This window comes from Pedobacter sp. 01N310 (genome assembly GCF_056399805.1).
In genome coordinates this window covers 980417-1095759 of sequence record NZ_JBFTSB010000001.1, presented here as the reverse complement: position 1 = coordinate 1095759, position 115343 = coordinate 980417, and the positions used below count along the sequence as shown (strand labels likewise).

Below are 115343 nucleotides of genomic sequence, written 5' to 3'. Positions count from 1 at the left end.
AGATAAAGTTTTTACTGATGTAGAAAGTTTAGATAATTACAGTCACGATGAAACGGAAGACTTGCGTTATCAGCCCGAAATTGTGGTGAAACCAACTTCTCCAGAAGAAGTCTCCGCTTTACTTAAGATCTGTAACGCTCATCATGTTCCGGTAACACCGCGTGGTGGTGGTACGGGTTTAAGCGGTGCCGCCCTGCCGATTTATGGTGGTGTTTCTTTATCAATGGAAAAGTTTAAAGCTATCTTAGATATTGATACCGAAAACTTACAGGCAACTGTTGAACCGGGTGTAATTACCGAAGAATTCATCAATGCTGTGGCCGAAAAAGGACTTCTTTACCCAGTTGATCCAAGTAGCAAAGGATCTTGCTTTATTGGTGGCAATGTAGCCCATGGTTCTGGTGGACCAAGAGTAGTGAAGTATGGAACGATACGTGAATACATTCTCAATCTCGAAGTGGTTTTGCCAAACGGCGATATCATTTGGACAGGTGCAAATACTTTGAAATATGCATCAGGTTATAATTTAACCCAGCTAATGATCGGTTCGGAAGGTACCTTGGCCGTGGTAACCAAAATCGTTACCAAATTATTGCCTAAACCTAGTCAATCGGTTTTAATGATGGGCTCTTTTAGCACGAATGAAGATGCCTGCGCAGCGGTTTCTGCAATTTTTAGGGCAGGGGTAACACCATCGGCTTTAGAGTTTATGGAGCGAAAAGGTGTGGAATGGGTAATTAAATTTGATGATATTAAGTTCGATTTAAAAGATGATGTTGCTGCGTTATTGATGATTGAGTTTGATGGAGATGATTTGGATGATATTTTTAAAAACTGCGAGAAAACCAATGTTGTTTTAGAAGCGCATCACTGTACAGAAGTTTTGTTCGCAGATACTGCTTCTCAAAAAGAAGAACTGTGGCGGATGAGAAGAACGATGGCCGAATCAGTAAAATCCAATTCCGTATACAAAGAAGAAGATACCGTTGTTCCGCGTGCGGCTTTACCTAAATTAATCAATGGTATCAAAGAAATTGGTGCTAAATACGGTTTCGAAAGTGTTTGTTATGGTCATGCCGGTGATGGAAATCTGCACGTAAACATCATTAAAGCTGGAATGAGCGATGAAGACTGGAAAAACAAACTCAAATTTGGTATTGCCGAAATATTCGAATTAACAGCTGCTTTAGGTGGCACATTATCTGGTGAACATGGAATTGGTTTGGTGCAAAAAGAGTTTATGCCGATCAAGTATTCTGAAATTAATCTTAATTTAATGCGGGGTATTAAAAAAGTTTTCGATCCGAAGGGAATATTAAACCCTGGCAAAATTATGCCTGATTAATTTTACTCGTCACCCTGAACTTGTTTCAGGGTCTTAATGGTAACAAGTATATAGATGCTGAAACAAGTTCAGCATGACGAGTATTTTATTGTTCTAACTGTTCAAAACCCAGCATTTTTTGCTTTTCCTCTTCTGGGATAGCAGTTGGTTTACTCGTGGCATAATCAACCGCAATGCAAACCGTTTTTCCTTTACTGCAGATGATCTCTTCTGTTCCTTTTATCTTAACGATCTGGTATTCCAGATCGAAACTTGTAGTGCCAATCCTCGATGTTTTTACATGAATAGCAATTTTATCGTTCATTACAATTGGTAAAATGTAATCTAGTTCAGCATGGGCAATTACGATTCCGGTTTTCTTCCAGTCCCATTTTATAATTTCTTCCCAATACTTTGTTCTGGCAATTTCTAAATAGGTAAAGTAAATGGAATTGTTTACATGCCCCATCATATCGAAATCAATAAAGCGCAAATGGATATTGGTTTTGTAGTTGAATTTGTCTGAAAAACCCTTTATTTCTGCCAATTTGTCTTTTGATTTGAATTTATTTTGCCAAAATGTCTTGAATATCATAAATTTTTGCTTTGGTATGTAAGTTGAATATGGTGTATTATCAATTTAAAAATTAAAAAAAATAAAGAATAAGCGATATGACACTAGTAAATTTTAACAACAGAACCCGTAACACAGCTCCTTACTTTAACAATGTTTTTGATTCATTGTTTAGTGATGCAGTAACTAAAAACAAAATGGTTGATAAATCGCCAAATGTGAATATTTACGAAAATGAAACTGCGTATGTAATTGAGTTGGCTGCTCCAGGTTTAAAGAAAGAAGATTTTCAGATCAATTTAAAAAAAGATACCCTTTCTGTTTGGGCAGAAGTTAAAAAAGACGAAACTCAGGTAGCTAAAGATTTTACACGTAAAGAATTTGATTATAGCTCATTTGCTAGATCATTTAATTTACCTGATAGTGCCGATGGTGATAATATTACTGCTGAATACAAAGACGGTATTTTATCGATCAATATTAATAAAAAAGACGATGCTAAATTACAACATAAAGAAATTGTAGTATCGTAATAAAGATATTCTCGAGAGAGGATTTTTCATAATAGTTTAGTTTTTTTTCAAAGGTTATGAATCTTGCATCAGCTGAGTTTAAGGTAAGTGTGATTGATACTGATTCAGGTTTCATAATAGTTTAAGTTTAGGTTTTATAAGGTTAATGCTGGATGGCATTAACCTTATTTTTTTTAAGTGTGGTCGTCATTTCGACCGGTGTTCCAAAGGAACTCCTTCGGAGGAGAAATCTGTCTGGTTGAATAAAGATATTAGATTTCTCAATTCCACTATGCTTCAGTCGAAATGACGCTGCCTTAAGGCCTTGCCGCCACATAAGTATTTAGATTGATTTTAAGTTACATTCTTAAAATCACCTTAATCTCATTTTTCGTACTTTTGCGGCATGGAGAGAGAAATTCTGGATACAAAGCGTAAAGCACTTAAAATAAACCTTGACCCGAGAATTTACGGCACCTTTGCCGAGATAGGAGCGGGACAGGAAGTTTCGAGAAACTTTTTTAATGCTGGCGCAGCATCTGGAACAGTTGCCAAAACGATGTCGGCTTACGACATGACTTTTAGCGACGCTATTTATGGAGCAGAAACCAATGGCCGTTATGTAAGTCAGAATCGCCTCTTGCAGATGCTCGATCACGAATTCGGTTTACTTAATGAGCGTTTATCTGGCGAAAAATACGAAAGCCGCACGTTTTTCGCCTTCGCTGATACCGTTACTACCCTGAATTACAAACGTACCAATGAGCCTCATGGCTGGGTTGGTATTCGTTTCCAGAGCGAGCCAGGTGGTTTACCAAACGAAATATTTTTCCACGTACGTTTGCTGGATACAGATGTAAACATGCAACAGCGTGTTTTAGGGATAATTGGTGTTAACCTACTTTATGCAGCATTTTACCATTATCAGGATCCAAAATTGATGGTAGAATCTTTAGCTGATAACTTAACTATCGGGTCTGTAGAAATCGACTTGATTTCGGTAAAAGGGCCGGCTTTTCCAGGTGTAGATAATATCCTGCTTAATCTGTATATGATTATGAAGGATTTCTCTGCAGCAGCAATTTTCGATGCAGATGCACATCCCCGTCAGGCCAAAGATCTTTTATACAAAAAGGATATTATGATTTTAAGGACCAAATATGGCCAGAAATCATTACCTAACTTTAACCTGTTTAATAAAGCTACCGATCAGTTTAAACGTACAAATAAGGTAGAAGAGGGGAACCTAGCGGTAATGATAGAGGTTTTGTTAACCAACGTTTTAACGGATGGACAAGAAACTCCTGATGATATCGACCTGGAAACAGTGGCTAAAAGAGCACAGGAAATGTGCGATACGGGTAACATCGTGATTGTATCTAACTTTACCCGCCACAACCGTCTGGCGAAATATTTGGCAAGGTGCAAACCTAAAAGTGTTGGCTTGGCAACAAACATCAACAACTTAAAATTTGTATTCAATTCTAAAAATTTTACCGGAGAAAATTATTCAGGTCAGTTATTAAGCTATGTGAACGATATGTTTAACACCAATGTGCGGTTATTTGCTTATCCTTTCCTAGACAAAAAGACCAATCAAGTAATTACCACGGAAAATATGCCGGTTACGCCAGAGGCAAAACCTTTATTCGATTTCCTTTTAATAAATGGGTATATTACTGATATCAAGGATTATAGTGAGGATGAGGTGAAGACGGTATAATTTATTTATCGCCGTAATGGCCGAGTGCTGAAATTATAGTAACGGTTACTATATTTTCTTCTATTTTATAAATTAACCTATCTTTTCGATTTATCTGCCTTGACCAGAAACCAGATAAATCGAATTTTAATCTTTCAGGTTTTCCAATCCCTACTTCTGGATGTTCTGACAGTTCGATGAAAATTTGATTTATTCTTTTAATTGAGGCTTTATCTCCAGATTTATAATGCGTTTCTAGATCTTTTTTTGCTAATTTTTCAACTTCTATAAAATACTTTCCCATATATTTTTAGGGTCTTTAATTCTGGTTACATTGCCCTTTTTGGCATTGGCCATTCTTTCCTTTATCTTAGAAACGAATTCGGGATTGTAAGGACTTTCCTCTTCTTTTTGAAAAGAAACATCTAAAGCTTTTAAAACAGCTTCAATTGCAGCCTCTTGTTTTTTATTTTTAGGATGTGCGATTATAGTCATAACAATTATTGTATAATCAAAATTACGAATTATTTTATCAACTTTTCAATTACCTGTTTATAGCTATCGCTTACAGGTAACTCCTTATCCGCTATAAATAAAGCGTTTTTTTTAATGGATGTTATTTTGTTGACATTTACGATAAATGATTTGTGAATCCTCTCGAAATAAGCGGGCAGTTGTTCTTCTACACTTTTCATACTCATGCGCACCACTGCGGCTTTTGGAATTGTTGAAGTATGGATTTGGATATAATCTTTGAGTCCTTCTATATAAGTAATCTCATTGTAATTGATCTTCATCAAGCTGTAGCCCACATTTACAAACATATAGCCCTGTTTGGGTAGGTTGTTATGTTCTGCTGACTGTTTGAGTTCGTAAAGATCTTTTGCTTTATTACATGCTTTCATAAAACGGTCGAGCGATACCGGTTTCATTAAATAATCTACCACATCGAGTGCAAAACCATCCAAAGCATATTGTTTATAGGCAGTTACAATAATTACCATTGGCTTTTTAACCAAACTCTGGATAAATTGTAAACCTGTAATACCAGGCATCTGGATATCGATAAAAATGAGGTCTATCGATTGTTCCTGCATAATTTTATTGGCAGCAAAAGCATCATCGCAACTGGCCACCAGTTCCAAAAATGGGATACGGCTGATGTTATCAGCCAGTAATTGCAGGGCTAAGGGCTCATCATCAATGGCTAAACATTTTATCATGCTGTTAATTTTAAAGTCAGGTAAACATTAAACCAGCCATCTTTTTTCTCAATTTCCAGTTGATGATTTTTACCGTATAGTAGGTTTAAGCGTCTGCTTACGTTCGAAAGACCAATGCCAGAGGCGGCATCTTTTACTTCATTCTCATCTTCGTTAAATTTATTTCGAACAGTAAACGTCAAAAGTTCGTCTTCTGTTTTTAAATCAACAAAAATCTGTGGTTTTTCAATCATTCCAACCCCATGTTTAAAGGCATTTTCGATAAATGGGATCAGTAACATGGGTTCTATTTCATCAAACTCACTTTCAATGTTAATGTTTGTTTCTATAACTACTTTTTTGCCGAAACGCTGTTTTTGCAGATCGATATAAGCCTGCAGGTATTCGGTTTCAGTTTTAATGGAGACCTTTTCTTCGTCGGTTTCATATAACATATATTGCATCAAACCGGATAATTTCATTACTGTTGGCTCCAATTCATTGCTTTTTAGTCTTACCAGTGCCACAATGTTGTTTAAAACATTAAAAATGAAGTGCGGACTGATCTGCGACCGTAAAAACGAAAGTTCGGTTTTCATGTTCTCCTGTTCGCGCTGCAAAGCTCTTTTTTCTTCACTGATCCGGTCTGAGATCATGGTAAAGGCGGTACTGGCGGCAATGGTTAATAAAAAAGTTGGTGTGTTAAACCAAAGGGTTCTGCCGAGGTTGAAATCAAAATTGGGTAGTAAAATTCTGAACAATATGGAGTGAATGGTAATCGCTAAAAGTAAACACCCGATAAATGATAAGCCGTACCACAAATATCTCTTTTTATAGAAAAATGATGGAATTAAAACTTTATTGTTTAAATAAAATATAGCAATCCAATAAAAGTAACTGATAAAATTTAAGCGCAGGAACTGATTTTCATCGTAACTGCTTATTGGGTGAGGAGGACGGCTTCGGTTAACATTAATAATATAGGGCAAAGTGATCAAAACCACCCATACCAGAATGTGCAGGGTAATTTTTATCCACTTTTTGGAGAAATTAATCGTCATTATTTTTTCTTTGGCGCTTTGCATCGCTAAGTTATTATTTATTATGTTTTTTTTAATGTGTTTCTTCATGCCGATCCGATAGCTATCTGATTTATTTCAAGGTAAATGCGAAATGTTTTAAGATCCCCGCCTGCGCGGGAATAACTATACTTTTGTTTGGATACTTAATACTACTCGTATCTTAATGCATCGATAGGATCTAAATTAGATGCTTTTTTGGCTGGATAATAGCCGAAGAAAACACCTGTAATGGCACATACAACAAAGGAAATAATAATTGAAGATTCAGCAATTAAAATTGGCCAGTTTAAGAAATAGGAGATGAGGTACGTTGAACTTACACCCAAAACTACTCCGATAATTCCGCCGGTAATGCTGATTAAAATGGCCTCTATTAAAAATTGCATCAAAACATCTTGTCCGCGGGCACCTATTGACATACGCAGACCGATTTCGCGGGTACGCTCGGTAACCGAAACATACATAATATTCATAATCCCAATTCCACCGATAAACAGTGAAATACCTGCAATAGCGGTTAAAAGAACTGTTAACATGCTACTGGTAGAACTGATGGTGCTGATTAATTCGGCCTGTGTACGTACCTGGAAATCGTCTGTTTCTGCTGCAGTTAACCTGTGGCTTTCTCTTATAGCTTCTGATATTTCGGCTGTGGCAGCGGCGCTCGAAGCCTCAGTTGTTGCAGAAGCATAAATACTCTGTAGATAATTGGTTGCGGTAATTCTTTTTTGTACAGTAGTATAAGGAGCGAGGATAATGTCGTCCTGATCCTGTCCGAAATTACTTTGTCCTTTAGGCACCAAAACACCGATTACCTGGAAAGGAATATTTTTAAAACGTATAATCTGGCCAATTGGATTACTGCCATCAGGAAATAGATTATCGATAACTGTTTTACCTAAAAGACAAACTTTAGCAAAGCTTTTTACATCATTTTCGGAGAAAAGAATACCATCCTGAAGTTTTAATTGGCGGATGTTCAAATAATCTGGACTCACCCCAGTAATGGTAGTCGGCCAGTTATAACCACCTTTAATGGCCTGTCCGTTAGTGGAAACCACAGGCGATAAACCATTTATATTTTTAGACTGCAGCTTTTTAATGGCGGTAATATCTTCTAGTTTTAAGGTCTGAATGCTGCTTCCCTGCAAACGCACGCCACCAGGTTCATTGCTTTGGGGCATAATGGTAATCATGTTCGAGCCCATTCCTGATAATGAAGACCTGATACTTTGTTTCGAGCCTTCACCAATGGCCATCATGGCAATTACCGCTGCCACCCCGATAATGATGCCGAGCATGGTTAAAAAAGCACGCAGCTTATTTCTTTTTAATGCCCTAAAGGCAATTTTTAATAAATTTATTATGCTCATGATCTTCTCAAATTAATAATCATCAGATTCTGGTAAATTGGCAAGTGCCTCTTTGGCCGAACGTTGATTTTGGTTAATGCTGTCCTTTTGGATTTTTCCATCCCTAAGCATAATGGTTCTGGTACTAAAAGCAGCAATATCAGGTTCATGTGTTACAAAAACGATGGTTTTTCCTTCTGCATTCAGTTCCTGCATCAAAGCCATAATCTCATAAGAAGTGCGGGTATCAAGGTTTCCTGTAGCCTCATCGGCCAAAATCATCACAGGGTGATTAACCAGTGCCCTGGCAATGGCTACACGCTGCTGCTGGCCACCAGAAAGCTGACTAGGGGTATGATCAAAACGTTCGGCAAGTTTTACCGATTCGAGCGATTTTATGGCCCTTTCTTTGCGTTCTTCAGCCGTGATGGTTTTATTGTAGAATAAGGGCAGCTCTACATTTTCCAGCGCCGATGTTCTGGGCAACAGGTTATAAGCCTGGAAAACAAAGCCGATCTTGGTATTCCGCAAACCCGCCAGTTCATCGCGATTTAAACCTTTAACATCTACACCATCAAGCAGATAAGTGCCTTCTGTGGGTTTATCTAAACAGCCCAATATATTTAAAAGCGTAGTTTTACCCGAGCCACTGCTGCCCATAATAGTTACAAACTCACCAGCTTTGATATCAAAAGTGATACCTTTCAAAGCCCTAACGGTTTGATCGCCCATTACAAACTCACGTTTTAAATCGTGTATATCTAATATCTTCTGTTCCATTATCTTCTTCTGTTACCGCTTGGGCGTTTTGGCATAAAAGGACTAGATTGGCCTTGTGCTACCGCCTGACTTTTACCCATGCGCTGTGAACCTGTAATGACAACGTCTGCTGCCGCTAACCCGGATAAAACTTCAACATGAGTATTGTCGTTTATACCGGTTTTAATCTTTTTTTGTACCAGTTCTTTTGAATTTTTTTGTACCCAAACATACGCCTCGTCTGCCCCGGCCGGTTTTCTGTTGGGATTAACCCAGGTCATTTGATATTTACCCGCTAAAGTTGAATCTGGAGCAAATTTTATAGCTTTTGTAGGGATAAGCATAGCATTGTTAACTTCTTTGGTGAAGATGGTGATATTTGCTGTCATACCGGGTTTTAACTTATTTGCATCATTTGAAGTATTAATGATGGTTTTATAGGTAACCACATTTGAAGAAATGGATGGACTTAACCTGATTTCTTGTATGGTACCTTTAAAAGTATCGTTTAAAAAGGCGTCAACGGTAAATGTCGCCCTTTCACCTTTTGAGATGTCGCCTACATCTGCCTCATCTACAGAGGCTTCTACCTGCATTTTCGTAAGGTCTTTTGCAATACTGAAGATGGTTGGTGTACTAAAACTCGCCGCCACAGTCGTTCCTTCACTTACACTTCTGGAGAGTACCGTTCCGTCAATTGGAGAATAAATACTGGCCAGTGATAGGTTCTTTTGAGCAGAAGCAAGTTGAGCCTTAATACTGTTAACCGATGCTTTTGAAGCATTGTAAGTATACAACGCGTTGTCGTAATCTGCTTTACTTACTGCGCCAACTTTATACAAATTACTTTGACGGCTGAAATTGCCCTGTTGGTAAACCAATGCACTCTGAGCACTGACTAAGTTGGCCTGATATTGATTTACAGTAGCCTCAAATAAAGTTTTATCAAGTTCGGCCAATAACTGTCCTTTTTTAACCTTCGAGTTAAAATCTGCATACAGCGTTTTGATGGTTCCTGATACCTGGGTGCCTACAGCTACTGTATCAACTGGTTGCACCTTTCCCGTGGCCGTAACATTTTCGGAGATATAACCCATTTTAGGTTTTTCGGTTTCGAGAACAACCACCTGTTCTTTTTTGCGCAAAGCGAAGTACCAAACCGCGAATAATGCAACTGCGATACCGATGATAATAAATATTGTTTTCTTTTTCATGATTCAAATATTAAGTAGACTAGGCGGTAGCCATCATCATGTATTTTAGTTAGTAATAGGAACTCCTGTGTAAAAATTATAGATCTTGGTATAAAGGCTTGCTGTATATTTAGCCTGAACAAAGGCCTGTAAAGCCTGCACATATAAATTTTTCTGTTGCAGGTTTTCTACAATATTGTTGGTGCCTTCTTTTAAGGCTGCATTCGAAATGCGTAAAGCCTCGCCAGTATAGTTAAACTGCTCTTGTGCTGCAGCATACTGGCTGTTTGCGTTCTGTACATTAATGTAAGCACGTTCTACATTTTGAGTTAATGTTGTTTTGGCATCTAAAAGCGATAAGCGGGCCTGCTCAATGCCAATATTAGCCTTGGCAACATTTGTTTTGGTTACTTTTCTATCAAAAATCGGAATTGAAAGCGTTAAACCTAAGTTTTGGTAAAAACTATTATTAAGCTGATAGCCGTAGCCGCCGATATTATTATTGTTATAACCTGTATTTAGCGATCCACCTAAACTCAGCGTTGGACGTAAGGTAGATTTTGCTTTGGCCAGTTCGGTGGTTTGAAGCTGTATATTTAATTCTCCACTTTTAATTTCCGGACGGGTACGCAATGCCTGATCTTGTGCCGAAGCTAAATTATCCAATGCGGGGGCTACTACAACCGTATCGGTTGTACTTACTTCAAAAGGAGTAGCTGTAGGCAATTGTAACAGTTGCTTTAAGGTTAAAATATTTTGCTGTAAAGTATTTTGTGCAGTAATCAGAGTATATTTATCATTGGCGTAAGTAGCCTGTAACTGCAACAAATCTTTTTTGGCAATGGTTCCAAACTTATATTGTTGTTCTGATTGTTTAACCTGAGCCTCGCTGGTGGTTAACAGATCTTTTAAATAGGTGATGTTTTCTCTGGCCAATAAAATATTCAGATAAGCCTGGGTGATGGAGATGGTAATGTCGTTTTTGGCTGCTTCTACCGATAGATTTGCGGTCTGTAAGGTAAGTTCTTTAGCCTTGATGTCATTTTTTAAATAACTTCCATTGTACAGCGTCATATCTGAACTTAAGCCAAAACCACTGGTATTCTGTAAACCCGATTTATAATTGGTAATGGCCTGGGAAACATTTCCGGATAAATCTGGGAGTACCGCTGCTTTTGAAGCGATTAAATTTTGCTCTGCCGTTTGAGAACTCAGCTTTAAGGTATTGATGCTGATGTTTTTTTCTTTGGCATACTCGATAGCAGTTTTTAGATCCCAAACTTGTGGAATATCCTGAGCTTTGATTGCATAAGGCGCTACAAGCAAAATGAGTACGACAATATATTTGATGTATTTGCACATGGCGAATAAATTTTGTGTCTATAGAACTATTGAACACAAAAATATATCCGGTTAAGGCCACGTTTTAACAATTGAGACCAAAGGGGAAAATGCTGAGACGAAAGCTCAAAACTTTGAGATCACTCAAAATTTATGTTTTAATATAAGGTTTAGTCTGTCTGTTTTTTTGGACCATTTAAGGCATCTTATGTTAGTTGGATTTCACATTAAAGACATCGTCATGCTGAATTTATTTTACAAGTAGAAATAGTGTTTTCAATTGTCTTGTAGCTACTACGTGGTCAGCATCTTCCTGCAATAAAGACCCTGAAATAAATTCAGGGTGACGATCGCATATAGAATAATGGTGGATGTTAAACCGTTCGTAATACCGAGCCGGTTTCGTTTACAATTAAGGTATGGTTTACACCACATTTTAAAGCAAAATTATTTCGTTGGTGCCCCACGGGGAAATCAAAAGCAATGGGATAACTGTATTCTTTTACTTTTTCTAAAACGCTATCATAAATGGTTTTGCCGAATTCTTCGCCAACATCATCGGGTTTAACTTTAAAACCACCAACGATTAATCCCTTTAGATTTTTCAGTTTGCCACTGCGTTTTAGGTTCCACAACATTCTATCAATACTATAAAGGTATTCACCCGTATCTTCGATAAAAAGGATTTTACCTTTTGTATCTAAATCCGAATCGCTACCTGCCAAAGTTTCGATAATACTCAGGTTTCCGCCCACTAAAATGCCATCAACTTTTCCTTGTTGGTTATTTACGTTAGGAGGAGCGGTGTAACCCATTTGCTCACCGATTAAAGCATTTTTTACAGATAAAATCGTTTCAATCTGTATAGGTTCAGCTTTACTCCAATCATCAGGAAAACTATTGCACATTTTAGAATGGATAGAGGCAATGCCATAATTTTTGGCCAAATGGCAATGCAAAACGGTAATATCACTAAAGCCGATAATCCATTTGGGCTTTCTTTTAAATGATGAGAAATCTAATTTATCGATTATCCGTACAAAACCATAACCACCGCGGGCACACATAATAGCTTTAATTGTTGGATCATCGAGCATTTGCTGAAAATCAGCTAATCTCTCCTCATCTGTTCCACCATAGGTAAAATCGCGTTTGCCAATAGTATTGCCAACTTTTATGGTAAATCCCCAGCTTTGCATCTGTAAAACTGATGGTTGGATCTGTTCTTGTGTAATATACCCTGCAGGACTTGTAATCCCGATGGTATCACCAGGTTTTAAATAAGGAGGGATCTTAAATGATGAATTTTCGTTTTCAACGGTATTGGCGAGTGTTTTAAAAGCAGGAAGTACAGTTGCAGTCGCAATAAAAGAAGAAAGGAAATGTTTTCTGTTCATCTAAAATATGGATGTGATGTTGATTGGGCTAATATAGGATTTAAAATATTCGCATAAAAGAAAAGGGATTTATATCCATAAATCCCTTTTTTAAACCAAACAAATTAATCTGTAAAAGATTAGTATAATGTGAATTATATAAATAACCCAGAATGAAATAAAAAGTTTTGAGATTTTTTAAAAAAAATAAATCATATTCGACTACGAATTAAATTTTAAATTACCGTATCTGCTAAATAGCCCTGATGGAAAGGGAAATACTTTTGGCTTCGTTATATTGTATTAATGGATGCTTTCCAAAAAGATTAGAGTGCACAGCAGGAGCAGCCCAGTACGATGAGCACTGAAACTGTGCTTCTAAATAATCAAAAAGGTAGGATATTTAATCGAGATCCATCGCTGTACTACCATTGATGTTATTTTGTAATCATTTAAATATAAACGGTTTATGCGATTTTGTATTTCCGCCCAACTAGGCCGTAGCACCATATCCCCGTTCTACTTAAATCCAGTCTAACAAATTTTTCGGGCTGCACTGCCCAAGCCAACCTACTAACTTCGAAAGAAAAATTTTCAGCCGGTGTTTTTTGTTTTTTCATATGCTTTTATGTTTTCAACGGCATTCAAGCTAGCTACGCTGGTCTTTTTGATGCCAAAAAGAAAGAGCCTTTCGGCGGCGGTGAGCTGAGGCAAGAATGAGCCTCTGGGCAAAAAAAGGATACGCGTCATTCATATTGATTTTTATACAATAAATTATCCTTCAGGATGACAGCATCTACGTAAAAGGTAAAGGCTATCCATCGCGGATAGCCTTTGCTAACAACAAAACAAATATAAGATAACCAAATCTTGCCTGATTGAGCAGAATCAGGGTAAAGTGCTATGAGATACACTTTGCGGCCTAGTAATGGATTCGAACCATTGTAGAGAGTTTATGAAACTCCAACCTTCCAATCGGTCAACTGGCCCTGTTTTTATAATTGCTTTAATGCCAAATAATCTCTTAGTTCTAAAATCTGTTCTTTATTTAAGCTATCTTCATCCTTTACAAGCGCTGGCTCATCTGTTGCAGTTTGTAACGGATAAATGAGTTTCGGATATTCATCTATAGCTGGGTATTGAAAATAAATCGACATGATTTTAGCGTTTTAATTGTTCAACATATTTTTTGTTAATGATTAATGTTGAGCAAATATAGAAATAAGTATATAATATCTATGGATTTAGTAGTTTTTATTTTAAGAAATATTACAACTGTTTCATTTTCAGTAAAATAATTTTTAGAAGAGCCGTTGTTTTATTGGAGATACTGCCCTGAACTAAATAAACTGAATAGAAGAAGGCCCGATTTTCTTCAGCTAATAGTGGGTAGTAGAACTAGCGTAGGCATGAACTTGCAACATTCATTTCCAAGCCATTAAATTCAATTTCAGAAAAGCTAATTATTTTAAGGATATTTGCAGTTCAAACATTAAAATAGTAATTGTGTCTTTAGATAAATTAAAACTTAGCAAACCACTTGTAGCGGCCATGACTGATGCAGGATTTTTAACTCCAAAAGAAATCCAAGCCAGAACAATGTCGCGCATTTTAGGTGGACAAGATGTTATAGCGGTGGGACCGGAGGGTTCGGGAAAAACAACAACTTATGTTTTAGCTACTTTAATGAAGTTGAAATACGCTTTTGAGGAAGTACCAAGGGCTTTAATTTTAGTGCCTGATGCAGAACATGTTGACCATGTTCTGGAACAATTTAAATTATTGAACCGCAACAATACCTTCAGGATTTTGGGAATTGATAGCCGTGGTGCTGTTGATACACAGATGAATGAAATAACTGATGGTTGCGATATTATTGTTGCCGTACCGGATCGGGCTCGTGCTTTATATTTAAAACTAGCACTAAATACTAATAAAATACAGTTGTTTATTGTAGATAATGCAGAGCTTATTGTTAAAAAAGGCCTGCAGTTACCCGTTGTAGAATTGGCCAACAGTGCTTATAAATCTCAACATGTGGTGTTTACCGAAGTAATTCATGAGAAATTAAATCTGATGATTTCTCCTTTCATGAAAGATTCTACCACAACCATCGAGGTAGATGAAATAGGCGAAAAGCAGGCAGAAGTTTATCAGCAGATGCTTTATCAGGTGCCTAATTTCAGAACAAAGCTTAACCTGTTAACCTTATTATTAAACGATACCGAGGTTTTTGATAAAGTTGTGGTTTTTGTAAATACGCGCTTAACCGCACAAACAGTTTATAAAAACTTTAATCAGCATAAAGAAGGCGAGATCAGTATCTATCGCTCACTGTTTTTTGATGATAAAGGTTATGACGATATTGAAGACTTTAAGGATAACCCAGATGCAAGAGTTTTAATTGTTGCTAATGAGAATTTAGGAGAACTTAATATTGAGGGAATTCCTTTTATCTTGCATTTTGAATTGCCAGAGCAGAAAGAAACGTTAATTCAGCGCATTGTTAAACATGGTGATGAAGATGTTGTCGCAATTACTTTTTCTACCGATATCGAATTGATTGAGGTGAAAAAAATTGAACAAGCCATTGGGCAGAAACTGGAGGTAATGGAATTACCAGAAGATTTGAAAGTAGTTGATGCAGCCGCTAAACCAAAGAAAAAGAAAACTGAAGAAGATGAAGATGCTGACCGAGGTGCAGCTTTTCACGAAAAGAAGGCCAGTAACTTAAAAAATTACAATTATAGTGCAGGCACAAAAGCCAAAATGACCTATAAGAATAAGAAAGGATTATCTTAATAAACATATGGTATGCCTTTTATATCAGATCTGCTAATAAAAGCCGTATAGGTGCAACTTAAAAGAAAATGTGCTCTCCAACCTGAGATTTATTTTCAGGTTGCACATACAAGTTACATCAGTCTGTAATCTGGAAATAGATTCGTGCGTCCCATATTTCCGGGGCAAAACAAATCCGACTTAAAACAACTTTAACTGCTCGTTCTTTGGTGGCTTTTCTTTCCCAAAAACTGTTCTGCCGCCATATTTCCAGCTTTCGGCACGTTCTTTTTGAATTACCTTTTCAAAATCCATATTAGGAACAAAATCTTTTTCCGCATTTCGCGCAATTTGATGCAATGATTTGATGGCTTGTTGTTTATCTGTGTTTCCAATCTTCGCTTTTTCAATTGCTTTCTGCAAAACACTTATGGTCTCATCATAAACATTTACCGGAACAGGGAAGGGATGTCCGTCTTTGCCGCCATGTGCAAAAGAATAACGGGCAGGGTCGCTAAATCGCGAAGGTGTACCATAAATCACCTCACTCACTAAAGCCATCGATTGTAAGGTTCTTGGCCCCATGCCTTCGAGTAATAATAATTCCTCAAAATCTCTCGGCTGCTTTTCCTGTGCAAGCCATAAAATACTTCCTAAACGTTTTAAATCTACATCTTTCGATTTTACCTCATGATGATCGGGCAATACCAATTTTTGTATTTCATTAAGCATTCTCACTGGCGATTCAGTTGTAATGCTCATCATACTCTGCCTCGTTTTATCAGCATCATTAGCCGTTAGATTTAAGATCTTCCCTTGATTAATGCCACAGATACCCGTATGCGGTTCTTCGACAAAAGATTTTAGGTTTTCAGAATGCCAATGGTATCTTCTTGCTGTCGAGCTACTATCGCTCATGCCTTGTTGCACCACTGCCCAATCGCCTTCGCTGCTTAAAATAAAACTATGAAGATACAATTGAAAACCGTCTTGAATGGCTGTATTGTCTACTTTTGCACTGAGTTTACTGGCCCGAACCAACGCTGTCCCATTTAAACCCGTTTTGTCGGCAATTTTTAAAAGTTCATTAGGCGTTTCTCTGCTGTGTTTTCCTTTGCCTCCGCAAATGTAAATTCCCAACTCTTTCGATAAGGGATTAATCGATTTCTTCAAAGYGCCCATTACCGATGTCGTAATTCCAGACGAATGCCAGTCCATACCCATTACAGCACCTAAACTCTGAAACCAAAAAGGATTGCTTAAACGGCGTATTACTTCTGCTTTACCATATTCTAATAGTATCGCTTCCGTTATAGCCAGGCCAAGTGTTGCCATACGCTGCGCCAGCCATGGTGGTACATGGCCATAATGTAGGGGTAAATCTGCGCTTCCTGATCTTTTCAATACTAACAAATTTAGTAAAATATTATTTAAAGTAAAGGCTTTATTTTATTGGCGATAGAAAGGGACTGACTTTAATAAAAGCGATTAACCGGTGTAAGCTAAACTTGATTGGAGTGAGCATGTCGATTTTTCACGGCATAAAACGGAAAGCAAGGCCGAACCTAACCTAATAATTACAACTATTGCTTTTCAGAAAAAACGATTGGTGATATTTTTTGTTATTTTGAGAAACAATAATACTAGCGAAGGCTCATTTTATACATGCGGAAATTCTTACAACGTTTACTTAGTGCTTGGATTATTCGCATGTCGAATAAATTTGGTTCAAGACCAAACCGTAAACGCATCCATGCAGCTTTAAATAAACTGTACAAAACCATCAACACAACACCTGGTAAACGTGGACTTATTTTTGATGTTGCCAATACTGATAAATTTATCGTTTTATCTGACCAGCATAAAGGTGCCCGTGATTATGCCGATGATTTTACTTTAGCTAAAAAGAATTATTTAAAGGCGCTCGAATACTATAACCAACAAGATTTCCATTATATTAATTTGGGTGATAGCGAGGAACTTTGGGAGAATTTGCTAGAATCTGTAATTAAACACAATCAGGCTACTTTCGAAGCAGAAAAAGCTTTTATTTCAAAAAACCATTTCACTAAAATATTTGGTAACCATGATTTATACTGGGATAATGATCCTTTAGCGGGATTTAACCTCAATAGAATTTACGGAACTAAAATCCATATTTACGAAGGTGCAATATTACGGATCACAGTGGGGGAAAGTAAGCTTGATATTTTCTTAACCCACGGCCATCAGGGCGATTTACAGAGTGACGGAAACTGGTTTAGCAAATGGTTTGTGAGTACAATATGGGCACCACTGCAATCATACCTCCAAATTAACCCGAATACACCAGCATACAGTAACCAACTTAAAACAGCACATAACGCATTAATGTACAGCTGGGTAGCTACAAAAAAGAACCTGGCTTTAATTACCGGACATACACATCAGCCGGTTTTTGCTTCGTTAACACATCTAGAACGGATTTATATAAAACTGAATAAAGCCAAAAAAGAAAAGAATGCTGATGATCTTGCTGTTTTAAATGCAGAGCTTTATAAACTGATAAAAGAAGGAGATAAAACGCCACGTTTTGGTAAATACAAACCGGGTTACTTTAATAGCGGATGTTGTTGTTTTAGTGATGGCGATATGACTGGTATCGAAATCGAAAATGGCTTTATAAGATTAATAAAATGGTCGTACCATAGAAATGCTATTCCTGAAAGAATTTTGCTTGAAGAAATGAAACTCAGTGATTTATTAGATTTAAATCTATTTAATGGGTAGCGTTACGTAAAAAGTTGTACCTAAATTTTTTCCTTCGCTTTCTACCCACAACTTTCCCTTATGTATATCCACTAATGCATTTACAGTGATTAGTCCCAAGCCATAGGTGTTTTCCTGGTTTGTGCTTACAGAACTCAGCCGGGCGAATTTCATAAAAACTTTACCCAAGTCTTCTTCAGTCAGGCCCACGCCATTATCTTTTATCGCAATAGTCACCGCGTTTTCTGCCGTTTGATGGGTGATGTAAATCTTTTCCCCCATTGGTGAAAACTTGATGGCATTATTAATCAACTCACTAAAAACCATTGCTAATTTATCTGGATCAGCAAAAATTTCAACAGGCTCCTTAATATCAATTAAAACGATTTGATTTTTACGCTGAAGAGATAAATTGAGTCCTAGTTTTACATGTTCTAATATTTCCTTTAAATCTACTTTATCCTTCTTTGGCTTAAAAGAGTTGGCTTCTTTCCGGGCGGCACTTAAAATACCATTCAGATTATCAATCATTCTTTTCGATTGCGCATTAATCTTATTAGCAATTAATGCTGCTTTGTCATCAATCCCAGGAATTCGTCCCAGCAATTCAGATTGAAGTGAAATGGTCGTMATCGGGTTTTTAAGATCATGAATAAGCACATGTAAACGATCATCGTAGGCTCTGAAAGCTTTTCTAGCTGTAATTCTAGACTCCAGTTTTTCCATTACCATACCCGCTAAATGCTTCAGCATTTTTAGCTGCTGCTCTTCGGCTGTTTTAAATTTAGTGTCGGCAACATAAATCAGGCCGATATGATAACCTTCAGGCGAGCTGATTGGAGTAGAGGCAAAAAAAGTAAATGCTTCACTTTTTATAGGTAAACCGATTGATGATCCCAATTGAGCTTTCATAAAAATCTCCCCATCCGTCTGAAAACCGATACCTGCATTCGGAACATCAAATATTTCAGCAGCCAATTGTGCTATCTGATCAAAGGCACTTTCTGCAGGTGTACTTAAAATCTCGTAATATCTTAATTTCTCTAAACGCAAGGTTTCATCTGACGGAATCATATTATCTGCTTTTTCGTATTGCATTTAAGGTTTAATTTAATATATGAGGGTGAATAACTAAAGGTAAAAATTATGTGCAAATACTGTAAATAATATAAACAATTAAGTCGTAAATTTCGTTAATATAAAGTTGGAAGAAATAGGGACGAAGGCGTTAAATTACTACATAACAGCATAAATAATGAGATTATACATAGAACGTAAACCTGTTAAGGTTAACCCAGATACTAAAAGAGTTATCGCCCGTTTTTTTTTTAACGGAGAGGAAAGAGCATTAGAGGTAATCAGGAAGGTTTTAGAGTTTTCAGACGAAAAAGTTTTTTCGCTGATATCGCCCATATTACAGGAATATTCGAAAAGACATCGAAATATCACTAAAATTTTAACCCGCCATTGCAAAAAATTAAAAAAGCAGTTTATTGCCTTAGGTACTGAAATAGAAGATTTGGATGAATATACCAAGCTGCTTATAGGCGCTTATTTTACCCACGAATACTCTATTGAATCTGCCGCCTTTTTCAATCCCAGTATTGTAGACGACCCCGACCAAACCGATCTGGTAGAAGGCGAAAAGCGGGTAATCATTAGCTTTCGGGCTGTAGGTGAGGGGCATATTTCATCGATTGTTTTTAGGCGGGCTTTAATTGATAAAGACAATAATATCCAGGTTTTACCTGTTGGAAATTATGTTGATGAGGCTGAGGTGGTAAAAAATGCCATTTACGTAAAAAAACTATTCTTAAAAAAAGCAGCCTACGCGCAGATTGATCCTTCTGTATTAGAAGAAATTGAATCAAAACTGGATGATAAATTTGAATATACCAGTTTGAGCAATATCATTAAAGATTCTAAAAGTTTACATAAAGAAAATCCAACACGTTTAATCGAATATGATAAAATACTTTGGCTATCAGATACTTATCATACCATAACTTTTTCAAAAGATACCGATATTTCTGATCGTGTAATTTTTCCTATTTCAGAATTTGAACGTAAGGGGATTGAAGATGCTCGTTTTGTTAAATTTATTAAAGACGATGGCAAAGTATTATATTATGCCACTTATACCGCGTTTGATGGTTCTTTAATTATTCCCAAATTAGTACAAACCGAAGATTTTTACGAATTCAAAGTGATTCCGCTTTATGGCGATGGTGCACAAAATAAGAATCTGGCATTATTCCCACGAAAAATTAGAGGGAAATACGTGATGATGAGCCGGATAGATGGCTGGAACAACTACCTGATGTTTTCTGATAAAGTAAATGTTTGGGAAAACCCGGTTCTTTTAAAACAACCACGGTACGATTGGGAGCTGGTACAGATCGGCAATTGCGGTTCTCCGATAGAAACAGAAAAAGGATGGATTGTAATTACACATGGGGTGGGACCAATGCGGAGATACTGTATTGGAGTAAGTTTATTGGATCTTGAAAACCCAAGTATAGAAATAGGCCATTTAAAGGAACCATTGATTATTCCCAATAATGATGAACGTGAAGGTTATGTGCCCAACGTGGTATATTCCTGCGGATCGATTATCAGTAATGGAGAATTAATTATCCCTTATGGTTTATCTGATTATAGTTCTTCGTTTGCAAGCGTAAATCTGGAGTTGTTGCTAGCCAAATTGCTGGAAAATAATTAAAACAGATCTTTCATTAGGCTATATCATAAGTTGTGGTTTCATTCGATCTGTCACGTTGTGCAAAGGACTCCTACGGAGAGCTTGTCGAAACGTTTTATGGGCATTTAAACAAGTCCTTCGACAGGCTCAGGATGACAGATCGTATAATTAGCCGTCCTGCTGAACTTGTTTCAGCATCTTACTGGTCATCAAGACCCTGAAATAAATTACCTTCGGTGAGCTCGCTTAAGGCTCGGTTTACTTCATAGCTCTTTCCGCGGCGCTACAGGTCATGGTGACGATCGTCTCGACTTATTCTTCAAAACAATATAAAAAAGGCCGGTTCATTTCTGAATCAGCCTTTTTATATTTCCAAGACAAATTAATCTTTAGCTACATTTATCTGCCTCCACCAGGGGAGACGAAAGTGTTTCATATTCGGCTTCTGCTGCCTTTAATATAGCTAAATGGGAGATGAAATAGGCCAATGTACTCTCAGCACCTTGATTCCTGTTTACACTGTTAAACTGTAGCCCATCAGCACATCCATGTGTTTCAAAATCGTATAAAGGAATATGAAGGCTGTTTCTTCCTAAAAACCATTCGTAGCTAACATGCATTAAATTTAAATATTTATCATCTTTGGTTACCTCGAATGTTTTAGCATAGAGTAAAACCATTGCCATTGTTTCTATAGCCTGTTGGTCATAGATAGGATTTTTGCCATGTTTTTTCATCCATCCTGCATTTCCAACCGGATTTAGATAGCCATTTTCGAAAGAAAAGCTATTTAAAAACTCAATACTCTCCATCGCAATTTTATAGGATGTTGTATTTCCGGTAACTTCATAATGATGAAGCAAAGCCAAAGGAAGGATTGCATTATCATAGGTAAGAATATCTTCAAACCAATGCCAATCGCCATCCTTATTGTCTTGATATGATGCCATTAATGAATTGGCCAGCATATTGATTTCTTTTGTGATTAACTCATCACCAGGATGGGCACAAAGATAATATGATAGACCAATAATGGTATTGGCTTTTCCACGGAGATATTTTAATTCTTTAAAATGCGGAATAGAATGCGAAAATAATTCTCTACCAAATTCACGGTAAGAATTGTTGGGTGCACTGCAAACTAAATAACCCAATGACCAGATGGTACGGCCAAAAGAGTCTTCTGAGCCTATTTTATCCAAATAATTGCGGTTAAAACTCAAGAAATTCCTAAAATTCCCATCATCGGTTTGCATATATTGAATAAAGCTCAGATAAACAGGCATGAATTTTAAAGCTTTAGGATTTTTATCCTGCTCGATAGCCATTAATGCCATAATTAATGCCCTCGCATTATCATCAATGCAATAGCCTTCTTTCAGATTTGGAATGCCAAAACGGGCGTGCTGAATAATTCCGGTATCATCTGTTAGTAGCGAAATATGATCTAAATTAAGCGCTGGCATACCCTCCACATCAATAATAGGAGGAGTAACTCTTTCGGGTCTTTTTCCATTGGCCAGAGCTTCATTTAACACATTAAGATAAACACTTCCAATGGCTGGCCAACGAAGATTTAAGCCATATTCATAAGCATTTCGCTTCAATTTTTGATATTTATCCTTATCACTTAATAGTTCATTGACGATGGTTGCCAGTTGCACATCATTTTTAAAATCAAATAATTTGCCTCTATTATCAGCTAAAAGTTCTTGTGCATGCCAATATGGAGTAGAAACTACTGCTGCACCTGCACCAATAGCATAAGATAATGTACCGCTGGTTATCTGCGCTTCATTTAAATAAGGGGTGATGTATAAATAACAGGCTGTTAAATACTGGTGCAATTCTTCTTCAGATACAAATTTATTAACGAAAGCAATATTATTTTCCACCCCTAAGTCTTTCGCCAATGCTTTCAAACTATCGCGATACTCTTCGCCATTATGTTTTACTACGCCAGGATGAGTATTGCCCAGAATCACATATAAAACATCTGGATGTTGAGCGACAATTTCTGGCAAAGCTTTAATTACGGTTTCTAAGCCTTTATTTCTGCTAATTAAGCCAAATGTAAACAGCACCTTTCGATCAGTAAAAAGCGCACTCTGAACAATTTCGTTATTGGGTATAGGTTCCAGATCTGGAACCMCATGTTCAATTAATTTGATTGAAGCCTTAGGGATCTGGTAAATACTGGTTAAAAACATGACTGCTTTTTTACTCATCACCACTACTTTAGATGATTTAACTGCAATCTCTTTAATAATGGTCTGTTGCATAAAATTTGGTTCTTTTAAAACCGTATGCAAAATGGTAATGAATGGCTTTTTTAATCTATTGATTAGTGACAATAAGAATACGCCGCTGTTGCCACCATATATACCGAATTCATGTTCAATAATACAACTATCTACATCACTGTTATTGATAAAATCTGCAGCATCGATATAATCTTTTTGATTTTGCTGACGGATGACGAATTTCACTTCGCTTGGGTAATCGTGTTCATTAACATCATCCGATTCATTTAATGCAACAACAAAGCTTTTTCGTGAATTATAAGCAGGATTTAAACTTAAGGCATTAACCAAATTTTGATTAAATGTAGCTAAACCGCATTCACGAGGAGGATAGGTTGAAATGTAGGCGATTTTCATATGTATTCAAATAGGGTTGATACTTAAATAACATTGTATTATCTAAATAGTTTGTGATTTCCTCAATTTACGCTTAATAAAGCCAAAACAATCTGATTTAGACACTTGTTAGTAAGTAAATATTTAACTATGAGATCAATATGGAAAGGTTCTATTGGATTTGGCTTGGTAAACATTCCAATTAAGTTGTTTTCTGCTGTCCAGAATAGTAACCTCGATTTAGATATGCTGGATGAGCGTGATCACGCAAAGATTAAATTTTTAAGGGTAAATGAAAACACCCATAAAGAAGTGCCTTATGAGAAGATTGTTAGAGGCTATTTTTTAAAAGACAGATACGTTGTGTTAGATAAGCACGATTTTGAAGAGGCAGCACCCGAAAAAACCAAAATTATTGAATTAGAGAATTTTGTTGATATAAAAGATATCAATCCTATTTATTATGAAACTTCTTATTACACCGAGCCTGAAAAGCAGGGCAAAAAAGCTTATGGGTTATTGCTAAAGGCCTTAGAAAAATCGGGTAAGGCTGGAGTGGCCAGATTTGTACTGCGGAATACAGAAAATCTTTGTGTTATCCATCCCATGGAGCATGTAATTGTGATTACTAAAATCAGGTTTGAGCAGGAAATAAGAAGTTTATCAGAAATTAACAAGGTTGATGATATTACCATAACCAAAAAAGAAATGGATGTGGGGTTGGCCTTGATCAAACAATACAGTTCCAAATTCGACTTAAGCGCCTTTAAAGATGATTACAGTAGCGAACTTTTGAAGATTATCAAAGCAAAGTCTAAAGGCAAACGCGCAACGGTTAAAAAGATGAAACCGCAAAAAGCTACAAGCGATGACCTGTATGATCAACTCATGCAGAGCTTGGGTTCGAAGAAAGGAGCTTAGTTAGTTTGGAGTTTGCAGTTGGGAGTTTTGAGTTAAAAACGCTCAGCGCAAAACGCTATGCAAGAACAGCCCTGGAGTAAATACCACTCCAGGGCTGTTCTTTATTTAAAAGCAGCCTTCAATTGATCTGCGGCATAGGCCTGAGCTGCTTTCGCTTCTGGTACTAGCAGCGCCATACCAAAAAAATCATGTGTTACACCCTCATAATTTTTACTGCCCACTTTTACCCCGGCGGCTTTCAATTTATCAGCGAGTATTACACCATCATCGTGCAAAGGATCTATTTCGGCTGTAATAATAGTTGTTGATGGAAGCCCTTTTAAATTGGCATTAACCAATGATATTTTAGGATCCTGCGCTTCAATCATTGTAGTCAGATATTTCTCTGTAAACCATCCCATCATTGCTTTGTTTAGCGGTTTTGCTTTTTCATGCAATTTATAAGATTCGGTGTTCATATCTGCTTGGGTTATAGGATAAACCAAAACCTGGTGCACAGGAAGCATAATGTGTTTGTCTCTGGCCATAATAGATACATTTGCTGCTAAATTTCCACCTGCACTTTCACCAACAACTGCAATCTTAGCCGGATCGGCTTTTAAATCTACTGCATTTTTAACAGCCCATTCATAAGCTGTAAAAGCATCGTTATGCGCAGTAGGGAACTTGTTTTCGGGTGCTAAGCGGTAAGCAACAGAAACCACAACTGCACCAACCTGCTCTGCCAATGCCTGTGCAGATGCATTATAAACATCTAAATTGGCAATAACGAAACCACCGCCATGGTAATAAACAATTAACGGATAGGGCCCGCCTTCACCTTTTGGCGTGTAGATACGCAAATGGATTTTACCTCCGCTAACATCAATATCTTTCCCCATGGTATCTACTTTCGCAGCTGGCATGGTTATATTATTTTGTTTTGCCAAATCCATTACCGCATCGGTTGGTGTATGATTTTTCCGCGCATCGGCAGCACTTAAAGTTTCTAAAGGTTTATCTCCATAACTATTTAATTTTTCTATTACAACCTGCATTTCTGGTTTTATTGTTTTTCCCCATTCAGGAGCAGGCCCGGCAGGTTTTAATGCTGCAGTTACTGAAGAGTCGGTTATGGTCGAATCTGTAATCGTAGTCGTTTTTGTTCCGCCTGTACAAGCAGCAATACAAACAGCTACAATACAAATAAATGAAGCAGGTTTTAACCAGTTAGTTTTCATAGGATTTTTTTATTTTATAAATATTGTTTGTATAACAGTATCAGTAAGATAGTGTTTTTGTTGTTACTCAACTTTTCAGAATTTATTTAAATAGCAAACATCTTGACGAATTAGTGTGTTCTTAAATAAATGAAATAATTATGCTAACAGAAATAACAGGACTACCAGATCATATTTTTGGCGTAAGGGCTACCGGAGAGGTGACAAGCGATGATGTAAAGAACGTTTTATTAGCCGGTTTGAAAAGAACAGCTGAGCGATTTAAGGAAATCAGGTATCTGCTCGTTTTGGAAACTGACGTGAAGAATTTTACAGCTGGTGCCTGGGTACAAGATGTTAAGGCGGGTTTGAAAAATTTTACCAAATGGAAAAAAATAGCCGTGGTAAGCGCCGAAAAAGGAGTAGAGTGGTTTTCTGATGTTTTCACAGTGGCTACGCCAGGTAAATCAAAAGGCTTTAAACCAGAAGAGATAGAAGAGGCAAAGGCCTGGCTGAATGCTGAAGATTAACGATTAAAAATGATGAAAAATTCTAAAACATCGGCAGAAAGTAGCAAGGCTACCGCACCGAAAAATGCAAAAGCTAAAGGTGCTGATGATAAAGTAACATCAGCCAAAGATGCCAAGAAAGTAAATGTAACTAAAGATGCTCCCGTTAAACATAAAAACCTTAATAATTAGAAGCAAAATCCTAGTTTATGAAGATTGGTGCCAATAACATCGAGCATTTTTATGATAAAGCCTACGACTGGATAATTGATAAAGGACCATCGGTAATTTTAGGTATAGTACTGCTTATTTTAGGCTTATGGCTAATTAAGCTACTGGGAAAATGGATGCAGGGTGGTATGCACCGTAAAGATATAAATCCTTCACTACGGCCATTTTTAACCAGTTTAATACTCATTACTTTAAGGGTTTTATTGGTACTTACAGTAATGCAGATTATTGGCATTCAGCTTACTTTTTTAACAGTACTCATTGGTGGTATTGGAGTTGCGGCAGGCCTGGCTTTATCGGGTACACTGCAAAATTTTGCCAGTGGTGTATTGATTTTACTGTTGAAACCTTTCGTTGTGGGCGATAGTATTATTGCACAAAGTCAGGAAGGGACTGTAATATCGATCCAGATATTTTATACTATTGTTAAAACATTCGATAACAGAACCGTAGTTATTCCAAATGGCAAATTATCAAATGAAGTGATTATCAATATCAGCAGAGAAGGCAGCAGGAGGTTGGATATTGAAATGAAGTTTAGCTATGGTATCGATTATGAACAGATCGTAAATGTTTTCAATAAAACTGTCGATGAATTTAAAGATTGTCTTAAGACACCCGAAAGAAGAATTGGTGTGTCTGCTTTAGAAGATAATGGATTTAAAGTAAGTTTAAATGTTTGGGTTAAAGCACACGGTTTTACAGATACTAAACTTTCTTTTCTCGAAGTGCTGATGAAAAACTTAAAACTGGGAGGAATAAAATTACCTGGTATGGCTGAGTAAAAAGCTACTTTCTCAGCAAAGCATAAATCTTGTCCATTAATTCGTCGATGTTAAAAGGCTTAGCCATAAAATCATCAGCTTCAATACCATCTAAAGTATAATTATTGGCATTATAACGGGCCGAAATCATTAAAACGGGAATGTGCTGTGTAGCTGCGGTATCTTTAAGTTCTTTTAAAAGTAGTCTTCCATCAGCGTCAGGGAGCATAATATCCATTATTATTACATCCGGATTAAATTTCTGAACATGGTTAATAAAATCAGCACCTTTGTTTAGTCCTTCAACGTTAAAAGCTTCGCTTTCTAAAATAAGGGTTATAACATCTAGGATTGCATGGTTATCTTCGATAACCAAAATATTCTTCTTTGCCAAAGTTGGGGTGATTTTTAAATTTCAAACAAATATATAATAAAAAATAAATCTCAAAACCGAATTTACTAAAATAGAGACATTCTAAAAAAGAGGCTTAATATTTGTTAATTCGTGAAATTAAATACGCTGCAATATCAAAATACATATGACTAAATTTTCTGTAGACCTAAGCAATTGCGATAAAGAACCCATTCATATTCCTGGTAAAATTCAATCGCATGGCTTTCTATTAGCGGTTGATAAGAACAGCCTATCCATTACCTACATTAGTGAAAATGTAGAAGTTTTTTTAGCGGAAGAAGCTAAAAGTCTATTAAACAAACAACTTTCGGTCTTAAACCAGTTTATCAAACAACAAGATCCGGCATTTAATATCGAAGAATTACTTAAACTAGGTATCATCCGTAAAAGCTTTGATGCAATTAGTCCCCATCCTGTTGAAATTAATGGCCTTTCTTTTTATCTGATTATTTCATCATCAGAAAGTGATTGGCTTTTGGAATTTGAGCCAGTAACCTTACAATTCGATATTCAAAGTTCTATAGGTCGTTCTGCCTCCTCTATGCTTCAGGGGAAAAGCATTTCAGCGCTGTTAAAAGGTGCTGCTCAAGAAGTAAAAAAACTGATCAATTACGATCGGATTATGATCTATAAATTTTTAGAGGATGGTCATGGCGAAGTTGTGGCAGAAGAAAAAGAAACAGGTTTAGAACCATTTTTTGGATTGCATTACCCTGCATCTGATATTCCTAAACAGGCTCGAGTGCTTTATAAACTCAATCTGACTAGGTTAATTGCCGATGTAAACAAAACTGATTCACCAATTCTAACTTTTAAAGAAAACGAAGCACTCGATTTAACCAATGGCGGCTTACGCGCCGTATCGCCCATACATATTCAATATCTGAAGAATATGGGGGTTCATTCGAGTTTTAGTATATCCTTAATCTCTCATGGCGAATTATGGGGGTTAATTGCCTGCCATAACTATAGTCCTAAGTTTATAGACTATAAAGCCAGAGAAGGCGCTAAGTTAATCGGGCAGATTCTTTCCTCAGCTTTAGAATACCGCCAGGAAGAAGAAGATGCAGCCGTTATTGAACAATTTAAAAGTACCGCCAATGTTCTTTTAGAACATTTAAACCGGGATAAATATTTAGTTGAAGCCATAACCACCCACAAAAGAACTATTTTAGACGCAACTAAAGCTTCGGGAGTGGTTGTCATTTTCGAAAATGAACTTAAAACTCTTGGAAATGTACCATCAGAAGAAGAAATAAGAGAACTTGTTGAATGGTTAAAAACAACCAATGATGAATCAATATACTATACCCATCGATTGTCTGAAATCCATTCTCCAGCTAAAAAATACAAATCAATAGCCGCTGGAATTCTTTCTTGTATGTTAAATAAAGAAATGGGCGAAATGATCATCTGGTTTAAACCCGAAATCATTACCACTGTGAATTGGGCTGGAAACCCTGAAAAACCTGTAGTTCCTTCAGAAAATGGCTTGTTGAACCTATCACCCCGTAAATCTTTCGAAATCTGGTCGCAGGTAGTTAATAATACATCTGAAAAATGGATGGCTGAGGAAATCGCCTCGGTTTTAAGGATCCGAGAAATTATTATTACCAACATCAACAAAAAGGCCAACGAAATTAGGCTGCTCAATGAAAAACTACAGGCCGCTTACGAAGAATTAGATACTTTTAGCTATACTGTTTCGCATGATTTAAGAACCCCATTAACCTCGATAAAAACTTATGCTGAGCTTATGCTCAAAAATAAGAGCATTGATGAAAATGGCCAAAAAATGTTGAGTAGGATTTTAATAGGTGCTGATAAAATGAATTTCTTAATTAAAGAGATCCTAAATTTAGCAAGAGTTGGCCGTTCTGAAATAAATTTTGAAGCAGTTGATATAGCATCGCTGTTAAAAGAAATAAAAGGCGAAGTGTGGTCGGCCTTTAAAGCTGACCGTACCGAATTAGTTTTGGGGGAACTCCCAAATATAAAAGGAGATAAGACCATGATAGCGCAGGTTTTCACAAACCTGATTGGTAACGCTGTAAAATACTCTGCAATGGTGGACAAACCCAAAGTAGAGGTTTCTGCGTATATAGATGGAGGGGAGACTATCTATGCTGTTAAAGATAATGGAATAGGAATCGACAACCGTTATTACGATAGGGTTTTTGAGCTTTTTAAGCGCATGGATAATGTTAAGGAAATAGAAGGAACAGGAGTGGGGCTCGCAATTGTAAAAAGGGTTGTAGAAAAGCATAACGGCAGGGTTTGGTTTGAGAGTAAGTTAAATGTTGGTTCTACATTTTTTGTAGCTTTTAAAAACGGATAAAATGAAAACACCAGATATATTTTATGTTGAGGATGATATAGACTATGCATTTTTTATGCAAAGTGCCGTACAAGAGGTTAAGGATACACTTAATTTAACTATAATTGAAGATGGGGCAGAGGCACTACAAAAACTTCAGCAGTTTGCTGAAAGTAAAACCAAACCTAAATTAATTTTGCTTGATTTGAATTTGCCCGGCTTATCGGGACTAGATCTGTTAAAATTTATACGTGATATTCCCTATCTCAAAACGATACCCGTAATCTTGTTTTCTACGTCTGATAATCCTGATGATGTAAAAGCATCAATTGAGTTTGGTGCCAACGCTTATCTTACCAAGCCTGATGGTTACGAGAACCTGCTTAAATGCGTACATTCTGTACACGATTTTTGGTTTAACCAACATTTGAGGTTAAATTAAAATTTTATAAAACCATATGGAGAGATTCGGGTATTAAATCCGGATCTTTTCTTTTTAATAATTAAAATCCAAATAATGATTGCCAATTTATTGAGAGCTGAAACAGCAGAAAACCATAAAACATTAGAATCCTTAATGTTTGTGAATGAGATTATGAACAATTCTTTAAGCATTGATCAGTATAAAAAGCTGTTAACCATTAATTATATTATTCACCAAAAATTAGAGAATACGCTCGCCAATATGTTGGATACAGCTATTGCCGAACAATTGGAAATGAAAAGCAGATTGAAACTCACTGCTTTAGAAGAAGATTTAAAATATTGGAATATAGATAGTTTAACATTGCCAGGTTTAGATTTTGAATTGTTTGTTCCAGAAAAAAATACTGCCGAAGTTTTAGGTGCGCTGTATGTACTAGAAGGGGCTACATTGGGCGGAAACGTAATTAAAAGGCATATTTTAGCCAATCCAAATTTTAAAGACCATGAAGGAGGCCTAAATTATTATGGTGTTTATGGCGATGAGCTGAGTACGAAATGGAAAATATTCGTCTCTGTAATAAACCAGACGGTTGCTGAGGCAGATTATAAACGCTGTATAAATAGCGCCAATTTAACCTTCAATAACCTGATCAACTTATCGAAACAACTGAATTAAGTTACCAGATTTTGATCTCAAAATCCGAAAAAATACCTCTATAATAGTGCCAGGGCATTTTTTTGATTGTGTAAATGTGCAAAACTTCTTTCAAATAAATATTTGCTTTCTGTTGTTAATTCAAGGTAAATATGTATTATTGAAAAAATAAATTTTTTAAACCTTAAAAACATCAATTAGCGATGGAAAAATTCTCAAAAGTTAAAGCTGCTGTTGCTGCTATTGAAGCAGATGTAGAAAAATTTTATAATGCTGGCAATGCAGCTGCTGGTACTCGTGTGCGTAAAGCAATGCAAGATCTTAAAGTTTTAGCACAAGAAATCCGTGCAGAAGTAACTGACAAGAAAAACTCTGGAAAATAATATTTCGCGAGTAAGAAACAAAAAGGGTTCTGGTATGCCAGGGCCCTTTTTGCGTTTATAATGTTTCGTATTACAATTTCTAACTCCACAACGCCAGGTCCGTGAATCGTCACCCTGAACTTGTTTCAGGGTCTTCTTGTACATGATAGATGCTGACCACGGAGTAGCTACAAGGCAATTGAAAATACTATTTCTGCTTGTAAAACAAATCCGATAGCTATCGGATCAGCATGATGCCTATTATTACTAATTGCTATAAAAAGATAAAGCTCCCCATCGCGGAGAGCCTATATCCAACTAACAAAACATATTTTTTTGGGTAAGCCTTAACTTACATTATCCCTTTTTTACCAATTTATATTCGATTACTGGTTTACCGCGTTCACCACCATCACCAGAAATGTAACTGTTGAATTTCAGTTTATAATAATTACCGGTAGCATCTTTAATAATATAGCAAAGATCTCCTTTAACCGCGCCGCCAGTACCAGCCTGGCTAGGCGAAGTTCTCCAGGTTGTTCCAATTACATCTTTTACTGATAGAAAAGTAAGACCAGCCAAATCTGCTTCAGTAAATGTTGCATAAGCATCTTTTTTAGCTACCATTGCCGCACTTACACTGCCTAAGTTATTGATTGAAACAAAATCCTGAACCCAATAAGGCGAACCTAAACCAGAGTTGAACGTACTGTAGCTCCATGAAATATCCCATGTGCTTTTTGCCGGTTCAGCCTGAACAATTTTATTGTTTTCTAACGAAACAAAAACCAGATTGTAATCAGCATTTTTAGGCACATCCAAAGTTTTTATTACAGTTTCGTTTAGTCGGGCATATTGAATTTTGTAGCCAGAACCATTACGGGTAACTTTTAATTTAAACCACTTGTCTTTATCCTTATTTCCTTCGTAGCTTAATAAATAAACTTTGTTCTCTGCTTCCGTAGCACTTACTTCAGTAAAAGCTGTTTTAGTGATATTTCCGTCCCAATAATCAACTAACGACACCGTAAGCGGATCCATGATATCGTGATTTAAATTAACTGTTGTTCCTGGATCTGCCAATGTAACAGCTGTAATATCGATTTTTGATGTTGCCGTTGCCGTAGTTTGATAAGAAGGATTAAGCACAACTCTGAATTTACTATCAGAAGTTAACCCGATATTGAAACTCTTTCTTTCTGCAGAAGTCTGTTTATCGGCGCTAAAATCTACATAAACTATATTTGTATAGTTTGATTCTGCTGTTTTACCACTAAGTGTTAAAGTACTTCCATCGGAAGGTGGAGCAACAAAAATAGGTTCTTCTGTATTCTTTTTACAGGCCGTAAGTGTTGCAGCTAAAAACGCGATAGCGATTAATGAGTTCAGTTTGTTCATGTTATTATAATTAATGTTGTTTATTGTTAAAATTTATTCCAGTTATAGATTAGCCCAAGCACATACGATCGGCCATAACTATATGGAACATCGCCACCTGTGCTGTGTGCTCCACCAGTTGCAGTTGAAGTGTTGCTCAATTGTGTAACATTAAAGAGGTTTTTAATACCTGCATTAATGGTTAAAGACTTAAATAGATTTTTGTTCAGCATTAAATCTGCGGTATGGAAATCGCCAATTTTTGTCAGTTTTACTGAGTTGGGATCGTTTTCGGCTGTAAGTTTATAGTTTGGCAAGCTCCCTGTATATTTATAAAAGAGGCTGATACTCCCATTTATTTTCGGAAGCGTATAAGTTATATTCGAGTTTACTTCCGTAGCCCATGCAAATTCAGGAGTCCCCAAGTCTGGATTACTCACGCTTAAATCATTGTATCGGCCGATATACGAGACGCCAAGTGTAGCCTGAATATCTTTATAAATCAATGTATTGTCTAACGTAGCACCTGTTGTTTTATACTTATCTACATTAAATAGCGAGGTTATGGAGTTATCTGTTGGTGACTGAGCAAAATTAATCCTGTTTTTAAACAAATTGTAGAAACCCGATAACGTAGAACGGAACTGCAGATCTTTTTCATGTATACCGGCCCAAGCCAAAGAGCCATTAAAACTGTTCGATTCTTCGGCTTTTAAATTGGGGTTACCCAAAATATTATGACTCGCATCTACAAAATCGTAATATAGTTCCCTCAGTGCTGGAGAACGAAAACCTTTAGCGTAAGCCAATCGAAGATCTAAATCTTTGGTTAAAGTAAATTTGGTATTTAATGATGGAATTACAGGAGGGGCATCGTAAATGGAGTTTTTAATAAACCTCAATCCTGGTCTTACACTTATTCCATTGTCAAGTTTAATCTCGGCAGAAATAAACGCGGCATAATCATTAATTACAGGCGCACCGTTAATCCTTTGCCCGCTAGCAGCATCTCTATTGTATTCGATACCAGGCTGAAATGAAACTGATTTATTTAAGGTGTAAATTGCAGTTGACCTAAAAATAGCTGAGTTGAATTTTGCTATATCTTGTTCACCCTTATCGTCACTTAATCGTTCTGTGTTGTTTGTAAAATTATGGATAACGGTGTGGGTTGATCGTTGTAGATCGGTATATCCGCCTATAGCTGTAATCTGTAATTTATTATTTACCCTCCATTCAGACTGCAATTGTTGCGCATAACGTTTGGTGGTATAGGTAGACAGCTTCCCTTCGAAACTCGATGGGTTTATTCCAAATCGCGAATCGATATCTTCGTTTAGCCCATCTAAGCGATACCATATACTAAAGTTTTGATTTCTATAGCCAATTTTCGTATTACCAAGCCATTGCTCCTTAGGTTTCCATTGATTTTTATAGCTATTAAATTCTTCTAAAAATGCTGTTTTCGGAGCCATATTCCAGCCACCAAAATCGTTATGCGATGCACCGAGCAAAACACTCCAGCCTTTTTGTTGCCAGCTAATACTTAAATTCTGATTATGCTGGCCTGCACCATTGAGTAGGTTATATTCTTTCCCAGCGCTTTCTTCCTGTACACGCGCATTAACGCTTAACAATTGCTTTCCGGGATTTTTGGTTATAATATTAATTACTCCGGCCAGCGCATCGGTGCCATACACAACAGACATCGGACCTTCTACAATTTCTATCCTCTCAATGGTGTTAATGTCGATTTGGTTTAAACTTTCGCGGGCATCAGATCGGTCTACCATTGGTACACCATCCAATAAAATTTTAATATTTCGGCCAGTCATCCCCATTAAAGAAACATCGGTTGTACCTAAAGTTAAATCGTTGCTAAAACGGAAACCGAGTTCGGTATTTAAAATCTGCTGCACATTGGTGGCAGCCCTTAGCTTAATCCGATCTGCACTTATTGTTTTTACATTGTATACCGAGTTCCTCAAGGTTTGCGGGCCATATTGCCCTGTAACCACCACATCCTTTAAATCATTTGCCTTTGTAGTATCAACTTTAATTTCTTGAGCCACAGTAACAAATCCACAAAGCGATAAGGCAATTGATAAATATATCTTCATTTATTTAGACTAATTATAAATAATTGCGCAAATTTGTAGATAATCAGAAAAAACAGATAACGCTAAACGGATAATTAATACCGCCAAACGGATTAAATAAATACGAAATCATCATGATTTTCAAATCACACATTGGGATGAATAAAATCATGAGCGCTTCAAGACCTTTAAAAAAACCGAGCTTTTGCGCGCTCATTAACTAAGCGAAGCGTTCTCTTGAACACCATTGAGAAAATAAATGCAAGTGAAAAATGCCATTGAAAACAATGAGCAATAAATTAATAATTTATACAGATGACAATTAAACTCTCAAGCTATCCTAAAGGAAATATCATTTATGAGAATGCCTATCCTAATAATTTTGAAAGCATAACCGACATAGATGAGGCTGTTGTAACATTAGATGAGAACGATGTAAAGTACCAAATAAAAGAAATGTGGTTTAGGGGAATCCACATTGGCATTATGGAGATCCATCCGAATCAGGAAGAGAATTTTTGCTTTGAATCTTCTCCGCAACATATTGGCTTTTTATTTTGTCTGAGCGGTGCAATCAACTATTATTATAATCATCAGCACGATAATTTATTATCATTGGCTAAAAACGAGCAGGATTTTAATGCAGGTGGCGTTAATTCGATCAAATTTAATATCACAGAGAAAACCAGATGCCTTTATATACAGTTCACAGAAGATTATTTTGAGCAGGTAACAGGAGGAGAACTTGGTCACGATATTAAAACCGGAATCCAAAAGTTGATCAGTCCGGAAATCGGGTTGATACTGCAGCAGATTATTTATCCTAAACACGAGGGTAGGGTAAAACGTCTATTCCTTGAAGCTAGGATCTTTGAATTGATTATTGCTTATTTTAATCAAAAACAAGAGAAACAAACATACGTTTTAAAAAAGGAGGATATAGAAAAGATTCTGTTGGCCAAACAATTGGTAGAGCATGATTTGCAAAGGCCTAATTCATTAATGGAACTTTCGCGTAAGGCTGGGATTAATGACTATAAACTTAAAAGAGGATTTAAAGAACTTACCGGCTATACAGTGTTTGGCTATTTATATAAAATCAGGATGGAAAAGGCGCACTATTTTCTATCCAAGGAAAAGAAAACGGTGAATGAAGTTGCCTTCCTTGTAGGTTATAAAAATGCACAACATTTTATCACTGCTTTTAAAAAACAGTTTAATGTTTTACCTGGAAGTTTAAACAAAAACTAGAAATTTAGCGCAAACGTTTGTTTATTCTTTTACCTCGTTTACAATCAAATCAGACTCTACAATGGTGTTGTAGTAGGCTTGGTTCTCAGAATTAGGGCTATGAATAAGATCTAACAAAATATTAGCTGCTTTTTGTCCTTGTAAATAGGGGTATTGTTCAACTGAAGCTACCGGCGAATTATCCAAATAGCTGATAATGGGCAGATTTGCATAACTCACTACGTCAAAATCATTAATTACATTCAGCTTTTTAAAATACTTAATCAGGAAAAGTGCTACATAATCGTTAAAGGCCACAATTGCTGTAGGTTTACGCTTATGATTTAAAAATTGATTGGCAGCATCGATAGTACCTTCCTCAGTTAAATCACAGTTTACCACTAAAGATGGATCAAATTTTAAGCGGTTAAAAGTAATCGCCTGCATATAGCCATCTTTACGTTCCTCACTTGCGTACAATGTACTTGGCCCATTAATCATCCCAATACTTCTATGTCCTTTTTTCAAAAGATAGTTCACCGCTTTAATTGTTGCACTTTCTAAGCTACACGCTACATAATGCACGTTTTTAAAAGGAGGTATCCGGTCAAAAAATACGACAGGTATATTGAATGAATTGAGCTTCTCGAAATGATCAAACTTTGAAGTGTCTTTACTGATGGATACCAATAAACCATCTACCCGTTGATTTTTCATTTTTTCAACGAGCTTTACTTCCTGATCGTAATTATCGTGCGACTGCGCAAAAATAACTGTATAGTTTTTCTTAATGGCTTCATCTTCAATTGCAGAAATAGCAATAGAGAAAAAGTGTTCGGATAGCTCAGGTAAAATTACGCCAATAGTATATGTTTTCCCTTTTTGAAAAAGAATTGCCGCATTATTAGGCTCATAGTTTAGAGATTTCGCCAACTGCTTAATTTTCTCCCTGGTTACTGCTCCAATGCTCGGATGATCGTGCAATCCCCTGGAAACACTGGATGGAGAAATGTTTAAGATTCTGGCTATCTCTTTGATGGTTGTTGGTTTCGACTGCATTCTGAGTGCTAAACTACATTAAATTTCTTCAATATGTAATAATACAAAATTAATCAAACGTTTGCGTTGTTTTTTTTTCTCATTTCTTTCCTCTGCTATATAAATATCAATACTTTCGGAAAAGCTAAAAGCTATACGTTCTAAAAAATAATAATAGAAAAATTATAAATAGAATGCAATTTTAGCCCTTTAAAAAAAGAAATTGATATACAATCATAAATTACACCCCAATGATTAACAATAGTACCCCTCAATTTGGAGGGGTATTTAAACAAAAAAGACGAGAAGTGTTCGTACCACTCCTCGCCAAATCGGATTATTTTCCTGCAAGCAGGCACAAAAGTTATCTAAGCTATATGTTTAACCCTTATTCAAAGGTATAAAATTTATGCTTGTTATAAATAAAGTAGTGCCTTATTCTAATTATTTTAAAGCTTTTACAGCAATACTTCAATAAGTTGAGGTATTGCTATTTAAACGCTTAAGAAGTAATCCATACGTCATATAACTCACTCAGGCTTCTTTTTTAAAATCATATTCCTACTTTGGTTTTATTAATTTTAAAAAATGATAGCTGTATACATTTTACTTTTTATCTTAATCGCGTTCTTCATTATAACGAACCTTCCTGTTTTTGGCCGTTTACCCAAGGGATTACGATTGGAAAAAATCCACCATTTGGCTAACTATCGTGATGGTGCATTGCAAAATCAGTCGATAACATTAATGCAGCCTGAAGGTGTTAGTTTTTTTAAAGTTTTAAATGCATTTCTTTTCGAAAAACATCCTAATAAGGCTCCAGATAAAGCACTTCATTTTATTTCACCTAACCTAAATGGAAGCCCTAAAAGCGGCGCTCCTGAAATTATATGGTTTGGACATTCATCATACCTCATCAAAGTAGAGGGCTTAAGAATTCTGGTTGATCCTGTTTTTAGCAAAACCCCATCTCCGTTTTCATTTATTGGGAGTAAGGCTTTTTTAGGTACAGATGTTGTGAAAGCGGAAGAATTTAAGAATATTGATATCCTGCTCATCACACATGATCATTACGATCACCTTGATTATAATAGCATTTTAAAAATTGCACCACAAGTTAAAACGATTGTGAGTTCGTTGGGAGTTGGAGAACATTTAGAAAAATGGGGAATTAAAACTGATAAGATCAATGAATTGTGCTGGAACGAATCGCTCACATTATTTAGTAGCCTGAAGTTAACAGCCGTTCCGGCAAGGCATTTTACGGGGAGAAAGTTTAAAAGAAATCAAACGCTTTGGTCGGCTTTTGTATTGAAAACTGAGAACTACCAGCTATTCTTGGGTGGCGACTCTGGTTACGATACACACTTTGCTAAAATAGGCGAGGAGTTCGGTCCTTTCGATTTAGCCTTGCTCGAGTGCGGACAGTACAATGCTTATTGGCCATACATCCATATGTTTCCTGAAGAAACAGTGCAGGCAGCAATCGATTTAAAAGCAAAAGTTTTGATGCCGGTACATTGGGGCAAATTCAGCTTAGCCATGCACCCATGGAATGAGCCTATAAAAAGAGTGGTTTTAGCTGCAGCAACAAAGCAGCTTCCTTTGGTTACTCCAAAATTGGGTGAAACAATAATTTTAAATGAATATTTACCGACTGAAAACTGGTGGCTTGAAGAATAAAAACTAAACAATAATTGTACTATGGTGTTTAATTCTAAAATCAAATACAATTATGAAAACTGATCTTGTTGAAATTTTCCAGACCATTAGAGCTGGATTACAGCCATACGCCACCCGTGGATATACGGTGCACGAAAATTCGGAGAACGGCTATGATCTTTACAGTGAAAAAAACATTGAATTAAACGGTGAAAAAGTGACCGAACGATTTTTTACAGGTGTTTATATTAATGGGAATGCTGTAGAAGTTAAAATCAATACAGATGAATTTTCTACTACAAATCATAATTTAAGCGATTTTGGTAAAAACAAAGCGGGTTTTAAAATTTCAGCACTTGATGATTCTAAATTAAAAGAAGTTGAAACGCTGGTAGAAATTATCCATACTAACTTTAAAGAAAAAGAATGGATTTAACAATCTGATGGTTAAATTTGCAGTAGATAATTTTTCTAAAAACCTTCTACTGATTGAATAATTTAACTTCTGACGTTATCTGGCATCATCAATTAAGCTTAGCACTTGCTAATAACAAAATTGGGTGCCTTCTTTTTTTAGAACATGAATTTCGATTATTACGGACTGATCCTCAATTGATCATTCATCTGGTAAGTTTAAACAATAAATTTACTCCACAACACCTCATTGGGCTGCAGGAAAAGTATCGCCAGGAAGGCATTAAACTCATTCATCTTTGGGAAGATCTGTGGCAATCAAGACCAGATCAGGTTTTAGCGAGAATAAAATCTTTGCTGGGTAAAAATATCCGTATTCACGGTAGAAAAACCAAAGTATTCAAAATTACTAAACCCGTTGCCGATTCTTTTTTAATTGAAAATCACTTGCAGGGCTCAGTAAGCAGTCGTTATAAAATTGGTTTATTCGAAAAAGAAGCGCTTGTAGCGGTTGCTACTTTTTCGGCACTACGTAAAATGAACCATACCGAAAATTATAAATCAGCAGAATTGATCAGGTTTGCCGTTAAAGCTGGCTATTCTGTTACTGGAGGGCTTAGCAAGTTGATTGCTTTTTTCGCTGAAACGTATAAATCTAATGACCTCATGACTTATGCAGATCGTGACTGGTCGGCAGGAGAAGCCTATATTAAATTGGGTTTTAAGCAAACGGCAATTTTGGATCCGCAGACTTATGTTCTGGATAAAGATCTAAATCGTCAGCTAAAAAAGGATATTCAGGGTTTTACAACAGAAGTGTTTAATACAGGAAGTTTAAAGTTTATCCTCAAATTTTAATGGATCAGCATAATCTCATCATCATTTTAGGTGCAACGGCATCGGGCAAAACGAAACTTGCTGTAAGTGTTGCTGATGCGTTAAATGGCGAAATTATTAGTGCCGATAGCCGTCAGATATTTAAACGGATGGATATTGGTACTGGTAAAGATTTGCCAGAATATCATATTAACGGCAAAACAATTCCTCATCATTTAATCGATATTTTAGAACCTGGTGAACGTTATCATGTAGATGCCTTTAAAAACGATTTCTACAAGGCCTTTGAATCTATAACAGGAAAAGACAAAATTCCCATTCTCTGTGGCGGAACAGGAATGTATATCCACAGCCTTTTGCAAAACCAAACTTTTACCGCAATTCCCGTAAATCAACAATTACGAGATCAATTAAATTTATTATCGAAAGAAGCGTTGATTTCAAAATTACAAAGTGATAATAGCCAGAATATTGATCATGTTGACTTATCCTCAAAAAAGAGGTTGATCCGGGCATTAGAAATATCCCATTACCTCCAATACAATCAACTAGAAGTTGTCGATAGACCAGTGCTCAAACCCATTATTTTTGGATTGAAGAATGAAGTAGAAATAACCAGAGCTAAAATTCTAACAAGACTGAACGAAAGATTTGAAGCAGGCTTAATTGAAGAAGTAGCGCAATTGCTTAAAGAAGGTATTAGTAAAGAAATTCTGGTTTTTTATGGGTTGGAATATAAATTCATTGTGAATTACCTGGATGACTTATTCACATTTGATGAACTGAAACTAAAACTTGGCATCGCCATTTGCCAATATGCTAAACGGCAAAATACCTTTTTCAGGAAAATGGAAAAGGACAATGTTGAGGTTATTTGGTTCGATGCATCAGCACCTACAAACCTGTTACAACAGTTGGTAATTGAAAAAGTTTCACTTAATGAAAATTAACTTTTATTGGTCATCTTAATGTTGGTTTATGGCCTAAATAGTATTAAAAAAGCCATTCTGGCACAACCTTTGTATTCGTTGCAGCATATTAGTTTAACTCAAAAACAATATCTTAAAATGAAAACAATTACTAAAATCATTGCTACTTCAGCAGCTGTCGTGGCTTTATTCTTTACTACAAATGCTAATGCGCAATCTTCTCAAAAATTAGGAATAGGTATTTTTGGTGGTATACCAACAAGCGATGCATATAGCGTGGCGCTTGGTGCAGATTTACGTTATCAGTTTGATATCGATAAACAATTATCGATTCCTGTTACTGCTGGTTATACCCGTTTCTTAGGTAAAGAAATTGGCAATACTGGTGTAGATATTCCGGATTTTGGATACATTCCTGTAAAAGCTGGTGTTAAATATTTCTTTAATGAATCAGGTTCTGGTATTTATGGTTTAGCAGAGCTTGGTGCTGGTTTCGGTACAAACGAAGGTAGCGGAACATCATTTGTGTATTCACCAGCTCTGGGTTATGCATGGAGTAACGGTTTAGATTTAGGCGTAAAATACGAAGGCTTAGCTAGAGATGGTAGCAGTACTGGTTATGTTGGCCTACGTTTAGCATACGGATTTAGCCTGTAAGCTAAACACAAATAGCATTGAAAGCCTCCTTTTTAAGGAGGCTTTTTTTATTTCATAACATTCTGAAAAAAATGAAAATTTGAAAATCCACCTCAGGTATTTTAACGTATATAAACTAAACCCTTAATTAATAACCTAAAATATCTAAAATGAAAACAGTTACTAAACTTTTTGCAACGACATTAACGGCCCTTGCAATATTAACCACATCAAATCTAAAGGCACAAACTATGGGTTCTACTGAACGAATGACACCAGGAAGCGGTATGGCTTTTAAAATTGGCGTAGGCGTAAATGGTGGATTATTTCCAGATAAGTCTGAAATGGATTATGGTTATGGTGCAGATGTAAGACTTCAATATGATCTGAGTCCTTATGTGGCCCTTACCGCTTCAGGTGGTTATACCAGATTAAAATGGAAGGGAAGCCCGCTAAAATTCGAATTCATCCCTTTATTAGGTGGCGTTAGAGTGTTTCCGATCGAGAGAATGTATTTAAGTACTGAGCTAGGTTCAGGTTTGGCCATAAAAGATGGTGCTAACATGAACTTTATTTATACAGGCGGTCTAGGCTATGAGTGGAAAAATGGTTTAGATCTGGGTATCAAATACGAAGGTTATGTAAACAATAGCGCTTCTGATCTCTATTTCATGAAAACCGGTCAATTTAACCTGAGATTAGGATATAATTTCAAATTATAATTAGAACATCATTTAATTTAAAGTCCCGATGAAAATCGGGACTTTTTTATTTATTTACCATTTTAATTGCTATTTTGAGCCGAAAACCAAATACAATGAAAAGAATATTCGGATTAGTAATACTTACCGCTTTAATGGCCTGTAACCAGGCTGAAAAAAAATCTACAGAAACTAAAGATTCAACAAAAACAGATTCAGCATCGGTTAAAAATGAGGTTTCTATAAAAGACAGGCAGAAATCTGAAATCTTTAACCAATATGTAGATTTAAAAAATGCGTTGGTAAAATCAGATTCAGCAAACGCACAAAAATCTGCAGCGCTTTTACAAACGAGTTTGGCTGCTTATAAAGGTTGTGAGCCTACTGCAGCTGTTGCGGGCAAAATCGCGGCAAGCAATAATCTCGTTTCACAAAGAAAAGATTTCACGGTTTTAAGCGCTGATTTAATTGCATTATTAAAGAATGCGGAAATAGAAAAAGGCACAATTTATGTTCAGCATTGCCCAATGGCGAATAAAGGAGATGGAGGTGACTGGTTATCAACCGAAAAGGAAATTAAAAATCCTTATTACGGCAAAGAAATGCTGGAGTGTGGGAGAGTTGCCGAAGAAATCAAAGCAAAATAAGATTTCAGATCCTGTTTAATTAAGCACGATTGTTACGTCATTTTGACTAATTATTCATATTAATTTAACAGATTTGTTATGCATGTATATTAATTTTATATAATTTAGAAAGCTATAAACACAATACAATAATATGTCAGATATTGCAGAGATCAAAGTTGATGGTAAGACAGTAGAATTGCCAGTAATTACAGGAACAGAAGATGAAAAGGCCATTGATATTTCAAAATTAAGAGATCTAACAGGTTTTGTTACTTTAGATACTGGTTTTAAAAACACTGGTTCTACAAAGAGTAAAATCACTTTTTTAGATGGTGAAAAAGGCATTTTAAAATATAGAGGTTATTCGATTGAAGAGCTTGCCGCAAAATCGAGTTTTTTAGAGGTTATTTATCTGATCATTTATGGAGATCTGCCAACACAAAAACAACTTGAAGATCTACAGGCTGACATAAGCAAGCATACTTTGATCCATGAGGACATGAAGAAATTTTTTGATGGTTACCCATCAAGATCTCATCCAATGGGTCAATTAGGTTCCCTGATTTTCTCATTGTCTACATTCTATCCTGAGTGCTTAAAGCCAAATCAAACTGCAGAAGAACAAGATTTAACCATTATCAAACTTTTGGCTAAATTCCCAACCATTGTTTCTTTCGTTTATAAAAAATCATTAGGTCATCCGCTTATTTATCCTAAAAATAAATACGATTATGTTACCAATTTCCTTTGGATGACATTTGGACAACGTACAGAGGATTATGATGTAAATCCGATTGTGGTTAATGCGATGAATAAATTGCTTATTCTGCATGCAGATCACGAGCAAAACTGTTCAGCATCTACCGTTCGTATCGTAGGTTCATCTGATTGTAATTTATATGCTTCAATTGCTGCTGGTATTGCTGCACTTTGGGGCCCACTACATGGTGGTGCTAACCAAGCTGTGATCGATATGCTTGAGTTGATTAAAGCTGATGGAGGTGATACAGAGAAGTGGATTGCAAAAGCGAAAGACAAAAACGATCCATTCCGTATGATGGGCTTTGGGCACAGGGTTTACAAAAACTTCGATCCAAGAGCTAAAATCATTAAAAAAGCTTGTGATGATATTCTGGAAAATCTAGGTATTGATGATCCGATTTTAGAAATTGCTAAGAAATTAGAAGAAGCGGCTTTAACTGATCAATACTTCATAGACCGTAAGTTATATCCAAATGTAGATTTCTATTCAGGTATTATTTACCGCGCACTAGGCTTCCCATCTGAAATGTTTACCGTTCTATTTGCTTTAGGCCGTTTACCAGGATGGATTGCACAATGGAAAGAAATGCACGAAAACAAGGAACCGATAGGTCGTCCACGTCAGATTTATGTAGGTGAAACAGATAGAGAATTTGTTGAGCTTAAGGATAGAAAATAATTTCATTAAGCATAAAAAAACCACTCGATAATATCGGGTGGTTTTTTATTTGGGGTATTCCCTTAACAGTCGTCACCCTGAATTCATTTCAGGGTCTATCTCTAACAAGAAAGATGCTGAAACAAGTTCAGCATGACGTTGCACTCTAAGTAGCTACGTAATAGATCAGATTTACCATTACCACTTCAGATACACTAAATGCTATCCAATACATCACAAAAATCCAGAACATTTTAAAAACTATACTCCAGGGTTTTCTTTGATAAAATACTTTTAAGGCGCTGTACATATACCAACAGATCCAAACTATAACACCTAGTTCAATAACAGTGGTAATTATGCCTTTCTTATCAAAAACATGTTTAATTATTGGGTCAGTAAAAATTTGCACAATAAAATAGGCGGTCATTCCATGGATGGCAAAAATCAGGTGATTTAAATAATAAATATGATTTTTCCTGAAATTCCACATAATAAAAAGCGCCAATAAAGGCATTAACAAAAAGTATTGTTTTGGTCGGTTATGCTCTAGTGTTTCTTGAATTACTTCAGATTTTTCACCAATATTGATCGCTCTTTTTTTGATCATCCGCTCATACCAATTGTCTTGCTCGGTGGGTGGCAATTTCTTTTGCCTTCCTAAATAGGCTGCATAAGTGCTATCGTTTCTTTCGATATGGATATCGTTATAATCTTCGATCATGTCGGCAATGGAATCAGACGCTAGTTTAGCGTTTTCAGTTCTAAGCCTGTTCAGTTCCTTTTCCTGATCAGCAAAACCAAGTTTTATAAATTCTTTTTTCTTGATTGCTTTATTAATCGATGTTGTTGCCTTATTTGCAATGTTTTTAGGTATTCCCGAAAGCTTCAGTGCCTTATTTACACTGTCGGTAACACTTTCATCTCTTCGCTTTTCGGTTTTAGTTGAGTCATGAGCATCTTTTTTTACATGTTTTGGTGAATACACAACCAAAAAATATACTATAGATACGAAGATATACATACTCACCGGATTAATATACCTGGCTCTTTTACCAGCTAAATAATCGAGTGTAACCTGCCCGGGCTTTGTTAAAAGTGGAGAGAGGGTTTGAAAGAATTTATTGTCGAAATGAAAGTAATGCGCTATACTATGACTAATAAAGGCCCAGAAACTTTCTTTTAACTCTAAATTTGGTTGACCGCAATCGCTACAATAATGTTTTTCTACATGAGCGCCACAGTTTAGGCAATTGTGTTCTTTTCTATACTTACCAGCTGACATGGGATAAATCGAAATTATAAATGGTTAATGGCCTCTACTTCTGCTCGTGTATGTTTGTGTTTAAATATGACTACAAAAACTATGGCAATAACCAGAACATAAATGGTGAAAGATAACCAGATGTTGTGCCAGTCTTTCACATCTAATGCCCTGCTTAAATTTCCATTTTCTAATACACTGATTCCTTTATTTTTCAAAAATTGAAGGAGATGTTTATTGTCTGCTTCGCTCTTTACATATTTAGATAATGAATCAATACTGCTATAATAGGTAGTAAAATATTTATTGATCATCCAACCTGACACTAAACTTCCAAACACAGCTCCAAAACCGTTAGTCATCATCATAAATAAACCTTGAGCAGATGAACGTGTTTTTGGTGTGGTTGATGTTTCTACGAACAGTGATCCGGAAATATTAAAGAAATCGAATGCCATACCGTATACAATACAAGAAGTAATGATCATCCATAAATTAGTAGAAGGATCGCCAAAGGCAAATAACCCGAAACGTAATACCCAGGCAAACATGGCAATTGCAATTACCCATTTAATCCCAAATCTTTTCAAAAAGAATGGAATAGCAAGAATAAACAGTGTTTCTGATATTTGAGAGATGGATAAAATGATCGTGGAATAGCGGATTACAAAAGATTCTGCAAATACAGGGAATAATTTAAATTCATCCAGAAAAACATCACCATAAGCATTGGTTAATTGCAATGCAGCCCCTAAAAACATAGAGAAGATGAAAAACAAGGCCATTTTATAATCAGCAAACAGCTTGAATGATTCTAACCCTAGTTTCTGTGCGAATGTTTTTTTCTCACTAATTAAATTTAAAGGTTTACAGGCAGGTAAAGTGAAAGAGTATATGCCTAAAAATAAGGCACTTATACCAGCAATGTAAAATTGATTTGCACTTGCTTTATTCCCGGTTAAATTGGTAAGCCACATGGCGGCAATAAAACCAACTGTTCCCCAAACACGGATGGGCGGAAAGTTTTTTACAACATCGAAGTTGCCGTTTTTTAATGTTGTGTAGCTAATTGAGTTACTTAATGCAATGGTTGGCATATAAAAACACATAGACACCAATATAACCCAAAAGAAAGTGTGCGGATCTTCTACTTGAGGCAGATAGAACATGGTGGCTGCGTAAAGGATATGTAAAATAGCATATAACTTTTCTGCATTGATCCATTTATCTGCAAGAATGCCTGTTATGGTTGGCATAAATAGCGATGCAATGCCCATTGTAGAGAAAATTACCCCAAAATCTGCACCGTCCCATTGTTTGGTTCCGAACCAATAATTTGCAATCGTAATTAACCAGGCAGCCCATACAAAGAATTGCATGAAACTCATTATAGTTAAGCGAAACTTAACGTTCATAATAATAGTTTAGTTTGATTATTGAAAGTAAAAGCTGAATATAGAACTATTTTGAATGATAATTCAAAATGAACCTAAATTATTTTAAACAATTTGGCTCATTTTAGAATTTAGCTTTTTATAAAGGGAATTTGAGAAAAAATTTAGACATTTTTTTTAGTGCAGAAACATTTTTTATGATACAATACTATGATGTTCCGCGTTTATTCAATTCATCTCTTAATCTTGCGGCCTTTTCATAGGCTTCTTCGGCAATGGCTTCCTGTAATTTTTGCTGAAGTTCTTCTAATGTTAAATCACCAAAACCTTGTTGCTGGGTTGAGGTAGGCAAGCTATCCGCTTCGGGCTCTTTTGCAATAGAATCCATATTTTCGAGAAAAAGAAAATCATTCCCTTCTATTACGATTCCGGCAGAAGCCAAAATAAATTCGTAGGTATAAATCATGGCGTTAAAGCGAACGGCCAAAGCGATGGCATCAGATGTTCTGGCATCAACTTCATGTGTATTTTTACCATCACTGCAGATCAACTTTGCGTAAAAAACACCATCAACCAAATTGTAGATGATAATTTCCTGGATATTGATATGAAAAGTATCAGCCATCGATTTGAATAAATCATGTGTTAATGGCCTACTAGGAGTCATTTTCTCAATTTCTATAGCAATGGCCTGTGCTTCAAATGCACCAATAATTATCGGTAAGCGGCGGCGTCCATTTACTTCTCCTAAAACAAGGGCATAAGCACCAGATTGAGTCTGGCTGTAAGATAAACCTACAATATCTAATTTAACTTTTTTCATATTTGTCGATGTCATGTTGAGCTTGTCGAAACATTTAATCTAATCCTTCGACAGGCTCAGGATGACAAAAATTATCCTTTATGTGCTTTTAATGCTTCAATTAACTTTGGTACAACCTCAAAAGCATCGCCAACAATACCATAATCGGCCACTTTGAAGAAAGGCGCTTCCGGATCTTTGTTGATTACTACAATCACTTTTGATGAACTAACACCAGCCAAATGCTGGATAGCGCCAGAAATACCGATAGCAATATAAAGGTTAGGGCTAATGGCAATACCGGTTTGACCAACGTGCTCTGAATGTGGTCTCCAGTCTGCATCTGATACCGGTTTAGAACATGCTGTAGCAGCACCAAGCAAACCAGCCAATTCTTCGATCATGCCCCAGTTTTCTGGTCCTTTTAAACCTCTGCCAGCCGAAACAACTAATTCTGCATCAGGTAATGAAACTTTATCAGTTGCCCTAACAATCTCTTTAATAACAGTTCCTAAGTCTGATTGTTTAACATCAGCAGTAAAGGCCTCTATTGCCGCATCTGTAGCATTTTCTTTAACGCCAAAAGCATTTGGATTTAAAGCAATTACTTTATTGGCCGATGTTAATTCGGTAATCGCGAAGGCTTTACCAGAGAAAGCCGTTTTCTTAACCGAAAATTTACCATCAGTACTCGGTAATTCTACTGCACCATCAGCTAAACCTGCTTTAAGTTTTACTGCAATACGTGGCGCTAAACCTTTACCAGAGAAAGAGTTAGATAAAACTACAATGTCGGCACCTTCTTTTTCTGCAGCTGCAGCAATAACACTTGCATAGGCTTGATTTACAAAGGTTTTTAATTGATCGGCACTTACGTTTAGTACTTTTGATGCACCGTATTTACCTAATTCCTTTAATTCGCTGTCGGCTACATCGCCAATAGAAATTGCGGTTAAATTAGTTGATTGTTGATCGGCAATGGCTTTGGCATAAGATACGGCTTCAAATACAGATTTCTTAAATTTCCCCTCAGCTTGTTCTACATATACTAATACTGACATATATTTATTTCTTTATCCTTAACAGGATGGTGTAAACGATTTGATTTATTGTGACTGAAAACTTAGATTACTTTAGCTTCGCTGTGAAGTAAACCGATTAACGATTCTGTTTGGTCGGCAGGAATTAACTTAACCGTTCCGCGCGGGGCAGGAGTTTCATATTTCGTAACCTTGGTTACTTCTTCAATAGCAACTGCATCTACTACAACCAATGGTTTTGTTCTGGCACTCATGATACCACGCATATTCGGTATTTTCGGTTCTGCCACACCTTCAGCACAACTTGCAACAAACTTACCAGAAACGGTTAAAACTTCTTTACCACCTTCAATTTCTCTTTCAATCGTTGCTGTATCACCGTCAACATCTAATTTTTTGATAATAGATACTGAAGGGATATCTAAAAACTCACCAACCATAGCAGCAACCTGATTACCATTATAATCGATAGACTCGCGACCGGTTAGAATAATATTGAAATCTTTATCTTTTGCATATTCCGCAATCTGTTTAGCCACAAAATAGGCATCTCTCGGTGCCGCATTAACCCTAACCGCATCATCTGCACCAATTGCAAGCGCTTTTCTAATGGTTGGATCGTTGCCTGCTTCGCCTACATTAATAACCGTTACCGTTCCTTTACCACCTTCGGTTAGCTCAATTGCCCTTGATAAAGCGATTTCATCGTATGGATTAACAATATATTGCACTCCTGACGTATTGAATTCGGTATTATCATTAGTAAAAGTTATTTTTGTCGTTGTGTCTGGCACATTACTGATACAAACTAATATTTTCATATGTTAATAGTGGTTTTTATTGCTATGAAGCTATCGCAAGCCGAAATTTTTAGCTCATGATAATTTCATATGTTATATGTTTATTATATAAGGTCTTTCTGCAAATTTAATTAAAAAAGCAAGGAAATAAAATGTCATCAACCCGTTTAAGTAAGTTATTGGAATTTTTAGAAAGCGATCCTAACGATCCTTTTATACTATATGCCTTAGCCACAGAGTATAACGCACAAAATGATAAGGAAAAAGCTTATTCTTTTTACCTTCAGTTAACCGATAAACACCCGGATTATGTTGGCACTTATTACCATTTGGGGAAATTGCTTGAAAAAGACGATCAAAAAGAGAAAGCTATAGCCATTTATCAGAAGGGAATGCAGGTAGCACGCAACAAAAGAGACATGCACGCTTTTTCTGAATTACAGGGCGCGTACAATACCGCTGCCGGATTAGATTATGAAGACGATTAGTTCAGTTAAAAGGTATCAATTTTCAGTTTGAGCTAATGCAAACAAAACCCATAGCTGCAAAAAAACAGTGGTTATTTATTAGAAACGTAATCTTTTTTACATTTACTTCTTTTGGAGGCGCACAAGCACACCTTGCTTTGTTGCTTAAATACTTTGTTCAGAGCACTAAGTTTATCTCTGAGGAAGAACTTTTAGAGTTAAATGCACTGGCACAGGTACTCCCCGGGCCAGCATCCACCCAAACCCTGGTTGGGATAGCCTGGAAAGTTGGAAAACTTAAACTGGCCATTATTACTTTCCTGATCTGGATTTTACCTACAGCAACCATAATGACCTTTGCTGCAATCAGTTATGCTTTACTGGATCAAAAACAAAAATTTAACGATATTTTAGAATATATCCAGCCAATTGCACTGGGTATTGTAGCTTATGGTGCATGGAAACTTGGTAAAAAGGTTTTATCCTCTCAGGTTTCTATATTCCTTGCCATTGCTTCGGTTATTGCCACATTAGTTTTAAGAAATGCTTATGTGTTTCCATTATCGATATTGATAGGCGGAATGATCTCTTCAGCCATCGAAACCCCAAAAGAGGAAGCAGAGTTAAGGGTTAAACTTTTTTCAAATATCAATCCTAAAAAACTGGTCTACTTTCTAGGTGCTTTACTTTTATTTGCCTTGGTAGGTGCAATTATAAACAGAACATCGCCCTTTAGTTTACCGATTCGTTTGCTCGAAAACTTTTATCGTAACGGAATATTGGTTTTTGGGGGCGGACAAGTGCTTGTTCCTTTGATGTTTACCGAGTTTGTAGAGATGAAACATTATTTGCCTTCATCTGGATTTTTATCAGGTTTTGCATTACAGCAGGCCTTACCTGGTCCAACATTTTCTTTTACGAGCTACTTAGGCGCATTAAGCATGAAGAATTTTGGTTACGGATTATGGGGCCAAATTTTAGGAGGATTGATTGGGGTTATCGGCATCAACTTACCCGGACTAATCCTCGTTTTATTTATTGTACCGTTTTGGGACGATCTGAAAAAGATCTCACGGATCCGTCATAGCCTTTCAGGAATCAATGCTGTTAGCGTTGGATTTATTATTGCTGCTTTTGTGCTACTCTTAATACCAATGGGCTTTAACTGGATATTTTTAGGGATTATGGTCGCTACATTTTTGTTGTTAAATTTTACTAAAGTTAGTCCACCTGTTATTGTATTGGCAGGTATATTAATTGGATATTTATTTTAGTATAAGATAAATATCAATATCGAGTTTATAGAAAAATTGTTAAAATTTGGAAAGCAAAGGCAGTAAACTTTGGGCTAATGCAGTCCCGCTATCACTGCTGCTCCGACGAAACCTGTGAAACAAGCAAGCACACAATAAAAAATAAAATATACAGTGCTTAAATCGGGAGCATTCGTTTTATCGGGTTTAGATTGGGTGGTTCTCTGCTACTAGGTCGGTTTTCCGTGCCAGTGCCTATAGTTTTTACACTTTATTGCATCTGAAATCCTTTTTTGTCATGCTTAGGGATAATTTATTGCATAAATTATAAATGACAGTAGTTTTTTTGATAGGATGTGAGGAATCGTCATTGCGACAAGGAACGACAAAGCAATCTTTCACGCTAGTGATCCTTGCCATAAAGATTGCTTCGAGGGCTGAAAAAGCCTCCTCGCAATGACGATTTTTCTATTTGGTCTGTCAATGTTAGCAGAAGTAGAAGGTAAAAAAGATTAACGCGTAAAGCACTTCAAAAAAGCTAAAATCTTCTACTATAAAGTAGAATAATTTTTACTAAGATTAACTGATAGTCATTGCCAATTCCTAAAACGGTGGATCATCATCATTATAGTCGTCCATTTTTGAAGGACGGATAATCACGTTGCTCTGTTTTTCAAAATCCTGTGATGGGTACATACCAGCTGAAGGATCAGCCGCAAATGAACTTGGCGGCGCATTAAAGTCTTCTTCCAAATCCGTAAACTTCACAAATTTACCCACGAATTTAAGTGGTACAATTCCAGTTTCACCGTTACGGTGTTTTGCAATGATAACCTCACCAATACCCGCTTGCGATCTTCCTTGCTCATCCTCGGTAATGCCGTAATATTCAGGGCGGTACAAGAATAATACCATATCCGCATCCTGCTCAATTGAGCCCGACTCACGTAAATCGGATAACATTGGCCGTTTTCCCTGTAAACCTGGTCTACTCTCTACCGCACGACTTAACTGCGATAGTGCGAGCACCGGAACATCAAGTTCTTTTGCAACCGATTTTAGCGCTCTCGATATACTACCAATTTCCTGCTCACGGTTACCACCACCTTTTCCTTCGCCTTTACCATGCATTAACTGCAAGTAATCGACAATTACCAATTGAATATCGTATTGTGATTTTAATCTTCTGCATTTTGCCCTGAACTCAAAAATGTTTAGTGCAGGCGTATCATCAATTAATAGGGGAGCTTCGGTTAAACGGCCAATTTTACTGTGTAACTGCTGCCATTCCCATTCCTGTAAATTTCCTTTCCTGATTTTTTCCTGCTCTATTTCTGCTTCTCCAGAAATCAAACGATTAACCAGCTGAACAGACGACATCTCTAACGAGAATACTACCGTTGGCTTTGCAAAATCGACGGTGGCATTTCTTGCACAGGTTAGTACGAAAGCCGTTTTTCCCATCGCCGGACGTGCAGCAATAATTACTAAATCCTGCTTTTGCCAACCACCAGTTATTCTATCTAGTCCCGTAAAACCAGTTGGCACACCAGTTAAACCATCGGTTTTGGTACGAAGCTCTTCAAGCGTAGCTAACGATTGTTTAATGATATCATCCATTTTCTGTGTATCTCTACGCAGGTTATTCTGGGCAATTTCGAAAAGTCCTTTTTCTGCCTGATCTAAGAGATCGAAAATATCAGTCGTATCTTCGTAGGCGTTTGTAATAATTTCGGTTGAGATCCTGATCAGTTCACGCTGAATATATTTCTGAGAAATAATACGTGCGTGAAACTCAATATTCGCTGCTGATGCAACTCTATTGGTTAAATTGGTAATGTAGTAGGCGCCACCAACCATTTCTAAAGAGCCTAACGTTCGCAGTTCTGCCGTTACTGTTAAGATATCAACGGGGCGCGATTTTTGAAATAGAATATGAATCGCTTCAAAAATTTTCTGGTGGGCAATGTTATAAAAAACCTCTGGTTTCAAAACATCAATTACAGCAGAAAGCGCATCTTTTTCGAGCATTAACGCTCCAAGAACTGCTTCCTCAAGATCTAATGCCTGAGGGGGAATTTTCCCCTGTGAACTTATAGTATTACTTAACCTGCTTTTTCTAGCAGTTATACTGTTCTTTCCGCCTTGTTCATTATCGATACTCATTCCACAAAAGTAATCAAATTTTGATGCGGTTGTTCGAATTAGTTACTAGCTGTTTGTTAACAAATTGAAGCATAATCAGATTAAATTTTATTGGATTTATGATGCCATATAAATTTTTAAACAATTAAATGTTAATAAGGCGCACATTGTTTAGGGCTAAAACATTTTATTTGAATACTTTTGCCTAACAATTTCAAAACATGGATAATTTTAGAAGACCGCAACGCGCAAAAGAGAATAATGAGTTTGTATTCGGCATCAGGGCTGTAATAGAAGCCGTTAAAGCAGGAAGAGACATTGAAACCATTTACCAGCAACGCGGTCTGGGCGGTGAACTTTTTTTAGAATTAAAAGCCCTTCTAAAAGATACTTTGATTCCCTTAAATTCGGTTCCAATCGAGAAGCTGAACCGGATGTCGCAGAAAAACCATCAAGGTGTAATTGCGGTTATTTCGCCGATTACCTACCAGAATATTGAAGACATTATTCCAACCGTTTTCGAAAAAGGTGAGGTTCCATTAATTTTGGTTTTAGATAGCGTTACCGATGTGCGTAACATGGGTGCGATTGCACGTACGGCCGCCTGTGTAGGGGTGCATGCCATTGTAGTTCCTTTAAAAAATGCTGCGCAGATCAATGCTGATGCCATTAAAACCTCGGCAGGTGCCTTATTCAGTATTCCGATTTGTCGCCATGCTAACCTGCACAAAACCTGTTTGTTTCTACAAGAAAGTGGTTTGCAGGTTGTAGCCTGCACCGAAAAAACCAGTGATTTTATTTATGCGCCAGATTATACCATGCCTACGGCAATTGTAATGGGATCGGAAGATGAAGGAATTTCTAACGATCTTTTAAGGGTAGCCGATCACCTGGCTAAAATACCAATGGCCGGAAAAATCGAATCGTTAAATGTTTCTGTTGCTGCTGGGGTAATATTATATGAGGCCGTTAGACAAAGAACAGTTTAGGTAAGCGGGTTAATAATATCAATAGCTATTAGCTTCATCCCATCGCGCTTCGTCTTCCTAAACTTTTTTTAGGATCTTACGCAAGGGGTAAGATGGAAAATATAAAATGGATGATGAAAACTATGTTACATCATCCATTTTACATTTCATGTATCTATTAAATGAATTTATTTCCAAATCTTGATTTAACTTCGGCTACAAATTCTTTAACCTTTTGTTCTTCATTTCTTGGGCAGATCATTAGCATATTATTGTTTTCCACAACAATGTAATCGTGCAGCCCCTGTAGGATAACCAATTTATCTTCTGGAACATTTACCATACAGTTTGATGAATCGAACATCAGTACCTGTTGTGACGGGATAACGGCATTACCCACATAATCTTTCTCTGCCATCTCATAAATAGAGGCCCAGGTTCCTAAATCAGACCAGCCGAAATCAGATGGAAGTACGTAAACATTTTCTGCTTTTTCCATAATCCCAAAATCTATTGAAATGTTGGTGCATTGGAAATAAGCATTATTGATAAAATCTTTTTCGCCAGCTTTATTCAACTCAGATCTGCCGATATTAAATATCTCGTACATGTCTGGAAGGTGTTTCTCGAAAGCATTCAGTATCGCCTTGGCCGACCAGATAAAGATCCCTGCATTCCACAAGAAATCGCCACTTTGCAAGAATGATTTTGCCAATTCTAAATTTGGCTTTTCGGTAAAGGTTTTAACTTTATGCAGATCAGTATCGGTGTTGAGCACGTAATCTGTATGCTGAATATAACCGTAACCTGTATCCGGGCGGTTTGGTTTAATACCCAAAGTGATTAAACAATCATTTTTCGAGGCAGCCTCTAAAGATTGCCCAATAGATGCTATAAAGCCATCAATATCTGCGATGGTATGATCAGAAGGAGCAACAACAATCGTTGCATTAGGGTTTAACTCGGCAATTTTTAAACTTCCATAAGCAACACAAGGGGCTGTATTTCTCATTAAAGGCTCAGCCAAAATCTGGTTATCTGTTAATTGCGGTAATTGCTCTTTAATTAAATCTGAATAAATTTCGTTGGTAACGATAAATATATTTTCAGGAGGACAGATGTTTAGGAATCTTTCGTAAGTACTTTGAATCAGGGTTTTTCCAACACCGAAAAAATCGATAAACTGTTTTGGATATTCCGTTCTGCTTACTGGCCAAAAGCGACTTCCGACGCCACCGGCCATAATTAATGCATAATAATCTTTATTCATTTTTTATTTTAAAAATTACACTATGCCTTCGTTAAGGAGATCGTGTAAATGGATAATGCCAAAGTAAGTATTTTGTTCTAGAACTAGCAACTGTGTAATGTTATTTTGCTTAATAATATCTAAAGCATCAACCGCTAAAGCATCAAATTGTATGCTCTTTGGCGTTCTGCCCATTATATCTTCGGCTTTTAAGTTTGCAATAGAATTGTTATTTTCTAACATCCGCCTTATATCACCATCGGTAATGATGCCAAGTACTTTATCATCGCTATCAACAACAACAACTGCACCCAAACGGTTTTTACTAATTTCTATTAACACATCTTTAACCGATGCGGATGGGTGTATGGAAGGTTTCTCATTAGACAAAGCCAAATCCCGGGCTTTTAAATAGAGTTTTTTACCTAATGATCCACCTGGATGATATTTCGCAAAGTCGGATTCATTAAAATCTCTGCACTCCAATAAACAAATAGCTAAGGCATCGCCCAATGCCAATTGCGCCGTTGTACTGGTAGTGGGGGCCAAATTATGCGGACAGGCTTCTTTTTCGAAAGAAGTGTTCAAAATCAGATCGGCCTGTTCGGCTAAAAAAGAATTCAGTTCACCAACCATCCCGATGAGCAGATTGCCAGATGTTTTCAACAAGGGGGTAAGCACTTTTATTTCTGGCGTGTTTCCACTTTTAGAGAGGCAGATTACAATATCATCTACCTGGATCATCCCCAGATCGCCATGAATAGCATCTGCGGCATGCATAAAAATAGCAGGCGTACCTGTTGAATTAAAAGTAGCTACCATTTTTTGTGCAATGATTGCACTCTTTCCTATACCAGTAACAATTACCCGTCCTTTGCCATGTAAAATGCTTGATACGACTTTTTCAAAATCGCCATTAATATTCTTTGCAACATTTAATATTGCTGCTGCCTCAAGCTCTAATGTGCTTACAGCCGATTGGATTATTGATTTTTTACTTTTCAAAGAGAAAATAATTGTCTGTTAATACTTGAAATTCTTGTAAAATTATGTTATTTTGGATACAAAAATAGCATCGCATATTTTATTACACAAAATGGACGTGAAAAAGTCGTTATTTGATAACCTACAAAATTTCTTCGGGTTTGACAATTTCAAAGGTGATCAGGAGTCGATCATTACAAATATTTTAGAAGGCAATAACACATTTGTTATTATGCCAACAGGCGGAGGGAAGTCTATTTGCTATCAGTTACCCGCTTTAATGAGTGAGGGGACAGCAATTGTAATTTCTCCACTAATTGCATTGATGAAAAACCAGGTTGACCAATTAAGGGCCTTTGGTGGAAATGACAGTATTGCTCACTTTCTTAATTCATCCCTAAATAAATCTGAAATTACTCAAGTTAAATCTGATCTTTTAAGCGGTCAGACTAAGTTATTGTATGTTGCGCCAGAGTCTCTGGCGAAGCAGGATAATATTGAATTTTTAAATCTGATTAAAATCTCTTTCGTTGCCGTTGATGAAGCGCATTGTATCTCTGAATGGGGGCACGATTTCAGGCCAGAATATCGTAAGATTAAACAGGTTATTGCAGGATTGGGGAATAACATTCCAATTATTGCATTAACCGCAACTGCTACGCCAAAAGTACAGCAGGATATTATGAAGAATCTTGGAATGACGGAAGCAACGTTGTTTAAATCGTCATTTAACAGGCCCAACTTATTTTACGAAATCCGACCTAAAAGAGACATCACCAAAGAAATTATTAAGTACATCAAATCTAATCCGGGCAAATCTGGGATTATTTACTGTCTTAGCCGTAAAAAGGTTGAGGAAGTGGCAGAAGCATTGAATCTGAATGGAATTAGTGCCTTGCCTTATCATGCGGGGTTAGACCCAAAGGTTAGGGCTGAAACGCAGGATAAATTTTTGATGGAAGATGCTGAGGTTATTGTAGCAACCATTGCCTTTGGTATGGGGATAGATAAACCCGATGTTCGCTTTGTGATTCACCATGACGTACCTAAAAGTATGGAGGGTTATTACCAGGAAACTGGCAGGGCCGGACGTGATGGTGGCGAAGGCGTGTGTATTGCTTTCTACGCTCAAAAAGACGTAGACAAGCTGGCTAAATTTATGAAAGATAAACCAGTTTCGGAACGTGAAATTGGCACGCAGATATTAAAAGAAGTGATCGATTATGCTGAATCTGGCGTATGCCGACGTAAGCAGATCCTTCATTATTTCGGTGAAAACTTTAACGAAACGGGCTGTAACTGCATGTGTGATAACTGTAAAAAGCCTAAAAAGCAATTTGATGCAGAAAGTCAATTGTCGACAGTTTTGAAATTTATCGAAAAATCAGGCGAAAAATTTGATGATGCACACTTGTTAAATGTATTTTTAGGTTTAGAAACCGCTCAAACCATTGCTTACGAACACAGTAAGATTCCTGAATTTGGAAGCGGTAAAGAAGAAGGCGAGCTGATGTGGAAATCGATTATCCGCCAGGCTGTTTTAAATAATTACCTTTTTAAGGACATTGACAATTACGGTTTATTAAAATTAACCAAACAGGGAAGAGATTTTATTATCAACCCCTATAGCCTTAAATTCATACTAAACGAACCAATAGAGAACGGTGCTGATGACGATGACGATGATGTAAAGCAAGGTACAGGTGCTTTAGATACCCATCTTTTATCATTGCTTAAAGAGCTACGTAAAAAAATTGCGAAGCAAAAAAGTGTTCCACCATTCGTAGTTTTCCAGGATCCATCTTTAGAGGAAATGTGTACACATTACCCGATTACGACGGAAGAGCTTCGCCAGATTTCTGGTGTAGGTTCGGGTAAAGCGATGAAATTTGGGACACCTTTTATCGAATTGATCAAAAAATATGTCGAGGATAACGATATCGAACGTCCAATCGATTTGATTATTAAAACTCAGGCCAATAAATCGCAGATGAAGGTTTCGATCATTCAAAATATCGACAGGCAGATTGGTTTGGAAGATATTGCCGATTCGAAAGGCATCACCTATGAAGAAATTCTCAAAGAAGTAGAATCGATTGTAAACTCTGGTACTAAACTTAACCTAAACTATTTCATTGATGAAGTAATTGATGATGATAGACAGGATGAAGTATTTGACTATTTCAGAGCTGCTGAAAGCGATTCTATCGATGAAGCGCTTAACGAGTTAGGCGAAACCGATTATACCCGCGAAGAAATTCAATTGATGCGGATTAAATTCATGTCAGAACTAGGAAATTAAAAATTAGGTGTGAGATAGGAGAAGCTAGATTTGAGATAAACTCAGATCTTATATCTTATGTCTCACATCCCACATCTCAACTATGCTTAACTATTTAGATAAATTAAAAAATACAGATTCGGGAAATTTCTTTTTAATGGCTGGTCCATGCGCTATTGAAGGCGAGGATATTGCCATGAGAATTGCCGAAAAGATTATTACAATTACTGATAAACTTCAGATCCCATATATTTTTAAAGGTTCGTACCGAAAAGCAAATAGGAGCAAAGGAAGTTCTTTTACCGGCATTGGCGATGAAAAAGCTTTGCGCATTTTAGAAAGGATTGGTAGAGAATTTGGCGTGCCAACAGTTACCGATATCCATGAAAGTGGTGAGGCCGCAATGGCAGCTGCTTATGTTGATGTATTGCAGATCCCTGCATTTTTATGTCGCCAAACTGATTTATTAATTGCTGCCGCCGAAACTGGAAAAGTAGTAAACGTTAAAAAAGGTCAGTTCCTTTCTGCAGGTTCTATGAAGTTTGCGGTTGAGAAAGTAAAAGAAGCCGGAAACAACAAAGTTATTTTAACAGATAGAGGTAATACTTTCGGTTATCAGGATCTGATTGTTGATTACCGTGGTTTACCCGAAATGCAGGGTTTCGGCGTTCCGGTAGTAATGGATTGCACACATTCCCTACAACAACCTAATCAAAGTAGTGGTGTTACTGGTGGTAAGCCAGAATTGATTTCGACTATCGCTAAAGCAGCAATTGCAGTAGGAGCAGATGGTTTATTTATCGAAACACACCCTGATCCTGCAAATGCAAAATCAGATGGTGCCAATATGTTACATTTAGACCTGTTGGAAGAAACTTTAACCAAACTGATCCGAATCAGACAAGCTATATTATAATCTTGAACAGTCCGAAAGTATTTCTTACTGCAGAATGGCGTAAACTGGCTTTGGCACAATATGCTGTAGATAAAGAAATACTTTCGAAATACCTCCCTCCACAAACCGAACTAGATGATTGGCAAGGTAAATATTATGTGAGTTTAGTCGGCTTTATGTTTGTTGATGTTAGGCTGCGAGGCTTTAATATTCCATTTCACACTAATTTCGAAGAGGTTAACTTAAGATTTTATGTCAAATTTAAGGATGGAGATACGTGGAAAAGAGGCGTGGTATTTATTAAAGAATTTGTACCCAAGCCTGCCATCACCTTTGTAGCCAACACCATTTATAAGGAGAATTACCAAACATTTCCGATGAAACATGTTTGGATTGAACAAGAACATCAGCTTGAGGTAGATTATCGCTGGAAGAACCGAACCTGGCATAATTTTTCAGTTATAGCTTCTTCAAAGGCAGAAGAAATACGGATTGGTAGCGAAGAAGAATTTATTACAGAGCATTATTGGGGTTATACTAAAATTGGAGCGAATAAAACATCTGAATACGGTGTTGAACATCCGCGCTGGCAAATTTATTCGGTAAAAGACTATAAAATTGATGTCGATTTTGGAATTAACTACGGAAATGATTTTTCTTTTTTAAACGATGCTAAGCCTGATTCTGTATTCCTGGCTGGAGGCTCTGAAATAAGGGTACTAAAAGGGAAGAAGTTTTAATACGGCAAATATTCTTGTCATTCTGAATGCAATGAAGAATCTTTATTAAATAAATTTCAACTTGTGTTTCATAAGCGGAGGATTCTTCACTAAGTTCAGAATGACAAGTCACCGTTATATCCTATGATAGTCTCCGCGCCAATTTTTAATGACTTTCTTAATCTCATCAGGAGATAACTTATCAGCCACAGCTTTATCAACCAAAGCCAAATATTCTTCATCACCAGCAAAACGCAAAGCCATAATTTGCCCCATTCTCAGCTCACTCGGAAGTGCTTTACCAGTAAGAATGTAATAACGCAACTTTTCTTCGGCTCTTGCAGCTCTGTCCTGTGCCTTAAGTGCAAACATCCGTGCCATTACAGCTATAATGGCAATCAGGAAGAATGCAAGCACAAGCAAGCCCGTAATTATAGTAGGTACGGCTATGCAACAATAAATGGCAAAACCTAATCCTAAAACCGCTAAGGGTATTGTGAAAAAATGAAAAGGTGGATAAAATCTCTTATGGTTTCCGTAATGCTGAGACATTTTTATTTTTCATTAAGTTGTACTACTTCTTCTTGTTCCTTGAGATTTGAAGCACATTTTTAATGTGCGAGGCAACCGCTGCGCTTTGAATATTTTCTCCAGTTTCGATATAGCGATTTACTGGTCCACCACATTTAAAACAAAAGCCTTTTAAAATAATATCATTTAATTTATTTAAATAAGGTTTATAATTCGTAATGGTAGACATCTTTTTACATCCAGTACAATAGCAGCTTTCTAGTATAAGATTTAGGTGCTTATATTGCTCTAACATAATAATTTCTATATCGTAATCTTCAATTTCTATTTCCATAAAATTTGCCAATTATATTTTAGTAATTACAAACGATGTTCTACGATTGTTTTTCCTACCTGATTCAGTTTTATTATCAGCGATCGGTTTACTTGCTCCAAATCCTTTAAAAGTAAGTCTTTTAGCATCAATACTATTTTTAATCAGGTATTCATAAACAGCATTTGCCCGGTTAAATGATAATTTCTCATTCAGCTTGTCATCGCCAACATTATCGGTATGACCCTGAATCTCAATCTGTACGTTTTCGTTTTGGTGCAAAAAATCGATAAGTAGATCCAGTTCACGGATAGAGGCGGGCAAAAGATTAAACTTATTGGTATCGAAGAAAATGTTTCTTAAGGTTACATTTCCACCTTGCTTTATTTTTTCGATGTAAACTTCAATCTGGTAAGGTTTATTGATATCTCCTGCCTTGAGCTCAAAGTTTTCAGAGTAAAACATGTAACCTTCGGCATTTACATTAAACAGATAATTACTCCCAACAGGCATTACCGCTAAAAACTGACCCGTTTCTGGATCAGTATAATCGTCGAAAACAGTTTTATTGCTTTTCAGATCAACCACCTGAACATTACTTTCGATCGTTTTTTTAGTATCCCGGTCTCTTACAATTCCTTTCACATAAGAAACCTTCAGCGGTTTAGCTACTTCAGGAATTCCAAAGCTATAAATATCCTGTAAGCCAAAACCTCCTTTTAAATTCGAAGAAAACAATCCGAAATTTCCATCGGCACTTACTACCAAACCACTTTCATCTTCGAAAGAATTGATCGGATAACCGATATTAATTGGCTTTTGCCACTTGCCATCATTATCCATTCTACTATAATAAATATCTTTGTTTCCAAAACCTGGCCAACCATCAGAAGAAAAATACAAAGTTCTTCCATCAGCATGTAAAAATGGTGTATTTTCATCATAGACCGTGTTGATATCAGGCCCAAGGTTAATGGCAGGTCCCCATTTAGCATCATCGGTAATGGTGCTTTTCCATATGTCGTACCCTCCTGAGCCACCGGGTCTGTTGCTTATAAAATACAAGGTTCTTCCGTCAGGACTGATTGCTGGTTGTGATTCCCAATATTCTGAATTAACGGGTTTCCCAACGTTGTAAGGTTCGCCCCAATCTTTTCCCTCACGGTGTGAAACATAAATATCACACCTACCCAGGCCATCTGGTCGGTTGCATCCCGTAAAAAAAAGGTACTTCCCGTCAGGTGAAATGGTTTGGGCTCCTTCATTGTATCGAATAGTATTTATTTTGCTGGATAAAGGAATAGCGGCACCCCATTTACTGCTTTTAAGCTGTGATGTCCAGAAATCTTCATTACCATTTACCTGGCGGGTAAAAACCAAGTTTTCGCCATCAGCAGTTAGAGAAGGAAAGTACTCAGCATTGGTTGTATTTACACCTTCACCTAAATTTGCTGGACTATATTTTACGGGTTTATTGATTGTTATGGCGGCGAAATCACAATCTAAAAGATATTTCTTTGCTCTTTTTGCTCTATCAGATGAAGGATCTAATGTTAAAAATTCACTAAAATGCTGTTTCGATTTTAAATAATCCTGAGTTGCAAATTCGGTTTCAGCCAAGCCGTAAATTACAGCCGGAGCTACAATTTTATTGATCAATATGGCTTTTTCGTAAGCTGCTTTGGCTTCAGCATACTTTTTTTGTGCTTTATAAACGCCAGCAAGCACAATGTAGGCATTCTGAAATAACGGATCAGCTTCAACCGCACTTTTTAATACCTGTTCGGCAGCAGCATAATCTAATTTGTCAATAAATGGGCCGGATTTTTCAAAAAAAACCTGTGCTTTTTTATTTAGGGAACTTTGCCCAAAACAATAAATACTCAGTATGCTAAAGAAGAGGACTAAACGAAATTTCATTACATTAACATTTGGTTATAAAGCTAATGTATTGTTTTTAAGGAATATTTAAAAATTTGTGTGTTTGCAAAGAAATTTCCCATTTTGGGTTTGCCATTACATAATCAATAATTAATGGTGTAATTTCTTTTGATTTAGACCATTCTGGCTGCAGATATAATTTACAGGCAGGAGACACCATAGCCGCGTATTCTTCAGCCCATTTAAAATCGCTTTTGTTAAAAACGATCACCTTTAATTCGTGCGCAAAAGGTGTAATATCTGGTCTTGGTGCTTTAAATTTCTTTGGTGATAAACAGATCCAGTCCCAATTTCCAGAAAGTGGGTAGGCACCAGATGTTTCGATAAAGGTAAGAATACCTCTTTCTTTTAATTTGTTGGTTAAATAATCAAGGTTATAAATCAAAGGTTCGCCACCTGTAATTACAACAGCCTTACCCGGAAATTTATCGGCGTTTTCAACAATTATATCCGAAGCCGTAAGTGGATGCATTTCGGCATCCCAGCTTTCTTTCACATCGCACCAATGGCAGCCTACATCGCAGCCCCCTAAACGGATAAAATAAGCTGCTTTACCAGTATTAAATCCTTCGCCCTGTATGGTATAAAATTCTTCCATTAAAGGAAGTAATGTGCCGTCTTCTGGTATGTCTTGTTTCATTTTTGAGGATGCAAATATCCAAAAAAAATATGGTGATGCTGTTCCTCKTTTGAAATTTAATGTAAAGATGAAATAAGACTGATATTTATTTGCTGTATTTTAGCTGCATGAAGTGGTTTAAGGCGTTAAATAATAATCAAATTCCCCGTCCTGATACAATTAAAACAATAGAAGTTGCGGGAAAACAAATTTGTTTGATTAACAATGAAGACAAAATTACCGCAACCCAATCGCATTGTCCGCATGCTGGGGGTCATTTTAGTGGTGGCTGGTGCAAAAACGGGCATCTGGTTTGTCCAATCCATCGGTACGAATACAGTTTAACCACGGGAAGGGGAGCAGAGGGACAAGGTGATTATATCAATATCTATCCAACTGAGTTGCGCGAGGATGGCCTCTATATCGGTTTTGAAGAAAGCTGGTGGAGTAAACTTTGGAGTTGATTTTTAACCACAGCCTAAAAGGATGAACACAGATGAATTATATTGGTTCATTATCATATGTTCATTGGTAAAGCAAATTGGCTATTGTAAGCTGGGTATTGGCTAACCGCTTTTCAATTAACAAAAAAGCGATTCAATCTTCTTGAACCGCTTTTCCTTCTTTAGTCTTTAAGCTTTCACCTTTAGGCTTAAGAATATATCTCTTTCCTAGCTGATGCTAACGTGTTTTTTAATAGACCAACAATAGTCATTAAACCCACACCACCAGGAACAGGCGTAATGTAAGAAGCTTTGGGTGCTACGTTTTCGAAATCTACATCACCATATAACTTAAAGCCGGATTTGGTTTCAGCAGAAGTTTCGCGGTTAATACCTACATCGATAATAATGGCACCAGGTTTAACCATATCGGCAGTAACAAAATTCTTTTTACCAATAGCGGCAATCACAATATCTGCTTGGAGAACCTGTTCTTTTAAATCTTTAGTACGAGAATGGGTAAGTGTTACAGTACAATTGCCAGGGTTGGCATTGCGGGCCATTAAAATGCTCATTGGGCTACCCACAATATTACTACGACCAACAACCACACAGTGCATTCCGGTAGTATCGATATTGTATTCCTGCAGCATCAATAAAATACCATAAGGTGTAGCCGGGATAAAGCAAGGCAGGTTGCGCATCATTCTACCCAAATTTACCGGGTGAAATCCATCAACATCTTTACGGTGATCGATCTTTTCGGTAACCTTCTCCGGATCGATGTGTTTTGGCAAAGGCAATTGAACAATTAATCCGTCTACATCATCATCCTGGTTAATTTCTTCAATTTTCGCCAATAATTCAGCTTCAGTTACCGAGTTATCATATCTATGTAACGATGATTTAAAACCAACTTTTTCGCAGTTTTTCATCTTACTGGCCACATAGGTTTCGCTTCCTCCATCGTTACCAACTAAAATAGCAACTAGGTGTGGCTTGCGACCACTTTTATTTAAAAATTCGGCAGCTTCTTCTGCAATTTGAACTTTAACTTTTTCTGATACGTATTTACCGTCTAATAATTTCATTCTAAAAGATGTGAGAAATGAGATTTGAGATCTGAGATCGAACAAATTGTCTAATGTCTCATATCTATCATCTCATATCTAATTTTTAATCTAATTTCAAAACCGCCATAAATGCACTTTGTGGAATCTCTACGTTTCCAACCTGGCGCATACGTTTTTTACCCTTTTTCTGCTTTTCCAATAACTTACGTTTACGGGAAATATCACCACCGTAACATTTAGCCGTTACATCTTTACGTAAAGCACTCAGTGTTTCGCGGGCAATAACTTTAGCGCCAATTGATGCCTGTATTTTAATCTCGAATTGTTGACGAGGGATTAACTCTCTTAATTTCTCACAGATTTTCTTTCCAAAATCGTAAGCATTGCTACGGTGAATCAGTGAGGATAACGCATCAACAGGCTCATCGTTTAACAATAAATCAAGGCGTACCAAATCAGATTTGCGGTAACCAATTTGGTGATAATCAAACGAAGCATATCCTTTAGAAAGTGTTTTTAACCTGTCATAGAAGTCAAATACGATTTCGGCCATTGGCATTTCGAAAACCAATTCAACCCTGTCTGATGTTAGATATGATTGATTAATAATCGCTCCCCGTTTTTGGATACAAAGCGACATTATTGGACCAACAAAGTCAGCCTTGGTAATAATATTTGCTTTAATATAAGGTTCTTCAACCGAATCCAATTTACTTGGATCTGGCAAATCAGATGGGTTATTTACAATAAACTCATCACCTTTTGTAGTGTGTGCAATGTACGATACGTTGGGAACCGTTGTAATTACAGTCATATCGAACTCGCGTTCTAAACGCTCCTGGATAATCTCCATATGCAGCATTCCTAAGAAACCACAACGGAAACCAAAGCCTAATGCCGCAGAACTCTCAGGTTCGAAAACGATAGAAGCATCATTCAACTGCAACTTGTGCATGGCTTCGCGCAGCTCCTCAAATTCATCCGTATCAACAGGGTAAATTCCAGCAAAAACCATTGGTTTCACCTCTTCAAAACCTTGAATCGAATCAAGCGATGGTCTGGTAACAGTTGTAATTGTATCACCCACTTTTACCTCTCTGGCTTCTTTAATACCAGAAATAATGTACCCCACATCTCCGGTTTTTACCACATTACGTGGTGACATATCCAGTTTCAGAATTCCAACCTCATCAGCCAGATATTCTTTGCCAGTATTAATGAATTTTACTTTGTCGCCTTTTTTAATTTCGCCGTTTACTACTTTATAATAAGCAATAATTCCCCTGAATGAGTTAAAAACAGAGTCGAAAATCAAAGCTTGCAAAGGTGCTTCTGGGTCACCAACCGGAGCTGGAACACGGTCTACAATGGCCTGGATAATATCAGGAATACCCATTCCGGTTTTACCCGATGCAGGAATAATATCTTCTCGTTTACATCCAATTAAATCAATAATCTGGTCTTTTACTTCCTCTGGCATTGCCCCAGGTAAATCCATTTTATTTAAAATCGGAATAATTTCAAGGTCGTGTTCAAGTGCTAAATATAAGTTCGAAATGGTCTGTGCCTGAATACCTTGCGAAGCATCAACGATAAGTAATGCACCCTCGCAGGCTGCGATGGAACGCGAAACTTCGTACGAAAAATCTACGTGTCCAGGTGTATCAATCAGGTTGAAATTATATTCAATATCACCAACTTTATAGTTCATTTGTATGGCATGACTTTTAATTGTTATGCCTCTCTCACGCTCTAAATCCATGTTATCGAGCAATTGTGCCTGCGCCTCACGCTTTGAAATTGTCTCGGTATATTCTAATAACCTATCAGCCAGGGTGCTCTTGCCATGGTCAATATGTGCAATAATGCAAAAATTACGTATATGCTTCATCTTTGCGCAAAGATATGCTTTTTAAGGTAATTTTTAATCTAGAAAATTCTACCCCAAACACTTTGATTTGAAAAGCAAATACAGTGGCTTTTCTGTTACTACAATCCTGCTTTCCACTTTACTCCGTTGCACTCCGTGTACGTTCCAATCGGGGTTATTTTATCAGAGATGGTTTGCTTTTGTTACTTTTCCGGCAAGATGCCTCAGTAAGTAACAAATCTGGCATAACGAAATCTAAAACAGAACTAAAATCAAACATCTTGCTCAGCTTAACCAACATCAATAAAAAATATGGCAGCCATGAAGTATTAAACTTTGGCGAATGGAAAATCGATAACGGAATCCATTGGTTAAAAGGAGGGAACGGAACTGGTAAATCGACCTTATTTCGGATTATATCAGGACAGATTCCATTCAAAGGCGAAGTAATACTCAATGAAATAAACCTTAAAAATGAACCCATAAAATTCCGTTCGAAAATTAGCTTTGCCGAAGCCGAACCACAGTACCCATTATTTGTAACAGGGCAGGAACTGATCAATTTTTATGTTGAAACAAGAAAAGCAGAGGGTAAACAAGCCGAAGACCTTGCTGCTAATTTCGAAATGGCAGCCTTTCTTGACAATAAAATTGGTAGTTATTCGAGTGGGATGCTCAAAAAGCTTTCTTTGATCTGTGCATTTATTGGTAGCCCTGATTTGTATATTTTAGACGAACCGTTGATTACCATTGATGTGGCTTCGGCAGATAAATTGTATCAGTTGATCAAGGAAAAAGCAGTACAGGGAAAGAGTTTTCTTTTATCATCGCACCAGGAAGTTAGCACCGATAAACTAAAATTGGAGACCATATTTCAGATCGTTGACAAACAAATCATTCAACTATAATGCTGAAATTACTAATCAATAGCTTAGCCAAAGAATTTTACCAGCAACACGCAGGATTTTTTCTGGTAGGCATTTATATTTTATTCGGTGTGGTAGAGCCTTCACAATTAATTGGCTACCAAAAGGCCTTGTTATTAGCAGGTATTTCATCGCCTGTTGGAATTGCTATTGTATTTGTTTCATGGTTTTTATACGCCGCAAAAGTTCATTTCTTTATTAAACAAAAATTAGCATCAGCCAAGTATAATTTTATTAAAGAAACAGCTGCTCTGAAAAAAAATATGCAGCTAAAATTGTGGCTAAGATTATATTTTACCATCCTCATACCGGTTATTATTTATGTTTTTCTGCTTATTGGTTTAAGCATCAATTACAGTCTTTTTATTAGTGCCATTTGTATCCTGATTGTTTTTTCGGCTTTAATTTTTGGCTTATCGTGGCTAACTTATCAATCGGTAACATTAAGTTTTTTAATTAATGAAAAGGAACCGGTTCGTTTTGGAATAAAATTTAAAAAACCATTCTTCAGCTGGCCATTATTCCATTTACTCAAAGAACAACCCTTAATGTTATTGATGTGTAAGCTGTTGTCATTTGTTTTCTTTAAAGCAATGCTGTGGATGTTTGCAGATGTTGGCTACGATATACGTGTATTATTAGTTGCTTTATTGGCATCTGTTTTATGCCATGCAGTTTTGATTTTTACTTTGCTAAAATTTGAAACTGAATACATGAATTTCAGCAAGAGTCTTCAGCTATCAATCAATAAAAGGATATTCAACTGGTTATTAATTTTCGCCATCATATTAATCCCCGAATGGATATTTTTGATTTCAGCCGCTCACCTTAACCTCTATGCGATAGCCAATGGGCTTCTGTTTAGTTTATCCGGGCTATTTTTCCTATTGGCGTTAGTGTATATCGTTCGGTTAGATATGGACAATTACCTCAAATGGTTGCTGTTTTTCTTTTTTATTGCCATGTGGTCAATCCTTGCGCATTATTATCTTTTGTTCAGTTTGGTGTTGTTAGCCGGTTGTATTTTATACTACTTGTTTATGTTTAATAAAATCGATCTGAAGGGGATGGAAGAATAAGAATTTTAACCACAGATATTCATAGATAATACAAATATAAATCCATCTGTGCTCATCATTGATCTGTGGTTAAATTCTGTTATAGATTACCTAAACCATTGTTTTTTTCCATTTACCCTTTTTAAACAAGATATAGGCAGCTATCGCAATACCTGCTTCAGCTGTTGGGATGGCAATAAAAACACCTGTTGGGCCCATTTCTAAAAATTTGGCTAAAAAGTAAGCCAAAGGAATCTGGAACAACCAAAAGGCAAAAACATTAATTTTGGTAGGTGTCCAGGTATCACCAGCACCATTAAACGCGCTACTGAATACCATTGCAGCTCCATAAATCACAAAACCAACACTTAAAATTTTTAAAGCTTGGCTTGCAACGGCAATCACATTTTCATCTGATGTAAAAAATGCCGCGAACAAATGCCCACAGGTTAAGAACAGTACACTTACTATGGCCATGAAAATAACAATGTATTTCAAGGTTTGGAATACTGATTTTTCAGCGCGATCTATATGGCCCGCGCCCAAATTCTGACCAACCAAAGTAGCGGCTGCATTGCTTAGACCCCAGGCTGGTAACATAAAAAACATCATTAACCGCAGTGCTGTTTGGTAACCTGCCGACCCTGTATCACCTCCGGTAGTGGCAACAAGTTCTGCCAAAAACACCCAGCTACAGCTCGCAATTACGAACTGGAAAATAGCTGGAGCGGCAATCTTAACGATAGCTTTAATCTGGGCAAAATCAGGCAAGAAGTGACTAATGCGTATTTTTAATATATTTTTACCACTAAACAAATTGTAAACCTGATAAGTAACGCCCAAACAACGACCAATTGTTGTGGCAATTGCAGCGCCTGTTAAACCGAATGCCGGTACTGGCCCAAAACCATTAATAAAAATAGGGCAAAGGATGATGTTCGCAATATTGGCGATCCACAAACTCCGCATTGCGATGGCTGCATTACCTGCACCACGAAAAATCCCGTTGATTAAGAATAAGAGTACAATAATGATACTTCCACCCATCATAATCCGGACAAATGGAATACCTTGATCAGCTGTTTCGGTTGACGCTCCCATAAGCAATAGAATATCTCTGGCGTAAATTAAACCCAGGATACTGATTATAATGTTAACGAAAACCGCAATTACAATCGTCTGCATACCGGCTTTTGATGCCGCTTCTGGATTTTTCTCGCCAATTCTCCTCGCAACGACAGCTGTTGCAGCCATACTCAACCCGATGGCCAATGAGTAAATAATGGTTAACACGGATTCCGTTAAACCAACGGTTTGTATAGCATGGCTACTGTTTTCTAAATGACCTACAAAATATAGATCGACTAAGGCAAAAACCGACTCCATAGCCATTTCCAGCATCATCGGAATGGCCAATAAAATAATTGCGCGTTTAATACTAATTGAAGTTAAATAAACCTCATGACCTTTTAAAGATTGAACGAGGATATCGAAAAAAGACGAAAGTTTGCCCTGCGTCTTTGTTGACTGTGACATATAATAATAAAGTAAAGTGTAATGTATAAACCAATGATACGCCTTTAAGCGTACATATCTAAAAATTGTAAGGGAGGGAATCCTCGGTTATTTAGAACCTCAAACGGATTGCAGATACTATCATGGCTCTGGTCTTTTTGATGCAACAAAGATAGATAAAATTTCGAATTGTCAAATTTAGATGACTAATTTTTGTTGAAGTGATTAATTTTTTATTGTTGATCCATGGTCTGTGTCTCATAGACCATCCAGGTTGGATTTACGACTGTTTTTTTATCACGGAGACACGGACCTTAGGGATCTATAATCCCTAAATCGGTGTAATCATCTTCTATATACTGTAGGCTTTAATCATTTCTCCTGAAACCTTTGTTCCACGACCAGTAGTTAAATCAATCAATACATAATCAAAAATGCCATCTGAAGCCACTTTGCCTGTTTTTTGATTAATGATTTCAAACTGAACCGAACAGCCTTTATCGTTCATCGTTAAAATGCCGGTCCTGATCAGCATTAAATCATTCATCAGCAGGGGACGTTTGAAATTAATATCGACATGACTTACTACCCAGCCAAGGCCCTGTTTGGTAAAATCTTCCCAAGGCATACCGTAGAATTTTTCCATTTGCTCATAACGAGCTGCGAGTACATAATCTAAGTATTTACTATTATGTACATGATTAAACATATCGATATCATCCGGACGAACACGTAATTCGCTTTCGAAAATGCTGTATTGATTATTTTCCAAGGGTAATGTTTTTTTGCAAAAGTAAGCTTTTGATGTCTTTATATAAAGATGTATTGACGTAAAGATATATCATCTATTTTTCGTATTTTTGATATGAAATGGGAAAGCTCACTTTATATGATATTACAGTTGCGCGCGAAACAATAGCCGAAGAGCGTGAAAATGTTTATTTAAAGCGTACCCCCGAGCAGCGCTTCTTTGGTGTTTTGCAGCTTAACCACATCTCAGTTATCATGAATGGGGGGCAACCCCTTAAATCGCCACAAGGGAAGGGTATTATTATCCGTAAGCCAAACATATAAGCTTCTATATGTCTTTTGATAAAGAGAACCAGGAAATGCTTTTGTAATCAAATTAAAATGAAGGCTGCAGAAAGATATGGTTTAGTTTTTCGAAATATTGATGGCAGAACTGCCTTAAGTCTCTAAACCCGTCTTAACGAAATACCTTTTGTTGAAGGGGTCTTCGACACGCTGAGACCAACAATCACAAAAGATTGTAATGAGAACGGAAGGGTAGCAAGCGATGAAAACCAAATTTGCTTTTCTAAAAATGATATGCGAATTAAAATTTAGTCAATTTCCTCTGGTTCAGCTTTATCATTACTGATGAAACGCCATTCCTGCCCGTAAAGCGATTTATATTGAACCATAACTTTAATATTGGCTTTTTCTACAAGTGGTCCAAGGCGTTCATCGTTTATATTTATCAGACTTAACTTTTCGCCGACAGGCAAAATTTCGTTTTTCCAAAGATTAGTTAGCACGACAGATTTGGTAACCGCTAATTTGTTATCGTTCTTTATTTGTTTAAGAATTTCGGCTATATTTTTATAAGGTTTCGATTTATAATAAAAAACATAATCAGCTACAATAGCTGGACCAAGGCCTTGGTTTACAATCAGAAACTCATAATGATAATCATCTTCCCCAGCTTTTTTCACACCCGAAAAACTGTTTGAATAACTCATAAGCAGTGGTTTCACAGACGCATATTGCTGAATTTTTTGCAACCTGGTTTGATATAACGTTATAATAATAGCACAAATACTGGTCACAATTGCACATAAACCAACCACGGTATTTAATGATAACTCGAACTTATTTTGGGCTTTCTGCATATTTCATTAGGTTGTAAATCCAATCTAAAATAGAAAATATCGGTTGTTGAACCTATAAGATGATAAACATTTCTCAAAATGACTAATAGGCAAGGAAGATAATAATAACGATCACTTGCTTATAAATAAAAATAGCCTTATCTTTGCGCCACAATTAATTAATTTTTTATTGCTTTAATATTATTCAAGAATGTATTTAAGTCCAGAGAAAAAAGCTGTAATCTTTAAAGAACACGGCAAAGTAGAAACCAATACTGGTTCTGCAGAAGGTCAAGTAGCGTTATTTACATACCGTATTGCGCACTTAACAGAACACTTAAAGAAAAATCGTAAAGATTTCTCTACTCAGTTGTCACTTCAAAAATTGGTAGGTAAACGCCGCGGTATTTTGGCTTACCTATACAAAAAAGATATTGAGCGCTATCGTGCTATCATCAAAGCTTTATCGCTTCGTGATATCATCAAACAAAAATAAGCGCAAGTTTATCAATAAAAGCCATTCTTTAGGGAATGGCTTTTTAATTCCCTGTTAATTTTTTTAACGGGTTTTATTATAGATAGGCTTTTTTAATCCTATCTTCGTTTGCAAAAACAAATACATATATAAACAACGGTGTGTAGAAAGAGGAAAACACACCATAATTCTATTTAAATGAATGTAATAAAAAAATCGTTCGATTTGGGCGATGGCAGAATTGTAGAAATTGAAACTGGTAAATTGGCTAAACAAGCTGATGGTTCGGTTGTAGTAAAAATGGGTGATACCATGTTGTTAGCAACTGTAGTATCAACCGTTGGTGCTAAACCAGGTACTGATTTTTTACCTTTATCGGTTGATTATCAGGAAAAATATGCGGCTACAGGTCGTATCCCAGGAGGCTTTTTACGTCGTGAGGCAAGATTATCCGATTACGAGGTGTTAATCTCTCGTTTGGTGGATAGAGCTTTACGCCCAATGTTCCCAAGCGATTATCACTCTGATACACAGGTGATGATTTCTTTAATCTCTGCTGATAAAGATATCATGCCAGATTGTTTGGCAGGTTTAGCAGCATCAGCTGCATTATCAGTATCTGATATTCCTTTCAACGGTCCAATTTCTGAAGTACGTGTGGCTAAAATTGATGGTAAATTGGTAATTAATCCATTAGCTAGCCAATTAGAGCGTGCAACTTTAGAGTTTATGGTAGCTGGTTCGGCTAACGATATAGGCATGGTTGAAGGTGAGTGTGATGAAATTCAGGAAGACGAAATGGTTGAGGCTTTAAAATTTGCACACGATGCAATTAAAGTTCAATGTGCTATTCAGGTTGAATTAACTGAGGCTACTGGCAAAACCGTTAAACGCGAATACAGCCACGAAGACCATGATGCTGATTTAAAAGCTAAGGTTTATGCTGATACTTACGATAAAGTTTATGCTGTTGCAAAAGCCGGTGGCAATAAAGACGTTCGTAAAGAAGGTTTCACTGCGATCATTAACGAATTCTTCGAGGCAATGCCTGAAGATACTGCAGATTTAACTAAAGCAATGGCTAAACATTATTATCATGATGTTCAGTACGATGCCATCAGAAACCTGTTGTTAGATGAAGGTATCCGTTTAGATGGTCGTAAGACTACAGAAATTCGTCCAATCTGGAGTGAAGTTGGTTATTTACCTGCTGCTCACGGTTCGGCAGTATTTACACGTGGCGAAACACAATCATTAACTTCAGTTACTTTAGGTAGTAAAGATGATGAGCAAATGATTGATGGTGCTTTCTTCAATGGTTACAATAAATTCTTATTACACTATAATTTCCCTGGTTTCTCAACCGGAGAGGTTAGACCAAACAGAGGTGCTGGCCGTCGCGAAATTGGTCACGGTGCATTAGCACAACGTTCATTGAAAAAAGTGTTGCCTCAAGGTGAAGCAAATCCTTATACCATCCGTATTGTTTCTGATATCTTAGAATCTAATGGTTCGTCATCAATGGCAACTGTTTGTGCGGGTACATTAGCATTAATGGATGCAGGTATTAAAATCAAATCTCCAGTTTCAGGTATCGCAATGGGTTTAATTACCGATGAGAAAACCGGTAAATATGCAATCCTTTCTGATATTTTAGGTGATGAAGATCACTTAGGTGATATGGACTTTAAAGTAACTGGTACTGAACACGGTATCGTTGCTTGTCAAATGGACTTAAAAATCAATGGTTTATCTTACGAAGTTCTAACAAAAGCTTTGTTACAGGCTAAAGAAGGTCGTTTACACATCTTAAACGAGATGAAGAAAACCATTAGCTCGCCTAACGAAGATTATAAACCACATGCACCACGTATTGTTTCTTTAACTATTGATAAAGAATTTATCGGTGCAATTATCGGCCCTGGAGGTAAAATTATTCAAGAAATGCAACGCGAAACCGGTGCTTCAATCTCTATCGAAGAAGTTGATGGCAAAGGTATTGTAGAAGTATTTGCAGATAACAAAGCAGCTATCGATGCAGCGGTTACCCGCATCCGTAATATCGTAGCTAAGCCAGAAATCGGTGAAGTTTACCAAGGTAAAGTAAAATCAATTATGCCATTCGGTGCATTTGTTGAGGTTATGCCAGGTAAAGATGGCTTATTGCACATCTCTGAAATTTCATGGGAACGTTTAGAAACCATGGACGGTGTATTAAAAGAAGGTGATAAAATCGAGGTTAAATTATTAGACATCGATAAACAAGGTAAAATGAAACTTTCTCGCAAAGTTTTATTGCCAAGACCAGAAAAACCAGCTGCGCCACAAGCGTAAAAAAAGTCCAGAGGCGGGAGTCCGAGTCAGGAGATATAAAAAACCCTTCCGGTTAAAAACTGGAAGGGTTTTTTATTTTAAATTGACCTAATGCGTTTCGTCATGCTGAATTTATTTCAGCATCTTTATTTCTAACTTAAAAACTTTCGGACTTCTTTCGTAACTTGCATTTTTAGAAAAACCGTATAAACAAATCCTCATTGCAAGGCAGAAAGCATCTTTTTTGGCACCGCAGTCGTATTAGATTGCTTAGTGCCTCGCAATGACGAAAAGCTAAATAAAATGAAATACATCATTGCCCCATCCATACTTTCTGCCGATTTCGGCAATTTACAGCGAGATATTGAAATGATTAACCACAGCGAGGCCGATTGGTTCCACGTTGATGTGATGGATGGTGTTTTCGTTCCAAATATTTCTTTTGGTTTCCCCATCATGGCTGCTGTAAAAAAACATGCGACCAAACCTTTAGATGTACATTTAATGATTGTTGAGCCGGATAAATATGCTCAGGATTTCGCTAAAGCAGGAGCGGATAGAATCACGGTACATTACGAAGCCTGCACACACCTGCATAGAACCATTCAGTTAATCAAAGCATCAGGCTGCAAGGCTGGTGTGGCTTTAAACCCGCATACTCCGGTAACCTTGTTGCAGGATGTAATTGAAGATCTTGATCTGGTACTCATTATGTCGGTTAATCCCGGTTTCGGTGGACAAGCTTTTATCCATAATACCTACAAGAAAATAAAGGATTTAAAGGCCTTGATTCAAGGGGTAAATGAAGACCTAATAATTGAAATCGATGGTGGTGTTGGTTTGCAAAATATTGCTACATTAGTATCAGCAGGTGCCAATGCTTTTGTGGCCGGAAATGCAATTTTCGCAACAGATAATCCAACGGAAACCATATCTAAAATGAAAAGCTTGACAACTAGCGCGATAAATATTTAAATTGTTAAATGTTTTATTGCTAAATTGTTTTTAGGATGGGGCGCATACAGTCTTAATACCTGATACTTTTGTCTTGATACTAAAAATGCTCAAATTTCGGCTAACCCTTCTCCTTTTAATTGCTGGTTGCAGTTTTGCTGTGGCGCAGCCTTTAGTTAGAGTTTCAGGAATAGTTTATAGCGATGAAAAGTTACCTTTAGCACAGGTTACGGTAATCGTTTTAGGACAGGCACAATCAACTGTTACTGATGAATTTGGTGTATATACCATTTATTCAAAATCAAAAACGTTTAGCATTAAATATTCGCTTTTGGGCTATCAGCCACAAACCGTAAAATTTAGTGAGCGCTCGGGGGCTCGGATTATCAAACAGGTAAGTTTAATTGCCAATATTAATGAATTAGAACAGGTTAATATCACCAATAAACAGAACCAGTTAAGTAACACCACCACTATTAATATTGCCGATGTTTCTTCAATGCCATTGGTTTCTGGCAATTTTGAAACCATGCTCAAAACCCTGCCAGGTGTATCTACAAACAACGAATTAAGTGCCCAGTATAGCGTTAGGGGAGGTAACTTCGATGAAAATCTGATTTACATCAATGATGTAGAAATTAACCGACCTGTTTTGATCCGCAATGGGCAACAGGAGGGACTAAGTTTTATCAATTCAGACCTGGTGAGTAAAGCAAAATTCTCTGCAGGTGGCTTTGAAGCGAAATACGGCGATAAACTTTCTTCAATCTTAGATATTAGATACGATAAACCGGATAGTAATCAAACCATTTTTAGTACCAGCCTTTTAAATACCTCATTAACAACCAAAAAGATATTCAAAAACAGCTTCCTTTTGGCTGGTTTACGCTATAAAAACAACTCGAGTGTACTGATTAAACAAGATGAAAAGGGGAGTTATAGCCCAAATTTTGCCGATGCTCAATTGCTGTATCAATATGATTTTTCATCAAAATTCAATATCGGTTTTTTGGGCAGCTTTAACCTCGGTCAGTTTAAATTGGTGCCCACCAATAGAGAAACCCAGTTCGGAACGTTGAGCACTACATTAAGACTAAATGTGGATTATACAGGACAAGAAATAGACGATTACCAAACTTTGGGAAGCGCCATTACTGCTACTTATTCACCCAAACCAAACCTGGTCATCAAGTTTATTAACAGTTATTTTAGTACGGTTGAGCGAGAGCGTTTCGATATTAATGGCAGCTATATTTTTGATGAGGTGGATAATAATTTTTCAGGTGAAAATTTTGGGGTGATCAATAAAAACAGGGGCATTGGCAGTTATTATAATTATGGAAGAAATAGTTTAAATACCCAGATTTTCGCTTCTGAAATAAAAGTAGATCAGAATTTTAATAATCATGTTTTTTCCTGGGGGATAAAATTTGATAAATCTAATTACGACGATCAGTTGAACGAGTATAATTATACTGATTCTGCTGGCTTCATTTTGCCCAACAATTCGAAAAATATCACGTTACAAAATGTAATCAATATACAGAACAATATTGATATCAAAAACTACAGCACCTACATTCAGGATAGCTATTCGCTTTCCAATTCTGCAGAGTTACAATTAGGAGCACGCGCCACATATAGTTCGCTAAGCAAACAGCTATTGATTAGTCCGAGGATGTTAATTGCTTACAGGCCCAATTCAAACAATAAAATTTTAAGGTTTTCTGCCGGTGTTTATAAGCAGCCACCCTCATACCGGACCATTCGTGATTTTTCAGGAGTATTAAATATTGATCAAAAGGCACAGAGTTCTTATAACACTTCTCTGGGTTATGAATACGCTTTCGATGCTTTTGGAACACGGCTAAAGTTTACTTCTGAGGCATATTTTAAATATTCTGACCGACTGATTCCGTATAAAATAGATAACCTGAGAATTAAATACCTGGCGAATGAAGTCTCGCGCGGTTATGCTTATGGCGCCGATTTTAGTATAGGCGGTGAGTTTGTTAAGGATCTGGTTTCTTATTTCAGAATGTCGGTTATGCATGCCAATGAAGATATTATTGGAGATAGTTATATCCAGAATGGAACTACAATTTATCCTGGTTATCTAAAAAGGCCAACTGATCAGCGTTTGAATTTCTCTATATTTTTTCAGGATAAATTATTAAATAGTCCAACTTATAAAGTACACTTAAACGCGCTTTATGGCTCAAGATTACCGATTGGTCCATCACAAACACCACGGTATTTAGATAAGTTTTTTATCCCATCATACAAGCGGGTAGATATCGGTTTCTCTAAAGATTTCCTTGATGACGCCGCTTTGCACAAACCCAAATTTCTGGACAAAAATTTCAGTTCGGTTATTTTGTTCTTTGAGGTTTTTAATATGTTGAATATCGACAATACAGTTTCCTACTTATGGCTTAAGGATGTAGATAATGTGCAATATGCTATTCCAAATTATTTAACAGGCAGGCAGTTTAACCTGAAGTTGATTGTGAAGTTGAAGAATAAGCCATAAACTACTAAACCTATTAGTCTTTATCTTTTTGTCTTTCTGATTAACGAATTCTTTTGCAAAAACTGCAACAAAATGCTCAATTTTGTCGAGATTTTTAACAAAATTTAATTTTTTATGATACGATTTTGTGGGCATAACTGCTTTAAAAATTTTACATTTACGCCCATAAAACATTATATAATAAGATGAAGCATAATTTTGGCGCAGGCCCTTGTATTTTACCTCAAGAAGTGTTTAAACAAGCAGCTCAGGCTGTTTTAGATTTTAACGATGGATTATCAATTTTAGAAATTTCGCACAGAACAACCGAATTTGAGGCAGTTGTTGCTGAAGCTGATAAGTTGATAAAGGAATTATTAAATGTGCCGTCGGGTTATTCCGTTTTATTTTTACAAGGTGGTGCAAGTTTGCAATTTGCAATGGTTCCGATGAATTTATTGGGTGATGGACAAACAGCAAGTTATTTAGACACTGGTGTTTGGGCAACCAAAGCATTAAAAGAAGCTAAATTTATCGGTAATGTGAATGTAGTTGCCTCGTCTAAAGATGCGAATTATACTTTCATTCCAAAGGATTTTGAAATTCCTGCTGATAGTGCTTATTTCCACTATACTTCAAACAATACCATTTACGGAACTGAGCTTTTCGAAGTACCTAAAACAAACATTCCGGTTGTTTGCGATATGTCTTCTGATATCATGAGCCGTGTAATCGATGTTTCTAAATTCGATTTAATTTATGCCGGAGCTCAAAAAAATGTAGGCCCTGCTGGTTTAACTATCGCTATTGTTAAGAATGAAATTTTAGGGAAAATTGACCGTAAAATTCCATCTATGTTGAACTATCAATCGCATATCGATAACGATTCGATGTACAATACACCTCCAGTTTTCTCAATCTATGTAGCTTTATTAAATTTACGTTGGTTAAAATCGAAAGGTGGTGTTGCTGAGATTGAAAAAGAAAACAAACAAAAAGCTGAGGCACTTTACAGAGAAATCGACCGTAATCCATTATTTAAAGGAACTTGTTCAGTTGAAGACCGCTCTAGAATGAACATTTGTTTCGTAATGGAAAACCCAGAATTGGAAAAACCATTCTTGAAATATGCAGAAGAGCAAGGTATCGTAGGTATTAAAGGACACAGAAGCGTTGGTGGTTTCCGTGCATCGATGTATAATGCATTGCCAATCACAAGCGTACACGCTTTGGTAGATGCCATGCAGGTATTTGAAGAACAACAAGCAAAAGCAAATTAAGAATTAATTATAACCGCAGATTATCAACGTAATCATTTTAATCTGTGTAATCATAAATAACAATGATTAAAATATTAGCAAACGATGGGATTGATCCGATCGGAAAAGAATTATTAGAAAAAGCAGGTTTCCAGGTTGATACTGAAACCGTTCCTCAGGATAAATTAGCTGAAGCATTAAAAAACTATGATGCCATTACTGTACGTAGTGCAACAAAAGTTAGAAAAGAATTAATTGATGCTGTACCCAATATCAAATTAATTGGTAGAGGTGGGGTGGGCATGGATAATATCGATGTTGAATACGCACGTAGTCAAGGTGTTAATGTGGTAAACACACCAGCTGCATCTTCATTATCAGTTGCCGAATTGGTATTTTCTCACTTATTTACAGGTATCAGATTCTTACAGGATGCTAACCGTAAAATGCCTGTAGAAGGTTCTACTCAATTCAATAACTTGAAAAAAGCTTATGCTAAAGGAACTGAATTAAGCGGTAAAACCATCGGTATTATCGGTTTCGGTCGTATCGGTCGCGCTACTGCAAAAGTGGCTTTAGGCTTAGGAATGAATGTTTTGGCTTACGATTTATATCCTTCAGAATCTGAAATCACCTTAGAATTCCAAGGTGGAAAGTCAGTAAGTATTCCAATTAAAACGGTTTCATTGGAGGAGGTAATTACAGGAAGTGATTTCTTTAGTTTACATACTCCATTTGCTGATAAACCGATTTTAGGTGCAGAAGAATTTGCTAAAATGAAAAACGGAGTAGGTATTGTAAACTGTTCACGCGGGGGAACAATTGATGAGCCAGCTTTAATTGAAGCACTAAATTCTGGTAAAGTTTCTTTCGCTGGTTTAGATGTTTTTGATAACGAGCCTACACCGTTAGCAGAAATTTTAACCCATCCAAAAATCTCTTTAACACCACATATTGGTGCATCAACCAACGAAGCACAAGAACGTATTGGTACGGAACTGGCAACGTTGATTATTGAGCATTTTAAGAAGTAATTTATTTAGACCTTACAGGTTTTAAAAACCTGTAAGGTCTAATATTTAATCTAACGCATTCGTTAGCACCCAATAGCGGTAGCCCAAAATCGCCTTCTGAAAAGTAGTCAGCTTATTTGGATCTTTTTTATACAAACTTGGTAAAAGCGCCTTATTTATCTTCACCAAGATTTTAAACAGTTCTTTTTTCATAATTTGTCAATTGCTTTTACTGGTTGCAAAGTGGCTAAAATCCGATTGAAATTTTAAGAGCTGATTTTAGCAGTTTTATACCCCTGAAGTTTTTTGCTGAAGAAATAAAATCCACCTGCCATTACTAAAATCAAAAAGGCGATGATGTAGGTTGATAAACCTCCTTTATTCTTTTTCTCTAAATCTTCTTTGAGCTGCGCATTCTGATCCTGTAGTTTTTTAATGGTTTGCATATAACGTTCCAAGCGCTCCTGAGAATTATCCGCCACAGCGACTTTCTGCTGGTTCTGCAAATCTTTATAATCCATTAATACTTTCAGCTCTTTGAAAATATTGTTGTCGGTTAAAACTACCTGGCGAAGAATTTCATTGGAATTTTTAATATCACGTTTGGTTTGCCATCCGAATATTCCAGTTCGTTGATTTAAACTTTCATCATACTGACCAAACTTGGTACTTCTTTCTACAAGTAACGAATTTACTTTAGCACGCTGAGCAGTATAGGTAGTGGTATCTTGCTGTGCAAAGGCATGCAGGTTCAGCATTAAAAAAGAGAACAGATAAAAATATTTCTTCATGCGATATAAACGTGAAAAGGGTGAAAGTTGTTTTGGCTGGTTTATTGGTTCATTGGCCATTAGTTTATTGGTTAGCAAAGTGGTTATTCTGTTTCATCATTGCGAGCGCAAAAAAATAGTTTGCAATTAGTTTGTTTAGGCACCATGCCAAATGAACCATTGAGCCAATGAACTACTGAACTTTCTTAAGGATGAAACTCCACCCGTACAATATCACCTAAATGCAAACCTAATAAACCACTTGCTTTACCTTTATTAATCGCAATTTCCAAGTGGTTACTAATCCCGAACAGACAAAGCTTTTCACCTTCCTGTACTTCATTGTAATGCCAGCTCAATTGCGTAATGGTTTCGCTTTTTCTAAAGTATAAAGTAAAGTCCCTGTTCTTCTGTATTTTGGTAAAAAGATCTTTAGTAATGTTGGTGATTACATTGCAAAAAGTATCAATATATACCACACTACCACGGATCACATCTCGTTCTATCACAGGATGWAAAAGCATCTTCTGTTCAATTTCAGCTACAGGTAAACCGATGTCTTTCAGTTTGCCACCTTTGGCTAAATGCGTTGCTGCTTTAACAAAAATATCAACCAGGGGAAAGTGTAGATATTTCAAATCCTGCATAATGTTCAGCTCTACCACATCTTCCGGAACATCGTCAAAAAGAAGGGAGAAAATACCATTATCAGCCCCTACAAAAAAGTGATCACGGTGCTTTACAGCAATATATTTGGTGTTTTCACTGTATACAGAATCGATACCGATTAAGTGCACCGTATTCTTCGGAAAGTAAGGATAAGCGTTTTTCAGCACAAAGGCTGCGTACGAAATATTGAATGATGGAACCTCATGGGTAATATCAACTAAATTAACATTAGGCATAAGACTCAACAGACTACCTTTAAGGGCACTCTGGTAAAAATCTTTTGAACCTAAATCTGTTGTTAAAGTAATTATCCCCATTAAAAATTCATTATTATTGCTTATTCTTGTGTACGGACCTAAGCGTCTGCAAATATTCAAATTTTAATTAATATACCCCGATAACTTTTTAAAATACTACAGTTTGAACGAATTAAAATTAACTCTGGATACCGTAAATCCTGCTCACTTTTGGGGGCCGAATAACGAGAATTACGAAATGATTAAAGGTGCTTTCGCGAAGTTGAAACTGGTAGCGAGAGGTAGTGATGTTAAGGTTCTCGGTGATGAACAGGAACTTAAGGCTTTCGAGGATAAGTTTAACCAGCTTATTGCACACCTCGAGAAATATAGCTCACTCACCAATAACGACGTAGAATCTATACTAGGGGCAAAAGCAGCCGGTGTAGTAAAAAAAGATGTAGAACAACCTACCGGAGGCGGTGGAGAGGTAATTGTTTTTGGTACCAACGGCCTTTTAGTTAAGGCAAGAACCGCTAATCAGCGCAAAATGGTAAGCAGTATTGCTAAAAATGATATCCTATTTGCCATTGGCCCCGCTGGAACCGGAAAAACATATACCGCCGTTGCTTTGGCTGTTAGGGCATTAAAGAATAAAGAAATTAAACGGATTATTTTAACCCGTCCGGCGGTCGAAGCAGGGGAGAACCTTGGTTTCTTACCTGGCGATTTAAAAGAAAAAATCGATCCCTATTTACGTCCACTTTACGATGCATTGGATGATATGATTCCTGCAGAGAAATTGAAATTCTACATCGAAAACCGTACGATAGAAATTGCGCCACTGGCATTTATGCGCGGACGTACTCTAGATAACTGTTTCGTGATTTTAGATGAGGCGCAAAATGCCACCGATATGCAGTTGAAAATGTTTTTAACCCGTATGGGGCCAACAGCTAAATTTATTGTCACTGGCGATGTTACACAGATCGATTTGCCTAAAAAACAGATGTCGGGTTTATTTAACGGCTTAAGGATTTTAGAAGATATTAAAGGTATCGATATTATTTACTTAAGTGGTGAAGATGTGGTAAGACATAAACTAGTGAAAGATATCTTGAAAGCTTACGGCGATATTCAGTAAGTCGGAGGTCAGAAATCAGAAAAGTCCGAGGTCCGAAGTTTAAGTCTTGCAATAGGACTACTTCGGACTTTTGCTTTTTACAACTTTTATCGTCCGACTCCGGTCTTCGGACTTTCGGACTTTTTTCCTATTTTTATCCCCTCATGAAAGCACTAAAAGAAACTCATTTCAATTTCCCAAATCAAAGTAATTTTTACAAAGGTAAAGTTCGCGATGTATACACTATTGCCGACCAGTTTATGGTGATGGTGGTATCAGACCGTATTTCTGCTTTTGATGTAGTATTACCTGAAGCTATTCCATTTAAAGGACAGGTATTAAATCAAATTGCGGCTAAATTTTTAGCAGCTACCCAGGATATCGTTCCTAACTGGGTTTTAGATGTGCCAGATCCAATGGTTACGATTGGCCGTATCTGTGAGCCTTTTAAGGTTGAAATGGTAATTAGAGGTTACTTGGCCGGTCATGCATGGCGCGAATATAGCGCAGGAAAACGTTCGGTGTGTGGCGTTTCTCTGCCTGATGGATTAAAAGAAAACGATAAACTACCTCAGCCCATTATTACCCCAACCACAAAAGCTTCAGTAGGGCATGATGAAGACATTTCAAAAGAAGATATTTTAGCAAAAGGCATTGTTTCTATAACAGACTACGAAAAATTAGAAGAATATACTTACGCACTATATCAACGCGGAACTGAGATTGCTGCAAAAAGCGGATTGATTTTAGTGGATACGAAATACGAGTTCGGTACTGCTGATGGCGTAATTTATTTGATTGACGAAATACATACACCAGATTCTTCACGCTATTTTTATGCAGAAGGATATCAGGACCGCCAGAATAATAATGAGGCACAAAAGCAGCTTTCAAAAGAATTTGTGAGAAAATGGTTAATCGAAAATGGTTTTCAGGGGAAAGATGGTCAGGTTGTGCCAGAAATGACACCTGAAATTGTAAATTCAATTTCAGAACGTTACATCGAACTTTACGAACAAATTGTAGGAGAGACCTTTATAAAAGCTGATGCTGATGCAATTTCTAGCCGCATTGAAACCAATGTTTTAAAGGCTTTAGAAACACTTTAAATTCGAAAGAAATTTATACATTAGTAAAATAAAGATTAGAGAGATGAAATTTTCAGTAGATAAACACGATAAATATGTAACCTTAAAGTTAGAAGAGCCTAAGTTTACAAACGATAATGCTCCGGGGTTGAAATCAGAGTTCTATTTGCTCAACGCAGAGGGATTTCAAAATATAATTGTTGATTTAAGTCATGTTACCGAGTGTAGCGATGCGCAGGACTTAAGCTGCTTATTGGTTGGCGATAGGCTTTGCAAATCGGCAGGTGGGTTATTTATTGTAACCGGAATTAATGATGAATTGGCATCGATTATCGAATTATCAAACATATTCCAATCTGTAACGTTTGTTAATACAATAGACGAAGCAACTGATTTTATCTTCATGGATGAGTTGGAGAAAGAGTTTAGAGGCGCTAAATAACAAATATTTAAATAACATTCCGGCCTCGTAGTTTCTAAAAATCTACGAGGCTTTTTATATCTTATCATGATGAAATTTGAAGTTACAATTTTAGGAAGCAGTTCTGCAACTCCTGTATTTAACAGGAACCCATCGGCACAGCTTTTAAATTGTAATGAAAAATATTACCTCATCGATTGTGGTGAAGGCACACAACAACAATTGACCAAGTACAACCTTAAAGCCGCCCGCATCGATTATATCTTTATCAGCCACTTACATGGCGATCATTATTTCGGTTTAATAGGCTTGCTTTCCAGTTTGCATTTAAACGGCAGGATAAAACCCATGCAGATATTTGGCCCCAAGCCTTTATTGGAAATTTTAGAGATTCAGTTCAAATATTCTGATACTGTATTAAGATATCCAATTGAGTTTTTCCCGATTGAAGCCGATGAGTCCAGACAGATATTCGAGAATAGTGATTTAACAGTTAAAACTATTGTTTTAAATCACCGTATCCCTACAACGGGCTTTATTTTTCAGCAGAAGAAACGACAACGGAAACTCATTAAAGATAAGACTGATGAAGTGCCTATGGCGTATTATACAGCCTTAAAAAAGGGAATTGATGTAGAACTGCCAAATGGCGATATTTTACGCAGTGAAGATTATACAACCGAAGCAGATGCACCAAGATGTTACGCCTATTGCTCTGATACCTTATTTGATGAAAATTACTTTGCTACCATAAAAGATTGCGATACCTTATACCACGAAGCTACCTTTATGCACGATTTATTGGATAGGGCTAAAGAAACACATCACACAACCGCTTTACAGGCAGGAGAGGTAGCGAAAATCAATGGTGCAAAGAAATTACTCATCGGCCATTTTTCTTCGCGATATAAAACCTTACAAATGCTTTTAGAAGAAGCACAATCTGTTTTCGAAAATACGGAGTTGGCTATAGAGGGGAGAACTTTTCATCTTTAACCTGAGTCAGATCCTTCAATATCATTTTATGTTAATAAGGATTAAACAATGATGTAATATTGAGACGTCACCCTGAATTTATTTCAGGGTCTAGATGCTGAAATAAATTCAGCATGACGAACACTAAAACAAAAAAGCCTTACAGTTTTAAACTGTAAGGCTTTCGATTTTATAAAAATTAATTACTTGTCTTTTTTGTTGCCACCTCCAAATACCGAGAAGTGTACATAACGTTTAGGATTAGCTTTCAAATCGATCATTAATTCATCAAGATTTTTTGAAGCATTATTTAAATTCTGATACATTTTATCATCGTTTAACAACAATCCTAAACTGCCTTTTCCATCTTTAATTCCTGAAATTACACTTTGTAAATCAGCAATAGCATTGTTTGCATTATCCAAGGTTTGTTTAAAGTTAGCTGCTGCAAACTTATCGGTAACGGTATTAATATTGGTTAAGATATCGCTGATTTTTTGATTATTGTTATTAAGGTTGGCCGTTATACCTTCAACATTTTTAAAAATCGCTTCAATACGTGCGCTTTCTGAACCTACTAAACCATCAACTTTTTTTGATGTGGTTTCTAACGAAGCCAATGTACCAGCAATACTGTTAAAGCTTTTATCAACGTTTTTCTGGAAGTTAGGGTTCAGAATAGAGTTCACACTACTCAGAATAGAATCCATTTTACTGATAATTAATTCCGCTTTCTTTTGAACCGGTTGTACCTGTTCCATTAAGCCCTTTTCTACATTTGCGTTTAAGGTGTAACCATCTTCGGCCATCTTTTTTGAATTACCTAACGACATTACAATGGCCTTACTGCCTAAAAGATCTGTACCTTCTAAGCGGGCAATACTATTTTCGGGAATTTCATATTTGCTGTTTACACTTAAGGTTGCAATAATACTACCGTCTGGCTGTAGCTCCAATTTGGCCACCCGGCCAATCTGATAACCATTGATCAGGATAGGTTTTGAAACACTTAAACCATCAACCCTTGTATATTTTGCATATAATGTAGTTTCATTTGAGAAAATTGAATTTCCTTTTAAAAAATTATATCCAATTATTAATAAAGCAATGGCAAATGCAGCTAAAATACCTACTTTGGTTTCGTTCTTAATCTTCATGAGTGTTTTATTTAATGGCTACAAGCGCTGAAGGTATCTTTTCTTCACTTGTTAGAGCGTAATTAATTCTTGTGCTAAACCCTATAAATACACAAAGGCTGCACTATTTGTTTGGTATCTGTTTTATATTTTTTCCAAAGGTAAAATAAACATCATTTATAATGCCACTTATTTAACCTCAATATTTTTTTTGTATGTTTTTATTGCTTCCAAAATAGAATTGGCAATTTCGTTTTGTCCATTTTGGGAATTAATATATTTTTCTTCTTCTGTATTTGAGATAAAACCTACTTCTGTTAAAACGGCGGGCATACCGCAACGCTGCAATACCAAAACGCCCTGTTCTTTAACACCACGGCTTAATCGCTCATCCCGCTTGATATAACTGTTCTGTATTAACTTGGCAAAATTAATGCTTTTGTCCCGAAAGGCATTTTTTAAAAGCGATAAAAGAATAAAACTACTTGGGTTACTTGGATCATACCCATCGTACTTACTTTTGTAGTTCTTTTCCAATTTAATATCGGCGTTCTCACGTATGGCAGCATCCTGTTCTTTTAACCGGTGCGATCCCGCAACCAATGTTTCTACTCCTTTGATATGCTTGTTGCCTGGAGGCATTGAATTGCAGTGTACCGATATAAAAAGATCGGCATTAGCTTCGTTCGCTATTTCTGCCCGCCTGTACAAGTCAACATCTATATCTGTTTTCCGTGTGAAAATTATTTTAATATCCGGCATCTGCTCCTTTAATAAGGCACCTAATTTTAATGCAACCTTCAACGCAACATCTTTTTCTTTCGAAAAATTACCAGAGGCTCCGGGTTTTCTGCCACCATGACCAGGATCAATAACAATTGTTTTGATCTTATAACCCTGAGCAGGCGCTTTTTCAGCAACTAGTAACGAAAATAAAAGTATTGTAATCAGAAGTTTAATCTTCATGCAGGAGGGATATTAAAATGATGTTTCAGCTATACGTTTATAATTTTTAATTGCTTTAATAATTCCATTTACAATTTCATTTTGCCCTTCAGGAGAATTCATATAATCTTCTTCATCTGGATTACTCACGAAACCAATTTCAGTTAACACAGCAGGCATAGCAGCACGGGCCAATACCGCAAGGCTTTTCTCTTGTACGCCTCTGTTGATCCGGCCTGCATTAACATATTCTTGTTGAAGCATTGAAGCAAACTTTAAACTCCTATCTCTATTGGTTTGTTTCATTAACGATAACATGATGTCACTTTCGGGGGTATTTGCAATAAACCCTTCATAGTTTTTCTGATAATTTTCTTCCAGAAACATCGAAGCATTTTCTCGTTTGATCACCTCATCCTGCTCACCTAAACGGCGAGTTCCCGACACGAAGGTTTCTGTTCCCCTCGTTGAAGTGCTTTTAGAAGTAACGGTTCTATAAACAGGTACTTTTCTGCCCCTTACTTTTTTATAGTAATCTACCACCCTCGATACCCTAACCGGCATATCATTTAAGTGGATAGAAATAAATAAATCGGCTTTTGCATTATTTGCAATATTGATACGCTCGTATAAAGGAATAAATACATCCGACTCGCGGGTATAAATAACTTTGATATCTTTCAAACTATCTTGAAGCGCCCGGCCAAGGTTCAATGCCGTTTTAAGCGCCACATCTTTTTCCTTCGAATACACACCGTGGGTTGCACCATCTTTACCACCGTGACCGGCATCGATCACAATTGTTTTAATTTTATATTCTTGTGCAAACACCTGATTATCAACTGAATTTGATAACACTAAATAAATAATAACTGTTAAAATGGATTTAAGATACATCAATGGTATATTTTTCACTAATTTTGAACGTTTTTGATTAAACATTTGTGCAAAAATAACATTCAAATACGAATTTGAAACTTCTTAAGAGCTCTATTTTACTAATATCTGTCATTTTATTAACACTTGTTGTTGGTAAAGCTAACGCATTTTCTCATTTTTCATTGCAACAAATCATCCAGCAAGACACAACCAAAAAGGATACGACTAAAAAGACAGGTAAAAATAATAGCAGTATCGACCAGAAAGTAGAATACAAAGCGGAGGATTCGGTAAAAATGAGTGCCGATAAAAACATTGTGTATTTATACGGTAACGCAAGGGTGGTATACGGTGATTTTGAGCTAGATGCGGCTTATATCAAATACGATAAAAAGCAAAATTCCATATTTGCGCGAGGCATTAAAGATCCAAAAACGGGTAGGTATACCGGAAAACCAATCTTCAAATCGGGTGCTGATGGAACAGCCATAGCCGATTCTATTTTTTACAATTCAGAAACAACCCGGGCTAAAGTATATGGTGTTTTTTCTGAACAAGAGGGAGGTTTCTTCTCTGGTGGGCAGAGTAAAAAGCAAATAGATGATGAGCTGCACATTAAAAATGTAATGTACAGTACCTGTAATCTACCTCACCCGCATTTTGGATTAATGATTTCTAAAGGGGTGGTAACAGAGAAACAGATTATTACCGGGCCGGTTTACATGATTATCGAAGATATCCCCACTTTTCTGGGGCTACCTTTTGCTTTTTTTCCAAAACCTAACAAACGAACATCGGGTGTAATCCTTCCCACACCAGGCGAAGATGCAACCAGGGGTTTTTTCTTACAAAACGGTGGTTATTATCTCGGATTGAACGATTATTGGGATGCCAAATTAATGGGGTCGATTTACACCAATGGTTCTTATGAAACTAGTGTATTGAGTAATTATACTAAGAGATATAAATACAATGGTAACATTAATTTAGCTTATTCAAGTTTTAAAGATGGTTTAGAAGGTACCGAGGCATTTAGAAACCCAACCAAAAACTTTAGTATCAATTGGAGCCATAGTCAAAATGCCAATGCCAATCCAGGTACTACATTTAGTGCCAGTGTGAGATTAGTATCAACAGGAAAAAGGGGATACTATAAAAATACTGCAGCAGGTACTACTTACGACATTAATACCATCGCAACCAATTCAACAAGTAGCAGTATTAGTTATGCGAAGGCCTATTCGAACGGGATGAACTTCTCTTTGGCCGCATCAAGTGATCAGACTTTAAGTACAAGAGCGATATCGTTAAGGCTGCCAGAAATGACATTCAACGTACCTACATTTAACCCATTTCGACCTAAAGATGCAGTCGGTGAACAAAAATGGTATGAAAAAATAACCGTTGGCTATAGCTTGCAGGGAACCAACAGAATTGATACTTTTGATAGTTTGTTGTTCCAAAATGATGGTTTAAAGCGATTAAGAAGCGGATTTTCACATAGTATTCCGGTAAACATGTCTTTCACTGCCTTAAAATATTTAAACTTTAGTTTGGGTGGTACCTATAATGAGGTTTGGAATTTCCAGAGTGTAAATAGAAGATATACGCAGTTTGCCGACAATACATATACTTTTAGAGAAGATACCCTCAGTGGGTTTAAAAGAGCGGGCAGCTACAGCCTATCAACCAGTATGTCGACTAAAATTTATGGAAGAAGAGATTTTAATCCAGCTGGCAAAATCCAGGCGTTGAGGCATGTAATGACTCCAAATGTTTCCTTCTCTTATTCTCCGGATTTTACCAAAGCAGGGGCGGGGCCATATAGACCTGCCATAGACCAAAATGGTAATCAAATTTATACCAGTGGACAACCTTTAAAATATTCCATTTTTGATGGTATGGCACAGCCGGGCTCTTTTGGCGGCCCTAATGCTTCCATTGGTTTCGGCTTGGACAATACCGTGGAACTGAAGGTGAGGAATAAAAACGATACGACCGGAACAGGCTCAAAAAAGATCCCGATTATTCAAGGTTTGAGTTTTAGCGGTTCATATAATTTCCTGGCTCCTTCTTATAAATTATCAACCATTGGTTTTAGTGGGCGGTCGCAGTTTACCGATAAATTGGGGATAAATTATAATGGAACGTTAGATCCATATGCTTTAAAAGACACAACGGTTAACGGTCAAATCACTAAAATAAGAGAGGATCGTTTATTTTTCCAAAAGAACAAATTCCTGCCACGTTTAACTAACTTTGGCTTCTCATTCGATTATAGTTTAAATCCAGAGGCATTAAAACGCAAAAATGAGGCTAATGATAAATTAGGCGAAGCAGCCAATAAAAAAGGATTAACCGATATACAGTCAGAACAATTAGCGGCTATAAGTCGTGATCCAAATGCTTTCGTTGATTTTAACATTCCCTGGAATTTCTCTTTCTCTTACAGTTTTCAATATTCGAATGACGGGAACAACAATACAATTTCGAATACACTAAACTTTAATGGCGATGTTAACTTAACACCAAAGTGGAAAGTTACTTTTAACTCAGGTTACGATTTTAAGAACAATGGCTTAACCCCAATGAATTTAGCTATTTACCGCGATTTACATTGTTGGGATATGAGTGTAAACTGGGTTCCATACGGTGCTTACAAAAGTTATTCTCTTACCATAAAAGTTAAGGCATCAATACTACAGGATTTGAAATTGAGCAAAAGACAAGGTTTTTACAGCACATACCGATAAATTATGCTAGCCGAAATTATTACCATTGGTGATGAGATTCTCATTGGCCAAATCGTTGATACCAATTCTGCCTGGATGGCTAAACAGTTAAATTTAATTGGCGTTTCCGTTAAGCAGATTACTTCAGTTTCTGATGATGAGCAACATATTATTGAAGCCCTTGATCTTGCCGAAAAGCGTGCAGATATTGTTTTAATTACTGGTGGACTAGGCCCGACCAAAGATGATATTACCAAGAAAACCTTGGCAAAGTATTTCAATATGGGCTTTCGCAATGATCCCGGAGCATTGGAAATGGTTCGTCAGATTTTCGAAAAATACAAACGCCCTTTATTAGATATCAATATTCAGCAAGCTGATGTTCCTGATGGTTGTGAGGTTATTGTAAACAAAAATGGTACTGCGCCTTGCATGTGGTTTGAACAAAATGACACCATTTTTGTATCGATGCCAGGTGTGCCTTACGAAATGATGTACCTGATGGATGACGAAATTCTGCCCAGAATTACGAGCAGATTTAAGCTGCCGTTTATTGTACATAAAACTATTCTTACGGCAAATATAGGCGAATCATTTCTGGCCAAAGAGGTCGAGGAAATTGAAGATAGCTTGCCAGCACACATCAAATTGGCTTATCTGCCAAAATTAGGACAAGTACGTTTGCGCTTATCGGCCAAAGGCGATAACGAAACAGCGTTACAAAAAGAGGTTGAGCTTTACGCCAAACAGATCATTTCAAAAGTAAATAAGTTTGTAGTAACAGATGAAGATATTCCCTTGGAAAAAGCGATCCTGAATCTTATGAAAAGCAAGGGTTTAACTTTATCTACAGCAGAAAGCTGTACTGGTGGATACATAGCGCACCTGATTACGCAGCACCCAGGTTCTTCTTCGGTTTATTGGGGCGGGGCGGTAGCCTATGCATACGAGCTTAAAGAATCTATTCTTGGTGTAAAAGAAAGTACTTTAAATACCTTTGGCGCCGTGAGCGAACAAACCGTTGCAGAAATGGCCGAAGGTGCAATTAAACATTTCAAAACAGATTACGCTATTGCGGTTAGTGGCATTGCCGGTCCAGATGGTGGAACTGAAGACAAACCAGTTGGCACGGTATGGATCGCAATTTCTTCAAAACACAAAACTGTAGCTAAGTTGTTTAATTTCAGTAACAAACGTATTCAAAACATCGAACGTTCTGCAGCATCGGCACTTGCCATGTTATTAAATCTCCTTAAAGAAACAGTTTAGAAAGAATAAAAACTGTATTTTTGTAGCATTACCAATATAAAATACTGTAATTTAATATGGCTCAATACGAACTATTGTTACCAAAAATGGGTGAAAGTGTTGCGGAAGCAACGGTGATTAAATGGGTAAAACAACCAGGTGATTCTATTGATTTAGATGATACCATTCTGGAAATCGCTACTGATAAGGTAGACTCTGAAGTTCCTTCTCCGGTTGCCGGTAAATTGGTAAAACAGTTATTTGCTGCAGATGAAGTTGCCCAGGTGGGCGATGTAATTGCCATTATTGAAACTGAAGGTGGAGAAACCGCTACTACAGAAGCTCCGGTTATAGAAAAGCCAATAGCTGAAGAAAAAATTGAAACTATTCCTGGAATTGCACAACTGCCATCAGAAAACACTACTGTAGCAACTGATTTTAGCTCGTCTGACCGCTTTTATTCTCCTCTGGTTAAAAGTATTGCTGCACAAGAAAATATTTCGTTAGCCGAGCTTGATGCGATTAAAGGTTCTGGTGCTGATGGACGGTTAAATAAAGATGATCTATTAGATTATATCGCCAATAAAAATGGTGCAGCGCCAATCTTAACTAAAACAGTTAGTATAACAGCGCCTATTCCGCCAACAAACCAAACGGCTGAAAATAAAACAAGTTCGGCCCCAATTGTAAATAAAACATCAACAACCAGTGTTAGTGGTGGCGACGAAATTATAGAAATGGATAGAATGCGTAAACTGATTGCCGATCATATGGTAATGAGTAAAACAACTTCACCGCACGTAACTTCGTTTGTTGAAGCTGATGTAACCAATATGGTTTTATGGCGTAATAAAGTAAAAAATAGCTTCGAGAAGCGTGAAAATGAAAAAATAACCTTTACACCAATATTTGTAGAGGCCGTTGCCAAAGCGATAAAAGATTTTCCGATGATCAATGTTTCGGTTAACGGCACGCAAATTATCAAAAAACGCGATATCAATATTGGTATGGCTGCCGCTTTACCAAGTGGTAACCTAATCGTTCCTGTAATTAGAAATGCCGATCAATTAAATTTAGTTGGCTTAACAAAAGCAGTTAATGATTTGGCTGCAAGAGCAAGAAACTCTAAATTAAAGCCTGATGAAACACAAGGCGGAACCTTTACATTAACCAATGTAGGTAGTTTCGGCAATGTAATGGGTACACCAATTATTAACCAGCCTCAGGTAGCTATTTTAGCTGTTGGCGCCATTAAAAAGAAACCAGCTGTTTTAGAAACTGAACATGGCGATGTGATTGCAATTAGACATATGATGTTCTTATCTTTATCATACGACCACAGGGTTGTAGACGGTTCTTTAGGGGGAATGTTTGTGCGTAGAGTAGCAGATTATTTAGAAGGCTGGGACCTGAACAGAGAAATTTAGTCAGTTTACAATTAACTTTTTCAGTTGATGTAATGTCAACAATTAAACAATTTACCAGTTTAACAATCAATAATGTTAGCTTCAAATTTAAAATCGATAGTTTCGGATAATGTACTGCATGCCAAATGGTTAAATACGTTATCTTATATGGAAAATGCAGGTGCAAAGAAGATTTCAGCTTCAGAGCATAAAGAAAATGTAAACCTGATTATTCTTAAACACGCTGCAGAAGAGCATCGTCATGCTTATTATTTAAAAAAGCAGATTTCGAAGATTGACGAAGCACTTTGTAAAACTTACTCCAATGCCGAGTTGTTATCTCCAAACCATACAAAATACTATTTGCATGCTTTAGATATTGCGGTTTGTCGTTATTTAAAAGCTGTATTCAGCCTTTCCGGTTACGATTTAAAATTCGCTGCCTATTTATTTGTTACCTATGCAATTGAAGTGCGTGCCGATGAATTGTATCCAATTTATCAAACGGTTTTAGATGAAGCAAAAAGCAAGGTAAATGTTAAATCGATTATATTAGAAGAAGAGGGCCACTTAGAAGAAATGATGAATCAACTGGTTAGTTTTTCCGATGATTGGGAAAATCATGCAGCTGAGGTAATCAAAATCGAAAAAGCTTTATTTGAAAGTTGGGTTGCTGCCTTAGCTGCAGAACTGCCGATAAGTGCTTAATTGAATAATTAATCAATCAAATTCGTCATCTCGACTGAAGCATAGCGGAGCGGAGAGATCTATTATAGATTTAGCTTCGCTGAGCACTTCGTGGTTCTCAACTATGTTGCACTTCGTTTGAAATGACGATTTTTCGTTAAAAACCAATCCAGTTTATCTTTGTTTCTAAATAAACACAAATATCATGGCTAAGTTTTCAGATTTAATTAACGGTGATAAACCTGTTCTTGTTGATTTTTTTGCCGAGTGGTGCGGTCCTTGTAAAATGATGAAGCCAATTTTAGAGCAGTTAAAATCTCAGGTTGGCGATGCTGTTTCTATCATTAAAGTAGATATCGATAAAAATCAACCAGCTGCTACTTCTTTTAATATTCAAGGCGTACCTACTTTAATTCTCTTTAAAAACGGAAAACAGGTGTGGAGACAAAGTGGTGTTTTACAGGCGTCGCAGTTGAAACAGGTAATTGATGCTCACGCCTAAACTTCTACCACACTTTTAGGCGTTACTGCAAAAATGCGTTCGTTTACTTTCGGATAAACCGTATAAAGTCCGGTAAATAAACTAAATGCAGGCAAAACGGCGTAGTCTTTACCAAAATAGAAGCATGGGAATTTTAATCTTTGCTTGGCTTTGCCCACAATGGTTACACCTGGATGGATATGGCCGCTGATGGGATATAATTCTTCTTCCATACCATTTGGAGCATCATGAATAAAGCAAAATGGCCCCAGGCAAAAACTAGGTTCATGTATTTCGATATTCATTGCAGCATAATTGGCGTCCGAAAGCCTATCATGGTTCCCCTTTACCAATAGAAAATTAAGCTCCTGGTATTGTTTTCTCCATGTAGAAAATTCATCAATATCGGTATTTAAACCATGGTGGAACATATCTCCATTAATTAGCAATGTTTTAGGATTGTATTGTTTAATCAACAAACTTAAGCGTTGAAGATCTGTTTGGGCAATGGTAGAAGGTACTTGCAAACCGGCTTGACGGAAGTGAGCAGATTTACCCAAATGCAGATCGCTTATGGCTAAAAGCTGATGTTTAGGTAAAAACAAAGCCCTTTCTTTATCTAAAATCAATTCTTCACCCTGGCTTGTAATGTTCATTTATTTCGCTTTATCGTCATCCTGAGCCTGTCGAAGGATCTTTTAAATTCCGACAGATCCCAGAAGATGCATTTATTTAATTTTCTCTGATTCCGCTTTCATCCGTATAATCCGTTGCTCCAATTCTTCTGAGCTCATATTTTCACGCAGACTATCTACCTTGATCGGGAAGGACAGCGGTGTAAAACTTTTAGGATTGGTGATTACAATTGCTCCATGCTGAATTCGATCCAACGCTGCCGCCAATCTTGGCTCTTCCAGTTGTTGGTAAAAAACTTCATCGTATGCCTGTCGCAAAAGTAAATTATGTTTGTCATAATCGCTAAAAACATTAAAAAATAAACCAGCAGATGACTGGAGGTGCTTATTGGCTACATATTTACCAGGGTATCCCTGAAAAACGAGTCCGGAAATGCAGGCAATATCCCTAAATTTCCGTCTTGCCATTTCAGTTGAATTGATACTCAACGTAATATCTTCGGTCAAATTTACAGGCGAAAAAACCTCGTAGGCAATCGATTCGTCCATGGGAATTTCTGTTTCACTCAAAAGTTCAAAACCATAATCGTTCATGGCAATAGAAAAGCTGATCGGCAACAATTTACTTAAACGATAGGCAACCAGGGCCGCCAAAACCTCATGTACCAAACGCCCTTCAAATGGATAGGCAAAGAGATGAAAACCTTCTTTATTATTAATAAGTTCGATAAGTAACTCATCATTTTTAGGTACGTGAGAACGTTTTTCCTGCAATAGAAACAGCGGATACACCGCATCTAATTCTTCATCCTGATGTGTTTTATCCAATGCTTCATTGTATTTTTTCCGTAAAACCGACCCTAAATTGGAAGAAATGGGCAAGCGGCCACCATTCCAGCTTGGAGAGATCGCATTTTTCTGTTTACTTACCCTCACCACAACAGTCATATCTTTTACCTGAATAAATTCTAAAACCCTGCCAGCCAAACGGAAATTATCGCCAGCTTTTAAACGGGTAACAAAATATTCTTCAACCATGCCGATGTAACCACCAGAGATGAATTTAACTTTTAACATTGCATCACTTACAATTGTTCCAATATGCAAGCGGTGTCGCATCGCCAATTGTCTGCTCTTTACTTTCCAAAGCCCATCTTCGTCCTTAACCACTTTCTTAAATTCGGTGTAGGCACTTAAACTGTCTCCTCCTGAGGTGATAAATTGCATTACCCAGGTCCATTCTTCAGGAAGGATAAGCTTAAAAGCATGGGTGTTCTTAATTTCCTCATAAATGATTTTATCATCAAATCCATCGCCTATGGCCAGTGTAACCAAATACTGAACCAAGGTGTCAAATACCATAATAAAGGGCTCACGGCTCTCTATATTATTTGTTTTGGCTGCTTCTTTAATCGCTGCAGCTTCTACCAGTTCTAATGCATTGGTAGGTAAAAAATATATTTTAGAGGTTTCGTGAGGGGAGTGGCCCGAGCGGCCTGCCCTTTGCAAAAACCGGGCAACACCCTTTGGCGAGCCCACTTGAACAACCGTATCAACAGGTTTAAAATCTACACCCAAATCTAACGATGAAGTAGCAATAACAGCTTTAAGCTGTCCGGTATGTAAGGCGTCTTCAATCCAGTTACGAAGTTCAAAATCTATCGATCCATGGTGTATGGCAATCCTCCCGGCCAGTTCGGGTTCGATATTCAACAAATGCTGATACCACATTTCCGATTGTCCGCGGGTATTGATAAAAATTAAAGTGGTTTTACTTTTCTCAATAATCGGTAAAAGCTTGTAGGCTAGCTTTAAACCCAAGTGCCCAGCCCAAGGCAATGTTTCGATATCATCGGGTAAAATTGATTTGATCAGGATTTTCTTTTCTAAATCGGCTTTAACAATAATCCGTTTGACCTCCATATTGGGCTCGAGTACATCTAACGCCTCTTCAATATTACCAATAGTGGCAGAAATCCCCCAAATTCTTAAAAACTGGTTTTTATCTAACTTTTGTAAACCCTTAATCCGCGATACGGCCAACTCCACCAATACGCCTCGTTTACTTCCTAAAAGCTCATGCCATTCATCAGCAACAATACATTTAAGATTTTTGAACAAAGTTGAAGCGCCTTTTTGCGCCAGTAACAAGTGCAGGCTTTCTGGCGTAATCAACAAAATTTCGGGCATCGATTTTTTCTGCTGTAATTTCTCTGCCTGAGAAGTATCGCCATTACGCACTCCCACATGCCAATCCAATTCCAGCTCCAATAAGGTTTCGCGCATGGCCCTTGCAATATCTTTCGCCAGGGAGCGGAGTGGGGTAATCCAGATTAACTGTAAACGGTCTTTCGCTTTTTTATTGTTGGCTTCAGTTGCATTTAAGGCCTCAATCACTACTGCTAAAAATAAAGAAAATGTTTTTCCGAAACCTGTAGGCGCATTTACCAAACCGCTGTAACCATCCAAATAATACTGCCAGGCATCTTCCTGAAACTGAAAAGGCTTGCGTTTATTGGTCTTTAGCCAGGCTTTTATCTTTTTATAACCTTTGGTTTTGGTTTGGTCCATGCTTAAATATCGCTGCTTTTGATGGGTTTTCTAATTATTTCTTGAAAAGGAATAACAGTAATGCTTCGGTTAGAGCAGTCCCGCCATTCGCTTTACCTTTTTTGTAATTACCGTTAAATGTTAATTTATCCATAACAAAAAAGGGTATCGCTGCTGTCGGGTTTAAAATCGTGCGGTAACCTTTCAGTTCCGATATGCACTGAACCTGCTTTCCTAATAATTATGGTTCAAAATCTTTCTATTGTTTTGTGCGTGCATCATTGTTTTAATTTCTACAAAGTTGAAGCTAACAACTGTCTCAAATCTTCCAAAGTATTAATTTCATCAGCCTTTTTATCTTTTCGCCACCGCAATATACGTGGAAAACGCAACGCTAAACCTGCTTTATGCCGTTTACTTTCAGCAATTCCCTCAAATGCAATTTCGAAAACCAGTTCAGGTTTTACGGTACGTACCGGGCCAAATTTCTCAATTGCATTACGGGTTACAAAGGCATTCACTTCTTTAATTTCTTTATCTGTTAAACCCGAATAGGCTTTTGCAATCGTGACTAAATTTTCGCCATCACGAACAGCAAAGGTATAATCGGTAAAGAAATTAGCCCTTCTGCCACTTCCTTTTTGCGCATAAATCATTACCGCATCAACCGTGTAGGGATTGATTTTCCATTTCCACCAATCGCCCCTTTTTCGTCCACTATGATAATGAGAGGTCAACTTCTTCAACATAATTCCCTCGCTGTTAATCGATCGGGATGTTTGTCTTAATTTGGCTAATTCTTCCCACGAATGGCAATTGATTACCGGAGAGATCATCACCGGACTTTCAGCTAAACCACCAATCAACCTCTCGAGTGTTTTTCGTCTTATACTTAAAGGTTCTTCTCTAAAATCCTTGGCTTCATATTCTAAAATATCATAAACAAAAAAGCCAATGGGTGCATCTTCCAATTGTTTTTTACTAATCGTTTTGCGGTTTAAACGTTGTTGCAGCGTACTGAATGATAAAACCTGTTTATCTTGTACAGCCAGTATTTCGCCATCTAAAACCACACCATCAGGCAAAACGTCGATCATAAAATGCAATTCGGGGAACTGTTCTGTAACCAGTTCTTCGCCACGGCTCCAGATAAAGAGTTCTCCATTCCGTTTTACAATCTGCCCGCGGATGCCGTCCCATTTCCATTCGGCCTGCCATTCAGAAATATCACCCAATTTCTCTGGTTCTTGCTCTAAGGCATAGGCGAGGCAAAAGGGGTAAGGCCAGGAATTATCGGTATTTACATGGATACCATTTATCAGTTCGTGAAAAGTAATTTCATAAGGATTCCATTTTCCCATTATGCTATGCATAATCTGGGCGCTATCTAAACTGCTTTGTTTAGCCAGCGCATTCACCAGCATTTTATTGGAAACACCAATCCTGAAATTTCCAGAAATCAATTTGTTAAAAATAAAACGTTCCTGTGTTTCTAGTTTATTCCATGCGCTCAGAATAAATTCTTTTTTAGTTTCATCGTCTTTACCTTCCAGATCGTGTAAATCTTCAACCCATTTATGCAATTGAAAATCTGAGGTGTTTTCGGCAGGCGGCAATAACAGGGCGATGGTTTCGCTTAAATCGCCAACATTGGCATAACTTTCGGCAAATAACCATTCTGGCGTTTCAGTAATGTTTATGGCCCAGTATTTAAGCAGTGCTGATTTAATTGGTCTTTTAGGTTTTTTACCTGTAAACAATGCGATAACCCACACCTTGTCTTTATCATCGGCATGGTTAAAATAATTAACCAATGCCGCGATTTTATCGTTGGTTTTATTGCTCAGTTCGAGCTGTTGGATCAATTGGGCAAAACGTTTCATTCTTATTTATTTTCGTTTTGATCAACCAGATCTACTTTATTTTCATCATCATCTTCTTGCCCAAATTTGGTTAACACTTCAGCGGCTTCTATGCCCGCATCATTTAAAAACCGACTAAATGCAGCCGTAAAACCATGCGTAACATATACTTTTTCCGCTCCGGTTGCAGTAATAGCTTCCATTAAGCCGGGCCAATCGGCATGATCACTCAACGCAAAGCCGGCATCAGCACTTTGCCAACGGCGATGTGCCCGCACCTGCATCCAACCAGAGCAAATACCTGTTACCGGGTGGGCTAAATTTTTGATCCAGCGGCTATCCCTCATGGCAGGTGGCACAATTACAATACCTTTCTGCAATTCATCTTTAGTGGTTTCAGGAGTAATTCTGATGGTTTTTGGAAGCTTTACGCCTGCATCAATAATCACTTCATTCAGATTAGCAATACTGTTATGTACATAAATAGGAGTATCACCAGCCAAATTTTTAATTAAACGTTGTGCTTTACCCAAGCTATAGGCAATTAATACACTTGTTTTTTGCTGTATAATATTATCGCTTACCCAATTCTTAATGCCATTAAAAACAACTTCCTGCTTTTGCCATTTGTAAACAGGTAAACCAAAAGTACTCTCGGAAACAAAAGAATGGCACTTTACAGGTTCGAAGGGTGTGGTAATACCATCATCTTCAATTTTATAATCACCAGAGATTACACAAATTTCACCTTTATAAGCTAAACGTACCTGCGCAGATCCGATAATATGTCCAGCAGGAAAAAATGAAATATTCACCCCATTGCGGATAATGCTTTCTCCATATTCCAATGTTTCTACGTTCAAATCTTCGCTGATCCTGCGTTTGATGATAGGCTTGGTTAAGGTATGGCAGAGATAGTATTTATTTCCAAAACGCACATGATCGCTATGTCCATGCGTTGTAACTGCATAATCTACAGGCCACCAGGGGTCTATATAAAAATCGCCTTGCTTACAGTAGATTCCTCTTTTGGTAAATTCTATTAATGCCATAGCTACTAAACAATAAATTTATTGTTTAGTTTTAGGTAAATATCGGCTAAATGCCCGATAATTTAAAATATCGGCTAATTACCCGATAAATAGAAATATCGGCTAAATACCCGATATTAGTTTTGAAATATGAATAATAAGTTCGATATTGTAGTATGATTTGCATTATAACAGGTGATATTGTAGGCTCAAGGAAGATTAAAGATAGCTGGTTATTAAGCTTAAAAACCGCTTTAAAAATAGTTTCCGATCAGAATAATAAGTGGGAGATTTACCGGGGCGATAGTTTTCAGGTAGAAGTTGAGCCAGAAAATGCCATCAGGGCTGCTGCTTATTTAAAAGCATCTATCAGGGTAAATAAACCTGCAGATGTAAGGATGGGTATTGGAATTGGAGATATCAAAAACAAACGGAAAAAACTTTCAGAATCCAGTGGAGATGCTTTTGTAAATTCAGGAGCGGCATTTGACAGTTTAAAACAGGCTAAGGTTAATTTAGCCATTAAAACTGATTCCGCTGATTTTGATGAGGAAATTAATGTCTTAATTAAGCTTTCGCTAATATCAATGGATAGCTGGGGAGTTGTAGCTGCCGAAATGGTAAAACTTGCCTTAGAGAACAATAACCTGTTACAAAGCGAACTGGCGGCTATTTCGGGCCGAACGCAATCATCTGTAAGCGAAGCTTTAAAGCGTGCACATTATACCGAAATTATGGAAATGGACAGGCTTTACCGTAAAAAATTGAACCAAATGATTTTAAAATAATGGATATCTATTTAATCAAGCTTATCCTAACCCATTTAATTGGAGATTTCTTTTTACAGCCAAATGCCTGGGTAAAAGATAAAGAAAGGAAAAAATTAAAATCAATAAAGCTCTATTTGCACGTGGCCATCCACATAGCTTTGATATTCCTTATTTTTTTAAACTTTGGCGTTTGGAAGGTAGCACTGTCAATAGGGGCGCTTCATTTCGTGATTGACGCTTTAAAATCGATCTTTCAGAACAAAAAAAATGCACGGATACTGTTTTTTGTTGATCAGGTTCTGCATTTTACTTCGATAATAGTGGTGTGGCACTTTTTTTATAAGGGAAGTTTAAACATCAGTTTCTTTAATGAAACCAAAACCTGGGTTTTAATTGCGGGAGCTTTATTTCTAACAATGCCTACATCTATTGTAATGCGGGTAATTATTGCCAAATGGCTTCCAGATAACCAACCGGACAGCCCGCAATCGTTACAAAATGCAGGTAAGTATATCGGGATACTGGAAAGAGTGCTGATCTTCTTGTTTATCTTAACCAATCATTTCGAAGCTGTTGGCTTTTTACTCGCAGCCAAATCTATATTTCGGTTTGGCGATTTAAAAGAAGCACACGACCTTAAATTAACTGAATACGTATTGATCGGAACTTTGTTAAGCTTTGGAATAGCCATTGTAACGGCTATGCTTATTCAAATGTTTATTGCATAAAAAAAGCAGCCCGAAAGCTGCTTTTAAATTTTCTATCTTGCTCCAGGAGGGCAGTTTTCTTTTAAAAACTTAGTGTAAGTTAAGGATAAATGTTTGCCAGTTCCTTCGCCCTCAGAGATACTGTGGGTGCGGTTTGGATAACTCATCAATTGAAAAACCTTTCCGTTTTTGATTAACTCATTAATCAACATTTCGGCATTCTGATAATGTACATTATCGTCGCCAGTACCGTGGATATACAATAAATTGCCTTTTAAGTTTTTAGCATAAGTAATCGGAGAACCCTTAACATATGCCTCTTTACTTGGGAAAGGAGTGCCCATATAACGCTCCTGATAAACATTATCGTAGGTTAATTGATTACCAACTGCTGCAATTGCAATACCCGTTTTATAAATTTCTGGGTATTGGAACATCAGGTTTAAAGTAGATGAACCGCCACCACTCCAGCCCCAAACGGCAACACGGTCTTTATCCATAAAAGCATGAGTAGCCAATAGTTTTTTAGCGGCCATCGCCTGATCGCGGATATTGATTACACCAATGTTTTTATAAATACTTTTGCGCCATGTACTCCCTTTTGGAAGAGGTGCACCTCTATTATCCATTGAAATATAGATATAACCATCTTTGGCCATATCACCGGCATATAAACGGTTTCTCCCTGCACCATAAGTATCTAATGCTGTAGCTGAAGCAGGCTCCCCATAAACATAAAATACTACCGGGTATTTCTTATCTGGATTAAAATTATCAGGTTTTTTCATCCAACCGTCCATTTCAATTCCATCTTCAGTAGTTACTTTAAAAAACTCAACTTTGTTTTTAGTTGCAGCTTGTTTGGCTAATTGTGTAGTAATGCTCCCGTCCATTGTAAATGGATTCCCTGTAGCAAAGTTCATCCACTCTGTGATTGGCTCAACAAGCGAACTGTTATATGAATGGCGGGCAAAAGCAGCATTTGGAGAAATATCGTAATTATGTGTTCCTGGTAAAACCGAAGGTGTAATCTGTTCTAATTTACCTTTTCCATCTAATTTGGTTTTAAATAGATATTTCTGAGTGGCATTTATTGGTGACGCCAGAAAATAGACCATATTATTTTTTACATCGATCAATTTTACATCAATCACATCATAATTGCCTTTCGTAACCAATGTTTCTTTTTTTCCATCCAAACTGATTCTATATAGGTGGTTCCAACCGTCCTTTTCAGATACAATGGTAAACTCTTTATTATCATTTAACCATTTCCACTCATCCTGTGCATCAATCCAGGCTTTAGCTTTTTCGGTATAAACTGCTTTTGCCGATCCTGTACCTGCGTTACAAACGAATACTATACTTTCGTTTTGCTGGCGGTTAAGCTGTTGTAAAATAATATCATTACTGTTAGGTACCCACTGCATACGTGGAATATAGTGCTGAATATTATCTCCAGGAACATTTAACCAGTTCGTTTTGGCCGTTGCAATATCAACTACACCAACTTTACAAGCCGACGGATTTTCGCCCACCTTTGGATATTCTACAGGAATGGTATATGGATAAATGGAATCTGTATTATTGATCATTAAGAAATTTTTGATCTTCGTCGCATCAAGCTGCCAATAAGCAATAGATTTGCCATCCGGACTCCATCTAAAACCATCGCGGCAATCAAATTCTTCCTCATAAACCCAATCGAAAGTACCGTTAATCATTCGGTCTGTACCATCAGTGGTTAAGGCTTTTGCACCAGTTCCATCAATATTTTCTACATACAGGTTATGTTTGCTTACATAAGCAACCTTACTGCCATCGGGCGATAACTTAGCAAACATTAGTGATGAAGTTGGTCTATCTTTTCCAATTTGAGTGATTTTATTGGAAGTTAAATCGGCCAACCAATAATCTCCACGTGTATCGTAACGCCAAACTTTTTTACTATTGGTGTAGATTAGTGCTTTCGAACCATCATCCGATAACTGGAAACTTCTTACTGTAATAGCATCATTTTTTCCGGCTGGTGTTAATAATGCTCTTGATATAATGGTTTTACGATCGTTTTTAGGAAGTGTTATTGAAACGATTTCGCCACTAATATTCTGATAATAGGAGTTGCCGTCTTTTGCCCAATTGATACTTTGAGCCTTGGCATCAATTAGCGTGCATAAAGTTATACAAGCAATTGATAATCTTAATAATAATTTTTTAATCATATATAGTTTTTGGACATAAAAAAAGCTTTTCAACTTTCGGGCTAATTTAAATAAAAAGCCTGCAGTTAAAAAGCTGTAAATTATCTGGAATTGATTAATTATTCACCACCACCTTGCATGGCTTTCAATTCTTCCATAGTTACTATATCGTAACCAGTAGGAATTTCAGTGCTAATGGCACCTACTTTAGCTTCAGAAAGAGATTTTAGAACCAGATCTGAATTTACGCCATTAATTACTGCCGAATATTTTACAGGAAGTGCACCTAAACCTTTAAAGAAACCACCATTGGTAATTGAAGCAATATCAACATCTTTTGTTGCCCATAATTCATGAGCTCCACCTTTGTCATCTTTGTAGGTATATTTTTCAGCACTAAATCCAGCAATTGTCTGTTTTTCACCAGTTGCTTTATAATCAGAATATTTTGGCAATAATGCTTCTTGTGCTTCTGTTTCTGCTTTGCTCACCTTTACTGCAAACTGTTTTTGAGCTACCGGAACGTCAATTAATAATAATCCGGTTTTATCTGCTGTATTTGAAATGATGTTAACCATTGCAGGGCCATTTTCAATTTCTATTTTGGTTAAGTTCCCATTAAATTTAGTTTTAACATCGGTTGTTGTACCATTAGCAGTTACTGCAAATACCAAAGTACCTTCAGCAATTTTCTTTTGTGCATGGGCAATTATAGCAGTACTTACTAAGATTAAAGCTATAACACTAGTTTTGATTGATTTGAACATGTTTTTATTTCAGTTTAGTTTTTTACCAATTAATTTTTTCTTTGTTTAAAAATGAAGAGATTCCTTTTTTAAAATCTTCACTCTCTCTTACACGGGCATTTATCTGTACCGCAGTTTCCAAGCATTTTTCCAATAGGGGATTGGTTGTTTGCGTAATCAATTGTTTAGTAATCATTAACGAATTACCAGAGCTCCCGCTACACAAACTTAATGCAAATTCTCTTACCATTTGATGAATATCGGATGAATTTGTTACAAAATTTATCAAATTATATTTCAATGCCTGCTCAGCAGAAAAGATTTTTCCAGTCAGTAAAATTTCCTTAACGATGGATTCGCTTACCTTTTGTTTTAAAAAACAAGAAACAATAGCAGGTACAAAACCAATTTTCACTTCAGTGTACCCAAAATTACTTTCAGGGGTAGCAAAAACAATATCACATATCGTGGCCAAACCACAGCCGCCGGCAATGGCATGACCTTCTACCTGTGCAATAACGACTTTTGGTAAATAATAAATCGTTGTAAAGAGTTTTTTTAAATGATTAGAATCAGCCACATTTTCTTCAAATGTATTGTGCTGCAATTGCTGAAGATATGCTAAATCGGCACCAGCACTAAAAGTATCGCCATTTGCATTCAATATTACCACTTTTACCAGGTCATCTTCAGATGCTTTTATAAATGCAGAAGTTAATTCAGCGATAAGTTTAGGGTTTAGCGCATTCCTTTTTTCGGGTCTATTGATTGTTATCGTTGCTATTCTTTCAGCAACCTGATATAAAACCAGATTTTCCATCTTATTGGGTTAGTTGCACCAAATATGCTTTATTTTTCTTTAAAACATGTACATCTATATCATTATTCTCCATACACTTCTTTAAGATCTGAATTTTATAATCTTTATTAGTAGCATCGATTATTGCAGTTTTATATTTTATATCAAGGTCCATTTTGACTAAATTAAATTTAGTATTTCCACTTAACCAGATACTTGAAAAAGTAGCATTTCCGTTTATATTTTTATCATCCAGGTTTTCATCAATCAACAGCATCTTATAATTAAAAAAGGCAATTTGGTTGTTCTTTAAAACGAACTGCCCCAAAACGGTATCTTTGTTAAAACTAATAAAACGTATTTTGTTTACCTGTAATTGCGTTAATACCGGAACAATAGAAAAATTATAATTTTTATCTTCAGCACTTAAATCTGAAACCAAAACAGCTTCTTTTCCATTAATAAAAGCAGCCGCATAGTTTTTTCTTAGGGAAAAGAAAATAATTTTCCTTTGATGGAAAGCGTTTAGATCATCGTGTACAATCAAAAGTTGATAGCAAACAAATAACATTAAAGAAGAGAACAAAAGTCGTTTGTTTAATTTCGCCAAGGCATAAATAAATAACCCGAGCGATAGGCTCAACAATGCAAATTCAGGCAAATTAATCCATATTGAGGAAAAGCTAGCATATGGCAAATTGGCAATCCATTTTAATACAGCATTTGTGAAATTTATTACCCATTCGAAAACCGCCACTAAAAACCTGAATGGCGGAATTAATACTACAATTCCTAAATACATCATTAACACCAATGGGATAGTGATAAAAAGATTCGCAAAAAGAAAGTAAAGTGGGAATTGATGAAAATAATAAATGCTTAACGGAAACGTGACCACTTGTGCGGCTAAAGACATCGCTGTGAAACTCCATAATTTATCTAGCCAAATATGTTCAGTATAAAGAAGGTTATAAATTTTAGGTTGAAGATAAATTAGTCCGAATACAGCAAGGTAGGAAAGCTGAAACCCAACATCTAAAATTAAAAACGGATTGTAGACCAGCTGACAAAATGCCGAAAAGGCCAAAACATTATAACTGTTGGTTTGCTTCGATAAAACTTTAGCCGTAATTAAAATGCTGATCATTACAGCCGAGCGGACTACAGAAGGTGATAACCCTGTTAACAAAGCATATCCCCAAATCAAAGTGCAGATTAACAACAGTTTCATAATCCTTAGCGCACGATTCTTGTTCAAAAAGAGGAACAAAAAATCCAAAACGACATAAATAATGGCTACATGTGCTCCTGATACAGATAAAGCATGAATGGTTCCTGTTTTGGAATAGGCCGATAAAGTTTCTTTGCTTAAATCAGCACGGTAACCTAAAATAAGGGTAGAGGCCACCGCAAAAGCTTCATCACTTTTAATCAAGCTTCGGTATTTTGCAACCTGCTTTTCTCTTAAGTTTAAAGCCATCTTTATAATGGGATTACCAATATTATTTTTGTTGCTAACGATATAATTCTGATCTATAAAAGCCTGATGATAAATATTCTGACTGCCCAGCCAGGCTTTAAAATCAAATTCTGCAGGATTATATGGAGGCTCTATTTCGGTATATGTAGCTGGGATCATGATTTCGTCGCCATATTTTAATTTAATAGGCTTTAAACTATCTAATTTTATGGCAAGAAGCATCTGCCCTGACAACCTGATCTGTTTGTCTTTTTGATATCCAGAAACCACCTTTACTTTAAAACGTAAGATGTTGCTACTTTGCTGAGGTTCATTGTTCACCCAAACTTTTAAATAGCTGCACTGCGTTTTTGCAAAGTAATTTTGATTTAAACTTTCGTTATGGAGCAGGCAAAGTAAACCGCCAAGGCTGAGGAAAAGTATAAAGATCAAAATACCAACAGCTCCCTTGTAACGGTAAACATTTAATTTTTTATAAGTAATATTCAACAATAAAATGCACAGTAAAACAACAAGTAAGACTGAGGCCCACCATTGAATACCTATGCCTTTTGGAAAAAAATAAAAAATGCAGATGCCTAAAAGAAAAGGAAACAGGATCCTGACAAAAACATATTCGGACTTAAACATTGTTTAAAATTGATAGCGTACCTGAACTTTAACTTCCGATTTTTTATTGCCCTTAATTTCATCCAGGTAAGTACCTACTGTTTCTACGTCCTTATAAACAAACAACCCATATCGAACCCAAATATTTAGCTTCTTGACTATACTGTATTTCAGGTTAAAATAAGTCCTAAAACCTCTTCCATTATACATTCCAAAAGCAAAACTGTACAAAACATCATCTTCATAGGCATAAATTCTGCTATTATAACTTGGGGTATTGAAATAGGCAAATCTTACATTTCCTGTTAGCTTAGCGAACATTGGAGAATAGTCTACATCCTGATAAACGAGATAACCAAATTCTCTATTGGCACTACCTTTTTTATATTGTGAAATCTCTAGCCTGTTTTGGAAGCGCCAATTATTATTCAATTGCCAGCTTGCCTCTGCCCGATAACCTTCTCTTTTTACATTGTCTAAAAAGTTAACAGGCACATCTAAATCCGTATTTTGTTGTTTATGTTCTGTTTTAAATCGGACTAAAATTTTAAAGGTTTTGCTTGGTGTATAAACGGCCTGGGTTAAAATCTCGTAACCTTTTGATGGCTCATCAACACGGTACTTTAACCACGGGAAGCGAAAATAATCACCATAGAAAGAAAAAGCCCATTGTTTATTGGGATTAATATTTAGGCCAGCATACAATCCTTTTTCATTTACGGCTTCGCTCGATTCGGATACTGCCTGATTAAAGAAACTATGATAATCTTTATCATAATCGCGATAAGTTAAAGCAGCAGAAACTGTTGGTGACAAACTAATGAGGACACCGTTAATATAGGCAATGCCACCACCTAAACCCTTGGCTGCCTCGCCATAGAGGTACATATTTTTATATGTATAATTGTAAAACAACCCCAAATTGGTTAGCGCTTTACCTGTGAAACTATATCGATCGTAAGCTGCTGTTTGTGTAATAAAACGGCTCTTATAACGAGTATGGTAAGCAATTGCGCCAACAGCAAATTCGTTTTTGGCATATTGAACTGTGGTACCAAATACGCTTTGCGCTAAAACGCCTTTATTCTTAATCTCAGTAGGGGTTCTATGTAAACCAGTTTGATTAATGGTGGCCTGAACTAAATTTCCTTCTGAATCTAATTTTTGGCTAGCATCAAGATTGCGGAACGAAACAAAAGGGGTAATGTCTACATTTTTAAATAAGTTAATCGTTGCAGCACCTCCTCTAAAAAAAGAATATTCATTAGTAGAGTTATAAGGCCTTAAACCTAAATCTTTTTTAGCTACGCTGGTTACATCAGGACCTTTGCCAAAAGAAAAACCCGACCATAATGTTAAGCCTTGTCCAAATTGCAATGTATAATCGCCAACTACCAGTTTTTTTAGCTTTCCCAATTTGAATAGTGCGATATTGCCAGAATAAAAATCGAAAGGCTTGCCTATAAATTTTTCACCAGCATCTTTGTCTAAAGTAATGGCTGCTGATAGAATTGAGCTATAATGATATCTGTAGCGCGTCTGAAATCTTTCTGGCGAACCTAAATACCGGTTCCCGGGTAAATCTGTATAACCTTTTTGTTTTTGTAGGACCTGGGCAAAGCGCATCATCAAATCATTTTCACCAGTACGTACAATGTTTTTAAAATCGAGCTGCTGATATTCAGCGATATTGGTCAACGTTACAAATGGGAGGAGATTATGCACGGTTTTAATATCAAAACCATCAATACTTTGTAATTCCAGCACATCTGTAAGCTGACCATTTTCCTTTAGATGTGTAAAGAAATTACCAATCTGTAGAGGGGATAGGAAAACCAAAGTCTTTAACTCTTCAACTGAAGTACGGTTCAGATTAATTGGATGTTTACGGTATTTTTCCAATACATCAATCAGTTCAGTCATATCGTAATCATCGGGGAGGTTTTCGGCCATACTCTCCAAAATATCACGTGTATCTGTTTCCTCAGTATTGATTTGAGCATTTGCCATGAATCCAATCATTAGAAATGCAACAATTAAGCTCTTAAACCGCATAGCCACCTCCAATTAGAAATTTATCATAAAGGTTAACAGCCCATGCAATTACCATTTCTCTGTTAGGGATCAATGTAATTCCAAAAGAATTTTCTCGAAGAAAGAAATGATTAACTATGGCAGATAAACGGCCACCCAAATGGTTTTGGGAAAATAAAAAATAGAGGAAAAAGACAAGCAACAATACATACCATATTTTCATAAGCAGGGGTTATACCAGTTAATAAAAAATAGGGGTGATTGATGTTTTGGTTTTGCTAATATAGTAAAATAATTAAAAAAACTACAAAAAATGTATTTTTCTAATTACAGAAGAGTAATGCAAAGAAAATTGATAATGATAAGGGAAATAAAATATTTACAGTTCTTCTGCCAGGTTTACCAAAAAACCTTTCAGTTTTTCTAACGAATCTATAATTTTTTGATTCTCTCTAACGCCTGTTTTATTATTCTTTAAATAGTCTTTGGCACCTTTTAATGTAAATCCTTTTTCATCAACAAGGTTGAAGATGATCTTTAGATTTTCGATGTCTTCTGGAGTAAAAAGACGGTTGCCTTTTTTATTTTTCTTGGGCTGTAGGATATCGAATTCCTTCTCGTAAAAACGGATCTGAGATGCGTTAACATTAAACATTTCAGTCACTTCGCCCATGGTATAATACATTTTATTAATGTCTCTTTCTTTATACGGCATATTTTGTGCTTGATTATGAGTGTCTTATATCGATTAATTAAAGTATTCAAATGTAGCTCGATTTTTCCTTAATAACGCAATAAAATTTTAATTTTGTTCCCTCCAATAATATTGAAATGACAGCAAAAGAGATTAGACAGGCATTCCTTAGTTTTTTTGAATCGAAACAACATCATGTTGTTCCTTCCGCACCGATTGTGGTTAAAAACGACCCCACTTTAATGTTTACCAATGCGGGTATGAACCAGTTTAAGGATCTGTTTTTAGGAGAGGCGGCCATAAAATATTCTCGTGTTGCGGATACACAACGTTGTTTACGTGTTTCGGGCAAACATAACGATCTGGAAGAAGTAGGTATTGATACTTACCACCACACCATGTTCGAAATGTTGGGTAATTGGAGTTTTGGCGATTATTTCAAAAAAGAAGCTATTGCCTGGAGTTGGGAACTATTGACAGAAGTTTACAAAATCCCGAAAGAAAAATTATATGTCACCTACTTTGAAGGCGATGAAAAAGAAGGTCTGGAAAAAGATCAGGAAGCTTACGATCTTTGGAAACAATATGTTGATGAAAGCCACATTTTACCGGGAAATAAAAAAGACAACTTCTGGGAAATGGGCGATACCGGGCCATGCGGACCATGTTCTGAAATCCATGTAGATTGCCGTACTGATGAAGAAAAAGCTTTAGTTGATGGTGCTACATTGGTAAATGCCGACCATCCCCAGGTAATTGAAATCTGGAATAATGTATTTATGCAGTTTAACCGTTTAAAAAATGGTTCATTGCAAAGTTTACCTGCTAAACATGTTGATACCGGAATGGGCTTTGAGCGTTTGGTACGTGTTTTACAGGAAAAAACTTCTAACTACGATACAGATGTTTTCCAACCAATGATTCAGTTTATTGCAGAAAAATCGGGGATTAAATATGGTGCTGATGAGAAAACCGATATCGCCATGCGTGTTATGGCCGATCACATCCGTGCCATTTCCTTTGTTATTGCCGATGGTCAGTTACCTTCTAATAATAAAGCGGGTTATGTAATCCGCAGGATTTTACGCCGGGCCGTACGTTATGCTTATACGTTTCTAAACTTTAAAGAGCCTTTCCTAAATCAATTGGTTCCTTTATTGGCTGAGCAATTTAAAGGTGTATTTGATGAACTGATTTCGCAACAGGATTTCGTTCAGAAAGTAGTGCTGGAAGAAGAAGTTTCTTTCTTGAGGACCTTATCAACGGGAATTCAACGTTTCGAAAAATATCAGGCATCGAATGATGTAGTAGAGGGTAATTTCGCTTTCGAATTATCAGATACATTTGGTTTTCCGATCGATTTAACGGAATTAATGGCCCGAGAAAAGGGTTGGAGCGTTGATCTAGTTGGATACGAACAGGCTTTGAAAAAGCAAAAAGACGATAGTCGTGCCGCAACAGCCATTGATACTGGCGATTGGATTGTGGTAAACACAGAAGAGCAGAGCGAATTTGTAGGTTACGATGACTTAGAAATCGAAACCGAGATCTTAAAATATCGTAAAGTAAAAGCTAAGGGTAAAGAACAGTTCCAAATTGTTTTACGTCAAACACCTTTTTATGCTGAAAGCGGTGGTCAGGTGGGAGACACAGGCCGTTTAGAAGACCACAGTCGGCAGTTTTGGGTAGACATTACCGATACCAAAAAAGAAAATGGCTTAACTGTTCATTTTACCGATATCTTACCGGATAATTTAGAAGGTAAATTTTGGGCTGTTGTAGATGAAGATAAACGTGTTTTAACTGAAGATAATCACTCTGCCACACACTTACTGCATGCGGCATTAAAACAAGTTTTAGGCAAACATGTTAACCAGAAAGGCTCTCTGGTGAATGCAGACTACTTACGTTTCGATTTTTCCCACTTTGCTAAAGTTACTGACGAGGAATTAGCACAGATTGAGGTAATTGTAAATCAGAAAATCCGCCAGAACATTAAGTTAAAGGAACAACGCAACGTTCCTTATCAAGATGCCATTGAAAGTGGCGTAACGGCTTTATTTGGCGAAAAATATGGCGATTTTGTACGTATGATTACTTTTGACGACCATTTCTCTAAAGAACTTTGCGGTGGTACACATGTAAAGGCAACAGGACAGATCGGTTCATTCAAAATTGTTTCCGAAAGTGCTGTAGCAGCTGGGGTTCGTCGCATTGAGGCCATCACCGCTGATAAAGCTGAACAATACTTTTTAGATCAAAGAAAGGAACTTGGTTATTTAAAAGCATTACTAAATGGAAGTAAAGATCTATCGGCGTCCGTTCAGGCATTGTTGGATGAAAATGCAAAACTGAAAAAAGAAATTGAAAAGTCGACAATAGAAAGGGTAAACACCTTAAAACATGAAATCGTTCATCATGTAAGAGGGATTAACGGCATTAACCTGATTGCTAAGCACATTGATCTGCAGAGTGCTGATGCAGTTAAAAATCTGGCTTTCTCTTTGAAAGATATGGTTGATAACCTGTTTCTGGTTTTTACTACAGAAATTGATGGCAAACCTGGAATAACCGTAATGCTTTCTGATCACCTGGTGAAAAAGGGATTAAATGCTTCTAATATTGTTCGCGAGTTGGGTAAAGAAATCCAAGGCGGTGGCGGTGGACAACCGTTTTATGCGACCGCAGGTGGTAAAAACCCATCGGGATTAAAAGTTGTTTTGGAAAAAGCAGAAAGTTTTATTCCGCATCATTGATTGAAATAATAAAATAGACCCTGAAATAAATTCAGGGTGACGCTATGTAAAATAAAAAAGAGGCCCTAGAGCCTCTTTTTTATTTTAATGTCTTCCATGTTTTTCTCTATGTCCTCTAGAGAATAAGCTTGAATTTACGTTTCTATCATGATATCTATTATCTACACGATAAGATCTATAATTATTTCTTGGCGAGCTATAACGTACTCGGTTTCCACCACCGTAAGATGAGCGGTAATAATTATTATCATGTGAATAACTTACTCTGTGGGTATTATAATTACGATATGGGCTATTTCCATAAACCACTACTTTTCTTCCGTGATGCAGATCGTAACCTCTATACCTCGCTGGTAAATACCTTGATCTTGTCCATCTGTTTCCACTTAAATAAACAAACTGCCTTTGAGGGACATAATAATAAGATTGAACTTCTGGGAGATAGTAATAATTAACGTTTTCATAACCTGCAGGTACCCAAGCTGGTTGTGCACCTATATTTACATTAATACTTACCTGAGCGTTAGATTGATTAGATGTTAAAGCCACGATACCAAAAATCGCGGAGATGATAAATAACTTTTTCATAATAATCCATTTTATTTGTGTGTACTTCAACAATTCAAACGCTGTGCCAAAACTTCTATTGTAACAGATATATAAAAAAAA

105 protein-coding genes (1 of these 105 cut by a window edge) are annotated in these 115343 nt (G+C 36.8%); 51 read left to right on the top strand and 54 right to left on the bottom strand.

The genetic code is table 11. The features are described from left to right. A protein-coding gene (locus tag AC1DNH_RS04215; protein WP_477625203.1) for an FAD-binding oxidoreductase crosses the window boundary here: on the top strand, nucleotides 1–1345 show its 3' portion. The gene continues 59 nt to the left of window position 1, outside the view; 1345 of the gene's 1404 nt are visible here — the last part of the coding sequence; the start codon falls outside the window, past its left edge; the stop codon is at nucleotides 1343–1345. Nucleotides 1346–1430: 85 nt separating this feature from the next. Here AC1DNH_RS04215 and AC1DNH_RS04210 read toward each other — a convergent pair whose 3' ends face one another. Further along, entirely contained in the window at nucleotides 1431–1919 is a 489-nt protein-coding gene (locus AC1DNH_RS04210) for an acyl-CoA thioesterase (protein WP_477611528.1), read from the bottom strand. 77 nt (nucleotides 1920–1996) lie between these two features. Here AC1DNH_RS04210 and AC1DNH_RS04205 point away from each other — a divergent pair, with 77 nt between their 5' ends. Further along, on the top strand, nucleotides 1997–2431 hold the full coding sequence (locus AC1DNH_RS04205) for an Hsp20/alpha crystallin family protein (protein WP_477611529.1): 435 nt from the start codon (nucleotides 1997–1999) through the stop codon (nucleotides 2429–2431). Between the two features lie 385 nt (nucleotides 2432–2816). After that, entirely contained in the window at nucleotides 2817–4133 is a 1317-nt protein-coding gene (locus tag AC1DNH_RS04200) for a nicotinamide mononucleotide adenylyltransferase (RefSeq protein ID WP_215128917.1), read from the top strand. Nucleotide 4134: 1 nt separating this feature from the next. On the opposite strand, the gene AC1DNH_RS04195 is transcribed toward AC1DNH_RS04200, so the two are convergent. The 10 genes from AC1DNH_RS04195 to AC1DNH_RS04150 form a co-directional block, all read right to left on the bottom strand. Further along, complete coding sequence (locus AC1DNH_RS04195; protein WP_477625202.1) at nucleotides 4135–4416, bottom strand: Txe/YoeB family addiction module toxin; 282 nt, start codon at nucleotides 4414–4416, stop codon at nucleotides 4135–4137. Continuing rightward, nucleotides 4398–4607 (bottom strand): DUF2683 family protein, encoded by a 210-nt coding sequence (locus tag AC1DNH_RS04190; protein ID WP_477584877.1) that lies wholly within the window; start codon nucleotides 4605–4607, stop codon nucleotides 4398–4400. Before AC1DNH_RS04190 ends, AC1DNH_RS04195 begins: the two co-directional genes overlap by 19 nt. A 29-nt stretch (nucleotides 4608–4636) precedes the next feature. Further along, entirely contained in the window at nucleotides 4637–5335 is a 699-nt protein-coding gene (locus tag AC1DNH_RS04185) for a LytR/AlgR family response regulator transcription factor (protein WP_477584876.1), read from the bottom strand. Beyond that, nucleotides 5332–6399 (bottom strand): sensor histidine kinase, encoded by a 1068-nt coding sequence (locus AC1DNH_RS04180; RefSeq protein ID WP_477625201.1) that lies wholly within the window; start codon nucleotides 6397–6399, stop codon nucleotides 5332–5334. The genes AC1DNH_RS04185 and AC1DNH_RS04180 overlap by 4 nt, the downstream gene beginning before the upstream one ends. Before the next feature lie 146 nt (nucleotides 6400–6545). Continuing rightward, nucleotides 6546–7769, bottom strand: a complete 1224-nt coding sequence (locus AC1DNH_RS04175) for an ABC transporter permease (protein ID WP_477625200.1) — start codon at nucleotides 7767–7769, stop codon at nucleotides 6546–6548. Nucleotides 7770–7781: 12 nt separating this feature from the next. Then, a complete protein-coding gene (locus AC1DNH_RS04170; RefSeq protein ID WP_477625199.1) occupies nucleotides 7782–8528 on the bottom strand; it encodes an ABC transporter ATP-binding protein in 747 nt (248 codons plus the stop codon). Continuing rightward, on the bottom strand, nucleotides 8528–9721 hold the full coding sequence (locus tag AC1DNH_RS04165; RefSeq protein WP_477625198.1) for an efflux RND transporter periplasmic adaptor subunit: 1194 nt from the start codon (nucleotides 9719–9721) through the stop codon (nucleotides 8528–8530). The genes AC1DNH_RS04170 and AC1DNH_RS04165 overlap by 1 nt, the downstream gene beginning before the upstream one ends. 45 nt (nucleotides 9722–9766) lie before the next feature. Further along, complete coding sequence (locus AC1DNH_RS04160) at nucleotides 9767–11062, bottom strand: TolC family protein (RefSeq protein ID WP_477610969.1); 1296 nt, start codon at nucleotides 11060–11062, stop codon at nucleotides 9767–9769. 353 nt (nucleotides 11063–11415) lie between these two features. Continuing rightward, the gene (locus AC1DNH_RS04155; RefSeq protein WP_477584567.1) at nucleotides 11416–12438 is read right to left on the bottom strand and encodes a S66 peptidase family protein; all 1023 of its coding nucleotides are present in this window, start codon (nucleotides 12436–12438) and stop codon (nucleotides 11416–11418) included. Between the two features lie 974 nt (nucleotides 12439–13412). Further along, nucleotides 13413–13574 (bottom strand): hypothetical protein, encoded by a 162-nt coding sequence (locus AC1DNH_RS04150; RefSeq protein ID WP_215128903.1) that lies wholly within the window; start codon nucleotides 13572–13574, stop codon nucleotides 13413–13415. Between the two features lie 349 nt (nucleotides 13575–13923). Between AC1DNH_RS04150 and AC1DNH_RS04145 the strand changes: the two genes are divergently transcribed. Continuing rightward, the gene (locus AC1DNH_RS04145) at nucleotides 13924–15219 is read left to right on the top strand and encodes a DEAD/DEAH box helicase (protein WP_477625197.1); all 1296 of its coding nucleotides are present in this window, start codon (nucleotides 13924–13926) and stop codon (nucleotides 15217–15219) included. 180 nt (nucleotides 15220–15399) lie between these two features. On the opposite strand, the gene AC1DNH_RS04140 is transcribed toward AC1DNH_RS04145, so the two are convergent. Continuing rightward, complete coding sequence (locus AC1DNH_RS04140; RefSeq protein WP_477625196.1) at nucleotides 15400–16602, bottom strand: DUF763 domain-containing protein; 1203 nt, start codon at nucleotides 16600–16602, stop codon at nucleotides 15400–15402. A 306-nt stretch (nucleotides 16603–16908) separates the two neighbouring features. Here AC1DNH_RS04140 and AC1DNH_RS04135 point away from each other — a divergent pair, with 306 nt between their 5' ends. Further along, a complete protein-coding gene (locus AC1DNH_RS04135) occupies nucleotides 16909–17967 on the top strand; it encodes a metallophosphoesterase (RefSeq protein ID WP_477625195.1) in 1059 nt (352 codons plus the stop codon). Here AC1DNH_RS04135 and AC1DNH_RS04130 read toward each other — a convergent pair. Next, nucleotides 17953–19044 carry a sensor histidine kinase gene (locus tag AC1DNH_RS04130; protein WP_477625194.1) on the bottom strand — a complete coding sequence of 364 codons (1092 nt, stop codon included), beginning with the start codon at nucleotides 19042–19044 and terminating at the stop codon, nucleotides 17953–17955. The genes AC1DNH_RS04135 and AC1DNH_RS04130 overlap by 15 nt on opposite strands. A 157-nt stretch (nucleotides 19045–19201) precedes the next feature. Here AC1DNH_RS04130 and AC1DNH_RS04125 point away from each other — a divergent pair, with 157 nt between their 5' ends. Further along, nucleotides 19202–20668: a glycoside hydrolase family 130 protein gene (locus AC1DNH_RS04125; protein ID WP_215128892.1), complete on the top strand. Its 1467-nt coding sequence runs from the start codon at nucleotides 19202–19204 to the stop codon at nucleotides 20666–20668. A gap of 368 nt (nucleotides 20669–21036) precedes the next feature. Here the strand turns inward: AC1DNH_RS04125 and AC1DNH_RS04120 are convergent, their stop codons facing one another. After that, nucleotides 21037–23307 carry a glycosyltransferase family 4 protein gene (locus AC1DNH_RS04120; protein WP_477625193.1) on the bottom strand — a complete coding sequence of 757 codons (2271 nt, stop codon included), beginning with the start codon at nucleotides 23305–23307 and terminating at the stop codon, nucleotides 21037–21039. 129 nt (nucleotides 23308–23436) lie between these two features. Between AC1DNH_RS04120 and ku the strand changes: the two genes are divergently transcribed. Further along, nucleotides 23437–24207, top strand: coding sequence for a non-homologous end joining protein Ku (ku, locus tag AC1DNH_RS04115; protein WP_477583083.1), 771 nt, complete (start codon nucleotides 23437–23439; stop codon nucleotides 24205–24207). Between the two features lie 101 nt (nucleotides 24208–24308). On the opposite strand, the gene AC1DNH_RS04110 is transcribed toward ku, so the two are convergent. Next, the gene (locus AC1DNH_RS04110) at nucleotides 24309–25427 is read right to left on the bottom strand and encodes an alpha/beta hydrolase (RefSeq protein WP_477583081.1); all 1119 of its coding nucleotides are present in this window, start codon (nucleotides 25425–25427) and stop codon (nucleotides 24309–24311) included. 140 nt (nucleotides 25428–25567) lie between these two features. On the opposite strand from AC1DNH_RS04110, the gene AC1DNH_RS04105 reads away from it, so the two are divergent. From AC1DNH_RS04105 to AC1DNH_RS04095, 3 genes are read left to right on the top strand one after another with little or no spacing between them, the layout of a single operon-like run. Beyond that, nucleotides 25568–25936, top strand: a complete 369-nt coding sequence (locus tag AC1DNH_RS04105) for a SpoIIAA family protein (protein WP_477583079.1) — start codon at nucleotides 25568–25570, stop codon at nucleotides 25934–25936. Between the two features lie 12 nt (nucleotides 25937–25948). Continuing rightward, complete coding sequence (locus tag AC1DNH_RS04100; RefSeq protein ID WP_477625192.1) at nucleotides 25949–26107, top strand: hypothetical protein; 159 nt, start codon at nucleotides 25949–25951, stop codon at nucleotides 26105–26107. 17 nt (nucleotides 26108–26124) lie between these two features. Then, on the top strand, nucleotides 26125–26931 hold the full coding sequence (locus AC1DNH_RS04095; RefSeq protein ID WP_477583075.1) for a mechanosensitive ion channel family protein: 807 nt from the start codon (nucleotides 26125–26127) through the stop codon (nucleotides 26929–26931). A gap of 4 nt (nucleotides 26932–26935) precedes the next feature. Here the strand turns inward: AC1DNH_RS04095 and AC1DNH_RS04090 are convergent, their stop codons facing one another. After that, nucleotides 26936–27304 carry a response regulator transcription factor gene (locus tag AC1DNH_RS04090; RefSeq protein ID WP_477583073.1) on the bottom strand — a complete coding sequence of 123 codons (369 nt, stop codon included), beginning with the start codon at nucleotides 27302–27304 and terminating at the stop codon, nucleotides 26936–26938. Between the two features lie 145 nt (nucleotides 27305–27449). Between AC1DNH_RS04090 and AC1DNH_RS04085 the strand changes: the two genes are divergently transcribed. From AC1DNH_RS04085 to AC1DNH_RS04070, 4 genes are all read left to right on the top strand, one after another. Further along, nucleotides 27450–29663, top strand: coding sequence for an ATP-binding protein (locus AC1DNH_RS04085; protein WP_477625191.1), 2214 nt, complete (start codon nucleotides 27450–27452; stop codon nucleotides 29661–29663). A 1-nt stretch (nucleotide 29664) separates the two neighbouring features. Further along, nucleotides 29665–30084, top strand: coding sequence for a response regulator (locus AC1DNH_RS04080; protein ID WP_477586115.1), 420 nt, complete (start codon nucleotides 29665–29667; stop codon nucleotides 30082–30084). Between the two features lie 75 nt (nucleotides 30085–30159). Beyond that, nucleotides 30160–30744, top strand: coding sequence for a biliverdin-producing heme oxygenase (locus AC1DNH_RS04075; RefSeq protein ID WP_477610575.1), 585 nt, complete (start codon nucleotides 30160–30162; stop codon nucleotides 30742–30744). Nucleotides 30745–30926: 182 nt separating this feature from the next. After that, complete coding sequence (locus tag AC1DNH_RS04070; protein ID WP_010602585.1) at nucleotides 30927–31106, top strand: hypothetical protein; 180 nt, start codon at nucleotides 30927–30929, stop codon at nucleotides 31104–31106. A 336-nt stretch (nucleotides 31107–31442) separates the two neighbouring features. On the opposite strand, the gene AC1DNH_RS04065 is transcribed toward AC1DNH_RS04070, so the two are convergent. Together AC1DNH_RS04065 and AC1DNH_RS04060 are read right to left on the bottom strand one after the other, a co-directional pair. Beyond that, on the bottom strand, nucleotides 31443–32483 hold the full coding sequence (locus AC1DNH_RS04065; RefSeq protein WP_477625190.1) for an HmuY family protein: 1041 nt from the start codon (nucleotides 32481–32483) through the stop codon (nucleotides 31443–31445). 26 nt (nucleotides 32484–32509) lie between these two features. Then, nucleotides 32510–34582, bottom strand: a complete 2073-nt coding sequence (locus AC1DNH_RS04060) for a TonB-dependent receptor plug domain-containing protein (RefSeq protein ID WP_477625189.1) — start codon at nucleotides 34580–34582, stop codon at nucleotides 32510–32512. A gap of 294 nt (nucleotides 34583–34876) precedes the next feature. Between AC1DNH_RS04060 and AC1DNH_RS04055 the strand changes: the two genes are divergently transcribed. Next, a complete protein-coding gene (locus AC1DNH_RS04055; RefSeq protein WP_477610533.1) occupies nucleotides 34877–35812 on the top strand; it encodes a helix-turn-helix transcriptional regulator in 936 nt (311 codons plus the stop codon). A gap of 21 nt (nucleotides 35813–35833) precedes the next feature. On the opposite strand, the gene AC1DNH_RS04050 is transcribed toward AC1DNH_RS04055, so the two are convergent. Continuing rightward, entirely contained in the window at nucleotides 35834–36850 is a 1017-nt protein-coding gene (locus tag AC1DNH_RS04050) for a LacI family DNA-binding transcriptional regulator (protein WP_215128868.1), read from the bottom strand. A 567-nt stretch (nucleotides 36851–37417) separates the two neighbouring features. On the opposite strand from AC1DNH_RS04050, the gene AC1DNH_RS04045 reads away from it, so the two are divergent. The 8 genes from AC1DNH_RS04045 to AC1DNH_RS04010 all read left to right on the top strand — a co-directional run bounded on the left by AC1DNH_RS04045 (nucleotide 37418) and on the right by AC1DNH_RS04010 (nucleotide 44078). Further along, on the top strand, nucleotides 37418–38512 hold the full coding sequence (locus AC1DNH_RS04045; protein WP_477582142.1) for an MBL fold metallo-hydrolase: 1095 nt from the start codon (nucleotides 37418–37420) through the stop codon (nucleotides 38510–38512). 52 nt (nucleotides 38513–38564) lie between these two features. Next, nucleotides 38565–38927, top strand: coding sequence for a hypothetical protein (locus tag AC1DNH_RS04040; protein WP_477582144.1), 363 nt, complete (start codon nucleotides 38565–38567; stop codon nucleotides 38925–38927). 53 nt (nucleotides 38928–38980) lie between these two features. Further along, complete coding sequence (locus AC1DNH_RS04035; protein ID WP_477582146.1) at nucleotides 38981–39763, top strand: hypothetical protein; 783 nt, start codon at nucleotides 38981–38983, stop codon at nucleotides 39761–39763. Then, on the top strand, nucleotides 39763–40692 hold the full coding sequence (gene miaA, locus AC1DNH_RS04030; RefSeq protein ID WP_477582147.1) for a tRNA (adenosine(37)-N6)-dimethylallyltransferase MiaA: 930 nt from the start codon (nucleotides 39763–39765) through the stop codon (nucleotides 40690–40692). Before AC1DNH_RS04035 ends, miaA begins: the two co-directional genes overlap by 1 nt. Nucleotides 40693–40809: 117 nt before the next feature. Further along, the gene (locus tag AC1DNH_RS04025; protein ID WP_477582149.1) at nucleotides 40810–41328 is read left to right on the top strand and encodes a hypothetical protein; all 519 of its coding nucleotides are present in this window, start codon (nucleotides 40810–40812) and stop codon (nucleotides 41326–41328) included. A gap of 149 nt (nucleotides 41329–41477) precedes the next feature. Next, complete coding sequence (locus AC1DNH_RS04020) at nucleotides 41478–42029, top strand: hypothetical protein (protein WP_477582150.1); 552 nt, start codon at nucleotides 41478–41480, stop codon at nucleotides 42027–42029. 95 nt (nucleotides 42030–42124) lie between these two features. After that, the gene (locus AC1DNH_RS04015) at nucleotides 42125–42655 is read left to right on the top strand and encodes a DUF3347 domain-containing protein (protein ID WP_477582152.1); all 531 of its coding nucleotides are present in this window, start codon (nucleotides 42125–42127) and stop codon (nucleotides 42653–42655) included. A 133-nt stretch (nucleotides 42656–42788) separates the two neighbouring features. Next, nucleotides 42789–44078 (top strand): citrate synthase, encoded by a 1290-nt coding sequence (locus tag AC1DNH_RS04010; RefSeq protein ID WP_057934373.1) that lies wholly within the window; start codon nucleotides 42789–42791, stop codon nucleotides 44076–44078. Between the two features lie 145 nt (nucleotides 44079–44223). On the opposite strand, the gene AC1DNH_RS04005 is transcribed toward AC1DNH_RS04010, so the two are convergent. The 5 genes from AC1DNH_RS04005 to AC1DNH_RS03985 form a co-directional block, all read right to left on the bottom strand. Then, nucleotides 44224–45342: a DUF3667 domain-containing protein gene (locus AC1DNH_RS04005; RefSeq protein WP_477625188.1), complete on the bottom strand. Its 1119-nt coding sequence runs from the start codon at nucleotides 45340–45342 to the stop codon at nucleotides 44224–44226. A 14-nt stretch (nucleotides 45343–45356) separates the two neighbouring features. Then, nucleotides 45357–46736 (bottom strand): nucleoside permease, encoded by a 1380-nt coding sequence (locus AC1DNH_RS04000; RefSeq protein WP_131031974.1) that lies wholly within the window; start codon nucleotides 46734–46736, stop codon nucleotides 45357–45359. Nucleotides 46737–46923: 187 nt separating this feature from the next. Then, nucleotides 46924–47538, bottom strand: a complete 615-nt coding sequence (locus AC1DNH_RS03995; RefSeq protein ID WP_029275168.1) for a bifunctional nuclease family protein — start codon at nucleotides 47536–47538, stop codon at nucleotides 46924–46926. 71 nt (nucleotides 47539–47609) lie between these two features. Further along, nucleotides 47610–48578, bottom strand: coding sequence for an electron transfer flavoprotein subunit alpha/FixB family protein (locus tag AC1DNH_RS03990; protein ID WP_477625187.1), 969 nt, complete (start codon nucleotides 48576–48578; stop codon nucleotides 47610–47612). Between the two features lie 62 nt (nucleotides 48579–48640). Next, nucleotides 48641–49378: an electron transfer flavoprotein subunit beta/FixA family protein gene (locus AC1DNH_RS03985; RefSeq protein WP_477585935.1), complete on the bottom strand. Its 738-nt coding sequence runs from the start codon at nucleotides 49376–49378 to the stop codon at nucleotides 48641–48643. A gap of 131 nt (nucleotides 49379–49509) precedes the next feature. Here AC1DNH_RS03985 and AC1DNH_RS03980 point away from each other — a divergent pair, with 131 nt between their 5' ends. Together AC1DNH_RS03980 and chrA are read left to right on the top strand one after the other, a co-directional pair. Then, on the top strand, nucleotides 49510–49845 hold the full coding sequence (locus tag AC1DNH_RS03980; protein ID WP_108198752.1) for a tetratricopeptide repeat protein: 336 nt from the start codon (nucleotides 49510–49512) through the stop codon (nucleotides 49843–49845). A gap of 35 nt (nucleotides 49846–49880) precedes the next feature. After that, nucleotides 49881–51098, top strand: a complete 1218-nt coding sequence (gene chrA / locus AC1DNH_RS03975; RefSeq protein ID WP_477585364.1) for a chromate efflux transporter — start codon at nucleotides 49881–49883, stop codon at nucleotides 51096–51098. 582 nt (nucleotides 51099–51680) lie between these two features. Here the strand turns inward: chrA and dnaB are convergent. Then, a complete protein-coding gene (gene dnaB / locus AC1DNH_RS03970) occupies nucleotides 51681–53243 on the bottom strand; it encodes a replicative DNA helicase (protein ID WP_029275163.1) in 1563 nt (520 codons plus the stop codon). A gap of 200 nt (nucleotides 53244–53443) precedes the next feature. Between dnaB and rlmB the strand changes: the two genes are divergently transcribed. Then, the gene (rlmB, locus tag AC1DNH_RS03965; RefSeq protein ID WP_477584723.1) at nucleotides 53444–54211 is read left to right on the top strand and encodes a 23S rRNA (guanosine(2251)-2'-O)-methyltransferase RlmB; all 768 of its coding nucleotides are present in this window, start codon (nucleotides 53444–53446) and stop codon (nucleotides 54209–54211) included. Nucleotides 54212–54368: 157 nt separating this feature from the next. Here the strand turns inward: rlmB and AC1DNH_RS03960 are convergent, their stop codons facing one another. Further along, nucleotides 54369–55460 carry a mannose-1-phosphate guanylyltransferase gene (locus AC1DNH_RS03960; RefSeq protein ID WP_477584722.1) on the bottom strand — a complete coding sequence of 364 codons (1092 nt, stop codon included), beginning with the start codon at nucleotides 55458–55460 and terminating at the stop codon, nucleotides 54369–54371. A 15-nt stretch (nucleotides 55461–55475) separates the two neighbouring features. Continuing rightward, on the bottom strand, nucleotides 55476–56444 hold the full coding sequence (locus AC1DNH_RS03955) for a KpsF/GutQ family sugar-phosphate isomerase (RefSeq protein WP_477625186.1): 969 nt from the start codon (nucleotides 56442–56444) through the stop codon (nucleotides 55476–55478). A gap of 91 nt (nucleotides 56445–56535) precedes the next feature. Between AC1DNH_RS03955 and recQ the strand changes: the two genes are divergently transcribed. The 3 genes from recQ (at nucleotide 56536) to AC1DNH_RS03940 (ending at nucleotide 60339) form a co-directional block, all read left to right on the top strand. Beyond that, nucleotides 56536–58725 (top strand): DNA helicase RecQ, encoded by a 2190-nt coding sequence (recQ, locus tag AC1DNH_RS03950; protein WP_477625250.1) that lies wholly within the window; start codon nucleotides 56536–56538, stop codon nucleotides 58723–58725. 82 nt (nucleotides 58726–58807) lie between these two features. After that, a complete protein-coding gene (gene kdsA / locus AC1DNH_RS03945; RefSeq protein ID WP_029275158.1) occupies nucleotides 58808–59620 on the top strand; it encodes a 3-deoxy-8-phosphooctulonate synthase in 813 nt (270 codons plus the stop codon). A gap of 2 nt (nucleotides 59621–59622) precedes the next feature. Next, nucleotides 59623–60339: a YqjF family protein gene (locus tag AC1DNH_RS03940; RefSeq protein ID WP_477584905.1), complete on the top strand. Its 717-nt coding sequence runs from the start codon at nucleotides 59623–59625 to the stop codon at nucleotides 60337–60339. 114 nt (nucleotides 60340–60453) lie between these two features. On the opposite strand, the gene AC1DNH_RS03935 is transcribed toward AC1DNH_RS03940, so the two are convergent. The 4 genes from AC1DNH_RS03935 to AC1DNH_RS03920 are packed head-to-tail and all read right to left on the bottom strand — an operon-like array spanning nucleotide 60454 to nucleotide 63743. Beyond that, on the bottom strand, nucleotides 60454–60870 hold the full coding sequence (locus tag AC1DNH_RS03935) for a DUF6526 family protein (RefSeq protein ID WP_477584906.1): 417 nt from the start codon (nucleotides 60868–60870) through the stop codon (nucleotides 60454–60456). Between the two features lie 22 nt (nucleotides 60871–60892). After that, nucleotides 60893–61183, bottom strand: coding sequence for a hypothetical protein (locus AC1DNH_RS03930; RefSeq protein WP_477584907.1), 291 nt, complete (start codon nucleotides 61181–61183; stop codon nucleotides 60893–60895). Nucleotides 61184–61195: 12 nt separating this feature from the next. After that, the gene (locus AC1DNH_RS03925) at nucleotides 61196–63082 is read right to left on the bottom strand and encodes an OmpA family protein (protein WP_477608950.1); all 1887 of its coding nucleotides are present in this window, start codon (nucleotides 63080–63082) and stop codon (nucleotides 61196–61198) included. A gap of 37 nt (nucleotides 63083–63119) precedes the next feature. Next, on the bottom strand, nucleotides 63120–63743 hold the full coding sequence (locus AC1DNH_RS03920; RefSeq protein ID WP_477608948.1) for a 7-carboxy-7-deazaguanine synthase QueE: 624 nt from the start codon (nucleotides 63741–63743) through the stop codon (nucleotides 63120–63122). 107 nt (nucleotides 63744–63850) lie between these two features. Here AC1DNH_RS03920 and AC1DNH_RS03915 point away from each other — a divergent pair, with 107 nt between their 5' ends. After that, on the top strand, nucleotides 63851–64186 hold the full coding sequence (locus tag AC1DNH_RS03915; protein WP_215128819.1) for a Rieske (2Fe-2S) protein: 336 nt from the start codon (nucleotides 63851–63853) through the stop codon (nucleotides 64184–64186). A gap of 188 nt (nucleotides 64187–64374) precedes the next feature. Here the strand turns inward: AC1DNH_RS03915 and AC1DNH_RS03910 are convergent, their stop codons facing one another. Both AC1DNH_RS03910 and lepA read right to left on the bottom strand, forming a co-directional pair. Beyond that, entirely contained in the window at nucleotides 64375–65256 is an 882-nt protein-coding gene (locus AC1DNH_RS03910) for a bifunctional 5,10-methylenetetrahydrofolate dehydrogenase/5,10-methenyltetrahydrofolate cyclohydrolase (protein WP_477608946.1), read from the bottom strand. 85 nt (nucleotides 65257–65341) lie between these two features. Then, on the bottom strand, nucleotides 65342–67129 hold the full coding sequence (gene lepA / locus AC1DNH_RS03905) for a translation elongation factor 4 (protein WP_215128815.1): 1788 nt from the start codon (nucleotides 67127–67129) through the stop codon (nucleotides 65342–65344). Between the two features lie 260 nt (nucleotides 67130–67389). On the opposite strand from lepA, the gene AC1DNH_RS03900 reads away from it, so the two are divergent. Together AC1DNH_RS03900 and AC1DNH_RS03895 are read left to right on the top strand one after the other, a co-directional pair. Next, nucleotides 67390–68016, top strand: coding sequence for an ATP-binding cassette domain-containing protein (locus AC1DNH_RS03900; RefSeq protein ID WP_477584482.1), 627 nt, complete (start codon nucleotides 67390–67392; stop codon nucleotides 68014–68016). Continuing rightward, entirely contained in the window at nucleotides 68016–69113 is a 1098-nt protein-coding gene (locus AC1DNH_RS03895; protein WP_477584483.1) for a hypothetical protein, read from the top strand. Before AC1DNH_RS03900 ends, AC1DNH_RS03895 begins: the two co-directional genes overlap by 1 nt. Nucleotides 69114–69203: 90 nt before the next feature. Here the strand turns inward: AC1DNH_RS03895 and AC1DNH_RS03890 are convergent, their stop codons facing one another. Both AC1DNH_RS03890 and AC1DNH_RS03885 read right to left on the bottom strand, forming a co-directional pair. Beyond that, nucleotides 69204–70628: an MATE family efflux transporter gene (locus AC1DNH_RS03890; RefSeq protein WP_477625185.1), complete on the bottom strand. Its 1425-nt coding sequence runs from the start codon at nucleotides 70626–70628 to the stop codon at nucleotides 69204–69206. Between the two features lie 331 nt (nucleotides 70629–70959). Further along, nucleotides 70960–71379, bottom strand: a complete 420-nt coding sequence (locus AC1DNH_RS03885; RefSeq protein WP_477584487.1) for an acyl-CoA thioesterase — start codon at nucleotides 71377–71379, stop codon at nucleotides 70960–70962. A 98-nt stretch (nucleotides 71380–71477) separates the two neighbouring features. Here AC1DNH_RS03885 and AC1DNH_RS03880 point away from each other — a divergent pair, with 98 nt between their 5' ends. Next, nucleotides 71478–71681: a hypothetical protein gene (locus AC1DNH_RS03880; protein WP_477584488.1), complete on the top strand. Its 204-nt coding sequence runs from the start codon at nucleotides 71478–71480 to the stop codon at nucleotides 71679–71681. Between the two features lie 269 nt (nucleotides 71682–71950). Here AC1DNH_RS03880 and AC1DNH_RS03875 read toward each other — a convergent pair whose 3' ends face one another. Further along, nucleotides 71951–72391: a hypothetical protein gene (locus AC1DNH_RS03875; RefSeq protein WP_477584490.1), complete on the bottom strand. Its 441-nt coding sequence runs from the start codon at nucleotides 72389–72391 to the stop codon at nucleotides 71951–71953. 298 nt (nucleotides 72392–72689) lie between these two features. On the opposite strand from AC1DNH_RS03875, the gene rpsO reads away from it, so the two are divergent. From rpsO to AC1DNH_RS03845, 6 genes are all read left to right on the top strand, one after another. After that, entirely contained in the window at nucleotides 72690–72974 is a 285-nt protein-coding gene (gene rpsO, locus AC1DNH_RS03870) for a 30S ribosomal protein S15 (RefSeq protein WP_029275143.1), read from the top strand. 177 nt (nucleotides 72975–73151) lie between these two features. Then, nucleotides 73152–75287: a polyribonucleotide nucleotidyltransferase gene (gene pnp, locus AC1DNH_RS03865; protein WP_029275142.1), complete on the top strand. Its 2136-nt coding sequence runs from the start codon at nucleotides 73152–73154 to the stop codon at nucleotides 75285–75287. A gap of 282 nt (nucleotides 75288–75569) precedes the next feature. Beyond that, entirely contained in the window at nucleotides 75570–76241 is a 672-nt protein-coding gene (gene rpe / locus AC1DNH_RS03860) for a ribulose-phosphate 3-epimerase (RefSeq protein WP_477584494.1), read from the top strand. 85 nt (nucleotides 76242–76326) lie between these two features. Then, nucleotides 76327–78753, top strand: coding sequence for a TonB-dependent receptor (locus tag AC1DNH_RS03855; protein WP_477625184.1), 2427 nt, complete (start codon nucleotides 76327–76329; stop codon nucleotides 78751–78753). 185 nt (nucleotides 78754–78938) lie between these two features. Next, nucleotides 78939–80012 carry a 3-phosphoserine/phosphohydroxythreonine transaminase gene (serC, locus tag AC1DNH_RS03850; protein ID WP_477585427.1) on the top strand — a complete coding sequence of 358 codons (1074 nt, stop codon included), beginning with the start codon at nucleotides 78939–78941 and terminating at the stop codon, nucleotides 80010–80012. A gap of 62 nt (nucleotides 80013–80074) precedes the next feature. Further along, entirely contained in the window at nucleotides 80075–81025 is a 951-nt protein-coding gene (locus AC1DNH_RS03845; protein WP_477610263.1) for a D-2-hydroxyacid dehydrogenase, read from the top strand. A gap of 45 nt (nucleotides 81026–81070) precedes the next feature. Here the strand turns inward: AC1DNH_RS03845 and AC1DNH_RS03840 are convergent, their stop codons facing one another. From AC1DNH_RS03840 to AC1DNH_RS03830, 3 genes are all read right to left on the bottom strand, one after another. Then, nucleotides 81071–81217 carry a hypothetical protein gene (locus AC1DNH_RS03840; protein WP_167343644.1) on the bottom strand — a complete coding sequence of 49 codons (147 nt, stop codon included), beginning with the start codon at nucleotides 81215–81217 and terminating at the stop codon, nucleotides 81071–81073. Nucleotides 81218–81270: 53 nt separating this feature from the next. Then, nucleotides 81271–81795, bottom strand: coding sequence for a hypothetical protein (locus tag AC1DNH_RS03835; RefSeq protein WP_477583627.1), 525 nt, complete (start codon nucleotides 81793–81795; stop codon nucleotides 81271–81273). Between the two features lie 185 nt (nucleotides 81796–81980). Beyond that, complete coding sequence (locus tag AC1DNH_RS03830; RefSeq protein WP_477625183.1) at nucleotides 81981–82760, bottom strand: SAM hydrolase/SAM-dependent halogenase family protein; 780 nt, start codon at nucleotides 82758–82760, stop codon at nucleotides 81981–81983. 103 nt (nucleotides 82761–82863) lie between these two features. On the opposite strand from AC1DNH_RS03830, the gene AC1DNH_RS03825 reads away from it, so the two are divergent. The 4 genes from AC1DNH_RS03825 to AC1DNH_RS03810 all read left to right on the top strand — a co-directional run bounded on the left by AC1DNH_RS03825 (nucleotide 82864) and on the right by AC1DNH_RS03810 (nucleotide 86307). Then, complete coding sequence (locus tag AC1DNH_RS03825) at nucleotides 82864–83823, top strand: PhoH family protein (RefSeq protein ID WP_029275135.1); 960 nt, start codon at nucleotides 82864–82866, stop codon at nucleotides 83821–83823. Nucleotides 83824–83966: 143 nt separating this feature from the next. Continuing rightward, nucleotides 83967–84911, top strand: a complete 945-nt coding sequence (locus tag AC1DNH_RS03820) for a phosphoribosylaminoimidazolesuccinocarboxamide synthase (protein WP_477583624.1) — start codon at nucleotides 83967–83969, stop codon at nucleotides 84909–84911. A 43-nt stretch (nucleotides 84912–84954) separates the two neighbouring features. Continuing rightward, complete coding sequence (locus tag AC1DNH_RS03815) at nucleotides 84955–85332, top strand: STAS domain-containing protein (RefSeq protein WP_029275133.1); 378 nt, start codon at nucleotides 84955–84957, stop codon at nucleotides 85330–85332. A gap of 69 nt (nucleotides 85333–85401) precedes the next feature. After that, nucleotides 85402–86307 (top strand): ribonuclease Z, encoded by a 906-nt coding sequence (locus tag AC1DNH_RS03810; protein ID WP_477583628.1) that lies wholly within the window; start codon nucleotides 85402–85404, stop codon nucleotides 86305–86307. 182 nt (nucleotides 86308–86489) lie between these two features. Here the strand turns inward: AC1DNH_RS03810 and AC1DNH_RS03805 are convergent, their stop codons facing one another. From AC1DNH_RS03805 to AC1DNH_RS03795, 3 genes are all read right to left on the bottom strand, one after another. Further along, nucleotides 86490–87443 carry an MlaD family protein gene (locus AC1DNH_RS03805; RefSeq protein ID WP_477625182.1) on the bottom strand — a complete coding sequence of 318 codons (954 nt, stop codon included), beginning with the start codon at nucleotides 87441–87443 and terminating at the stop codon, nucleotides 86490–86492. Nucleotides 87444–87611: 168 nt separating this feature from the next. Continuing rightward, nucleotides 87612–88388, bottom strand: coding sequence for an N-acetylmuramoyl-L-alanine amidase family protein (locus tag AC1DNH_RS03800; protein ID WP_215128790.1), 777 nt, complete (start codon nucleotides 88386–88388; stop codon nucleotides 87612–87614). A 12-nt stretch (nucleotides 88389–88400) separates the two neighbouring features. Further along, a complete protein-coding gene (locus AC1DNH_RS03795; protein WP_477585116.1) occupies nucleotides 88401–89264 on the bottom strand; it encodes an N-acetylmuramoyl-L-alanine amidase family protein in 864 nt (287 codons plus the stop codon). Between the two features lie 164 nt (nucleotides 89265–89428). Between AC1DNH_RS03795 and AC1DNH_RS03790 the strand changes: the two genes are divergently transcribed. From AC1DNH_RS03790 to trxA, 5 genes are all read left to right on the top strand, one after another. Beyond that, complete coding sequence (locus tag AC1DNH_RS03790; protein WP_477625181.1) at nucleotides 89429–91999, top strand: putative LPS assembly protein LptD; 2571 nt, start codon at nucleotides 89429–89431, stop codon at nucleotides 91997–91999. Between the two features lie 3 nt (nucleotides 92000–92002). Continuing rightward, nucleotides 92003–93247, top strand: coding sequence for a competence/damage-inducible protein A (locus AC1DNH_RS03785; protein WP_477584537.1), 1245 nt, complete (start codon nucleotides 92003–92005; stop codon nucleotides 93245–93247). 56 nt (nucleotides 93248–93303) lie between these two features. Then, the gene (locus AC1DNH_RS03780; RefSeq protein ID WP_477584538.1) at nucleotides 93304–94653 is read left to right on the top strand and encodes a dihydrolipoamide acetyltransferase family protein; all 1350 of its coding nucleotides are present in this window, start codon (nucleotides 93304–93306) and stop codon (nucleotides 94651–94653) included. A 72-nt stretch (nucleotides 94654–94725) separates the two neighbouring features. Next, nucleotides 94726–95340: a hypothetical protein gene (locus AC1DNH_RS03775; RefSeq protein ID WP_477584539.1), complete on the top strand. Its 615-nt coding sequence runs from the start codon at nucleotides 94726–94728 to the stop codon at nucleotides 95338–95340. Between the two features lie 184 nt (nucleotides 95341–95524). Further along, the gene (trxA, locus tag AC1DNH_RS03770; protein ID WP_230141269.1) at nucleotides 95525–95821 is read left to right on the top strand and encodes a thioredoxin; all 297 of its coding nucleotides are present in this window, start codon (nucleotides 95525–95527) and stop codon (nucleotides 95819–95821) included. On the opposite strand, the gene pdeM is transcribed toward trxA, so the two are convergent. The 4 genes from pdeM to AC1DNH_RS03750 form a co-directional block, all read right to left on the bottom strand. Further along, the gene (gene pdeM / locus AC1DNH_RS03765) at nucleotides 95818–96456 is read right to left on the bottom strand and encodes a ligase-associated DNA damage response endonuclease PdeM (protein WP_477610130.1); all 639 of its coding nucleotides are present in this window, start codon (nucleotides 96454–96456) and stop codon (nucleotides 95818–95820) included. The two genes, trxA and pdeM, sit on opposite strands and share 4 nt — an antisense overlap. Nucleotides 96457–96528: 72 nt before the next feature. Continuing rightward, nucleotides 96529–99006, bottom strand: coding sequence for a ligase-associated DNA damage response DEXH box helicase (locus tag AC1DNH_RS03760; protein WP_477625180.1), 2478 nt, complete (start codon nucleotides 99004–99006; stop codon nucleotides 96529–96531). A gap of 272 nt (nucleotides 99007–99278) precedes the next feature. Then, complete coding sequence (locus AC1DNH_RS03755; protein ID WP_477583141.1) at nucleotides 99279–100868, bottom strand: ATP-dependent DNA ligase; 1590 nt, start codon at nucleotides 100866–100868, stop codon at nucleotides 99279–99281. A 2-nt stretch (nucleotides 100869–100870) separates the two neighbouring features. Further along, nucleotides 100871–101899 carry a ligase-associated DNA damage response exonuclease gene (locus AC1DNH_RS03750; RefSeq protein WP_477583143.1) on the bottom strand — a complete coding sequence of 343 codons (1029 nt, stop codon included), beginning with the start codon at nucleotides 101897–101899 and terminating at the stop codon, nucleotides 100871–100873. Between the two features lie 155 nt (nucleotides 101900–102054). Between AC1DNH_RS03750 and AC1DNH_RS03745 the strand changes: the two genes are divergently transcribed. Continuing rightward, on the top strand, nucleotides 102055–102666 hold the full coding sequence (locus AC1DNH_RS03745; protein ID WP_029274320.1) for a SatD family protein: 612 nt from the start codon (nucleotides 102055–102057) through the stop codon (nucleotides 102664–102666). Continuing rightward, nucleotides 102666–103376, top strand: coding sequence for a DUF3307 domain-containing protein (locus tag AC1DNH_RS03740; protein ID WP_477583145.1), 711 nt, complete (start codon nucleotides 102666–102668; stop codon nucleotides 103374–103376). The genes AC1DNH_RS03745 and AC1DNH_RS03740 overlap by 1 nt, the downstream gene beginning before the upstream one ends. Nucleotides 103377–103408: 32 nt before the next feature. On the opposite strand, the gene AC1DNH_RS03735 is transcribed toward AC1DNH_RS03740, so the two are convergent. From AC1DNH_RS03735 to AC1DNH_RS03705, 7 genes are all read right to left on the bottom strand, one after another. Further along, the gene (locus AC1DNH_RS03735; protein ID WP_477625179.1) at nucleotides 103409–105577 is read right to left on the bottom strand and encodes a S9 family peptidase; all 2169 of its coding nucleotides are present in this window, start codon (nucleotides 105575–105577) and stop codon (nucleotides 103409–103411) included. 98 nt (nucleotides 105578–105675) lie between these two features. After that, complete coding sequence (locus tag AC1DNH_RS03730) at nucleotides 105676–106323, bottom strand: DUF4412 domain-containing protein (RefSeq protein ID WP_215128762.1); 648 nt, start codon at nucleotides 106321–106323, stop codon at nucleotides 105676–105678. Nucleotides 106324–106345: 22 nt separating this feature from the next. Next, the gene (locus AC1DNH_RS03725) at nucleotides 106346–107122 is read right to left on the bottom strand and encodes an enoyl-CoA hydratase/isomerase family protein (RefSeq protein WP_477625178.1); all 777 of its coding nucleotides are present in this window, start codon (nucleotides 107120–107122) and stop codon (nucleotides 106346–106348) included. A gap of 1 nt (nucleotide 107123) precedes the next feature. Then, complete coding sequence (locus AC1DNH_RS03720) at nucleotides 107124–109211, bottom strand: ComEC/Rec2 family competence protein (protein WP_477625177.1); 2088 nt, start codon at nucleotides 109209–109211, stop codon at nucleotides 107124–107126. A gap of 3 nt (nucleotides 109212–109214) precedes the next feature. Next, a complete protein-coding gene (locus tag AC1DNH_RS03715; RefSeq protein WP_477584620.1) occupies nucleotides 109215–111200 on the bottom strand; it encodes a helix-hairpin-helix domain-containing protein in 1986 nt (661 codons plus the stop codon). Between the two features lie 34 nt (nucleotides 111201–111234). Then, nucleotides 111235–111447 carry a hypothetical protein gene (locus AC1DNH_RS03710; protein ID WP_477584619.1) on the bottom strand — a complete coding sequence of 71 codons (213 nt, stop codon included), beginning with the start codon at nucleotides 111445–111447 and terminating at the stop codon, nucleotides 111235–111237. 156 nt (nucleotides 111448–111603) lie between these two features. Beyond that, the gene (locus AC1DNH_RS03705; protein WP_029274329.1) at nucleotides 111604–111939 is read right to left on the bottom strand and encodes a MerR family transcriptional regulator; all 336 of its coding nucleotides are present in this window, start codon (nucleotides 111937–111939) and stop codon (nucleotides 111604–111606) included. Nucleotides 111940–112055: 116 nt separating this feature from the next. On the opposite strand from AC1DNH_RS03705, the gene alaS reads away from it, so the two are divergent. Then, nucleotides 112056–114674: an alanine--tRNA ligase gene (gene alaS / locus AC1DNH_RS03700; RefSeq protein ID WP_477625176.1), complete on the top strand. Its 2619-nt coding sequence runs from the start codon at nucleotides 112056–112058 to the stop codon at nucleotides 114672–114674. Between the two features lie 84 nt (nucleotides 114675–114758). Here alaS and AC1DNH_RS03695 read toward each other — a convergent pair whose 3' ends face one another. Next, a complete protein-coding gene (locus tag AC1DNH_RS03695) occupies nucleotides 114759–115262 on the bottom strand; it encodes a hypothetical protein (RefSeq protein ID WP_477585399.1) in 504 nt (167 codons plus the stop codon). Between the last annotated feature and the right edge of the window lie 81 nt (nucleotides 115263–115343).

Bases quoted from the DNA above. Each gene is read 5' to 3' on its own strand.
- AC1DNH_RS04050 (WP_215128868.1), bottom strand. From the start codon at position 36,850: ATGCAGTCGAAACCAACAACCATCAAAGAGATAGCCAGAATCTTAAAC.
- AC1DNH_RS04015 (WP_477582152.1), top strand. From the start codon at position 42,125: ATGAAAAGAATATTCGGATTAGTAATACTTACCGCTTTAATGGCCTGT.
- AC1DNH_RS04045 (WP_477582142.1), top strand. From the start codon at position 37,418: ATGATAGCTGTATACATTTTACTTTTTATCTTAATCGCGTTCTTCATT.
- AC1DNH_RS03730 (WP_215128762.1), bottom strand. From the start codon at position 106,323: ATGTTCAAATCAATCAAAACTAGTGTTATAGCTTTAATCTTAGTAAGT.
- AC1DNH_RS04180 (WP_477625201.1), bottom strand. From the start codon at position 6,399: ATGCAAAGCGCCAAAGAAAAAATAATGACGATTAATTTCTCCAAAAAG.
- AC1DNH_RS03815 (WP_029275133.1), top strand. From the start codon at position 84,955: ATGAAATTTTCAGTAGATAAACACGATAAATATGTAACCTTAAAGTTA.
- AC1DNH_RS03755 (WP_477583141.1), bottom strand. From the start codon at position 100,868: ATGAAACGTTTTGCCCAATTGATCCAACAGCTCGAACTGAGCAATAAA.
- AC1DNH_RS03925 (WP_477608950.1), bottom strand. From the start codon at position 63,082: ATGAAATTTCGTTTAGTCCTCTTCTTTAGCATACTGAGTATTTATTGT.
- AC1DNH_RS03820 (WP_477583624.1), top strand. From the start codon at position 83,967: ATGAAAGCACTAAAAGAAACTCATTTCAATTTCCCAAATCAAAGTAAT.
- AC1DNH_RS03785 (WP_477584537.1), top strand. From the start codon at position 92,003: ATGCTAGCCGAAATTATTACCATTGGTGATGAGATTCTCATTGGCCAA.
- AC1DNH_RS04170 (WP_477625199.1), bottom strand. From the start codon at position 8,528: ATGGAACAGAAGATATTAGATATACACGATTTAAAACGTGAGTTTGTA.
- pdeM (WP_477610130.1), bottom strand. From the start codon at position 96,456: ATGAACATTACAAGCCAGGGTGAAGAATTGATTTTAGATAAAGAAAGG.
- AC1DNH_RS03720 (WP_477625177.1), bottom strand. From the start codon at position 109,211: ATGTTTAAGTCCGAATATGTTTTTGTCAGGATCCTGTTTCCTTTTCTT.
- AC1DNH_RS04000 (WP_131031974.1), bottom strand. From the start codon at position 46,736: ATGAACGTTAAGTTTCGCTTAACTATAATGAGTTTCATGCAATTCTTT.
- AC1DNH_RS03990 (WP_477625187.1), bottom strand. From the start codon at position 48,578: ATGTCAGTATTAGTATATGTAGAACAAGCTGAGGGGAAATTTAAGAAA.
- AC1DNH_RS04060 (WP_477625189.1), bottom strand. From the start codon at position 34,582: ATGAAGATATATTTATCAATTGCCTTATCGCTTTGTGGATTTGTTACT.
- AC1DNH_RS04040 (WP_477582144.1), top strand. From the start codon at position 38,565: ATGAAAACTGATCTTGTTGAAATTTTCCAGACCATTAGAGCTGGATTA.
- AC1DNH_RS04020 (WP_477582150.1), top strand. From the start codon at position 41,478: ATGAAAACAGTTACTAAACTTTTTGCAACGACATTAACGGCCCTTGCA.
- AC1DNH_RS03840 (WP_167343644.1), bottom strand. From the start codon at position 81,217: ATGAAAAAAGAACTGTTTAAAATCTTGGTGAAGATAAATAAGGCGCTT.
- rpsO (WP_029275143.1), top strand. From the start codon at position 72,690: ATGTATTTAAGTCCAGAGAAAAAAGCTGTAATCTTTAAAGAACACGGC.
- trxA (WP_230141269.1), top strand. From the start codon at position 95,525: ATGGCTAAGTTTTCAGATTTAATTAACGGTGATAAACCTGTTCTTGTT.
- AC1DNH_RS04075 (WP_477610575.1), top strand. From the start codon at position 30,160: ATGATTGCCAATTTATTGAGAGCTGAAACAGCAGAAAACCATAAAACA.
- pnp (WP_029275142.1), top strand. From the start codon at position 73,152: ATGAATGTAATAAAAAAATCGTTCGATTTGGGCGATGGCAGAATTGTA.
- serC (WP_477585427.1), top strand. From the start codon at position 78,939: ATGAAGCATAATTTTGGCGCAGGCCCTTGTATTTTACCTCAAGAAGTG.
- AC1DNH_RS03775 (WP_477584539.1), top strand. From the start codon at position 94,726: ATGTTAGCTTCAAATTTAAAATCGATAGTTTCGGATAATGTACTGCAT.
- AC1DNH_RS03760 (WP_477625180.1), bottom strand. From the start codon at position 99,006: ATGGACCAAACCAAAACCAAAGGTTATAAAAAGATAAAAGCCTGGCTA.
- AC1DNH_RS04155 (WP_477584567.1), bottom strand. From the start codon at position 12,438: ATGAACAGAAAACATTTCCTTTCTTCTTTTATTGCGACTGCAACTGTA.
- AC1DNH_RS03995 (WP_029275168.1), bottom strand. From the start codon at position 47,538: ATGAAAAAAGTTAAATTAGATATTGTAGGTTTATCTTACAGCCAGACT.
- AC1DNH_RS04095 (WP_477583075.1), top strand. From the start codon at position 26,125: ATGAAGATTGGTGCCAATAACATCGAGCATTTTTATGATAAAGCCTAC.
- AC1DNH_RS03845 (WP_477610263.1), top strand. From the start codon at position 80,075: ATGATTAAAATATTAGCAAACGATGGGATTGATCCGATCGGAAAAGAA.
- AC1DNH_RS03805 (WP_477625182.1), bottom strand. From the start codon at position 87,443: ATGAAGATTAAGAACGAAACCAAAGTAGGTATTTTAGCTGCATTTGCC.
- AC1DNH_RS04065 (WP_477625190.1), bottom strand. From the start codon at position 32,483: ATGAACAAACTGAACTCATTAATCGCTATCGCGTTTTTAGCTGCAACA.
- AC1DNH_RS03935 (WP_477584906.1), bottom strand. From the start codon at position 60,870: ATGTCTCAGCATTACGGAAACCATAAGAGATTTTATCCACCTTTTCAT.
- chrA (WP_477585364.1), top strand. From the start codon at position 49,881: ATGCAAACAAAACCCATAGCTGCAAAAAAACAGTGGTTATTTATTAGA.
- AC1DNH_RS03795 (WP_477585116.1), bottom strand. From the start codon at position 89,264: ATGTATCTTAAATCCATTTTAACAGTTATTATTTATTTAGTGTTATCA.
- AC1DNH_RS03980 (WP_108198752.1), top strand. From the start codon at position 49,510: ATGTCATCAACCCGTTTAAGTAAGTTATTGGAATTTTTAGAAAGCGAT.
- AC1DNH_RS03715 (WP_477584620.1), bottom strand. From the start codon at position 111,200: ATGGCAAATGCTCAAATCAATACTGAGGAAACAGATACACGTGATATT.
- AC1DNH_RS04110 (WP_477583081.1), bottom strand. From the start codon at position 25,427: ATGAAAACTAACTGGTTAAAACCTGCTTCATTTATTTGTATTGTAGCT.
- AC1DNH_RS04205 (WP_477611529.1), top strand. From the start codon at position 1,997: ATGACACTAGTAAATTTTAACAACAGAACCCGTAACACAGCTCCTTAC.
- AC1DNH_RS04185 (WP_477584876.1), bottom strand. From the start codon at position 5,335: ATGATAAAATGTTTAGCCATTGATGATGAGCCCTTAGCCCTGCAATTA.
- AC1DNH_RS04085 (WP_477625191.1), top strand. From the start codon at position 27,450: ATGACTAAATTTTCTGTAGACCTAAGCAATTGCGATAAAGAACCCATT.
- AC1DNH_RS04135 (WP_477625195.1), top strand. From the start codon at position 16,909: ATGTCGAATAAATTTGGTTCAAGACCAAACCGTAAACGCATCCATGCA.
- AC1DNH_RS03880 (WP_477584488.1), top strand. From the start codon at position 71,478: ATGGGAAAGCTCACTTTATATGATATTACAGTTGCGCGCGAAACAATA.
- lepA (WP_215128815.1), bottom strand. From the start codon at position 67,129: ATGAAGCATATACGTAATTTTTGCATTATTGCACATATTGACCATGGC.
- AC1DNH_RS04150 (WP_215128903.1), bottom strand. From the start codon at position 13,574: ATGTCGATTTATTTTCAATACCCAGCTATAGATGAATATCCGAAACTC.
- AC1DNH_RS04160 (WP_477610969.1), bottom strand. From the start codon at position 11,062: ATGTGCAAATACATCAAATATATTGTCGTACTCATTTTGCTTGTAGCG.
- AC1DNH_RS03930 (WP_477584907.1), bottom strand. From the start codon at position 61,183: ATGGAAATAGAAATTGAAGATTACGATATAGAAATTATTATGTTAGAG.
- AC1DNH_RS04210 (WP_477611528.1), bottom strand. From the start codon at position 1,919: ATGATATTCAAGACATTTTGGCAAAATAAATTCAAATCAAAAGACAAA.
- AC1DNH_RS03725 (WP_477625178.1), bottom strand. From the start codon at position 107,122: ATGGAAAATCTGGTTTTATATCAGGTTGCTGAAAGAATAGCAACGATA.
- AC1DNH_RS03710 (WP_477584619.1), bottom strand. From the start codon at position 111,447: ATGAAAATATGGTATGTATTGTTGCTTGTCTTTTTCCTCTATTTTTTA.
- AC1DNH_RS03750 (WP_477583143.1), bottom strand. From the start codon at position 101,899: ATGGCATTAATAGAATTTACCAAAAGAGGAATCTACTGTAAGCAAGGC.
- rpe (WP_477584494.1), top strand. From the start codon at position 75,570: ATGAAATACATCATTGCCCCATCCATACTTTCTGCCGATTTCGGCAAT.
- AC1DNH_RS03780 (WP_477584538.1), top strand. From the start codon at position 93,304: ATGGCTCAATACGAACTATTGTTACCAAAAATGGGTGAAAGTGTTGCG.
- AC1DNH_RS04195 (WP_477625202.1), bottom strand. From the start codon at position 4,416: ATGGGAAAGTATTTTATAGAAGTTGAAAAATTAGCAAAAAAAGATCTA.
- alaS (WP_477625176.1), top strand. From the start codon at position 112,056: ATGACAGCAAAAGAGATTAGACAGGCATTCCTTAGTTTTTTTGAATCG.
- AC1DNH_RS04080 (WP_477586115.1), top strand. From the start codon at position 29,665: ATGAAAACACCAGATATATTTTATGTTGAGGATGATATAGACTATGCA.
- ku (WP_477583083.1), top strand. From the start codon at position 23,437: ATGAGATCAATATGGAAAGGTTCTATTGGATTTGGCTTGGTAAACATT.
- AC1DNH_RS04070 (WP_010602585.1), top strand. From the start codon at position 30,927: ATGGAAAAATTCTCAAAAGTTAAAGCTGCTGTTGCTGCTATTGAAGCA.
- AC1DNH_RS04190 (WP_477584877.1), bottom strand. From the start codon at position 4,607: ATGACTATAATCGCACATCCTAAAAATAAAAAACAAGAGGCTGCAATT.
- recQ (WP_477625250.1), top strand. From the start codon at position 56,536: ATGGACGTGAAAAAGTCGTTATTTGATAACCTACAAAATTTCTTCGGG.
- AC1DNH_RS03695 (WP_477585399.1), bottom strand. From the start codon at position 115,262: ATGAAAAAGTTATTTATCATCTCCGCGATTTTTGGTATCGTGGCTTTA.
- AC1DNH_RS04055 (WP_477610533.1), top strand. From the start codon at position 34,877: ATGACAATTAAACTCTCAAGCTATCCTAAAGGAAATATCATTTATGAG.
- AC1DNH_RS04005 (WP_477625188.1), bottom strand. From the start codon at position 45,342: ATGTCAGCTGGTAAGTATAGAAAAGAACACAATTGCCTAAACTGTGGC.
- AC1DNH_RS04100 (WP_477625192.1), top strand. From the start codon at position 25,949: ATGAAAAATTCTAAAACATCGGCAGAAAGTAGCAAGGCTACCGCACCG.
- AC1DNH_RS04200 (WP_215128917.1), top strand. From the start codon at position 2,817: ATGGAGAGAGAAATTCTGGATACAAAGCGTAAAGCACTTAAAATAAAC.
- AC1DNH_RS03985 (WP_477585935.1), bottom strand. From the start codon at position 49,378: ATGAAAATATTAGTTTGTATCAGTAATGTGCCAGACACAACGACAAAA.
- AC1DNH_RS04175 (WP_477625200.1), bottom strand. From the start codon at position 7,769: ATGAGCATAATAAATTTATTAAAAATTGCCTTTAGGGCATTAAAAAGA.
- AC1DNH_RS03960 (WP_477584722.1), bottom strand. From the start codon at position 55,460: ATGAATAAAGATTATTATGCATTAATTATGGCCGGTGGCGTCGGAAGT.
- AC1DNH_RS04010 (WP_057934373.1), top strand. From the start codon at position 42,789: ATGTCAGATATTGCAGAGATCAAAGTTGATGGTAAGACAGTAGAATTG.
- AC1DNH_RS04105 (WP_477583079.1), top strand. From the start codon at position 25,568: ATGCTAACAGAAATAACAGGACTACCAGATCATATTTTTGGCGTAAGG.
- AC1DNH_RS04165 (WP_477625198.1), bottom strand. From the start codon at position 9,721: ATGAAAAAGAAAACAATATTTATTATCATCGGTATCGCAGTTGCATTA.
- AC1DNH_RS03740 (WP_477583145.1), top strand. From the start codon at position 102,666: ATGGATATCTATTTAATCAAGCTTATCCTAACCCATTTAATTGGAGAT.
- AC1DNH_RS03910 (WP_477608946.1), bottom strand. From the start codon at position 65,256: ATGAAATTATTAGACGGTAAATACGTATCAGAAAAAGTTAAAGTTCAA.
- AC1DNH_RS03835 (WP_477583627.1), bottom strand. From the start codon at position 81,795: ATGAAGAAATATTTTTATCTGTTCTCTTTTTTAATGCTGAACCTGCAT.
- AC1DNH_RS03800 (WP_215128790.1), bottom strand. From the start codon at position 88,388: ATGAAGATTAAACTTCTGATTACAATACTTTTATTTTCGTTACTAGTT.
- AC1DNH_RS03705 (WP_029274329.1), bottom strand. From the start codon at position 111,939: ATGCCGTATAAAGAAAGAGACATTAATAAAATGTATTATACCATGGGC.
- AC1DNH_RS03890 (WP_477625185.1), bottom strand. From the start codon at position 70,628: ATGTCACAGTCAACAAAGACGCAGGGCAAACTTTCGTCTTTTTTCGAT.
- rlmB (WP_477584723.1), top strand. From the start codon at position 53,444: ATGGATAATTTTAGAAGACCGCAACGCGCAAAAGAGAATAATGAGTTT.
- AC1DNH_RS03915 (WP_215128819.1), top strand. From the start codon at position 63,851: ATGAAGTGGTTTAAGGCGTTAAATAATAATCAAATTCCCCGTCCTGAT.
- miaA (WP_477582147.1), top strand. From the start codon at position 39,763: ATGGATCAGCATAATCTCATCATCATTTTAGGTGCAACGGCATCGGGC.
- AC1DNH_RS03810 (WP_477583628.1), top strand. From the start codon at position 85,402: ATGAAATTTGAAGTTACAATTTTAGGAAGCAGTTCTGCAACTCCTGTA.
- AC1DNH_RS03745 (WP_029274320.1), top strand. From the start codon at position 102,055: ATGATTTGCATTATAACAGGTGATATTGTAGGCTCAAGGAAGATTAAA.
- AC1DNH_RS03895 (WP_477584483.1), top strand. From the start codon at position 68,016: ATGCTGAAATTACTAATCAATAGCTTAGCCAAAGAATTTTACCAGCAA.
- AC1DNH_RS04125 (WP_215128892.1), top strand. From the start codon at position 19,202: ATGAGATTATACATAGAACGTAAACCTGTTAAGGTTAACCCAGATACT.
- dnaB (WP_029275163.1), bottom strand. From the start codon at position 53,243: ATGAGTATCGATAATGAACAAGGCGGAAAGAACAGTATAACTGCTAGA.
- AC1DNH_RS03920 (WP_477608948.1), bottom strand. From the start codon at position 63,743: ATGAAACAAGACATACCAGAAGACGGCACATTACTTCCTTTAATGGAA.
- kdsA (WP_029275158.1), top strand. From the start codon at position 58,808: ATGCTTAACTATTTAGATAAATTAAAAAATACAGATTCGGGAAATTTC.
- AC1DNH_RS04025 (WP_477582149.1), top strand. From the start codon at position 40,810: ATGAAAACAATTACTAAAATCATTGCTACTTCAGCAGCTGTCGTGGCT.
- AC1DNH_RS03735 (WP_477625179.1), bottom strand. From the start codon at position 105,577: ATGATTAAAAAATTATTATTAAGATTATCAATTGCTTGTATAACTTTA.
- AC1DNH_RS03855 (WP_477625184.1), top strand. From the start codon at position 76,327: ATGCTCAAATTTCGGCTAACCCTTCTCCTTTTAATTGCTGGTTGCAGT.